At 54.8% G+C, this 89,472-nt stretch carries 91 protein-coding genes and 1 pseudogene; 56 read left to right on the top strand and 36 right to left on the bottom strand.

Annotated features, from left to right (window positions below):
* Positions 1–326 (bottom strand): hypothetical protein (locus IM282_RS21920; protein ID WP_226839908.1); only part of this gene is annotated, 326 nt, incomplete at its 3' end.
* An 87-nt stretch (positions 327–413) separates the two neighbouring features.
* On the opposite strand from IM282_RS21920, the gene csgB reads away from it, so the two are divergent.
* The 5 genes from csgB to ymdB all read left to right on the top strand — a co-directional run bounded on the left by csgB (position 414) and on the right by ymdB (position 2,844).
* Complete coding sequence (gene csgB, locus IM282_RS17770; RefSeq protein WP_023299774.1) at positions 414–869, top strand: curli minor subunit CsgB; 456 nt, start codon at positions 414–416, stop codon at positions 867–869.
* Between the two features lie 39 nt (positions 870–908).
* Positions 909–1,364 (top strand): curli major subunit CsgA, encoded by a 456-nt coding sequence (csgA, locus tag IM282_RS17765; protein WP_003858043.1) that lies wholly within the window; start codon positions 909–911, stop codon positions 1,362–1,364.
* A 56-nt stretch (positions 1,365–1,420) separates the two neighbouring features.
* A complete protein-coding gene (csgC, locus tag IM282_RS17760; protein WP_048966097.1) occupies positions 1,421–1,753 on the top strand; it encodes a curli assembly chaperone CsgC in 333 nt (110 codons plus the stop codon).
* Between the two features lie 153 nt (positions 1,754–1,906).
* Positions 1,907–2,227 carry a type 1 fimbrial protein gene (locus IM282_RS17755; RefSeq protein WP_045307928.1) on the top strand — a complete coding sequence of 107 codons (321 nt, stop codon included), beginning with the start codon at positions 1,907–1,909 and terminating at the stop codon, positions 2,225–2,227.
* 80 nt (positions 2,228–2,307) lie between these two features.
* Positions 2,308–2,844 carry an O-acetyl-ADP-ribose deacetylase gene (gene ymdB / locus IM282_RS17750; RefSeq protein ID WP_022647704.1) on the top strand — a complete coding sequence of 179 codons (537 nt, stop codon included), beginning with the start codon at positions 2,308–2,310 and terminating at the stop codon, positions 2,842–2,844.
* A 41-nt stretch (positions 2,845–2,885) separates the two neighbouring features.
* On the opposite strand, the gene mdoC is transcribed toward ymdB, so the two are convergent.
* Positions 2,886–4,025 carry a glucans biosynthesis protein MdoC gene (gene mdoC / locus IM282_RS17745; RefSeq protein ID WP_192970674.1) on the bottom strand — a complete coding sequence of 380 codons (1,140 nt, stop codon included), beginning with the start codon at positions 4,023–4,025 and terminating at the stop codon, positions 2,886–2,888.
* Between the two features lie 255 nt (positions 4,026–4,280).
* On the opposite strand from mdoC, the gene mdoG reads away from it, so the two are divergent.
* From mdoG to IM282_RS17730, 3 genes are all read left to right on the top strand, one after another.
* Positions 4,281–5,834 (top strand): glucans biosynthesis protein MdoG, encoded by a 1,554-nt coding sequence (mdoG, locus tag IM282_RS17740; protein ID WP_032622136.1) that lies wholly within the window; start codon positions 4,281–4,283, stop codon positions 5,832–5,834.
* Positions 5,827–8,355, top strand: coding sequence for a glucans biosynthesis glucosyltransferase MdoH (gene mdoH / locus IM282_RS17735; RefSeq protein WP_022647707.1), 2,529 nt, complete (start codon positions 5,827–5,829; stop codon positions 8,353–8,355). The genes mdoG and mdoH overlap by 8 nt, the downstream gene beginning before the upstream one ends.
* Before the next feature lie 84 nt (positions 8,356–8,439).
* Entirely contained in the window at positions 8,440–8,667 is a 228-nt protein-coding gene (locus tag IM282_RS17730) for a YceK/YidQ family lipoprotein (protein ID WP_003858030.1), read from the top strand.
* A 7-nt stretch (positions 8,668–8,674) separates the two neighbouring features.
* On the opposite strand, the gene IM282_RS17725 is transcribed toward IM282_RS17730, so the two are convergent.
* The 3 genes from IM282_RS17725 to IM282_RS17715 all read right to left on the bottom strand — a co-directional run bounded on the left by IM282_RS17725 (position 8,675) and on the right by IM282_RS17715 (position 11,432).
* Positions 8,675–9,049: a MysB family protein gene (locus tag IM282_RS17725; RefSeq protein ID WP_003858026.1), complete on the bottom strand. Its 375-nt coding sequence runs from the start codon at positions 9,047–9,049 to the stop codon at positions 8,675–8,677.
* A gap of 79 nt (positions 9,050–9,128) precedes the next feature.
* Positions 9,129–10,364 (bottom strand): multidrug efflux MFS transporter MdtG, encoded by a 1,236-nt coding sequence (gene mdtG / locus IM282_RS17720; RefSeq protein ID WP_192970673.1) that lies wholly within the window; start codon positions 10,362–10,364, stop codon positions 9,129–9,131.
* 141 nt (positions 10,365–10,505) lie between these two features.
* Positions 10,506–11,432 (bottom strand): Kdo(2)-lipid IV(A) acyltransferase, encoded by a 927-nt coding sequence (locus IM282_RS17715; protein ID WP_063199465.1) that lies wholly within the window; start codon positions 11,430–11,432, stop codon positions 10,506–10,508.
* Positions 11,433–11,650: 218 nt separating this feature from the next.
* Here IM282_RS17715 and IM282_RS17710 point away from each other — a divergent pair, with 218 nt between their 5' ends.
* On the top strand, positions 11,651–12,700 hold the full coding sequence (locus tag IM282_RS17710) for a rhodanese-related sulfurtransferase (RefSeq protein ID WP_045307930.1): 1,050 nt from the start codon (positions 11,651–11,653) through the stop codon (positions 12,698–12,700).
* A 38-nt stretch (positions 12,701–12,738) separates the two neighbouring features.
* Here IM282_RS17710 and IM282_RS17705 read toward each other — a convergent pair whose 3' ends face one another.
* The 9 genes from IM282_RS17705 to mdtH form a co-directional block, all read right to left on the bottom strand.
* Entirely contained in the window at positions 12,739–13,317 is a 579-nt protein-coding gene (locus tag IM282_RS17705) for a YceI family protein (RefSeq protein ID WP_192970672.1), read from the bottom strand.
* A gap of 1 nt (position 13,318) precedes the next feature.
* The gene (locus IM282_RS17700) at positions 13,319–13,885 is read right to left on the bottom strand and encodes a cytochrome b (RefSeq protein ID WP_022647712.1); all 567 of its coding nucleotides are present in this window, start codon (positions 13,883–13,885) and stop codon (positions 13,319–13,321) included.
* 226 nt (positions 13,886–14,111) lie between these two features.
* Positions 14,112–14,225: a YceO family protein gene (locus IM282_RS17695; protein WP_192970675.1), complete on the bottom strand. Its 114-nt coding sequence runs from the start codon at positions 14,223–14,225 to the stop codon at positions 14,112–14,114.
* Between the two features lie 50 nt (positions 14,226–14,275).
* Complete coding sequence (gene solA, locus IM282_RS17690) at positions 14,276–15,394, bottom strand: N-methyl-L-tryptophan oxidase (protein WP_048966095.1); 1,119 nt, start codon at positions 15,392–15,394, stop codon at positions 14,276–14,278.
* A 114-nt stretch (positions 15,395–15,508) separates the two neighbouring features.
* Positions 15,509–15,763 carry a biofilm formation regulator BssS gene (gene bssS, locus IM282_RS17685; RefSeq protein WP_023299782.1) on the bottom strand — a complete coding sequence of 85 codons (255 nt, stop codon included), beginning with the start codon at positions 15,761–15,763 and terminating at the stop codon, positions 15,509–15,511.
* 275 nt (positions 15,764–16,038) lie between these two features.
* Positions 16,039–16,284, bottom strand: a complete 246-nt coding sequence (dinI, locus tag IM282_RS17680) for a DNA damage-inducible protein I (protein ID WP_022647715.1) — start codon at positions 16,282–16,284, stop codon at positions 16,039–16,041.
* A gap of 75 nt (positions 16,285–16,359) precedes the next feature.
* Positions 16,360–17,406 carry a dihydroorotase gene (pyrC, locus tag IM282_RS17675; protein WP_022647716.1) on the bottom strand — a complete coding sequence of 349 codons (1,047 nt, stop codon included), beginning with the start codon at positions 17,404–17,406 and terminating at the stop codon, positions 16,360–16,362.
* Positions 17,407–17,534: 128 nt separating this feature from the next.
* On the bottom strand, positions 17,535–18,095 hold the full coding sequence (locus tag IM282_RS17670; RefSeq protein ID WP_023305855.1) for a lipoprotein: 561 nt from the start codon (positions 18,093–18,095) through the stop codon (positions 17,535–17,537).
* A gap of 120 nt (positions 18,096–18,215) precedes the next feature.
* Positions 18,216–19,424, bottom strand: coding sequence for a multidrug efflux MFS transporter MdtH (gene mdtH / locus IM282_RS17665; protein ID WP_022647718.1), 1,209 nt, complete (start codon positions 19,422–19,424; stop codon positions 18,216–18,218).
* Positions 19,425–19,660: 236 nt separating this feature from the next.
* Here mdtH and rimJ point away from each other — a divergent pair, with 236 nt between their 5' ends.
* The 4 genes from rimJ (at position 19,661) to murJ (ending at position 23,496) form a co-directional block, all read left to right on the top strand.
* Positions 19,661–20,245 (top strand): ribosomal protein S5-alanine N-acetyltransferase, encoded by a 585-nt coding sequence (gene rimJ / locus IM282_RS17660; RefSeq protein ID WP_003858007.1) that lies wholly within the window; start codon positions 19,661–19,663, stop codon positions 20,243–20,245.
* 9 nt (positions 20,246–20,254) lie between these two features.
* A complete protein-coding gene (locus tag IM282_RS17655) occupies positions 20,255–20,905 on the top strand; it encodes a YceH family protein (protein ID WP_192970671.1) in 651 nt (216 codons plus the stop codon).
* A 2-nt stretch (positions 20,906–20,907) separates the two neighbouring features.
* The gene (locus IM282_RS17650; protein ID WP_058647113.1) at positions 20,908–21,831 is read left to right on the top strand and encodes a Gfo/Idh/MocA family protein; all 924 of its coding nucleotides are present in this window, start codon (positions 20,908–20,910) and stop codon (positions 21,829–21,831) included.
* A gap of 129 nt (positions 21,832–21,960) precedes the next feature.
* Entirely contained in the window at positions 21,961–23,496 is a 1,536-nt protein-coding gene (gene murJ / locus IM282_RS17645; protein WP_017384735.1) for a murein biosynthesis integral membrane protein MurJ, read from the top strand.
* 58 nt (positions 23,497–23,554) lie between these two features.
* On the opposite strand, the gene flgN is transcribed toward murJ, so the two are convergent.
* The 3 genes from flgN to flgA all read right to left on the bottom strand — a co-directional run bounded on the left by flgN (position 23,555) and on the right by flgA (position 25,031).
* On the bottom strand, positions 23,555–23,980 hold the full coding sequence (gene flgN / locus IM282_RS17640) for a flagella biosynthesis chaperone FlgN (protein ID WP_022647721.1): 426 nt from the start codon (positions 23,978–23,980) through the stop codon (positions 23,555–23,557).
* A gap of 4 nt (positions 23,981–23,984) precedes the next feature.
* Complete coding sequence (gene flgM, locus IM282_RS17635; protein WP_003858002.1) at positions 23,985–24,278, bottom strand: flagellar biosynthesis anti-sigma factor FlgM; 294 nt, start codon at positions 24,276–24,278, stop codon at positions 23,985–23,987.
* A 93-nt stretch (positions 24,279–24,371) separates the two neighbouring features.
* On the bottom strand, positions 24,372–25,031 hold the full coding sequence (flgA, locus tag IM282_RS17630) for a flagellar basal body P-ring formation chaperone FlgA (protein WP_022647723.1): 660 nt from the start codon (positions 25,029–25,031) through the stop codon (positions 24,372–24,374).
* Positions 25,032–25,188: 157 nt separating this feature from the next.
* Here flgA and flgB point away from each other — a divergent pair, with 157 nt between their 5' ends.
* The 11 genes from flgB (at position 25,189) to flgL (ending at position 35,088) form a co-directional block, all read left to right on the top strand.
* Positions 25,189–25,605, top strand: coding sequence for a flagellar basal body rod protein FlgB (gene flgB / locus IM282_RS17625; RefSeq protein ID WP_003857999.1), 417 nt, complete (start codon positions 25,189–25,191; stop codon positions 25,603–25,605).
* Between the two features lie 3 nt (positions 25,606–25,608).
* Entirely contained in the window at positions 25,609–26,013 is a 405-nt protein-coding gene (flgC, locus tag IM282_RS17620) for a flagellar basal body rod protein FlgC (RefSeq protein WP_003857997.1), read from the top strand.
* A gap of 11 nt (positions 26,014–26,024) precedes the next feature.
* Positions 26,025–26,735, top strand: a complete 711-nt coding sequence (flgD, locus tag IM282_RS17615) for a flagellar hook assembly protein FlgD (protein WP_048966509.1) — start codon at positions 26,025–26,027, stop codon at positions 26,733–26,735.
* 26 nt (positions 26,736–26,761) lie between these two features.
* Positions 26,762–28,012, top strand: coding sequence for a flagellar hook protein FlgE (gene flgE / locus IM282_RS17610; protein WP_048966508.1), 1,251 nt, complete (start codon positions 26,762–26,764; stop codon positions 28,010–28,012).
* A gap of 20 nt (positions 28,013–28,032) precedes the next feature.
* Entirely contained in the window at positions 28,033–28,788 is a 756-nt protein-coding gene (locus IM282_RS17605) for a flagellar basal body rod protein FlgF (protein ID WP_022647727.1), read from the top strand.
* 11 nt (positions 28,789–28,799) lie between these two features.
* A complete protein-coding gene (gene flgG, locus IM282_RS17600; RefSeq protein ID WP_000625853.1) occupies positions 28,800–29,582 on the top strand; it encodes a flagellar basal-body rod protein FlgG in 783 nt (260 codons plus the stop codon).
* A 57-nt stretch (positions 29,583–29,639) separates the two neighbouring features.
* Positions 29,640–30,338, top strand: coding sequence for a flagellar basal body L-ring protein FlgH (gene flgH, locus IM282_RS17595; protein WP_192970670.1), 699 nt, complete (start codon positions 29,640–29,642; stop codon positions 30,336–30,338).
* 12 nt (positions 30,339–30,350) lie between these two features.
* Positions 30,351–31,448, top strand: coding sequence for a flagellar basal body P-ring protein FlgI (locus tag IM282_RS17590; protein ID WP_192970669.1), 1,098 nt, complete (start codon positions 30,351–30,353; stop codon positions 31,446–31,448).
* On the top strand, positions 31,449–32,402 hold the full coding sequence (flgJ, locus tag IM282_RS17585; protein WP_023305862.1) for a flagellar assembly peptidoglycan hydrolase FlgJ: 954 nt from the start codon (positions 31,449–31,451) through the stop codon (positions 32,400–32,402).
* Positions 32,403–32,477: 75 nt separating this feature from the next.
* Positions 32,478–34,118, top strand: coding sequence for a flagellar hook-associated protein FlgK (gene flgK / locus IM282_RS17580; RefSeq protein WP_023299790.1), 1,641 nt, complete (start codon positions 32,478–32,480; stop codon positions 34,116–34,118).
* A gap of 16 nt (positions 34,119–34,134) precedes the next feature.
* Positions 34,135–35,088 carry a flagellar hook-associated protein FlgL gene (flgL, locus tag IM282_RS17575; RefSeq protein WP_023299791.1) on the top strand — a complete coding sequence of 318 codons (954 nt, stop codon included), beginning with the start codon at positions 34,135–34,137 and terminating at the stop codon, positions 35,086–35,088.
* Positions 35,089–35,163: 75 nt separating this feature from the next.
* Here flgL and IM282_RS17570 read toward each other — a convergent pair whose 3' ends face one another.
* A complete protein-coding gene (locus IM282_RS17570; protein ID WP_023299792.1) occupies positions 35,164–36,375 on the bottom strand; it encodes an MFS transporter in 1,212 nt (403 codons plus the stop codon).
* A 109-nt stretch (positions 36,376–36,484) separates the two neighbouring features.
* Here IM282_RS17570 and IM282_RS17565 point away from each other — a divergent pair, with 109 nt between their 5' ends.
* A complete protein-coding gene (locus tag IM282_RS17565; RefSeq protein ID WP_023299793.1) occupies positions 36,485–37,423 on the top strand; it encodes a LysR family transcriptional regulator in 939 nt (312 codons plus the stop codon).
* A 40-nt stretch (positions 37,424–37,463) separates the two neighbouring features.
* Here IM282_RS17565 and rne read toward each other — a convergent pair whose 3' ends face one another.
* Positions 37,464–40,571: a ribonuclease E gene (gene rne / locus IM282_RS17560; RefSeq protein ID WP_023299794.1), complete on the bottom strand. Its 3,108-nt coding sequence runs from the start codon at positions 40,569–40,571 to the stop codon at positions 37,464–37,466.
* Between the two features lie 570 nt (positions 40,572–41,141).
* Here rne and rluC point away from each other — a divergent pair.
* On the top strand, positions 41,142–42,089 hold the full coding sequence (gene rluC / locus IM282_RS17555) for a 23S rRNA pseudouridine(955/2504/2580) synthase RluC (RefSeq protein ID WP_041907418.1): 948 nt from the start codon (positions 41,142–41,144) through the stop codon (positions 42,087–42,089).
* Positions 42,090–42,168: 79 nt separating this feature from the next.
* On the opposite strand, the gene IM282_RS17550 is transcribed toward rluC, so the two are convergent.
* On the bottom strand, positions 42,169–42,753 hold the full coding sequence (locus IM282_RS17550) for a nucleoside triphosphate pyrophosphatase (protein ID WP_032622147.1): 585 nt from the start codon (positions 42,751–42,753) through the stop codon (positions 42,169–42,171).
* Between the two features lie 140 nt (positions 42,754–42,893).
* Between IM282_RS17550 and yceD the strand changes: the two genes are divergently transcribed.
* The 14 genes from yceD to ptsG all read left to right on the top strand — a co-directional run bounded on the left by yceD (position 42,894) and on the right by ptsG (position 55,221).
* Positions 42,894–43,415, top strand: coding sequence for a 23S rRNA accumulation protein YceD (yceD, locus tag IM282_RS17545; protein ID WP_003857966.1), 522 nt, complete (start codon positions 42,894–42,896; stop codon positions 43,413–43,415).
* A gap of 16 nt (positions 43,416–43,431) precedes the next feature.
* Positions 43,432–43,605 (top strand): 50S ribosomal protein L32, encoded by a 174-nt coding sequence (rpmF, locus tag IM282_RS17540; RefSeq protein WP_003857964.1) that lies wholly within the window; start codon positions 43,432–43,434, stop codon positions 43,603–43,605.
* A gap of 81 nt (positions 43,606–43,686) precedes the next feature.
* Positions 43,687–44,721 carry a phosphate acyltransferase PlsX gene (gene plsX / locus IM282_RS17535; protein WP_152811225.1) on the top strand — a complete coding sequence of 345 codons (1,035 nt, stop codon included), beginning with the start codon at positions 43,687–43,689 and terminating at the stop codon, positions 44,719–44,721.
* A gap of 6 nt (positions 44,722–44,727) precedes the next feature.
* Positions 44,728–45,681 carry a beta-ketoacyl-ACP synthase III gene (locus tag IM282_RS17530; RefSeq protein WP_003857960.1) on the top strand — a complete coding sequence of 318 codons (954 nt, stop codon included), beginning with the start codon at positions 44,728–44,730 and terminating at the stop codon, positions 45,679–45,681.
* 15 nt (positions 45,682–45,696) lie between these two features.
* Positions 45,697–46,626, top strand: coding sequence for an ACP S-malonyltransferase (gene fabD, locus IM282_RS17525; protein WP_022647738.1), 930 nt, complete (start codon positions 45,697–45,699; stop codon positions 46,624–46,626).
* 12 nt (positions 46,627–46,638) lie between these two features.
* A complete protein-coding gene (gene fabG, locus IM282_RS17520; protein ID WP_022647739.1) occupies positions 46,639–47,373 on the top strand; it encodes a 3-oxoacyl-ACP reductase FabG in 735 nt (244 codons plus the stop codon).
* A 154-nt stretch (positions 47,374–47,527) separates the two neighbouring features.
* Positions 47,528–47,764, top strand: coding sequence for an acyl carrier protein (acpP, locus tag IM282_RS17515; RefSeq protein ID WP_003857954.1), 237 nt, complete (start codon positions 47,528–47,530; stop codon positions 47,762–47,764).
* A gap of 91 nt (positions 47,765–47,855) precedes the next feature.
* Positions 47,856–49,097, top strand: coding sequence for a beta-ketoacyl-ACP synthase II (gene fabF / locus IM282_RS17510; RefSeq protein ID WP_022647740.1), 1,242 nt, complete (start codon positions 47,856–47,858; stop codon positions 49,095–49,097).
* Between the two features lie 120 nt (positions 49,098–49,217).
* Positions 49,218–50,027 carry an aminodeoxychorismate lyase gene (pabC, locus tag IM282_RS17505; RefSeq protein ID WP_023299796.1) on the top strand — a complete coding sequence of 270 codons (810 nt, stop codon included), beginning with the start codon at positions 49,218–49,220 and terminating at the stop codon, positions 50,025–50,027.
* A gap of 2 nt (positions 50,028–50,029) precedes the next feature.
* Complete coding sequence (yceG, locus tag IM282_RS17500; RefSeq protein WP_105322644.1) at positions 50,030–51,052, top strand: cell division protein YceG; 1,023 nt, start codon at positions 50,030–50,032, stop codon at positions 51,050–51,052.
* Positions 51,042–51,683 carry a dTMP kinase gene (gene tmk / locus IM282_RS17495; RefSeq protein WP_105322645.1) on the top strand — a complete coding sequence of 214 codons (642 nt, stop codon included), beginning with the start codon at positions 51,042–51,044 and terminating at the stop codon, positions 51,681–51,683. The genes yceG and tmk overlap by 11 nt, the downstream gene beginning before the upstream one ends.
* Positions 51,680–52,684 (top strand): DNA polymerase III subunit delta', encoded by a 1,005-nt coding sequence (gene holB / locus IM282_RS17490; protein WP_023299799.1) that lies wholly within the window; start codon positions 51,680–51,682, stop codon positions 52,682–52,684. Before tmk ends, holB begins: the two co-directional genes overlap by 4 nt.
* A 10-nt stretch (positions 52,685–52,694) precedes the next feature.
* Complete coding sequence (locus IM282_RS17485) at positions 52,695–53,489, top strand: metal-dependent hydrolase (protein WP_023299800.1); 795 nt, start codon at positions 52,695–52,697, stop codon at positions 53,487–53,489.
* Between the two features lie 298 nt (positions 53,490–53,787).
* Complete coding sequence (gene ptsG / locus IM282_RS17480; protein WP_006809245.1) at positions 53,788–55,221, top strand: PTS glucose transporter subunit IIBC; 1,434 nt, start codon at positions 53,788–53,790, stop codon at positions 55,219–55,221.
* 139 nt (positions 55,222–55,360) lie between these two features.
* Here ptsG and fhuE read toward each other — a convergent pair whose 3' ends face one another.
* Entirely contained in the window at positions 55,361–57,550 is a 2,190-nt protein-coding gene (fhuE, locus tag IM282_RS17475) for a ferric-rhodotorulic acid/ferric-coprogen receptor FhuE (protein WP_032622149.1), read from the bottom strand.
* A 353-nt stretch (positions 57,551–57,903) separates the two neighbouring features.
* On the opposite strand from fhuE, the gene hinT reads away from it, so the two are divergent.
* The 8 genes from hinT (at position 57,904) to IM282_RS17435 (ending at position 63,988) form a co-directional block, all read left to right on the top strand.
* The gene (gene hinT / locus IM282_RS17470; protein WP_192970668.1) at positions 57,904–58,263 is read left to right on the top strand and encodes a purine nucleoside phosphoramidase; all 360 of its coding nucleotides are present in this window, start codon (positions 57,904–57,906) and stop codon (positions 58,261–58,263) included.
* Between the two features lies 1 nt (position 58,264).
* Positions 58,265–58,639, top strand: coding sequence for a YcfL family protein (locus tag IM282_RS17465; protein WP_022647747.1), 375 nt, complete (start codon positions 58,265–58,267; stop codon positions 58,637–58,639).
* A gap of 13 nt (positions 58,640–58,652) precedes the next feature.
* On the top strand, positions 58,653–59,297 hold the full coding sequence (lpoB, locus tag IM282_RS17460) for a penicillin-binding protein activator LpoB (RefSeq protein ID WP_085929697.1): 645 nt from the start codon (positions 58,653–58,655) through the stop codon (positions 59,295–59,297).
* Positions 59,278–60,102, top strand: coding sequence for a thiamine kinase (thiK, locus tag IM282_RS17455; protein ID WP_023299803.1), 825 nt, complete (start codon positions 59,278–59,280; stop codon positions 60,100–60,102). The genes lpoB and thiK overlap by 20 nt, the downstream gene beginning before the upstream one ends.
* A gap of 11 nt (positions 60,103–60,113) precedes the next feature.
* Positions 60,114–61,139: a beta-N-acetylhexosaminidase gene (nagZ, locus tag IM282_RS17450; RefSeq protein WP_192970667.1), complete on the top strand. Its 1,026-nt coding sequence runs from the start codon at positions 60,114–60,116 to the stop codon at positions 61,137–61,139.
* Between the two features lie 31 nt (positions 61,140–61,170).
* Positions 61,171–61,713 (top strand): alpha/beta hydrolase YcfP, encoded by a 543-nt coding sequence (ycfP, locus tag IM282_RS17445; protein WP_032624474.1) that lies wholly within the window; start codon positions 61,171–61,173, stop codon positions 61,711–61,713.
* Between the two features lie 236 nt (positions 61,714–61,949).
* Positions 61,950–63,254 carry an NAD(P)/FAD-dependent oxidoreductase gene (locus IM282_RS17440; protein WP_017693633.1) on the top strand — a complete coding sequence of 435 codons (1,305 nt, stop codon included), beginning with the start codon at positions 61,950–61,952 and terminating at the stop codon, positions 63,252–63,254.
* Positions 63,255–63,448: 194 nt separating this feature from the next.
* The gene (locus IM282_RS17435; RefSeq protein WP_017384715.1) at positions 63,449–63,988 is read left to right on the top strand and encodes a glycine zipper 2TM domain-containing protein; all 540 of its coding nucleotides are present in this window, start codon (positions 63,449–63,451) and stop codon (positions 63,986–63,988) included.
* Between the two features lie 58 nt (positions 63,989–64,046).
* Here the strand turns inward: IM282_RS17435 and comR are convergent, their stop codons facing one another.
* Complete coding sequence (gene comR / locus IM282_RS17430; RefSeq protein ID WP_022647753.1) at positions 64,047–64,682, bottom strand: TetR family copper-responsive transcriptional repressor ComR; 636 nt, start codon at positions 64,680–64,682, stop codon at positions 64,047–64,049.
* A 245-nt stretch (positions 64,683–64,927) separates the two neighbouring features.
* Here comR and bhsA point away from each other — a divergent pair, with 245 nt between their 5' ends.
* Positions 64,928–65,185, top strand: a complete 258-nt coding sequence (gene bhsA, locus IM282_RS17425) for a multiple stress resistance protein BhsA (protein ID WP_006809234.1) — start codon at positions 64,928–64,930, stop codon at positions 65,183–65,185.
* Between the two features lie 75 nt (positions 65,186–65,260).
* Here bhsA and IM282_RS17420 read toward each other — a convergent pair whose 3' ends face one another.
* The 3 genes from IM282_RS17420 to IM282_RS17410 form a co-directional block, all read right to left on the bottom strand.
* Positions 65,261–66,226: a L,D-transpeptidase family protein gene (locus IM282_RS17420; RefSeq protein WP_022650791.1), complete on the bottom strand. Its 966-nt coding sequence runs from the start codon at positions 66,224–66,226 to the stop codon at positions 65,261–65,263.
* Positions 66,227–66,370: 144 nt separating this feature from the next.
* Positions 66,371–69,817, bottom strand: coding sequence for a transcription-repair coupling factor (gene mfd / locus IM282_RS17415; protein WP_192970666.1), 3,447 nt, complete (start codon positions 69,815–69,817; stop codon positions 66,371–66,373).
* Positions 69,818–69,962: 145 nt separating this feature from the next.
* Positions 69,963–71,036 (bottom strand): acyltransferase family protein, encoded by a 1,074-nt coding sequence (locus tag IM282_RS17410; protein ID WP_180242954.1) that lies wholly within the window; start codon positions 71,034–71,036, stop codon positions 69,963–69,965.
* A gap of 256 nt (positions 71,037–71,292) precedes the next feature.
* Here IM282_RS17410 and lolC point away from each other — a divergent pair, with 256 nt between their 5' ends.
* From lolC to cobB, 5 genes are read left to right on the top strand one after another with little or no spacing between them, the layout of a single operon-like run.
* A complete protein-coding gene (gene lolC / locus IM282_RS17405; RefSeq protein ID WP_017384712.1) occupies positions 71,293–72,492 on the top strand; it encodes a lipoprotein-releasing ABC transporter permease subunit LolC in 1,200 nt (399 codons plus the stop codon).
* Positions 72,485–73,186, top strand: coding sequence for a lipoprotein-releasing ABC transporter ATP-binding protein LolD (gene lolD, locus IM282_RS17400; protein WP_022647757.1), 702 nt, complete (start codon positions 72,485–72,487; stop codon positions 73,184–73,186). Before lolC ends, lolD begins: the two co-directional genes overlap by 8 nt.
* Positions 73,186–74,430 (top strand): lipoprotein-releasing ABC transporter permease subunit LolE, encoded by a 1,245-nt coding sequence (lolE, locus tag IM282_RS17395; protein ID WP_023299806.1) that lies wholly within the window; start codon positions 73,186–73,188, stop codon positions 74,428–74,430. The genes lolD and lolE overlap by 1 nt, the downstream gene beginning before the upstream one ends.
* 54 nt (positions 74,431–74,484) lie before the next feature.
* A complete protein-coding gene (gene nagK, locus IM282_RS17390; RefSeq protein WP_023299807.1) occupies positions 74,485–75,396 on the top strand; it encodes an N-acetylglucosamine kinase in 912 nt (303 codons plus the stop codon).
* A gap of 14 nt (positions 75,397–75,410) precedes the next feature.
* On the top strand, positions 75,411–76,232 hold the full coding sequence (gene cobB / locus IM282_RS17385) for a Sir2 family NAD+-dependent deacetylase (RefSeq protein ID WP_022647760.1): 822 nt from the start codon (positions 75,411–75,413) through the stop codon (positions 76,230–76,232).
* A 34-nt stretch (positions 76,233–76,266) separates the two neighbouring features.
* On the opposite strand, the gene potD is transcribed toward cobB, so the two are convergent.
* The 4 genes from potD to potA are packed head-to-tail and all read right to left on the bottom strand — an operon-like array spanning position 76,267 to position 80,075.
* Positions 76,267–77,301: a spermidine/putrescine ABC transporter substrate-binding protein PotD gene (gene potD, locus IM282_RS17380; protein ID WP_105322648.1), complete on the bottom strand. Its 1,035-nt coding sequence runs from the start codon at positions 77,299–77,301 to the stop codon at positions 76,267–76,269.
* The gene (potC, locus tag IM282_RS17375) at positions 77,298–78,089 is read right to left on the bottom strand and encodes a spermidine/putrescine ABC transporter permease PotC (RefSeq protein ID WP_015570805.1); all 792 of its coding nucleotides are present in this window, start codon (positions 78,087–78,089) and stop codon (positions 77,298–77,300) included. The genes potD and potC overlap by 4 nt, the downstream gene beginning before the upstream one ends.
* Positions 78,086–78,943, bottom strand: a complete 858-nt coding sequence (gene potB / locus IM282_RS17370; protein ID WP_022647763.1) for a spermidine/putrescine ABC transporter permease PotB — start codon at positions 78,941–78,943, stop codon at positions 78,086–78,088. Before potB ends, potC begins: the two co-directional genes overlap by 4 nt.
* Positions 78,927–80,075, bottom strand: coding sequence for a spermidine/putrescine ABC transporter ATP-binding protein PotA (gene potA / locus IM282_RS17365; protein ID WP_164715803.1), 1,149 nt, complete (start codon positions 80,073–80,075; stop codon positions 78,927–78,929). Before potA ends, potB begins: the two co-directional genes overlap by 17 nt.
* A 237-nt stretch (positions 80,076–80,312) precedes the next feature.
* On the opposite strand from potA, the gene pepT reads away from it, so the two are divergent.
* Positions 80,313–81,536, top strand: coding sequence for a peptidase T (pepT, locus tag IM282_RS17360; protein WP_192970665.1), 1,224 nt, complete (start codon positions 80,313–80,315; stop codon positions 81,534–81,536).
* Between the two features lie 97 nt (positions 81,537–81,633).
* Positions 81,634–82,124: pseudogene (locus IM282_RS17355) on the top strand (transposase).
* A gap of 92 nt (positions 82,125–82,216) precedes the next feature.
* On the opposite strand, the gene IM282_RS17350 reads toward IM282_RS17355, so the two are convergent.
* The 7 genes from IM282_RS17350 to IM282_RS17320 form a co-directional block, all read right to left on the bottom strand.
* The gene (locus tag IM282_RS17350; protein WP_022647767.1) at positions 82,217–83,338 is read right to left on the bottom strand and encodes a cupin domain-containing protein; all 1,122 of its coding nucleotides are present in this window, start codon (positions 83,336–83,338) and stop codon (positions 82,217–82,219) included.
* A 91-nt stretch (positions 83,339–83,429) separates the two neighbouring features.
* Positions 83,430–84,893, bottom strand: coding sequence for a two-component system sensor histidine kinase PhoQ (phoQ, locus tag IM282_RS17345; protein ID WP_022647768.1), 1,464 nt, complete (start codon positions 84,891–84,893; stop codon positions 83,430–83,432).
* A complete protein-coding gene (gene phoP / locus IM282_RS17340; protein WP_026094318.1) occupies positions 84,894–85,565 on the bottom strand; it encodes a two-component system response regulator PhoP in 672 nt (223 codons plus the stop codon). It abuts the gene before it with no gap.
* Positions 85,566–85,638: 73 nt separating this feature from the next.
* The gene (locus IM282_RS17335) at positions 85,639–86,925 is read right to left on the bottom strand and encodes a site-specific integrase (protein WP_063147620.1); all 1,287 of its coding nucleotides are present in this window, start codon (positions 86,923–86,925) and stop codon (positions 85,639–85,641) included.
* Positions 86,925–87,140, bottom strand: a complete 216-nt coding sequence (gene xisR, locus IM282_RS17330; RefSeq protein WP_010429804.1) for an excisionase family protein — start codon at positions 87,138–87,140, stop codon at positions 86,925–86,927. Before xisR ends, IM282_RS17335 begins: the two co-directional genes overlap by 1 nt.
* 61 nt (positions 87,141–87,201) lie before the next feature.
* Positions 87,202–87,507: a DUF4060 family protein gene (locus IM282_RS17325; RefSeq protein WP_226839906.1), complete on the bottom strand. Its 306-nt coding sequence runs from the start codon at positions 87,505–87,507 to the stop codon at positions 87,202–87,204.
* A complete protein-coding gene (locus IM282_RS17320) occupies positions 87,428–89,314 on the bottom strand; it encodes a hypothetical protein (protein WP_063147618.1) in 1,887 nt (628 codons plus the stop codon). The genes IM282_RS17325 and IM282_RS17320 overlap by 80 nt, the downstream gene beginning before the upstream one ends.
* Between the last annotated feature and the right edge of the window lie 158 nt (positions 89,315–89,472).

The raw sequence follows: 89,472 nt of genomic DNA, 5'->3' as shown, positions 1-89,472 counted from the left end.
GTATTATCTGGTTTTTTATTATTGTAAGCCAGCCGGTAAAAAGTATGAACTCTGCTAAAAACATAAGACTTCCCTAAGCCGGAATTTTTTCTTAAGAAAACTTGCTTCGTGTCACGCGCGTGACAAAAGGCATTGTCGTTTTTGTCTGAAGAAGCCGGTACAGGTTGGACAGCCTGTCTCGCTGTTGTACAAGCGCAGGAAGACATTTTTGGTTTCTGCTTTAGGCGAGTATCCCATCGTTTCAGGCGAGATTTACGACTTTGAGGTGAAGGGGAATATAAAAATAAGGCGCACGGGTGAGATATTAAACATGTTTCGGCAGACATACTCTTTTCCGTAACGCGGCGTTAACAAAACGAATCGCGTTAACGGAGTAAGGAATACCTTTTTATAGCCAGGTCCAGGGTGACAGCATGAAAAACAAAACGTTGTTTATGATGTTTACATTACTGGGTGCGCCTGGGTTTGTAATCGCAGGTGATTCAGATTTAGCCAGTTCTGAATATAATTTTGCGATAAATGAATTAAGTAAAGCTTCATACAATCAGGCAGCCATTATTGGTCAACAGGGTTCAGGAAATAATGCTGATGTACGCCAGGGCGGTTCTAAATTGCTGTCCGTTATTTCCCAGGAGGGCGGGAATAACCGCGCGAATGTTGATCAGTCAGGGACGTATAACCTTGCTTATATCGATCAGACCGGCAACGGCAACGATGCGAGTATTAAGCAGGGCGCTTTTGGCAACACCGCCATGATTATCCAGAAAGGCTCGGGTAACAGGGCGAATATAACGCAGTATGGTACGCAGAAAACAGCAGTTGTAGTACAGAGACAGTCGCAAATGGCTATTCGCGTTATTCAACGCTAGCGATGTGTGACGCCTTAATCAATCCGATGGGGGTTTACCATGAAACTTTTCAAAGTGGCAGTTATTGCAGCAATCGTAGTTTCTGGCAGTGCTTTCGCAGGTGCGGTACCACAATTTGGCGGCGGTCACGGTGGTGGCTGGGGTGGCGGCAATAACGGCCCTGACTCAACCCTGAGCATTTACCAGTATGGCGGCGGTAACTCCGCGCTTGCTTTGCAGACGGACGCCCGAGATTCTGAATTGACCATTACCCAGCATGGTGGCGGTAACGGCGCAGACGTTGGCCAGGGCTCTGATGACAGTTCTATCGATCTGCTGCAAAAAGGCTTTGGTAACAGCGCCACCATCGACCAGTGGAATAGCAAAGATTCTGTTATCAACGTGAAACAGTTCGGCGGCGGCAACGGCGCGGCGGTAGACCAGACAGCGTCCGGCTCAACGGTGACTGTGCACCAGGTTGGCTTCGGCAACAACGCGACCGCACACCAGTACTGATTCATTTCTGTACCAAAAAACAGGGCATCCGCCCTGTTTTTTTTCGGGAGGATCTCATGAGCACCTTCATTCTCCTTGCCGCGCTTGCCAGCCAGATAACGTTCAGCACCTCACAGCAGGCAAATGTGACAACCATTATTCCTCAGGTCACGCTGGCAGACGCCTGCGAATGTCAGGTTGAGGTGTTATCTGTCCGGCAGGGGCAGGGGGGACAAAGTACATCGCGGCAGAAAAATACTCTTTTTATACCCGCTAATCAGCCGATTGATTTAACGCGAATCAGTTTAAATATTCGCTCAGGGGATGCGGTAAAAATAATCGTCACCGTTTCCGATGGAAAATCGCTTCATTTATTACAGCAGTGGAACGCACCGGCAAGCACGCTTTAATCATTCATAAAATCAATGATTTAATAAAGTGGCGGCGCTGCACAGGTAAGCTATGCTGATATCAAGAACCCAGCAAACGGGTTGCTTAAATTGATACGTCATAACGGAGCGTTTTTACCCCTCAAGGACGAATTTCATTGAGGAGTACAAATAATGTTCAAATCCGCAGCGTGTATTATTTCTGGTCTGGGACTGATCCTGTCCTCTTTTTTTTCTCCGGCTTATTCAGCAACTATAGAGAATGGTGGGGTGATTCATTTTCGTGGCGCGGTGGTCGCTGACCCGTGCGAAGTCACGCCCCGGCATCGGCAGTTTGCGATTTCCTGCCCGGAAAATAACCGTATGAAAACGCATACCATCAGTTATGACGAGGCGCTCCGGGGCCATCATCCTCACTCAGCGCTGGCCGCTGTCACCATGAAATACCTGAATGAAAAGAAAACGCTTGCGGTCGTTCAGGTGGATTACCGTTAACCGCCGTTTTTTTCGCGACAGTTTTTCTCCTTCTCCCTCTGCGATACACTGATGAAAAAGGCGGGTTGCAGAGGGTGTTTATGAGACCGCAAATCGACGTTATTCATGGCGATATCACGACGGTGCACGTTGACGTGATCGTCAACGCAGCCAATTCCTCCCTCTTGGGTGGGGGCGGGGTGGATGGTGCCATTCACCGGGCCGCGGGCCCTCAGCTCCTTGAAGCATGCAAAACCGTGCGCCAGCAGCAGGGAGAGTGCCCGCCGGGGCATGCTGTTATTACGCTTGCGGGCGATCTCCCGGCCAAAGCGGTGATCCATACCGTTGGACCCGTCTGGCACGGTGGCGACCGCCATGAGGCTGAGATTCTGGAGCAGGCTTATCGTAACTGCCTGCGGCTTGCGGCAGATAACGGCTATAAGACCATGGCGTTCCCCGCCATTAGCACCGGGGTGTACGGTTATCCAAAGGAAGCGGCAGCTACGATCGCCGTGAATACCGTTTATCACTACCTTTCCCTCAAACCCATGCCGGAAAAAGTCATTTTTGTCTGTTTCGATGAGCACACCGCCGACCTGTATCAGCGGCTTTTGACCGCGCGCAGCCAGGCATTTTGATGTCTGAAAAGCAAAAACGGCGCTCTGGAGGCGCCGTTTTTTTATCCCACTTTAACCTGAGGTTTGCCTGAGAACAGGAAACGCAAAAGCGGGATCCGCAGGTGGATTTCATACAACACGATGGCAATGCCAACCACAAAGACCAGACCGGTGAAGAAGCCCAGCGCATTCGATTTGATATGCGGCGTAATGTACGCCCCGAAAAACAGCGTCAGCGGATGGTGGACCAGGTAGATAAACAGTGAAGCATTAACGAAATAGGTGACGCGACTTGATTTAAAATTCAGCAGACGATGGCCAAGGGCGAACACCACGTTAACCATCCACAGGCCCATCAGCATCGTTATCACGCTCTCTGTCTCATACATCCACGCGTCCCCGCTGCCAAAGCGCTGATTGAGAAGATAGGCGGCAAAGGCCAGCGCAGCACCCACCGCACACCAGGGGGAGGGGGTGGTAAACAGCGCTTTAAGCCGGGGATGAATAAATGCCAGCGCCCCAATCAGGAAGAAGGGAATGTAGAACAGGGTCTGCATCACCACGAAATTAAACAGCCCATCGCTCAGAATGGGAGGGTAGACAATGAGTAGCGTACGCCTGACGGCGGCATACGCGACCCCCAGCGCAAGAAACAGCAGCGACAGCTTGCCCAGGGTGATGTTGGCGAAGAAGGTCGAGGTTGCGGCGCTCGCGCGCTGGCGCAGTTGACTGAAGATCAGCAAACTCACCGTGGTTAGCACCACCAGTACCAGCAGGAACCAGAGGTGGGAAATCAGCTCCCAGACCAGGGTGTTGTATTTCTCATAGAACGAGAGATTAGGCCAGTTTTCCGCCTTGCCTTTAACATGCTGCAACATGATGAACTGCGGCAGCGTCAGCAGCGGAATGGCCGTCAACATTGGTATGCCCACGCGCTCCACGCGCACTTTCCACCACCGCTTGAGGGGATAGCGCAAGAAGAGCATGTAAGAGAAATAGCCTGAAATGACGAAAAACACCTGCATGCGGAAGGCATGGATAAAATCATTGAACAGCGTCAGCCACCAGGAGGGCATCTGGCTGTTCACATGCCAGGTGTGGCTGGAATAGATCAGTGAAATATGAAAAGGGATCCCCAATAGCATGAGCCATGCGCGGATCGAGTCGAGGAAATATTCACGTTGTACAGGGGTTGTGCTCATATAACTTTGCGCATTCTCAGACTTTTCGCCTTATCCCTAAGGCTCATAATGGTTACATTCGGAGCCAACCCTACACCAAGACCGACACCCTGTCTCCAGGATAAGCACGCAAAGTGAAAAGCGGGTTCTTTCATTTGCTTAATCCATGAGCCAGCGAGCTGAACAAAGCAGTGATAATGTTGTCGGATTGCCTGAGTTTCCATTAAAATGGATCGGATCGATATAAGCACACAAAGGGGGAAGTGCTTACTTATTATGAAACATAAACCACAAATGATGAAAATGCGTTGGTTGGGTGTAGCAGTGCTGTTGTCACTGTATACCTCATCTGCACTGGCCTTTAACATCGATGATGTCGCAAAACAGGCTAAATCGATGGCGGGCAAGAGCTACGAAGCGCCAAAAAGTAACCTGCCCTCCGTTTTCCGCGACATGAAATACGCGGACTATCAGCAGATCCAGTTCAATCACGATAAAGCGTACTGGAACAATATTAAAACCCCGTTCAAGCTTGAATTTTACCACCAGGGTATGTACTTCGACACGCCGGTTGCCATCAATGAAGTGACGGCGACCGCGGTACGTAAAATCAAGTACAGCCCGGATTATTTCAATTTTGGCGATGTGCAACACGATAAAGACACGGTGAAAGACCTCGGCTTCGCAGGCTTCAAGGTGCTTTACCCGATTAACAGCAAAGATAAAAACGACGAAATCGTCAGCATGCTTGGCGCCAGCTACTTCCGCGTGATTGGCGCGGGGCAGGTATACGGGCTTTCTGCGCGCGGTCTGGCAATTGATACCGCGCTGCCATCAGGTGAAGAATTTCCACGTTTTCGCGAGTTCTGGATCGAACGTCCAAAACCAACCGACAAACGTCTGACAATTTATGCGCTGCTGGACTCCCCTCGTGCGACAGGCGCTTATCGCTTCGTGATCATGCCAGGGCGTGACACGGTGGTTGACGTGCAGTCTAAAGTTTACCTGCGCGATAAAGTGGGCAAACTGGGCGTCGCGCCGCTGACCAGCATGTTCCTGTTCGGGCCGAATCAGCCGTCTCCGGCGACTAACTTCCGCCCTCAACTGCATGATTCTAATGGCCTTTCCATTCATGCTGGTAACGGCGAGTGGATCTGGCGTCCGCTGAACAACCCGAAACACCTCGCCGTCAGCAGCTTTGCGATGGAAAACCCGCAGGGCTTTGGTCTGCTGCAACGTGGCCGTCAGTTCTCCCGCTTTGAAGATCTGGACGACCGCTACGATCTGCGCCCAAGCGCCTGGGTTACACCGAAAGGCGACTGGGGTAAAGGCAAGGTTGAGTTGGTTGAAATTCCAACCAATGATGAAACCAACGATAACATCGTGGCGTACTGGACACCGGATCAGCTGCCTGAAGCCGGTAAAGAGATGAACTTCAAGTATGCGATCACCTTCAGCCGTGACGAAGACAAACTGCACGCACCGGATAACGCGTATGTGATGCAGACGCGTCGTTCTACGGGGGACGTGAAGCAGTCCAACCTGATTCGTCAGCCGGATGGCACGCTGGCATTTATCGTGGACTTCACCGGGCAGGATATGAAAAAACTGGCGCCGGATACTGCCGTGACGGCACAGGCCAGTATTGGCGATAACGGTGAAATCGTTGAGAACGCCGTGCGTTACAATCCGGTCACCAAAGGGTGGCGTTTGACCCTGCGCGTGAAGGTGAAAGATCCGAAACAGACCACTGAAATGCGCGCCGCGCTGGTCAGTAACGATAAGCCGCTGAGTGAAACCTGGAGCTATCAGCTACCTGCCAATGAATAATACATCTGAATATATTGATGCCATGCCGCTAACGGACATTGAAAAAGCGGCACTCCCTGCGAGCGACATCCGCGCGGTTCACACCGCGCTGGATGGTGAACATCGTCACTTTTCCCGTGATGATGATACGCCGCTGGGGTCAGTGAAGGCACGTCTGGAGCAGGCATGGCCAGACTCGCTGGCAGAAGGGCAGTTAATCAAGGATGACGAAGGGCGTGACCAGCTACAGGCGATGCCGAAGGCCACGCGTTCCTCTATGTTCCCCGATCCGTGGCGCACCAACCCGGTGGGTCGCTTCTGGGATCGCCTGCGTGGGCGTGACGTGACGCCGCGCTATCTGTCACGTCTGACCAAAGAACAACAGGCGTCCGAGCAGAAATGGCGTACCGTGGGAACGATTCGTCGTTACATTCTGCTGCTGCTGACGCTGGCACAGACGGTTGTCGCCACCTGGTACATGAAAACTATTCTGCCGTACCAAGGCTGGGCACTGATTAACCCTGCTGACATGATTGGCCAGGATATCTGGGTCTCCTTCATGCAGCTGCTGCCGTATATTTTACAGAGCGGCATCCTTCTGCTGTTTGCCGTGCTGTTCTGTTGGGTCTCCGCCGGGTTCTGGACGGCGCTGATGGGCTTCCTGCAACTGCTGATGGGGCGTGACAAATACAGCATTTCCGCGTCGACGGTCGGGGATGAACCCCTCAATCCTGAGCACCGTACCGCGCTGATCATGCCTATCTGTAACGAAGATGTTGACCGCGTATTCGCCGGGCTGCGTGCCACCTGGGAGTCCGTAAAGGCGACCGGTAACGCGGCGCATTTCGACGTCTACATCCTGAGCGACAGCTACAACCCGGATATCTGCGTGGCAGAGCAAAAAGCCTGGATGGAGCTGATTGCTGAAGTGCAGGGCGAAGGGCAGATCTTCTACCGTCGTCGTCGTCGTCGTGTTAAGCGTAAGAGCGGGAACATCGATGACTTCTGTCGTCGCTGGGGTAACCAGTACAGCTACATGGTGGTACTGGATGCGGACTCCGTGATGAGCGGCGACTGCCTGAGCGGGCTGGTCCGTCTGATGGAAGCCAATCCGAACGCGGGTATTATTCAGTCCTCGCCAAAAGCGTCCGGTATGGACACGCTGTATGCGCGCTGCCAGCAGTTTGCGACCCGCGTCTACGGGCCGCTGTTTACTGCCGGTCTGCACTTCTGGCAGCTGGGTGAATCTCACTACTGGGGCCACAACGCCATTATCCGCGTGAAGCCATTCATCGAGCACTGCGCCCTGGCGCCGCTGCCGGGTGAAGGATCGTTTGCCGGGTCCATTCTGTCGCATGACTTTGTGGAAGCCGCGCTGATGCGTCGCGCAGGGTGGGGCGTCTGGATTGCCTACGATCTGCCGGGCTCGTATGAAGAGCTGCCGCCGAACCTGCTGGATGAGCTCAAGCGCGACCGCCGCTGGTGTCACGGTAACCTGATGAACTTCCGCCTGTTCCTGGTGAAGGGGATGCACCCTGTTCACCGTGCGGTGTTCCTGACGGGCGTCATGTCCTATCTGTCTGCGCCGCTGTGGTTTATGTTCCTGGCACTCTCGACCGCGTTGCAGGTTGTGCATGCCCTGACGGAGCCGCAGTACTTCCTGCAACCGCGCCAGCTGTTCCCGGTGTGGCCGCAGTGGCGTCCGGAGCTGGCGATTGCGCTGTTCGCGTCGACCATGGTGCTGCTGTTCCTGCCTAAGCTACTCAGTATCATTCTGATCTGGTGTAAAGGTTCGAAGGAGTACGGTGGTTTCTGCCGCGTAACCCTTTCACTGCTGCTGGAAGTGCTGTTCTCGGTCCTGCTGGCACCGGTGCGTATGCTGTTCCACACGGTATTCGTGGTGAGCGCGTTCCTGGGATGGGAAGTGGTGTGGAATTCACCGCAGCGTGACGATGACTCTACGCCATGGAGTGAAGCCTTTATGCGCCACGGCTCTCAGCTGCTGCTGGGCCTGGTGTGGGCCGTTGGTATGGCCTGGCTGGATCTGCGTTTCCTGTTCTGGCTGGCGCCAATCGTCTTCTCGCTGATCCTGTCGCCGTTTGTGTCGGTGATTTCCAGCCGTTCTACGGTGGGACTGCGTACCAAACGCTGGAAGCTGTTCCTGATCCCGGAAGAGTATTCTCCGCCGCAGGTGCTGGTGGATACCGATACCTATCTGGAGCAGAACCGCAAACGCACGCTGGATGATGGCTTTATGCACGCCGTGTTTAACCCGTCATTCAATGCGCTGGCAACCGCGATGGCGACTGCGCGTCACCGCGCCAGCCAGGTGCTGGAGATCGCCCGCGATCGCCACGTTGAGCAGGCGCTGAACGAGACGCCAGAAAAGCTTAACCGCGACCGTCGTCTGGTGCTGTTGAGCGATCCGGTGACGATGGCACGGCTTCACTACCGCGTGTGGACTTCTCCGGAGAGATACTCTTCGTGGGTGAACTACTACAAGGACGTGAAGCTGAATCCGCTGGCCCTGAAGACGAAGTAAGTTGTTAAGTAGGGCGGGTAAGCGAAGCGCCACCCGCCAAATAAAATACCGGCTGTGAGGCCGGTATTTTTTTAGAGGTCAGAAATGAAAGTAATCATCGTCGTCATGATGGCATGCCTGCTCAGCGGCTGCGGCAGCATCATCAGCCGCACCATTCCCGGACAGGGCCACGGGAATCAGTACTACCCCGGCGTACAGTGGGATGTCCGCGATTCCGCATGGCGCTATCTCACCGTGCTCGATCTGCCGTTTTCGCTGATTTTCGACACGCTACTGCTGCCCATCGATGCCAGCCACGGCCCTTACGAGTAACGAGAGCTTATCGCTCGTCCCATTCGTCCGCTGCGGCCTGACCTTCTTCGGTATCCAGCGGCGGTTCGAGCTGAAACTCACCTTCATCCCATTCATGCAGCGTATTTTCTTCCAGCCACTCCTGACGTAACTCAATTTCGTCATAGTCGCCGTCGAATACCGCCTGCGCACCTTCACCACTCAATATCGGCAGACATTCTCCGTCTTCACCTTCATCAGCAAAGAATTCGGCCTGCCACATAATATCGCCGTCCTGAAGAACGTATTTTTGGATATTGAGTTGTTGCACGTCAGCATCTTCTTCCTCAATGCCGGGATTATCGGCGAGGAATTCTTCGCGAGCGGCATCAATTGCTTCTTCCAGCGTGGCGTACATGGTCATTGGTGTCTCCCTGTTTTTCGTGAAGGTATTCAGGGAAAGAATAGCTGATTATATGATTTTGCAAGTATGAATGCGTAAATTAGCCGTCACGATGTTGTGTTATGCGCGCCGGGCGTAGCGCCCGGGATAAGCTGAGCCAGGAATAAACAGCGTTGAACAGCACGACGCCTGCCGTCACGATAAAGACCGCCCGGAAACCGAAACTGGCCGAAACCCCCGCGCCGACCAGCGGCCCGGTGACGTTACCCAGATCGCGAAACGACTGGTTGTAGCTGAAAATACGCCCGGCAATCTGGTTGGTGGAGTTATAAACCAGCAGCGTCTGCACCGCAGGAAGCAACGCGCCGTCCGCTGCGCCCAGCAGAAAGCGCAACACGCCGAGCTGCCAGGGAGACTGCACCATCGACATGGGGATCAGCAGCAGAACGGAGAGGATCAGGGCGCAGATCAGAATTTTCTCCGGGCCGATGCGATCGCCCAGCTTGCCGAGCCGCGGCGCGCTCAGCAACGCGGCCACGCCGGGAACAGAGGCGATCACGCCGCTGATAAAGGCGATATTGCTGACGTTGCCGGCCAGGTCGCGGACATAGAGCGTCAGAATAGGCGCGATTGAACCGGTGGCCACCTGAATAATCATGGTGGTCACAAACAGGCTCAGCACCAGCTTTGGGTTTTTCAGCGAGGCCAGCACATCCCGGGCGTGCAGCATCTCTTTTTTGGCTACCGGCGTGAAATTCTCACGGATGCAGATAAGCGTCACGAGGAAGCAGAGGAACAGCACGCTGGCGGTAATGAAGAATACCGGCCGCAGTCCGTAATGGTCGGCCAGCAGCCCGCCCGCCAGCGGACCCAGCAGTGCGCCGCTTACGCCGCCAGTGGAGAGCGTACCCAATGCCCAGCCGCTTTTATGGCGTGGGCTTTGGGTTGCGATCAGGGCGTTGGCATTGGGGATAAATCCCCCGAGCAGACCCAGGAGCGCGCGTAATATCAGAAACTGCCAGACATTCTGCGCCACCCCCATCAACAGCATTATGATCGCCATGCCGAGCGCGGAGCGCAGCAGCATAATTTTGCGGCCTTTGCGATCCGCAAGCCCACCCCAGAAAGGCGACGCAATGGCGGAGAACAGGAACGTAATGCTGAACACCAGGCCGGACCACATATTCAGTGCGCTATGGCCGGTGACGCCGAGCTGTTCAACGTAGAGGGGCAGGAAGGGCATTACCAGGCTAAAGGCGGCGCCAGTAAGAAAACAACCCAGCCATGCAACCGTCAGGTTGCGTTTCCAGTTTATGGGAGCATCTGTGGAGGACATAACTATCCGCATAATGAGGTGCAGGGCACCGTGACCAGTGAGGTAATAAGCCTGCTAATTATGCGCCTGGGGTATGATTGCCGCAATGACGGGGAGCTTTTAAAGCTAAAACAGCTTGCGGCCCGGAAGACCGCATGCAGATTAATAACGAGAAGGGACGCCCTGAGGCCGGGTTTTGAAGCGGCGATGCAGCCACATGTACTGCTCGGGAGCGAGCATAATGCATTTCTCCACAATGCCGTTCATCCAGCGCGCGGTAGTTTCCGCGTCGTCGAGCGGCGGAGCGAGTTCCGGCTCCAGCATGATAAGCTGATAGCCTGAACCGTCCGGCTTACGGCGCGGCACAAACGGCACGATAGCCGCTTTGGACATCCGCGCCAGCATCCAGGTCCCGGTGGTTGTCGCCGCATCTTCCACCGCAAAGAACGGGACAAACACGCTGGATTGCGGGCCATAGTCATGATCCGGGGCATACCAGACCACTTCACCTGATTTGAGGGCGCGGATCATCCCTTTAAGGTCTTTGCGGTCGATCATGCTTTTATTCGAGCGCATGCGTCCGTTGGTCTGTATCAAATCGATAACCGGATTATCGTTGGGACGATAAACGCCAATACCCGGTGCCTGCATGCCGAACATGCGCGCGCCAATTTCGAGCGTCAGGAAATGAACGCCAATCAGCAGGACGCCAGTCTGGTTGGCCTGGAGATTATGCACCGGATCCATGCCGGTTCCGGCCACTTCCGTCCAGCGCGCCATGCGCTTATCAGACCAGAACCAGGCCATACCGGTCTCCATCAGTCCCATGCCGACAGATTCGAAGTTTTTAACCACCATGTCGTGACGCTCAGATTCGCTCATCTGAGGAAAGCAAAGCTCAAGATTTCGATACGCGATCCTGGCGCGACGCTTCATAAATTGTTGAGCAATGCGGCCCAGTCCTTTACCCATGCGGAAAATTACGGGATAAGGCAGCTGTACAATTAGCCACAACAAGCCAATGCCTGACCATGTTAACCAATAGCGTGGGTGTAAAAGCGCGGCAGTAAATTTCGGTAACTGGGTCATGTCTGTCCTGTGTTCTAACGTCCTGAAGGGCTATTGTCTCATTTTTTGAGGCATAGCCAAAATGTCTGTCATCGAAACATGAAAGAATATGCAAGTGTTAAGTCTGATTAATCAGGTTGACTGAAATGTAGCGTAAATTGTGTGGATGTAAATTGTCTTTGTTTGCTATATCATGCCGACCGATTTTTATTTCTCAACGATTGCAGGACTTGTACACCATGCCAGTGTTACACAACCGCGTTTCGAATGAGATGTTGAAAGCGCGTATGTTGGCCGAAACCGAACCGCGCACAACGATCTCTTTCTATAAATATTTTACCATCAACGATCCACAGGCGACCCGCGATGCGCTTTACCAGTCTTTCACCGCCCTGAACGTGTTTGGTCGCGTCTATCTGGCGCGTGAGGGTATTAACGCGCAGATCAGCGTGCCGGAAAGCAAAGTCAGCGCCTTCCGCGATTTCCTTTATGGTTTTGATCCGGCGCTTAACGGCTTACGCCTGAACATTGCGCTGGATGATGACGGCAAATCGTTCTGGGTGCTGCGCATGAAGGTGCGTGAGCGTATTGTGGCGGATGGCATCGACGATCCGAACTTCAATGCCGCTAATGTGGGGGAGTACCTCAAGGCCGCTGAAGTGAACGCGATGCTCGACGATCCGGATGCAGTGTTCATCGATATGCGTAACCACTACGAATATGAAGTGGGCCACTTCGAGAATGCGATGGAAATTCCTGCCGACACTTTCCGCGAACAGCTGCCGAAAGCGGTTGAGATGATGCAGGAGCATAAAGACAAAAAGATCGTTATGTATTGCACCGGGGGGATCCGCTGCGAAAAAGCCAGTGCCTGGATGAAACACAACGGTTTTAATAAAGTCTGGCATATTGAGGGTGGGATCATTGAATATGCCCGCCGCGCCCGCGAGCAGGGGTTACCGGTGCGTTTTATCGGTAAAAACTTTGTGTTTGATGAGCGTATGGGCGAGCGAATTTCAGAGGACGTAATCGCTCACTGCCACCAGTGCGGTACGCCGTGCGACACGCATACCAACTGCAAAAACGACGGTTGTCATCTTCTGTTTATTCAGTGTCCTGCATGTGCCGAGAAGTTTAATGGCTGCTGTAGCGAGCTGTGCAGTGAAGAGAGTATCCTGCCTGAAGAAGAGCAACGTCGTCGCCGTGCCGGGCGCGAGAACGGGAATAAGATCTTTAATAAATCCCGGGGCCGACTGAATACCAAACTGGGTATTCCGGACCCGGAGTAAAACATTGCCCGGCGGCGTAAAAGCCTGCCGGGCCTGTTTTATGACTTCTGCTGAACGCCTTCCACCGAAATAATCAGCTCTACATCCTGCGATGCCGGTCCTAAATCTGTGGTGATATTAAAATCTTTCAGATGAATTTTGCCGGCGGCTTCAAAGCCAGCACGTTTTCCGCCCCACGGATCGTCGCCCTGGCCGATTAATTTCGCATCCAGTGTTACCGGTTTTGTTACGCCGTTCAGCGTAAGATTACCGGTAATAGCGAGCTTATCACCGTCTTTCTTCACTTCTGTCGACGCGAAAGTAGCTTGCGGGAATTTGCCTACGTTCAGGAATTCAGCGCTGCGCAGATGTTTATCACGCTCGGCGTGATTAGTGTCGACGCTGTTAGTATTAATGGTGACGTTTACTTTATCGGCAGCAGGGTTTTTCTCGTCGAAACTAAATGTGCCATCGAAATCATTGAACGTACCATATAACCAGCTGTAACCCAGATGCTGAATACGGAAATTGACGAAGGCATGCTGGCCTTCTTTATCAATTTTATAGTCGGCGGCAATGGCCGAACCGGTGGTAAATAACAGCGAACCTAATACGATACCCAACAGGCGTTTTTTCATTTTATGCTCCAGAGTCAACTGACGAACGGCCAAGCATGCGCTTCAGCGTATCGTCTTTATCGATAAAGTGGTGTTTCAGGGCCGCAAGGCCATGCAGAACAGACAGGATCACCACGCTCCATGCCAGCCACAGATGAACCACACCTGCGGTGTCAGCCTGTGAACCGGCGTCAGCCAGCGTGGCAGGGACGTCAAAGAGCCCAAACACGCTGATCGGTTTGCCGTCTGCGGTCGAAATGAGATAACCGCTGATCAGAATGGCGAACAGCAGGGCATAGAGTGCGATATGTGCGCCAACAGCGCTTATGCGGGTAAGACGGCCATGGCTTTTGGGGGCTGGAGGGGGCGGAGAGAGATGTCGCCAGATCACGCGGAAAACCAGACCCATCATCAGCAGAACCCCAATGCTTTTGTGCAATTCAGGGGCCTGATGATACCAACCGTCATAATAGCTTAATGTCACCATCCAGAGGCCGAGACCAAACATGGCATAGACAGCAAGTGCAAATAGCCAGTGTAAACACATGGATATTATTCCGTAGCGGCTGGAGGAGTTACGCCATTGCATATGAATTTCCGTTCTCAAATGACTGAGCAATAAAAATGGCCGGATTAATTAAATAATGCAACTGAAAAAAAGGAATAATGTTATTTAGTTATTTTATTTCAGCGAATTTGAATATGTTTCCGCAATGTATTTCAATCGCTTCGTTCAATAAATTTGAGATGACTTTTTATAAAAACTATAAGTTAAATAAGTTTAAAGGAGTGTCAATAAACGTCAGTGATGGTTTTCAGAAGAATACAATAAAGATGACGTCAACAATCGCCAGCAGCGACCAAAGGACAATGTAGAGCATGAAATGCTCGCGGATGTTATTGATAAGGTAATCCACCAGTCTGCGCATCATGATCCTCTCGCAAATCAGGCTCCGGTTATTCGGAGCCTGTAGCGGTATTATCGGCTAAAGCGCGAGAGCGCGAAGGGTTTGAGATCAAACGAAGGCGCAATCCCCTGAGCAAACTGGGCGGCGATTTCACCTAACACAGAGGCAAATTTAAACCCGTGACCGCTGAGCCCGGTTACGATCAGGGTGTTGTCGTGCCCAGGCAGGGTGTCGATGATGAAGTCTTCATCTGGCGTATTGTCGTAGGTGCACGCTGCGCCATAAAGCAACCCGCCTACGCCCGGCAGAATATTACGCAGGAACGTGAAGGCTTCGGAACCATCCTGCGGATAGGCTCCGTACGGCTTGCGTTCTTCCGCAGAGGAAATGACCTGTCCGCCGTTATGTTTGCCAATCTTGAGCGCGTCTTTTTCCGAGGGGAAACCGTAGTACTGGTCGCCATTAGGTAACTCGCCCGTGAACGCCGGGAATTTGTTCTGGCTGCTGTAACGCCCGTCAGACTGGAACCAGGAGAAGACTTTGCGTACCGGCTGGATGGGCAGATCCGGCAGCAGTTTCGTCACCCACGTTCCCGCACTCACCAGCAAGCGCGTGGCGGTATATTCACCTTCAGACGTGGTGACGGTTGAACCCCCGGCATGGTGGGTGATACCCGTGACCGGACAGTTAAACAACTGTGCGCAGCCCGCTTTGGCGGCGAGATCAATCCAGGTCTTAATGGCCGTTTCGCTGTGCAGTACCCCGGAATTGGCTTCAAACAATCCAATGTAGTCTTCAGGGACAGAAATTTCCGGCCAGCGCGCCATTATGTCGTTCGCATCCAGACGCTCAACGTCCAGACGGTAGGCTTTCGCGCTCTCCTCGACATTCGCCAGAAACGTGGAGTTGGCGGGCCCCAGATTAATAACCCCGGTGCGCTCAAAAATGCGTTCTTCGGTGAGTGCGGCCAGCTCATCCCACAGCGTCTGAGCCCGAAGCACCAGCGGTACATAGCGCTCACCTTCGCCGTAAGCGTGACGGATGAGACGGGTATCGCCGTGATGGCTTCCTTCAGAATGAGGGGGTAGGTGGGCGTCAATCATCAGCACATTCAGACCCGCCTGCGTAGCGTAATAACCGGCTGCAGATCCAACGGAGCCGCTTCCGATAATGATCAAATCGTATTTCATAGGCTTCTCTTTACTAACGCTTTGTTAGCAGAGTAATTAACTATGTGGGCTTATACAAGAGCGAAATAAATAAGGCACCGCGAGGGTGCCTGTTGAGGGAAAAGGGGCATAAGGTCAATGCCGTTTATACTCATTTTCCTGGTAGTCGCCAGATTCTATTTTTGCGATGCCTGCTTCCAAAATAGAAATAAACTGACGGGCGACGTCTGTTGTAAGCCACAGCGTCTGTCCAACTTCCGCTTCGTCACGGTTTAGCTGATTCGGGGTCTGGTAGTGCAAACGCAGCATCAGCGCATCGTAGCTGTCTACGGTGCTGATATCCCAGCCAACGAGTGGATGGGTCTGGATGACTTCATTATTCTTTTCCATTATAACCCCCTTAATGCGTGTTAGAAGACAACGACTTTGAGGTTCAATGCATGTTTTTCTGAAAGCTTTTTCAGTATATCAATTAATAAGGGTTCCGCAGGAAAAAATAAACGGGTAGCAACACATTTTTCTGCTTTTTAGGATTGTTCGAACAATAAAACGTCATCTTGTTCACGATTTTCTAAGAAGATACTGAAATATTTTGAACTTTCAGGAGACGAAACGAAAAAAAAGCCGGGGCGACCCGGCAAAAAAACACAATGAGGGAGCAAATTTTAATCAGTGATAAACCAGTCGTCGGCGCTTTCCCATGTTTCCTGCAAAATTTCGCTGATGCGGTCTTTGTCTTCTTTCGCGCCGCCAATGACGGAAAGATGGTTTGCTGTCGCATAACGTACCGTTATGGCGCCATCGTTTTCAGGAAAAGTGCTGTTAATACGTCGGGATAGCTCACCCGCCAGAGCGTCGAGTGCGCCAGCAGGCAGGACGGTGGTTTTGGCAATGGTGACTTCAATACGCATAAATGCCCCCTGTGTAATATACTGTTTATTTATACAGTTATGTTGGCGGTTTGACAACAGGGGGATGACAATTTTTTAGCTTTTTACCGTCCAGCTTACGGTTTCACCTGCCAGGAAGGGGATCAGCGTATCGTCGGTGAGCGCAATCGACGCTTCAACCTGGCTTTCTTTGCGCTCCAGCTCAATGAACGTGTCATTAACCGGCAGACCGTAGAAACGCGGGCCGTTAAGGGAGCAGAAGGCTTCGAAATGGCCTAACGCGTTCATCTCGTCAAAGACGGTTGCGTAACTTGCCAGGGCGGTCGGGGCGTTAAAGCAGCCTGCACAACCGCAGCTCGCCTCTTTTCGATGACGGGCATGCGGGGCGGAATCCGTGCCGAGGAACGCGCGCGGGAAGCCGCTGGCGACCAGCTCACGTAGCGCCTGCTGGTGGATATTGCGCTTGAGGATCGGCAGACAATACAGATGTGGGCGAACGCCACCCACCAGCATGTGGTTACGGTTAAACATCAGGTGCTGCGGGGTGATGGTGGCGGCAATCAATTCGTTTCCATCCCGGACATACTCTGCGGCATCTTTGGTCGTAATGTGTTCAAACACTACCTTCAGCCCAGGAAGACGCTGGCGCAGCGGCTCCATGACCGTTTCGATAAAACGCGCTTCGCGATCGAAAATATCAATGTCAGCGTGGGTCACTTCCCCGTGCACCAGCAGTGGCATTCCCAGTTTTTGCATTCGCTCCAGAACGGGCATGATGGCGTCGATGCTCGTCACCCCATGGCTGGAGTTGGTGGTGGCGTTTGCCGGGTAGAGCTTCGCGGCGGTGAACACACCTTCGTTAAATCCGCGCTCAACCTCATTGGGATCCAGCGAGTCCGTCAGGTAGCAGGTCATCAACGGAGTAAAATCGTGCCCGGCCGGAACGGCGTCAAGGATACGCTGGCGATAGGCGATCGCGGCCTCGACGGTGGTGACTGGCGGAACCAGGTTAGGCATAACAATCGCACGGCCATAAATTTCGCTGGTATACGGCACGACGGTTTTCAGCATGTCGCCATCACGAAGATGGATATGCCAGTCGTCTGGGCGGCGGATTTTGAGAACCTGGGATTGTACAGTCATGGAAGCTCCGGCTTGAAAGGGATCAGTCATAAGATGGCTGTTTTTGCCGGACACAAATCATAAGCGGAAACGTTTTCGTTTGCACACTATTCCGTTAAAAAAAACGGGCGCCTGAGCGCCCGGAGTATTTAGTCGGTGAAAGGAATGATGATTTCACCCGGTTTCACCTCTATCCCTTTGGCATATTTTTTCGCCAGAGATTCGCCCTTACTCTTGTCTTCGCTCAGAACGTAGGCGGGCTGCTGGTTAAAATAGTTCTGTAACGACTGGTTGAGATAAGGCATCAGCGTTTGCAGCACCGGTTTCATTTTATCCGGCGTGACGACCGCATCGACGATTTCCATCTCTTGCAGGAAAATTGCCCCTTTCTCTTTATTAAAGACCGGCAGCGCCTTGAGCTTCAGTTTGATATCCGCTTTCTGATTGCCGAAGAGCGAGGTCATGTCGAGGCTGGCATCGCCGGACAGGGTGACTTTGTTAGGCTCCTCGCGCCCAATCTGGCTGGCGAGATTCGTCAGGACGATATGTGCATCCGCAAGGCCGGGCACGCCGATATCTTTTGAAAAGTTATTATGTTTTTCCAGCGCCTGATTAATTTCCTGCTCACTGACGGTGTACTGCGTAAGCTGGTTACATCCCACCAGCAGCCCACTGACAATTAACGCAGCGGCAATAACGATCTTTTTCATGGTGTTCCTCAACATAAAATCGGCGCATCTGTCCTGATACGCCAGTATGTCAGGGTGATCCTGGAGAAACCAGCAGAAAAAACTGATAGTGAAGGGAGGTAAATATCCTCCCCCAGAAGGTCAGGCGCCAGGCTCCAGCATCCCGCGGGTGCTGCGTTTATCACTGAACTGCCACCAGAGGGCAATCAGCGTCATAAAGCCGACCATACCGAGCATGACCCACGGCAGCTCCGGCTGATGGAGCGCTTTTCCGGCATCAAACAGCCAGCCGCCACCGGTGTAACCCAGCGCGCCGCCAAGCGCCAGTCCGAGACGGCTGAAGCCCATGTAGCTGCCACGGGCCCGGGCGTCGGCAAGTGACGCGCTCAGGGTTTCACGGGCCGGCTCGGCAATGATTGAGCCAATATAGAAGGTGCAAATCAGCATAAACAGCTGCTGGAGTGAACTCACCAGGCCGATGGGCATCATGCTCAGCGTCATCAGCAACAGCCCGGCCATCAGACGGTGCTCAAGCCGGAAACGGCGCTCGCTCCACCGGGCAATCGGATAGAGCAGAGTCAGAGAAAGGCAGGCCTCAATGGCATACATCCATTTTACCGCCGCCGGCGTGCCGGCAATATCGTTAACCATAATCGGCAGCATCAGCATGACCTGCACGGCGAGCATGTAGTAGCCGGTCAACGTTAAAACATAGGTGACGAAGCGTTTATCGCTCAGCACGCGGTCAAGCCCTTCCCGCACCGGCGCTTTTACCGTCGACAGCTTCCATGCGGGCAGAAACAGACCGTTAAACAGCGCGCAGAGAATAAACAGCACCGCGCCGGTGGCGCAGACCAGGCGGAAATCGTATTGCAGCAGCCAGCTTCCCAGCAGGGCACCCACCACCGCGCCAGCGCTGTCCTGCATCATCAAAATTGAGAAGAAACGACCCCGGTGTTGTGGGCGGATCAGCTTGACTACCAGCGCGGTACGCGGTGGGTCGAAAAGGGTGCCGCCAATCCCGGAAAGGAAACAGGAGAACCACAGCAGCCAGGGGTCATGAGCGATTGCCATCGTGGCGAATCCCGCCGCACGTAACAGCATGCCGGTGACGATCATCGGTTTCGCACCAAAGCGGTCGGCTATTGCCCCGCCAAACACGCCAAGACCCTGTTGTACAAACTGGCGTAAGCCCAGCGCGATCCCGACCATCAGCGCCGCCCAGCCCATTTGATCGACAAAACGAATCGATATAAGTGGAAAAACGACAAAAAAGCCGAGTACGACCAGCATGTTATCGACGAGCAGGAAATATTTACCCAGGCTCCTGGCCTGTGATACGCGGGACATTTTCCCTCCAGGGAAAATAAAAGGTGAGCACGCTAATATTCTGCGGTGTCGCCGCGCTTTTTCACATACCTGCTGGCGACAATATTTTTTTATCAAAAAGGTGCTTTGATAGAGAGTTCTCATCGAAAAATGTGAAAAGCGATAAAAATGGTATGTCACTGTTTTCACAGAAGGCACAGGCGCAGGTATAGTAAAGCTAACAGGCAGAGCAGAAGCGACGGGAAGGAGTGGTATCGATGTTTGGCTATCGCAGTAATGTGCCAAAAGTGCGTCTGACGACGGACAGGCTGGTCGTTCGTCTGGTGCATGAGCGTGATGCCTGGCGTCTGGCGGATTATTACGCCGAGAATCGCCAGTTTTTAAAACCCTGGGAACCCGTTCGGGACGAGAGCCATTGCTACCCCTCTGGCTGGCAGGCGCGCCTCAGTATGATTGCGGAATTTCACAAACAGGGAAGTGCGTTTTATTTCGCGCTTCTCGATCCGGAAGAGAAAGAGATCGTTGGCATTGCCAATTTTTCAAACGTAGTACGCGGGTCGTTTCACGCCTGCTATCTCGGGTATTCCATCGGCCAGAAATGGCAGGGGCAGGGGCTCATGTTTGAGGCGCTGACGGCGGCGATTCGCTACATGCAGCGCACGCAACATATCCATCGCATTATGGCGAACTACATGCCGCACAATAAGCGCAGCGGCGATCTGCTGGCCCGCCTGGGGTTTGAGAAAGAGGGCTATGCCAAAGATTATCTGCTGATTGACGGCGAGTGGCGGGACCATGTCCTCACCGCGCTCACCACGCAGGAGTGGACCGCGGGTCGTTAAGGAGAAAAGATGAAATATCAGTTAAATGGCGCCGAAGCGCGCGTGATTGGCTGCCTGCTGGAAAAGCAGGTTACGACGCCGGAACAGTATCCTCTTTCCGTGAATGCGGTCACGATGGCCTGCAACCAAAAGACGAACCGTGAGCCGGTGATGAACCTTGGCGAGTACGAGGTGCAGGATATCCTTGATGAGCTGGTGAAGCGCCACTACCTGCGCACCGTCAGCGGCTTCGGTAATCGCGTCACTAAATATGAACAGCGCTTTTGTAATTCCGAATTTGGCGATTTAAAACTCAGCGCCGCAGAAGTGGCGGTTATCACCACGCTGCTGCTGCGCGGGGCGCAGACGCCGGGTGAACTGCGAACACGCGCCTCCCGCATGCATGAGTTTCAGGATATGCAGGACGTTGAACAGACGCTGGAGGGATTAGCCTCAAGCGAGGACGGTCCTTACGTGGTGCGTCTGGCCCGCGAGCCGGGCAAGCGTGAAAGCCGCTACATGCACCTGTTTAGCGGCGACGTGGAGTCCTCTACGCTGGCCGTCGATTCCGACACGCCAGCATCAAACGACAGCCTGATCGCGCGCGTGGCAGCCCTGGAAGACGAGGTTGCCGGGCTGAAGCAGCGTCTGGATGCTTTACTCGCACACCTGGGAGATTAACCGTGACTACATTACGCATTGGAGTGGTGGGGCTGGGCGGGATTGCGCAAAAAGCATGGCTGCCCGTTTTAGGCGCCGCGTCAGACTGGACGCTGCAAGGGGCGTGGTCGCCCACCCGCGAGAAAGCAGAGCGCATCTGCAAAACCTGGCGCATCCCTTATGCTGGCTCACTCCAGGATTTAGCCCGTGAATGTGATGCGGTATTTGTGCATACCTCAACCGCGACGCACTTCCAGGTGGTGAGCGAGTTGCTGAACGCAGGCGTTCACGTCTGCGTTGATAAGCCGCTGGCGGAAAATGTGCAGGATGCTGAACGACTGATTGAGCTGGCCGCGCGTAAAAAGCTGACGCTGATGGTCGGCTTCAACCGCCGTTTTGCGCCGCTCTATCAGAAGCTTAAAGCGCAGTCCGGCTCGTTTGCCTCTCTGCGTATGGATAAGCACCGTACCGACAGCGTAGGGCCGAACGATCTGCGGTTCACGCTGCTGGATGATTATCTCCACGTCGTGGATACGGCCCTGTGGCTGAGTAACGGAAAAGCCCAGCTGCAAAGCGGCACGCTGCTGACCAACGAGCAGGGTGAAATGGTTTACGCCGAACATCATTTTGCCGTTGAGCATTTACAGGTGACGACCAGCATGCATCGTCGTGCGGGCAGCCAACGCGAGTCCGTGCAGGCCGTTACGGATGGCGCGCTGTATGACGTCACCGATATGCGAGAGTGGCGGGAAGAGAAGGGCAATGGCGTGCTCGCGTTACCCGTTCCCGGCTGGCAGAGCACCCTGGAGCAGCGTGGCTTTGTGGGCTGCGCGCGTCACTTCATTACCTGCGTGCAGAATCAGACGGTTCCTGAAACGTCCGGGGAGCAGGCCATTCTGGCGCAGCGCATCGTGGAACGACTCTGGCGCGAAGCGATGTCGGAATAACTCGCTGTAACATCTGCCGATAGTAATTCGTTGAAATCCGGTTAGACTAAGCGCCGCTTGTTGGCTTTGCCGGGTGGCGCTTTCGCTTATCCGTCCTGGAAATCCGTAGGGTTGTGGAACTTCACGTTAATGAACTTATTAAAATCGCTGGCGGCCGTCAGCTCGATGACCATGTTTTCCCGCGTGCTTGGCTTTGCTCGCGATGCCATTGTGGCAAGGGTTTTTGGCGCAGGGATGGCGACTGACGCCTTTTTCGTTGCGTTCAAGCTGCCGAACCTGCTGCGCCGTATTTTTGCCGAAGGGGCTTTCTCACAGGCATTTGTCCCGATCCTCGCGGAATATAAAAGCAAGCAGGGCGAAGATGCCACCCGCGTCTTTGTGGCTTACGTTTCCGGTTTACTGACGCTGGCGCTGGCGATCGTGACCGTACTGGGGATGCTGGCAGCGCCCTGGGTAATCATGGTAACGGCGCCGGGCTTTGCCGACACGGCGGATAAATTTGCCCTGACGACGCAACTGCTGCGGATAACCTTCCCCTATATTCTGCTGATTTCGCTGGCGTCGCTGGTGGGTGCCATCCTGAATACCTGGAACCGCTTCTCCGTGCCGGCCTTTGCCCCCACGTTCCTTAACGTCAGCATGATTGGCTTTGCGCTGTTCGCCGCGCCGCATTTTAACCCACCGGTGCTGGCGTTGGCCTGGGCCGTGACCGTCGGCGGGGTGTTACAGCTTGCTTACCAGCTTCCGCACCTGAAAAAGATCGGCATGCTGGTTCTGCCGCGCATTAATTTCAAAGATGCGGGCGCAATGCGCGTTATCAAACAGATGGGACCGGCAATACTCGGCGTGTCCGTCAGCCAGATCTCGCTCATCATCAATACCATCTTCGCCTCTTTCCTGGTGTCGGGCTCGGTGTCCTGGATGTACTACGCCGACCGGCTGATGGAGTTTCCATCCGGGGTGCTGGGCGTGGCGCTGGGGACTATTCTGCTGCCGTCGCTGTCGAAAAGTTTCGCCAGCGGCAACCACGATGAATACTGCCGCCTGATGGACTGGGGTCTGCGTCTCTGTTTTCTGCTGGCGCTGCCAAGCGCGGTGGCGCTGGGGATCCTGGCGAAACCGCTGACGGTGTCGTTGTTCCAGTATGGAAAATTCACCGCCTTTGATGCCGCCATGACCCAGCGTGCACTGGTAGCCTACTCAGTGGGGCTGATGGGGCTGATTGTCGTGAAGGTGCTTGCGCCCGGCTTCTATTCACGTCAGGACATCAAAACGCCGGTTAAGATTGCCATTGTGACGCTGATCATGACGCAGCTGATGAACCTGGCGTTTATTGGTCCGCTGAAACACGCGGGTCTGTCACTGTCGATTGGTCTGGCGGCCTGTCTCAACGCCGGGCTGCTGTACTGGCAGCTGCGTAAGCAGGATATCTTCACCCCGCAGCCGGGCTGGGCAAGCTTCTTGCTGCGTCTGGCGATCGCGGTAGTAGTGATGGCGGCCGCGCTGGTTGGCATGTTGTATGTCATGCCTGAGTGGGCGCAGGGCACCATGCCTTACCGCCTGATGCGTCTGATGGCCGTGGTGGTGGTCGGGGTGGTGGCGTACTTTGCCACGCTGGCGGTGCTTGGCTTCAAGGTAAAAGAGTTTACCCGCCGCACGGTATAAACGCCAAAAGGGGAGTCACCAGAAGGTGCTCCCCGCTTCATGACATGCCGCTAGTGCGTCAAATCGAAATCTTTTTCCCGCCCGTGATACGTGCCGTGGCCGTTTGACCATCCGCACCGTACAGCCCCGGCTCTTTATAGGGCTTTAACACCTCAAGCGCCTGCTGATTACGGATAATCTGACCTTCCAGCAGCCAGCCGTTATGCTGGTTGAGATCGCGAAGATGCTGGGTTTTTTCTGTAATGGTCTGCCAGCGTTCGTTGATCTCATCATTGGCGCTGCGTTTCGTGTCTTGCTCAGCGCGTCGCTGTTTTTCCAGATAATCCAGGGTCGCCAGCAGCGAGCTTTTATCTTCAGTAATGCGTTGCAACGCGCTGCCGTTGATTTGACCAGAAGAGAGGTGGTGCTGTTCTGCGTCCATCACCGTTTTCAGGTCGTTCAGGACCACCGTCATCTGATCCAGTATTTCTGACAGTCGACTCATACGGTTAGTTACTCTGGAGGAAACTCTGTGCGTCCTGAATCAGCGCATCAGCGATTTTGCTGGTATCCATTTTCAGTTCGCCGTTACGGATAGCCGTTTTCAGCGCTTCAACTCGTTCCATGTTGATATCGCTGCTGCCTGGCTGCATCAGCTTCGACTGCGCATCGCTCAGCGTGACGCTGGTGCTGTTAGCCGTCGAGGTTTTTTCCAGACGCGTTTTTTGCGGGGCAGCCTCATTCGTTTCGCGAGGTTGTACAGTGCTAACCGGCTTCAGGGCTGATGTACGATCAATGCTCATAGTGTTGTCCTCATCGAGGGTTCGCGGCGTTTGCGCCTGACATCATCATTTGTTGAATATTTATCGGCAGTGGCCGCGAAATCTTTAAAAAGATTACAGGTTAATCAGAATATTCCCATCAGGACCGACCGTGCCGCTGACCACCTGGCCTGAGGACATTCTGACCCGGGCATTTTGTGCTACTGCGGCATTATTCAGCGCTTTTCCTTCACTGTTGATACTAAAGCCTTCGCCATTGGCGACCACCATCACCTGTTGTCCCGCCTTCACCCGCCACGCCTGGCGCAGCATAGAGAGCTGTATCGCCTGTCCAGGAGCGACATCGCGCAGGCTGACTGCCTCCTGAGCCTGGTTAATATCCAGCATCGTCCGCGGTGGAAGCTGATCCAGACGGCCTCGCTTCAGCGTTACGCTGTCTGGTTGCAGCAGGCTGCCCCGGGGAATGGGAACGGCGGCGACAACATAATTGCCTGTCGCCTGAACCGCAACCTGTAAATAACGTTTTTCGTTGGCGCAACGCGCCAGCACATTCACGTTGCCCCATAATCGGGTGCTGCCGGTCACGCTAAATGACGGGGCTTCGCAGGAAGGGTAAAGGTTAGGCGGGGTGCGTACGGTCACGCGTACGTCATCGCTGAAACCGGCCAGCTTCTGCGCAAAGAATGCATTGAGCTGGTTCTCTAACCCCTCAGCCTGCACAAGAGGGCTCAAAAGCAGCAGGGTCGCCGCAAGGCCACGTTTAAAAGTCCGCATCGCACGTTCCACCATGTCCAGAATTAAGCAAATTCTACCCGCAGTGGTTTTCCATCAACGCAACAAATAGCGACGCATTTTGCGCTTATTCCGTCGATAGGGGAGACGGGGTGAGATTTAAGCTGTGAACTGAAATTTTCTCATCAGCGGAGGAGACATGCTCGATAAACTCGACGCCGCGTTACGTTTTCAGCAGGAAGCGCTCAACTTACGCGCCCAGCGGCAGGAAATTTTAGCCGCCAATATCGCCAACGCGGACACCCCCGGGTATCAGGCGCGCGATATTGATTTTTCCAGTGAACTCAAAAAAGTGATGGAGCGTGGACGTGCCGAAGGGACGGGTGTCTCACTTGCCCTGACATCCTCACGGCATATTCCCGCTCAGGCGATGACCGCGCCAACGACCGACCTGCTTTACCGTATTCCCGATCAGCCCTCGCTTGATGGCAACACCGTCGACATGGACCGGGAACGCACACAGTTTGCCGATAACAGCCTGCAATACCAGACAGGCCTGACGCTACTCGGCGGGCAAATCAAAGGCATGATGACCGTCCTGCAGGGGGGCAATTAGTAAATGGCCTTGCTGAATATTTTTGATATCGCCGGTTCGGCATTAACGGCGCAGTCCAAACGACTGAACGTGGCAGCCAGTAACCTGGCCAACGCCGACAGCGTGACAGGACCTGACGGACAACCGTATCGCGCTAAACAGGTCGTCTTCCAGGTTGATGCTGCACCGGGTGCGGCAACGGGCGGCGTGAAAGTGGCGGACGTGGTTGAGAGCCAGGCGCCCGACAAGCTGGTTTACGAGCCAGGCAACCCGCTCGCGGATGCCAGCGGCTACGTGAAAATGCCGAACGTGGATGTGGTCGGGGAGATGGTGAACTCCATGTCCGCGTCACGCAGCTACCAGGCAAACGTCGAAGTGCTTAATACCGTGAAGAGCATGATGCTCAAAACACTCACTCTCGGCCAGTAAAGGAGACACGCATGTCCATCGCCGTAAACGTGAATGACCCGACAAATACCGGCGTCAACAGCACCAGTAGTGCAACCGGTTCCAGCTCCCTCACCGGGAGCAATGCCTCCGATTTACAGAGCAGCTTTCTGACCCTGCTGGTGGCACAGCTGAAAAATCAGGACCCGACCAATCCGATGCAGAATAACGAACTGACCACGCAGCTTGCGCAGATCAGTACCGTCAGCGGCATTGAGAAACTGAACACCACGCTCGGCTCGGTCTCCGGTCAAATCGATAACAGCCAGTCCTTGCAGGCCGCCAACCTGATCGGTCACGGGGTGATGATCCCGGGGACCACGATTCTGGCGGGCACCAGCAACACCGATGGCACGTCCACCACCACCACGACGCCATTTGGCGTTGAGTTGCAGCAACCGGCCGACAAAGTCACCGCCACCATCAAAGACGCCAGCGGCAACGTGGTGCGCACGATTGAGATTGGCGAGCTTAAAGCGGGCGTTCATACCTTTACCTGGGATGGCAGCCTGACCGACGGCACTAAAGCGCCTAACGGCTCGTATCAGGTTGCGATTAGCGCCAGCAACGGCACCACGCAGCTGGTGGCTCAGCCGCTACAGTTTGCCCTGGTTCAGGGCGTCATCAAAGGTAGCGATGGCAACAAACTGGATTTGGGTACCTCCGGTACCACCACACTCGACGAAGTTCGGCAGATTATCTAAGCCTTCATACTTATCAGGAGTAAGTCATGGCCTTTTCTCAAGCGGTCAGCGGCCTGAATGCTGCGGCCACCAACCTGGACGTCATTGGCAACAACATCGCCAACTCCGCGACCTATGGTTTTAAATCCGGTTCTGCGTCTTTTGCAGATATGTTTGCAGGCTCTAAAGTGGGCCTGGGCGTGAAGGTTGCGGGTATCACCCAGGACTTCACCGACGGGACGACCACCAACACCGGTCGTGGTCTGGATGTCGCCATCAGCCAGAACGGTTTCTTCCGTATGGTGGATGCCAACGGTTCCGTGTTCTACAGCCGCAACGGCCAGTTCAAGCTGGATGAAAACCGTAACCTGGTGAACATGCAGGGGCTACAGTTAACCGGTTATCCGGTTGCCGGCACGCCGCCGACGGTGCAAACCGGTGCGAATCCGCAGGCGATCACCATCCCAACGACGCTGATGGCGGCGAAGTCCACCACCACGGCCTCTCAGCAGATCAACCTGAACTCCACCGATACCGCGCCAACCGTCGCATTCGACCCGGCCAACCCTGACTCTTACAACAAGAAAGGCACCGTGACGGTGTTTGACAGCCAGGGTAATGCGCACAACATGAACCTGTTCTATGTCAAAACAACTGACAACAAATGGGATGTGTATACCCAGGATGGCAGCGTAGCGGGTTCTCCTTCAAAAAAAGCGGCACAGATGAGCTTCGACAGTAACGGTAACCTGGCGGGTGTTTATAACTACGACGCTGCTGGCGTGATAAGCGCTACGCCAAACGCCACCCCAGCTATCAACATTACTACTGGCATCATTAGCGGTGCGGAGCCTGCCGAGTTCTCTCTGAGCTTCCAGAGCTCCATGCAACAGAACACCGGTGCGAACAACATCGTGGCGACGAGCCAGAACGGCTATAAGCCGGGCGACCTGGTGAGCTACCAGATCAACGATGATGGCACCGTTGTCGGTAACTACTCCAACGAACAGACCCAGGTGCTGGGCCAGATCGTGCTGGCAAACTTTGCCAACAACGAAGGCCTGAAGTCCGAAGGGGATAACGTCTGGTCTGCCACGCAGTCTTCCGGTGTTGCCCTGCTGGGTACCGCGGGTTCCGGTAACTTCGGCACGCTGACCAACGGCGCGCTGGAAGCCTCCAACGTCGATCTGAGTAAAGAGCTGGTGAACATGATTGTCGCGCAACGTAACTACCAGTCCAACGCGCAGACCATCAAAACCCAGGATCAGATCCTCAACACGCTGGTTAACCTGCGTTAAGCGGCTGACGGGAAAGCGCAATGGATCACGCAATATATACAGCGATGGGGGCTGCAAGCCAGACGCTCAATCAGCAGGCTGTTACCGCCAGCAACCTGGCGAACGCCTCCACGCCTGGTTTTCGTGCACAGCTCAACGCACTGCGTGCGGTGCCGGTAGAAGGGCTGTCATTGCCCACGCGTACGCTGGTCACCGCCTCCACGCCGGGCGCCGACATGACGCCAGGCCAGATGGATTACACCGCGCGTCCGCTGGACGTTGCCCTTCAGCAGGACGGCTGGCTGGCGGTGCAAACGGCTGACGGCGCAGAAGGGTATACCCGCAACGGTAACATTCAGGTGAGCGCCACCGGACAGTTGACGATTCAGGGGCATCCGGTGATGGGCGAAGCCGGTCCGCTGACGGTGCCGGAAGGGTCAGAGCTGACCATTGCGGCAGACGGGACGATCTCGGCGTTGAATCCGGGCGACCCGGCGAACACCGTTGCGCCTGTCGGTCGTCTGAAGCTGGTGAAAGCGGAAGGCAACGAAGTGCAGCGTGGTGATGACGGGATGTTCCGTCTGACCCAGGCGGCGCAGGCCACGCGTGGCGCCACGTTACAGGCCGACCCGACCATCCGCGTGATGTCCGGCGTGCTGGAAGGCAGTAACGTCAAACCGGTCGAAGCCATGACCGACATGATCGCCAGCGCCCGCCGCTTCGAAATGCAGATGAAAATCATCAGCAGCGTCGATGAAAACGCAGGCAAGGCTAACCAACTTCTGGCTATGAGTTAACAGGACTCCCTATGATCAGTTCTTTATGGATCGCGAAAACCGGTCTGGACGCACAGCAAACCAATATGGATGTAATTGCCAACAACCTGGCAAACGTCAGCACCAATGGTTTCAAGCGCCAGCGTGCGGTTTTCGAAGATTTGCTTTATCAAACGATTCGTCAGCCAGGGGCGCAGTCTTCTGAGCAAACCACGCTGCCGTCCGGTCTGCAAATTGGTACCGGCGTCCGCCCGGTCGCTACCGAGCGTCTGCACAGCCAGGGCAACCTGTCCCAGACCAACAACAGCAAAGACGTTGCCATCAAAGGTCAGGGTTTCTTCCAGGTGCAACTGCCTGACGGGACCTCCGCCTATACCCGCGATGGTTCGTTCCAGGTGGATCAGAATGGTCAGCTGGTGACGGCGGGCGGCTTCCAGGTTCAGCCTGCGATCACCATCCCGGCGAACGCGCTGAGCATCACCATTGGCCGTGACGGTATCGTCAGCGTCACTCAGCAAGGTCAGGCCGCGCCGGTTCAGGTTGGTCAGCTCAACCTGACGACCTTCATGAACGATACCGGACTGGAAAGCATCGGTGAGAACCTCTACACCGAAACGCAGTCTTCCGGCACGCCAAATGAAAGTACCCCCGGCCTGAACGGTGCGGGGCTGCTGTACCAGGGGTATGTGGAAACCTCGAACGTTAACGTGGCGGAAGAACTGGTGAATATGATCCAGGTCCAGCGCGCCTATGAAATTAACAGTAAAGCAGTGTCGACGACCGACCAGATGCTGCAAAAACTGACGCAACTCTAAGGTGTAGCCCGGTGCGGTATACGTCGCACCGGCTCCCTGTTTTCGAAGATGAAGGCAATGCAAAAAAACGCGGCGTTTCGTTATCCGATCCTGACTTTTCTGGCTGTCACCCTCAGCGGGTGTGCCTGGATCCCGTCTAAACCATTGGTACAGGGTGCGACTACCGCCCAACCCGTTCCCGGCCCCTCGCCGGTGGTGAACGGCTCTATTTTCCAGACCGCGCAGCCGATTAACTACGGTTATCAGCCGCTGTTTGAAGACCGTCGTCCGCGTAACGTCGGCGATACGCTGACCATTGTTTTGCAGGAAAACGTCAGCGCGAGCAAGAGTTCGTCGGCGAACGCCAGCCGCGACGGCAAAACCAATTTTGGCTTCGACACCGTACCGCGCTATCTGCAAGGGCTGTTCGGCAACGCCCGTGCGGATGTGGAAGCCTCCGGCGGCAACACCTTTAACGGTAAAGGTGGCGCGAACGCCAGCAATACCTTCAGCGGAACGCTGACGGTAACGGTTGACCAGGTTCTGGTGAACGGCAACCTGCACGTGGTGGGCGAAAAACAGATCGCCATTAACCAGGGTACGGAATTCATTCGCTTCTCCGGTGTGGTTAACCCTCGCACTATCAGCGGCACCAACACCGTACCGTCCACACAGGTGGCGGATGCGCGCATTGAGTACGTCGGCAACGGCTACATCAACGAAGCGCAAAATATGGGCTGGCTGCAACGCTTCTTCCTTAACTTATCGCCGATGTAAGCGAGGTGACCTATGTATAAATTTCTCTTCGCCGTGGCGCTGTCGCTGGTCGCTACCGTTGCGCAGGCCGATCGCATTCGCGATCTCACCAGCGTGCAGGGCGTGCGCGAAAACTCCCTGATTGGCTACGGCCTGGTGGTGGGGCTGGATGGGACGGGTGACCAGACGACCCAGACGCCGTTCACCACCCAGAGCCTGAACAACATGCTCTCTCAGCTCGGTATTACCGTACCGGCGGGGACCAACATGCAGCTGAAAAACGTGGCGGCGGTGATGGTGACCGCGTCTTATCCGGCCTTTGCGCGTCAGGGACAGACCATCGACGTGGTTGTCTCGTCGATGGGTAACGCCAAAAGCCTGCGCGGCGGTACGTTGTTGATGACGCCGCTGAAAGGCGTCGACAGCCAGGTGTATGCTCTGGCGCAGGGCAACATTCTGGTTGGCGGGGCAGGTGCGTCGGCGGGCGGCAGCAGCGTGCAGGTGAACCAGCTGAACGGGGGACGTATTACCAACGGCGCGATCATCGAACGTGAGCTGCCGACCCAGTTCGGCACCGGCAACACTATTAACCTGCAACTGAATAACGAAGACTTCACGATGGCGCAGCAGATTGCTGACACCATCAACCGCAGCCGGGGTTACGGCAGCTCCACCGCGCTGGATGCCCGCACCGTGCAGATCCGCACGTCAACCGGTAGCAGCAACCAGGTGCGGATGCTGGCCGATATCCAGAATATGGAAGTGAACGTGTCGGTGCAGGATGCAAAAGTCATTATCAACTCCCGTACCGGATCGGTGGTGATGAACCGCGAAGTGACGCTGGACAGCTGCGCCGTGGCGCAGGGCAATCTCTCCGTCACGGTTAACCGCTCGGCCAACGTCAGCCAGCCGGATACCCCGTTTGGTGGCGGTCAGACGGTAGTGACCCCGCAAACGCAGATTGATTTACGACAGAGCGGTGGATCGTTGCAGAGCGTGCGCTCCAGCGCCAACCTGAACAGCGTGGTGCGTGCCCTGAACGCGCTGGGTGCAACGCCAATGGATCTGATGTCCATTCTGCAATCCATGCAAAGTGCAGGCTGCCTGCGCGCTAAACTGGAAATCATCTAAATGCTGACCGATAGCAAACTGTTGACCAGTGCCGCCTGGGATGCCCAGTCGCTCAACGAGCTGAAAACCAAAGCGGGCAAGGATCCGGCGGCGAATATCCGCCCGGTTGCCCGTCAGGTGGAAGGCATGTTCGTGCAGATGATGTTGAAAAGCATGCGTGAAACCCTGCCGAAAGATGGCATGTTCAGCAGCGATTCCACACGGCTTTACACCAGCATGTACGATCAGCAGATTGCCCAGCAAATGACCGCCGGAAAGGGGCTCGGCCTGGCAGACATGATTGTGAAACAGACCGCAGCAGCTCAGGGGCTGCCACCTGAAGAGGCTCCGCCGCAGGTGCCGCTAAAGTTTGATCTGGAAAAGGTGACCAGTTATCAAAATCAGGCGCTGACCCAGATGGTGCGTAAGGCGATGCCGAAGCCGACAGAAGCGCGTGACGAGCCGCTCTCCGGCGACAGCAAAGACTTCCTGGCGCAGCTCTCCCTGCCGGCGCGTCTTGCCAGTGAAGAAAGCGGCGTGCCACACCATCTGATTCTGGCGCAGGCGGCGCTGGAGTCGGGCTGGGGGCAACGTCAGATCCGCAGGGAGAACGGCGAGCCGAGCTTCAACATCTTTGGCGTGAAGGCCACTTCCAGCTGGAAGGGGCCGACCACGGAAATTACCACCACCGAATATGAGAACGGTGCGGCAGTGAAGGTGAAAGCCAAATTCCGCGTCTACAGCTCGTATCTGGAAGCGTTGTCGGATTATGTCGGGCTGTTGAGCCGGAATCCGCGCTACACCGCCGTGACCCAGGCCACCACGCCAGAGCAGGGCGCTCAGGCATTGCAGAATGCCGGCTACGCGACCGATCCAAACTATGCACGCAAGCTGACCAGCATGATCCAACAGCTGAAATCCATGTCTGAGAAGGTCAGCAAAGCGTATAGCACAGATCTCGAAAATCTGTTCTGAAAGTTCTCAAGTCCCGGTGGAGGTTGCCGATAACCTTCATCAGGACTCGTGTCTGAACGTATAAAAGGAACCCCCATGTCCAGTTTGATTAACAGCGCCATGAGTGGCCTCAGTGCTGCGCAGTCGGCACTCAATACCGTCAGTAATAATATTTCAAGCTACAACGTGGCAGGTTATACCCGCCAGACTACCATTCTGGGCGCATCAAACAGCACCCTGACCGGCGGCGGCTGGGTGGGTAACGGGGTCTATGTCTCCGGCGTTCAGCGTGAATATGATGCGTTTATTACCAACCAGCTGCGCGCGGCGCAGAACCAGAGCAGCGGCCTGACCACGCGCTACCAGCAGATGTCGAAAATTGACGACGTGCTGTCGGATACCACGAACTCGCTTTCTGCCAACCTCCAGGATTTCTTTAAAAGCCTGCAAACGCTGGTGAGTAACGCAGAAGATCCGGCTGCACGCCAGACGGTACTCGGGAAGGCAGATGGTCTGGTAAACCAGTTCAAAACTAACGATCAATATCTCCGCGATCAGGATGCGCAGGTCAATACGGCGATTTCTACCAGCGTCGATCAGATCAATAACTATGCGAAGCAGATTGCCAACCTTAACGATCAGATTTCCCGGCTGACTGGCGTAGGGGCGGGCGCATCCCCGAACGAACTGCTCGATCAGCGCGATCAGCTGGTGAGCGAACTGAACAAAATAGTCGGTGTGGACGTGACCGTACAGGACAGCGGCACCTACAACATCTCTATCGCCAACGGCTACACCCTGGTACAGGGCAGCAACGCCAGCCAGCTGGCTGCGGTGAAATCCAGCGCGGACCCTGCACGTACAACGATTGCGTATGTGGATGCCGCAGCAGGCAACGTGGAGATCTCAGAAAAACAGATCACCACGGGGTCGCTTGGGGGGCTGTTAACGTTCCGTTCTCAGGATCTGGATCAGGCGCGAAATACGCTTAACCAGATGGCGCTGGCGTTTGCGGATGCCATGAATACCCAGCACCAGGCGGGCTTTGATGCCAACGGGGACGCAGGCGGCAAGCTGTTTGATTTTGGCTCCCCGGCAGTGCTGAGTAACGGTAAGAACACCGGAAGCGCGTCCGTGACGGCAACGATGACGGACAGTACCAAGGTCCAGGCGACAAACTACAAAGTTGAGTACAACGGTACCGACTGGACCATCACCCGTCTGTCAGACAACACCAGCTTCACGGCTATGCCGGATGCCAGCGGTAATCTGTCGTTTGATGGCCTCAACGTCAACATTAGCGGCTCGGCCAATAATAAAGACAGCTTTATCGTGAAGCCGGTGAATGACGTTATCGTGAATATGGACGTTGCGATCAGCGACGAATCCAAACTGGCGATGGCCTCCGCGCAAGGAAGCGGAGAAAGCGACAATACCAATGGCCAAAAGCTGCTGGATTTGCAGAGCGCCAAGCTGGTGGGGGGGAACAAAACCTTTAACGATGCTTATGCCGCGCTGGTCAGTACGGTGGGCAGCACCACGGCGTCGCTGAAAACCAGCAGCGAAACCAAAGTTAACGTTGTTACGCAGCTGACCAAACAACAGCAGTCAATCTCCGGGGTTAACCTGGATGAAGAGTATGGCAACCTGCAACGCTATCAGCAGTACTATCTGGCGAATGCGCAGGTGCTGCAAACGGCGAGCACGCTGTTTGATGCATTGATCAATATCCGCTAAGGCTGAGGCATAAAAAATGCGTATTAGTACTCAAATGATGTATGAGCAAAGCATGCGCGGCGTGACGAACTCCCAAAGCCTCTGGCTCAGCTACGGCGAGCAGATGTCTACGGGGAAGCGTATCAACCGTCCGTCTGACGATCCGATTGCCGCTTCGCAGGCCGTTGTGCTCTCTCAGGCCCAAACGCAAAATAGCCAGTATGCGCTGGCGCGCTCCTTCGCTACGACGAAAGTCTCGCTGGAAGAAAACGTGTTATCGCAAGTGACAACCGCTATCCAGGCTGCTCAGGAAAAGATTGTCAATGCAGGCAACGGTACGTTAAGTGACGATGACCGCGCTTCGCTGGCAACGAACCTGCAAGGTATTCGCGATCAGCTCATGAACCTGGCTAACAGCACGGACGGTAACGGTCGCTATATTTTTTCCGGTTACAAAACCGAAGCGGCGGCTTTCGACCAGGCTACGGGTGATTATAAGGGTGGCGGAACGCCAATCAGCCAGCAGGTTGACTCTGCGCGCACGATGCAAATCAGCCATACGGGCACTGAAGTTTTCGATAGCTTCACCAGCAATGCGAAGCCAGAGCCAGATGGTAGTGCGCCGGAAACGAATTTGTTCAAGATCCTCGACTCCGCAATTGAAGCGCTGAATAAGCCGATTGGCGATGACGAAACGAAGGCTGAAGCATTTACGGCGGCTATTGATAAAGCCAACCGTGGCCTGAGCAACTCCCTCAACAACGTGTTGACCGTGCGCGCCGACCTCGGCATCAAGCTGGACGAGCTGGGCAAGCTGGATTCTCTGGGTGAAGACCGCGCGCTGGGCCAGACTCAGCAGATGAGCGACCTGGTTGACGTGGACTGGAACTCGGTGATTTCGTCCTACACCATGCAGCAGGCGGCTTTGCAGGCCTCGTATAAAGCCTTTAGCGATATGCAGGGTATGTCTTTGTTTCAGATGAACAGATAAGACTCTGACCTGTTTGACATGTCTTGAAACTGGGCATGTTTTGACTGCCCAACCCGTCCGGGTTGGGCATTTTTTTTACACACTTTCTGCCTGAGCGGACACCACCCGGGCGCTTTCAATCACTCTGATAGCCAGCGCAATGGCACCACACAGGGTTGCCAGTGCTACCACGCCCGTCCAGCCTGCCAGCGTATAGATATTGCTGCCTAATGCCGAACCCAGCGCCATTCCGATGAAAATGACGGTAAACAGCAGGGCGTTAAGGCGCCCACGGGCCTGCGGCTCAAGGCTGTAGACCAGGTTCTGGTGCGCCACGAGGCTGGACTGCAAACCGAGATCGAAACCGACCGCGGAGAGGGCAATCAGGAGCAACTGGCCGTGTACACCCAGGGCTGGTATCAGGAACATCAGAGCAAACGAGAGGGTCACCAGCGCGGCACCCAGTTGGGTCACTTTACCGGCGCCCAGCTTATCGGCCAGACCGCCTGCCAGCGGTGCGGCCAGCGCGCCTGCGGCTCCGGCAATACCAAACCCACCCGCCACGGCGCTGCCAAGGTGATACCGTTCCAGCAGCATGACCGCCAGCGTCGACCAGAACGCACTAAAAGCAATCGACAGAAAACCCTGAGCCAGCGCAGCCCGACGCAGCGCCGGGTAGCGACGCCAGAGGTGTTCCATGGAGCGCAGCAGCGCCGGGTAGCTCAGCGTGGAATGAACGGCGAAGCGGGGAAGCACGGCCCACATCACCACGCCGATAAAGGCAATGCTTGCGGCGGCCAGCTGATACATCACTCGCCAGCCAAAGGCTTCACCCACCACGCCGCTCACGGTTCTGGAGAGCAAAATCCCCAGCAGCAGGCCGGTCATCACCGTGCCGACTGTTTTTCCCTGTTTGCCTTCCGGCGCGAGGATCGCTGCGGCCGGGACAATATCCTGCGCCATGGTGGCGGCCATGCCAATCAGCAGGCTGGTGAGCAGTAGGGAGTGCAGTTGTCCGGTCAGGCTACAACTCAGCAGGAACAGCGCCAGAGCTGCACTTTTTATCAGGATCAACGTTCTGCGGTCATAACGATCGCCGAGCGGGAGCAGAAACAGGATGCCTAAGGCATAACCCGCCTGGGTGAGCGTCGGGACCATGCCCATGCCTTCGATGCTCAGGTGCAGGTCTGAGCCCATCAGCGGCAGCAGAGGCTGGGCATAATAGATGGATGCCACGCTGAAGCCCGCACCGAGCGCCAGCATTAAGATTACCCAGCGGCTTACGGCCCGGGTGGTGGTTGTGTTCATAAGATGTTCCTCATTCGTCGTGTGCGGCTATTTTTTATCAGTACGCCTTGCGACGGTAGCGGGCGCGGTGGTAAAACGCTTATACGTGTAGTGTATAGGTGTAAATGATATGAAACGGACTGAGCGTATAGATCGTGTAGAACTGATGCGAACCTTTGTTCGCATTGTGGAGGCGGGGTCCCTTTCTGCGGCGGCACGTCAGCTGGCAACAACCCAGGCCACGGTGAGCCGACGGTTGCAGTCACTTGAAACCATGCTGGGCGTGCGCCTGATGCTGCGCACAACCCATACCACACGGCTTACCGATGACGGTGAACGTTGCTATCAGCATGCCCGACGGGTAATTGACAGCTGGCTGGCGCTGGAAGACGAGGTGGGGCAGACGGAAGATGAACCGGTCGGGGTGCTGAGGGTGCGCGCCCCTCACGCGTTTGGCCAGGATCAGCTACTAAAACCGTTAACCGAATTTTTGCAGCGCTATCCGCTACTCTCAATCGAATGGATGCTTAACGATCGCTCGGTTGATTTCCTCGGCGACAACCTTGACTGTGCTATTCGGGTGGGCGTGGAAGTCGATCCGGCAACCGTGTCTGTGCTACTGGCTGAAGTGCCGCGCTCGGTGGTAGCGTCACCGGCACTCCTTGCCCGTTTTCCCGCGGTTAACACGCCGGACGATCTGCAACATCTCCCCTGGATTGCAATCAGCTCTTTTTATCAACGCCATGTGGAACTCTTCCACGAGGCAACACCCACCCCGGCGAGAGTTACCATTACGCCACGCCTGAGTACCGACAGCCTGTATGTAGCGCGCAATACGGCACTCACCGGGCTAGGCGTGGCGGTGGTATCCAGCTGGACGGTACAGGATGATATTCGGGAAGGGCGACTGGTGCATTTACTGCCAGAGTGGCAGCCAGCAGCGCTACCGGTACATCTGGTTTATCCCTGGTCACGCTATTATCCGGCGCGCTTGCGGCGTTTTCTGGAGCTGATGCGGCAGATAATGCCGGAGGTCACCGGTATGAGAAAGCCGCTGCAACAGCCATAAAAAAGCCGACCCGAAGGTCGGCTTTCAGTCTTAGCGTGCGTTATTCAACAGGCTGAGGACGAGTAGCTGGGGCAGTAGCCATGTGCGTCGCACTGTGACCACCGGCAGCACCTTTACCTTCGAAGTTGAATTCCGGACGAACCCAGTCACTATGGCGTGGTGCTTCAGGCACGTACTCAGGTGCCGGGGCACGAGTCATTGGCGCGGTAGCAATGTGAGCAGGCGCTACAGCTTCAACGATCTCAACCGGCTCAGATTTCACTTCAGGCGCTTTGACCTCTTCGACAACAGGTTCAACCTGAATCTCGACGTCCTGAACAACCTCTTCCGTCACCGTTTCGACGGCAACGTCTGCGGGCTCTTCTGCTGCGGATACAGGCTTAGCGTCTTCCGCGACTTCTTCAGCCACCACGGTATCTTCTTCGGCAATGATCTGCGGTGCGGCATCAACCGGCGCAGCAATCACTTCAGGATGGGTCGTTTCCACTTCCACAGCCTGCGGCGGCGCTGTTTCAACAACCTGCGGTTCAACCACGGTTGCCGCTTCAGTCACGACGTCTTCCACCGCGACGACCGGTGCAATCACCTCTTCGGTAACAGCCTGTTCTTCAACAGCCTGCTCCGGACGTGCAACCGGATAACGGATCCAGACTTTACCGGATGCCATCTCAGGTGACGCGCACGCCACGGTCATTGGCATTGGAGACTGGGTCGGGTAACGCTCGTCACGATAACGACGGCGACGCTGACCGCTCACGCGCAGATGGCGTGGAGAACGGCGGGAGCGACGCGGCATACCTGCGTTATCACGATTTTCGCTGCTTTCGTCCTGCTCAACCTGATTTTCCACTACGGCTGGCAGGTCAACTTTCGCAACCTGAGTACCCGTTGTGCTTTCAACCGCTTCAACCGCGATAACGTCGTTTTCTTCGGCCTGAACAACACCCACACGTACTTTCTGGGTCAGCTGGCGCTGCTTACGACGCGGCATAACCTGAGTACGCTCTTCCTGCTCAGTGTCCTGCTGTTCTACAGGCGCTTCGCGATTCAGGTTTTTGACTTCCTGCTGAGCCTGGCGTTTGTCATCGTTACGACGACGGTTACGCTCGCGGCGAGGCTGCTGCTCGTCACGCTGTTTGCTCTTCTCGGACTCATCGCCCGCCTGCTGGCGAATCTCACGATCTTCAACGTTCTGCTGTTGCTTCTCGCGACGGTTGCGACGGTTGTCCTCGCGCTGTTCACGACCTTCGTTGTTATCGGAACGATTATCACGGCGCTCATTACGATCGCCACGGTCGTTGCGGTCGCGACGGTTGTTCTGACGCTTACGACGGTCCTGCTGACGCTCTGGTTTCGCTTCTTTTGGCGCTTCTTTCGGCTCCTCAGGCTGAACTTCTTCGGCGGCAAACATTTTTTTCAGCGCACCGATGATGCGGCTCAGGAGACCAGGCTGCTCAGGCTGCGCTTTTGGCGCGGCAGGAGCCACTTTCTGCACAGCAGGTTTTTCCGCTGGTTTTTCCAGCGTCGCTTCTGGCGGTGCTTCCGGCATGATGAAGGTCGCTAAAGCTGGCTGCTCAGGCAGTTTACGCTCGGCAGGCTCTTCATCAGACGGCAGCGCCATTTCTTCTTCATGCAGCTTCGGCAGCAGGTAGCTGAGGGTGCTTGTCTCTTCGCCTTTGCGCACGCGCAGCACGTGATAGTGCGGGGTTTGCATCTCGTCGTTTGGCACGATGATGCAGCGAACGCCGCCCTGACGCGCTTCGATTGCGCTCACCGCTGCACGTTTTTCGTTCAGCAGGTAGGAGGCAATCGGCACCGGAACAATAGCGTGAACCTCTTTGGTGTTCTCTTTCAGCGCTTCTTCTTCAATCAGACGCAGAATAGAGAGGGAGAGAGATTCATTGTCACGAACGGTACCTGTACCGGAACAGCGCGGGCAGACGTGATGGCTGGACTCACCCAGAGACGGGCTGAGGCGCTGACGGGACATCTCCAGCAGGCCAAAGCGAGAAATATGGCTGATCTGGATACGCGCGCGATCCTGGCGCACCGCTTCACGCAGACGGTTTTCAACCGCACGCTGATGGCGAACCGGGGTCATGTCGATGAAGTCGATAACGATCAGACCACCCAGGTCGCGCAGGCGGAGCTGGCGGGCGATTTCATCAGCGGCTTCAAGGTTGGTATTGAAGGCGGTCTCTTCGATGTCGCCGCCGCGGGTTGCTCGCGCGGAGTTGATGTCGATGGCGGTCAACGCTTCGGTGGTATCGATAACGATAGAACCGCCGGACGGCAGACGCACTTCACGCTGGAAGGCAGACTCGATCTGGGATTCAATCTGATAATGGCTGAACAGCGGGATTTCACCAGTGTACAGTTTAATTTTGCTGGTGAAATCCGGGCGACCCAGCGCGGCGATGTGCTGGCGAGCCAGCTCAAGCACTTTCGGGTTATCAATCAGAATTTCACCGATGTCCTGACGCAGATAATCACGGAAGGCACGCACGATGACGTTGCTTTCCTGGTGGATCAGGAACGGCGCAGCACGGCTTTCTGCCGCTTTCTTGATGGCTTCCCAGTGTTTCAGGCGGAAGCTCAGGTCCCACTGCAACGCTTCGGCAGATTTGCCAACGCCTGCGGTGCGCACGATAAGGCCCATGCCGTCTGGCAGTTCAAGACTTGCCAGTGCTTCTTTCAGCTCGGTACGGTCATCGCCTTCGATACGGCGAGAGATGCCACCCGCACGCGGGTTGTTTGGCATCAATACCAGATAGCTTCCTGCCAGACTGATAAAGGTGGTCAGCGCGGCGCCTTTGTTGCCACGCTCTTCTTTATCGATCTGGACGATAACTTCCTGACCTTCACGCAGAACATCTTTGATGTTCGGACGGCCATGGGAGTTGTAGTTTGCAGGAAAATATTCGCGGGCGATTTCTTTGAGAGGAAGGAAACCGTGACGCTCAGCACCGTAATCGACAAATGCAGCTTCAAGGCTTGGTTCAATGCGGGTGATTTTGCCTTTGTAAATGTTCGCTTTTTTCTGTTCGTGTCCAGGACTTTCGATATCCAGATCGTACAGGCGCTGCCCATCCACAAGGGCGACACGCAACTCTTCTTGCTGAGTTGCGTTGATTAACATTCTTTTCATCGTAACTTACTCGTTATTCTTACATTGACGACAAAGCTGCGGGCAAGGTGACGCTTTCCGGGGTATGAACCGATGGCCTCGTGTCTATTCACGTCGCCAACCTCACGGTTGTCGCTCGCTTAAGAGGCGCAGAGTGTCGGTTGCCTGTATTTCATAGGGAAACACAGCGCAATTATCAGGGGAATTGCCTGGGAAAACTCTCCAGAGAACAATCCTTATACCGGGAAGTACTGCAACCCGCAGCCCGCTAACTGCCTGAAAGATCAATACGTCTTACGCCATTGCTGCGTGGATGATCGGTCAGACAAAATTGGTCATTCCGTCGACATCCTTACAAAACCCGGATTTAACGCGGAAAACGGATTCATTATTCCACTGCTCGCCGGGTTATAGCAAGATGACTTTTACCAATTATCACCCGGTTACTCACAGTTTCTTCACTTCAACGGGGTGATTGGTTTAATAACCACCAAATCGATTGCGCGAAAGGGGAGTGGTCCGGATAAAAGTAAATATAAGCATAGAAAAATGAGTGGCGCTAATGTCAGACGCTATTTAGAATCGCCAACCATGAAAACAGAGACTCCAGCCGTAAAAATGGTTGCCATCGCCGACGACGAGGCGGGGCAACGTATCGATAATTTTTTGCGCACCCAATTGAAGGGTGTGCCAAAAAGTATGATTTATCGCATCTTGCGTAAGGGTGAGGTGCGGGTGAACAAAAAACGTGTGAAGCCCGAGTACAAGCTCGAGGCGGGCGATGAAGTCCGCATTCCACCGGTACGTGTTGCAGAGCGTGAAGAAGAGGTCGTTTCTCCGAAGCTGCAAAAAGTCGCGGCCCTGAGTGACGTTATCCTTTATGAGGACGACCACATTCTGGTGCTGAATAAACCGTCCGGAACGGCGGTACACGGGGGGAGCGGTCTGAGCTTCGGCGTGATCGAAGGTTTACGTGCGCTGCGCCCGGAAGCGCGTTTCCTCGAACTGGTTCACCGTCTTGACCGTGATACCTCAGGCGTGCTGCTGGTGGCGAAAAAACGTTCTGCACTGCGTTCCCTGCATGAACAGCTGCGCGAAAAAGGGATGCAGAAAGATTATCTGGCGCTGGTGCGCGGCCAGTGGCAGTCCCACGTGAAAGTGGTGCAGGCGCCGCTGCTGAAAAATATTCTGCAAAGCGGTGAGCGCATTGTTCGTGTTAATCAGGAAGGGAAACCGTCTGAGACGCGATTTAAAGTAGAAGAGCGCTACGAATTCGCCACGCTGGTGCGCTGTAGTCCGGTGACGGGGCGTACTCACCAGATTCGCGTCCATACCCAGTTTGCAGGCCATCCGATTGCGTTCGACGATCGCTATGGCGATCGCGAGTTTGATAAGCAGTTGGCGGGTACGGGGCTGTCGCGTCTGTTCCTGCATGCGGCAGCGCTGAAGTTTACCCATCCTAATACCGGTGAAGTTATCCGTATTGAAGCGCCGCTGGATGATCAGTTGAAACGCTGCCTGAAAGTTCTGCGCGGTTGATTATGTGCCGGGTGGCGCTGCGCTTACCCGGCCTACGAAATCCGTAGGCCCATGCAAGCGAAGCGCCGCTGGGCAAAAATCACATCGTCAGCGGATTACACTCTTCTCGCCTTAACATCTGGCACAGCGCAATCAGCGGCAACCCCACCAGCGTGTTGGGATCCCGCCCGTCCAGCTTGTCGAACAGTGCAATTCCCAGTCCTTCACTTTTGAAACTCCCTGCGCAGTTCAGAGGACGTTCCCGACGCACGTAATCCATAATCTCCTCCTCGCTGAGATGACGGAAGTGCACATCAAATGGCTCGCACTCGGTTTGCAGATGACCGGAGGCGGAATTATAAAGCGCCAGGCCGGTATAAAAGGTCACGATACTGCCTCGCGCACGCAAAAGCTGCTGGCAGGCGTTTTCTTCCGTATGCGGTTTACCGGTGATTTCGCCGTCCAGCACACAAACCTGATCGGAGCCTATAATCAGATGAGCGGGGTAACGTACGGCCAGCGACTGTGCTTTCTCTTTCGCGAGACGGGTCACCAGATGACGCGGTGACTCGCCCGGCTGTGGCGTTTCATCCACCTCCGGCGCGGCGCATTCAAACGGGATCCCGAGCTTTTCCAGCAGCATTCGGCGATAAGGTGAAGTGGAAGCAAGGACGAGATTTGGCATATTTTTATCACCAGATATAGCGTATCGATGCCAGCCATTTTAAACTACAGGCCGCAATGTGTGCGAATAATTGGCAAAAGGCAGCTCTGGTTGCCTTTTTCTTTGACTCTATGACGTTACAAAGTTAATATGCGCGCCCTATGCAAAAGGTAAAATTACCCCTGACTCTTGATCCGGTTCGTACGGCTCAAAAACGCCTCGATTACGAAGGAATCTATTCTTCCGATCAGGCTGAGCGTATTGCCGAATCTGTAGTCAGTGTGGACAGTGATGTAGAGTGCTCCATGTCGTTCGCTATCGACAACCAGCGCCTCGCCGTTTTAACCGGTGATGCAAAGGTGACGGTAACGCTCGAATGTCAGCGCTGCGGGAAACCGTTTGTACAGCATGTTCACACAACGTATTGTTTCAGTCCGGTTCGTTCTGACGAACAGGCTGAAGCACTCCCGGAAGCGTATGAACCGATTGAGGTTAACGAATTCGGTGAAATCGATCTTCTGGCGCTGGTTGAAGATGAAGTCATCCTCTCCCTGCCAGTCGTTCCGGTGCATGATTCTGAACACTGTGAAGTGTCCGAGGCGGACATGGTCTTTGGGGAACTGCCTGATGAAGCGCAAAAACCAAATCCATTTGCCGTATTAGCCAGCTTAAAGCGTAAGTAATTGAGGAGTAAGGTCCATGGCCGTACAACAGAATAAACCAACCCGTTCCAAACGTGGCATGCGTCGTTCCCATGACGCGCTGACCGCAGTTACCAGCCTGTCTGTAGACAAGACTTCTGGTGAGAAACACCTGCGTCACCACATCACCGCTGACGGTTTCTACCGCGGCCGCAAGGTTATCACTAAGTAATCACGCGTCAGCGTGATTAGGCTTAGTGAGGAACTTCCCCGTGAAAACGGGGAGTTTACCGAACCAGGCTGCGACGATACCTTGACACGTCTAACCCTGGCGTTAGATGTCATGGGGGGAGATTTTGGCCCTACCGTGACAGTGCCTGCAGCATTGCAGGCACTGAATTCTAATTCGCAACTCACACTTCTTTTAGTCGGTAATCCCGACACAATCACGCCATTACTTGCAAAAGCTGACTTTGAACAACGTTCGCGTCTGCAGATTATTCCTGCGCAGTCAGTTATTGCCAGTGATGCCCGGCCATCGCAGGCTATTCGTAATAGCCGCGGCAGCTCTATGCGCATGGCGCTGGAGCTGGTGAAAGAAGGGCGAGCGCAGGCTTGCGTCAGCGCGGGAAATACTGGCGCGCTGATGGGACTGTCGAAATTATTGCTCAAGCCGATTGAGGGCATTGAGCGTCCGGCGCTGGTGACGGTGTTACCGCATCAGCAGAAGGGCAAAACGGTGGTGCTCGATCTGGGCGCTAACGTAGATTGTGATAGTACAATGCTGGCTCAGTTTGCCGTGATGGGGTCGGTGCTGGCAGAAGACGTGGTCGGGATTACCAATCCCCGCGTTGCGTTATTGAATATTGGTGAAGAAGAGACCAAAGGCCTGGACAGTATCCGCGACGCTGCGGAAATACTCAAACAGGTTCCCTCCATCAACTATATTGGTTATCTCGAAGCCAATGAGTTGCTGACGGGCAAAACGGATGTATTAGTGTGTGATGGCTTCACCGGAAACGTGACGTTGAAGACCATGGAAGGGGTCGTACGAATGTTCCTTTCTCTGCTGAAATCGCAGGGAGAAGGTAAAAAAAGGTCCTGGTGGCTGATTTTATTAAAGCGTTGGTTACAAAAAAGCCTGACGCGGCGATTCAGTCACCTCAACCCCGACCAGTATAATGGCGCCTGTCTGTTAGGATTGCGCGGCATCGTGATTAAGAGTCATGGCGCCGCCAATCAGCGAGCATTTACCGTCGCGATTGAACAGGCAGTGCAGGCGGTGCAGCGACAAGTCCCTCAGAGGATTGCCGCTCGCCTGGGATCTGTATTAGCTAAAAGTGACTGAGCGTACATGTATACGAAGATTTTAGGTACCGGCAGCTACCTGCCAAAACAAGTGCGTACCAACGCCGATCTTGAAAAAATGGTAGATACGTCTGACGAGTGGATTGTCACGCGCACAGGTATCCGTGAACGTCGTATCGCCGCGCCAGACGAAACTGTGTCCACCATGGGCTACGAAGCCGCTCAGCGAGCGCTTGAGATGGCTGGCATTGATAAAGAACAGATCGGGCTTATTGTGGTGGCGACAACATCTGCCACGCATGCCTTCCCAAGCGCAGCGTGCCAGGTGCAGAACATGCTCGGCATCAAAGGCTGCCCGGCATTTGATGTTGCAGCGGCGTGCGCGGGTTTCACCTATGCGCTGAGCATCGCCGATCAGTATGTTAAATCGGGTGCCGTAAAATATGCGCTGGTGATCGGTGCTGATGTGCTGGCGCGTACCTGCGATCCAACCGATCGCGGCACAATCATTATTTTTGGCGATGGCGCGGGCGCGGTGCTGCTGGGGCAGTCCGAAGAACCAGGCATCATCTCCACGCACCTGCACGCTGACGGTCGCTACGGCGAGCTGTTAACGCTGCCTAACGCCGATCGCGTTAATCCGGACAGTTCGATTTACCTGACAATGGCGGGTAATGAAGTGTTCAAGGTGGCCGTGACCGAACTCGCTCACATTGTTGATGAGACGCTGGAAGCGAACAATCTGGATCGCGCCGCACTCGACTGGCTGGTACCGCATCAGGCTAACCTGCGTATTATCAGCGCGACGGCGAAGAAGTTGGGCATGTCTATGGATAACGTTGTGGTGACGCTTGATCGCCACGGCAACACCTCTGCGGCATCGGTACCGTGCGCATTTGACGAAGCGGTACGCGATGGACGAATTAAACGGGGCCAACTGGTCTTGCTTGAAGCCTTTGGTGGTGGGTTCACCTGGGGTTCCGCGCTGGTTCGTTTCTAGGATAAGGATTAAAAAATGACGCAATTTGCTTTTGTGTTCCCGGGACAGGGCTCACAAACTGTTGGGATGTTGTCTGAAATGGCAGCAAACTATCCGGTTATTGAAGAGACTTTCCGTGAAGCTTCTGACGCGCTGGGTTATGATCTGTGGGCGCTGACCCAGCAGGGCCCAGCTGAAGAGCTTAACAAAACCTGGCAGACTCAACCGGCACTGCTGGCAGCCTCCGTCGCATTGTGGCGCGTATGGCAGCAGCAGGGCGGCAAAACGCCGGCGCTGATGGCGGGTCATAGCCTGGGTGAATACTCTGCGCTGGTCTGCGCAGGGGTGATTGCCTTCGCTGACGCGGTCCGTCTGGTTGAATTGCGTGGTAAGTTTATGCAGGAAGCGGTGCCAGAAGGCACGGGCGGCATGTCTGCCATCATCGGTCTGGATGATGCTTCTATTGCTAAAGCCTGTGAAGAATCTGCTGAAGGTCAGGTCGTTTCTCCGGTAAACTTTAACTCGCCAGGCCAGGTAGTTATCGCGGGTCATAAAGAAGCGGTTGAGCGTGCAGGCGCTGCCTGTAAAGCTGCGGGTGCAAAACGTGCACTGCCGCTGCCGGTGAGCGTGCCGTCTCACTGTGCGCTGATGAAGCCCGCTGCCGATAAACTGGCGGTTGAGCTGGAAAAAATGACCTTTAACGCACCGACGATTTCCGTTGTGAATAACGTCGATGTGAAGTGCGAAACCGCGCCGGAGGCTATCCGTAACGCGCTGGTTCGCCAGCTCTACAGCCCAGTTCAGTGGACCAAAACCGTTGAATTTATGGCGTCTCAGGGCGTTGAACATCTGTATGAAGTCGGTCCAGGTAAGGTACTTACCGGTCTGACAAAACGTATTGTAGACACCCTGACTGCCTCGGCGATTAACGAGCCGGAAGCAATGAAAGCGGCACTCTCGCAATAAAAGAGGAATACCATGAGTTTTGAAGGAAAAATTGCCCTGGTGACCGGCGCAAGCCGCGGTATCGGGCGTGCTATTGCTGAAACACTGGTTGCGCGCGGCGCGACGGTGATCGGGACTGCGACCAGCGAGAATGGCGCACAGGCCATCAGCGAGTATCTGGGTGCGAACGGCAAAGGTCTGGTACTGAATGTGACTGAACCAGCATCTATCGAATCTGTTCTGGAAAATATTCGCGCAGAGTTTGGCGAAGTGGATATTCTGGTCAATAATGCCGGGATCACTCGCGACAACCTTTTGATGCGAATGAAAGATGATGAGTGGAACGATATTATCGAAACCAACCTGTCATCGGTATTCCGTCTGTCAAAAGCGGTAATGCGCGCTATGATGAAAAAGCGTCATGGACGTATTATCACTGTAGGTTCTGTGGTTGGTACCATGGGAAATGCTGGTCAGGCTAACTACGCTGCGGCGAAAGCAGGTCTGATCGGTTTCAGTAAGTCGCTGGCGCGCGAAGTCGCGTCCCGCGGAATTACTGTAAACGTTGTTGCTCCGGGCTTTATTGAAACGGACATGACGCGTGCGCTGACCGATGATCAGCGTGCGGGTACGCTGGCGGCAGTTCCAGCGGGTCGTCTTGGCGACCCTAAAGAAATCGCCAGCGCGGTTGCATTTTTAGCCTCTGACGAAGCGGGTTACATCACTGGTGAAACCCTCCACGTCAACGGCGGGATGTACATGGTTTAATCACGATCGAAAATATTTGCGTTATTTGGGCAAATGGCCTCAAAATAACGTAAAATCGTGGTAAGACCTGCCGGGATTTAGTTGCAAATTTTTCAACATTTTATACACTACGAAAACCATCGCGAAAGCGAGTTTTGATAGGAAATTTAAGAGTATGAGCACTATCGAAGAACGCGTTAAGAAAATTATCGGCGAACAGCTGGGCGTTAAGCAGGAAGAAGTTGTGAACTCCGCTTCCTTTGTTGAAGACCTGGGCGCAGATTCTCTTGACACCGTTGAGCTGGTAATGGCTCTGGAAGAAGAGTTTGATACTGAGATTCCGGACGAAGAAGCTGAGAAAATCACCACCGTTCAGGCTGCCATTGATTACATCAACGGTCACCAGGCGTAAGTGAACATCTCCAGGCGGTCATTCGACCGCCTGAGTTTTATCTTTTGTAGTCCCACGAATCTCTTTTTTTATCCCTCCCTGGAGGACAAACGTGTCTAAGCGTCGTGTAGTTGTGACCGGACTTGGCATGTTGTCTCCTGTCGGCAATACCGTAGAGTCCACCTGGAAAGCTCTCCTTGCCGGTCAGAGCGGCATCAGCCTAATCGACCATTTCGATACTAGCGCCTATGCAACGAAATTTGCTGGCTTAGTAAAGGATTTTAACTGTGAAGAGATCATCTCGCGCAAAGAACAGCGCAAGATGGATGCCTTCATTCAATATGGAATTGTCGCTGGCGTTCAGGCCATGCAGGATTCTGGCCTTGAGATTACGGAAGAGAACGCTACCCGTATCGGCGCTGCTATCGGCTCCGGGATTGGCGGTCTTGGCCTGATCGAGGAAAACCATACATCTCTGGTGAATGGCGGCCCGCGTAAAATCAGCCCGTTCTTCGTTCCGTCTACGATTGTAAACATGGTGGCAGGTCACCTGACCATTATGTTCGGCCTGCGTGGCCCAAGCATCTCAATCGCGACAGCCTGTACGTCTGGCGTGCATAACATCGGCCAGGCCGCGCGTATCATCGCGTACGGCGATGCAGATGCTATGGTTGCGGGCGGTGCTGAAAAAGCCAGTACCCCACTGGGCGTCGGTGGCTTCGGTGCAGCGCGAGCGCTCTCTACCCGAAACGATAATCCTCAGGCGGCGAGCCGTCCGTGGGATAAAGACCGTGATGGTTTCGTGCTGGGTGACGGTGCAGGCATGATCGTACTGGAAGAGTACGAACACGCGAAAAAACGTGGCGCGAAAATTTATGCTGAAGTTGTTGGCTTTGGCATGAGCAGCGATGCTTACCACATGACGTCTCCTCCAGAGAACGGCGCAGGTGCTGCGCTGGCGATGGAAAACGCCATCCGTGATGCGGGCATTACGCCGGCACAGATTGGCTACGTTAACGCGCACGGGACATCTACCCCTGCGGGCGATAAAGCAGAAGCGCAGGCGGTTAAGTCTATCTTCGGCGAATCTGCCAGCCGTGTACTGGTGAGCTCCACGAAATCCATGACCGGTCACCTCCTGGGTGCGGCGGGTGCAGTAGAATCAATCTACTCTATTCTCGCGCTGCGCGATCAGGCTGTACCGCCAACCATCAACCTGGATAATCCAGATGAAGGTTGCGATCTGGACTTCGTTCCCCACGAAGCGCGCCAGGTTAGCGGTATGGAGTACACCCTGTGTAACTCCTTCGGCTTCGGTGGGACTAACGGTTCTCTGATCTTCAAAAAGGTCTGAGTCTGGTTAGTCGCTGACGATAATAAAGGTCCGCTTGCCGGGCCTTTTTTATTAGGTGATATCCCCTTGTCCGGCTAACCACATCCTGCCAGACTGAGCCTCCATGCATAAGGAGCCACTATGTTTTTAATTAATGGCCTTGAGCAAGAAATGCTGCCGGCAAGCGACAGGGCGACCCAGTTTGGCGATGGCTGTTTCACGACCGCGCGTATTCTCGACGGTGGCGTGTGCCTGCTCGGGGCCCATATCCTTCGTTTACAAAAAGCCTGCGAAGCATTACTTATCCCCTTCTCGCAGTGGGACATTCTTGAAAGTGAAATGCGTCGGCTGGCGTCAGAGAAAGCAAGCGGCGTCCTGAAAGTCATTATCAGCCGCGGCAGCGGTGGTCGGGGCTATAGCGGTTCTGCCTGCCAGCATCCTGCGCGGATCCTTTCCGTTTCAGATTATCCTTCCCATTACGCGCACTGGCGTGAAGAGGGCGTAGTCCTGGCGCTTAGCCCGGTACGTCTGGGGCGAAACCCGATGCTCGCTGGCATAAAACATCTTAACCGTCTTGAACAGGTGCTTATTCGTACTCATCTTGAGCAGACGGAGGCCGGGGAGGCGCTGGTTCTTGACAGCGAAGGGTACATTACGGAATGCTGTGCGGCTAATTTACTCTGGCGGAAGGGCAGTGACGTATTCACGCCTTCGCTGGAGCAGGCCGGAGTCAACGGCATTATGCGGCAGTTTTGTTTGCAACAGCTGGCACGCGCAGGCTTTCGCGTTGTCGAAGTTAACGCTAAGGAAGAGGCGCTGCTGGCTGCCGAAGAAGTTGTTATCTGCAATGCGCTGATGCCCGTTGTCCCCGTTCGCGCTTATGACCGCAAGTGCTGGTCATCCCGCGAGCTGTTCCAGTTTCTGGCCCCGTTATGTGAGCAAACCAGGTAGTCATGAAGAAAATGTTACGCTTTGTCCTCCTTCTTATCGTTGCGTTCGGAATCGCTGGCGGAGCGGGAGTGTGGAAAGTCCGTCAGCTGGCTGAAAGTCAGATCCTGATTAAAGACGAGACGATTTTTACCCTGAAAGCGGGGACCGGGCGGCAGGCGCTTGGTCAGCAGCTGTATGACGACAAAATTATCAATCGTCCACGCGTATTCCAGTGGCTGCTGCGTATTCAGCCGGACCTGTCCCATTTCAAGGCCGGTACCTATCGTTTCACCCCTGGCATGACCGTGCGCGAGATGCTGCAACTGCTGGAGAGTGGTAAAGAAGCCCAGTTCCCATTGCGTTTTGTGGAAGGTATGCGTCTGAGCGATTATCTCAGGCAACTGCGTGACGCGCCGTACATCAAGCATACGCTGAAAGATGACCGCTACCAGACCGTGGCAGACGCCTTAAAATTCGAACATCCCGAGTGGGTGGAAGGCTGGTTCTGGCCCGATACGTGGATGTATACGGCAGGCACGACGGATGTGGCAATTCTGAAGCGAGCGCACAACAAAATGGTCGCGGCGGTAGACGCTGCGTGGAAAGGGCGAGCAGAGGGCCTGCCTTATCAAGATCAAAACCAGTTCATGACGATGGCCTCGATCATCGAGAAAGAGACGGCCGTTGCTGCCGAACGTGACCAGGTTGCCTCGGTGTTTATTAACCGTCTGCGCATCGGCATGCGTTTGCAAACCGATCCTACCGTCATCTACGGCATGGGCGAAAACTACAACGGCAGGATTTCCAGAAAAGATCTGGAAACGCCAACGGCGTATAATACCTACGTGATTAGCGGCCTGCCGCCTGGACCGATTGCGACGCCGAGTGAAGCATCGTTGAAGGCCGCCGCGCACCCGGCCAAAACGCCGTATCTCTATTTTGTGGCTGACGGAAAAGGGGGGCATACGTTCAATACCAACCTGGCCAGCCACAATCGCTCCGTTCAGGACTATCTGAAGGCACTTAAGGAAAAACATGCGCAGTAAATACATTGTCATTGAGGGACTCGAAGGGGCGGGCAAAACCACCGCCCGTAACGTGGTGGTGGATACGCTGAAATCGCTTGGCGTCGCCGACATGGTCTTCACCCGCGAGCCGGGCGGTACGCAGCTGGCGGAAAAACTGCGCAGCCTGGTTCTGGATATTAAATCCGTTGGCGATGAAGTTATTACCGACAAAGCGGAAGTGCTGATGTTCTATGCGGCGCGCGTTCAGCTGGTGGAGACGGTGATCAAACCCGCTCTGGCAGAAGGTAAATGGGTGATTGGCGATCGCCACGATATCTCAACCCAGGCGTATCAGGGCGGTGGCCGGGGTATCGATCAGACCATGCTGGCTACGCTTCGCGACGCGGTTCTGGGCGATTTCCGTCCTGATCTGACGCTGTATCTGGACGTGACCCCTGAGGTGGGCCTGAAGCGCGCCCGTGCCCGCGGCGAACTGGACCGCATCGAACAGGAGTCTTTTGATTTCTTTAACCGCACCCGTGCGCGTTATCTGGAACTGGCCGGGCAGGACAAGACCATTCGTACCATCGATGCGACGCAATCCCTTGAAGACGTTACATGTGATATTCAGCAGACCGTTACGCAGTGGCTACAGGAGCAGCAGGCATGAAATGGTATCCATGGTTGCGCCCACACTTTGAACAGCTGATCGGCAGCTATCAGGTTGGTCGGGGGCATCATGCGTTACTGATCCAGGCGCTGCCGGGAATGGGTGATGATGCGTTGATTTACGCCATCACCCGCTTTCTGATGTGCCAACAGCCGGAAGGACATAAAAGCTGCGGTAAGTGCCGGGGTTGCCAGCTCATGCAGGCGGGCACGCATCCTGACTATTACACCCTCGAACCTGAGAAGGGCAAAAATACGCTCGGTATCGACGCGGTGCGTGAGGTCAGTGAGAAACTGTACGAATATGCGCGTCTGGGGGGGGCGAAAGTGGTGTGGCTGAAAGATGCCGCGCTGCTCACGGAAGCCGCAGCCAACGCGCTGTTAAAAACCCTGGAAGAGCCGCCAGAAAACACCTGGTTTTTCCTCTCCTGCCGCGAGCCGGAACGCTTGCTGGCGACGCTGCGCAGTCGCTGCCGTCTTCACCACCTTGCTGTCCCTCAGGAATCCTGGGCACTCGCCTGGCTTGAGCGGGAAGTGACGGTGTCACAAGACGCGGCGCTCTCAGCGTTGCGCCTGTGCAGCGGTGCGCCTGCGGCTGCGCTGGCCTTATTACAGCCCGAGGTGTGGTCCCAGCGTGAAACGCTGTGTCGTGCGGTTGAATCAGCCCTCGACATCCATGACTGGCTGAGCGTGCTGCCAGCGCTGAACAGCGATCAGGCTCCGGAACGGCTGCACTGGCTGGCCGCGCTGCTGCTGGATGCGCTCAAAATTCAGCAGGGGGCTACGCTTCTGACTAACCCTGACGTGTGGGCGCTGGTCACCACGCTGGCGAATCGCCTGTCAGGGCAGTCGCTGCACGCTATCCTTCATGATATCTGCCAGAGTCGTGAACAACTTTTGACAGTAACCGGTCTCAATCGCGAGCTTTTACTGACTGACCAGTTACTGCGTATCGAACACTACCTGCAACCGGGCGTCATACCGCCGGTTTCCCACCTCTGAGAGAGACATTATGTTTTTAGTCGACTCACACTGCCATCTCGATGGCCTGGATTATCAATCCCTGCATAAAAATGTGGACGACGTGCTGGCGAAAGCCGCCGCGCGCGATGTGAAATTTTGCCTGGCCGTGGCAACCACGTTGCCGGGTTACCGCTCCATGCGTGAACTGGTAGGCGAGCGCGATAATGTCGTCTTCTCCTGCGGCGTGCATCCGCTGAATCAGGATGAAGCGTACGACGTTGAGGATTTACGCCGTCTTGCCGCAGAAGAGGGCGTAGTGGCGATGGGCGAGACCGGCCTGGACTATTTCTACACTCCGGAAACGAAACCTCGCCAGCAGGAATCCTTCCGTAACCACATCCGCATTGGCCGGGAACTGAATAAGCCGGTTATCGTTCACACCCGAGATGCGCGCGCCGACACGCTGGGTATCCTGCGGGAAGAAAAGGTGACGGATTGCGGTGGCGTACTACACTGTTTCACAGAAGACAGAGAAACGGCGGGTAAGCTGCTTGATTTGGGCTTTTATATCTCGTTCTCGGGGATTGTCACGTTCCGTAATGCTGAGCAACTGCGTGATGCGGCGCGCTATGTTCCGCTGGATCGTATTCTGGTGGAAACCGATTCCCCGTACCTGGCGCCGGTGCCTCATCGTGGCAAAGAGAACCAGCCAGCGATGACCCGGGATGTCGCTGAGTATATGGCCGTTCTGAAAGGTGTCAGTATTGAAGAACTGGCTCGCGTGACAACGGAAAACTTCGCCAGCCTGTTCCATATTGACCCCGCCCGCCTGCAATCTGTCTGATACACCTGTTATTTTTAGGCTCGTAATTAATAAGTAAAGCGAGTAAAGTTCACCGCCTCATTCGGGGCGGTGATGGCGTTTTTAGACACATCCAGACATGCTTTATGTAAATATCTGCAAGTTTTTTGGCCGTCTTGAACTGAAACGTGATAGCCGTCAAACAAACTCAGAGGGAATTATTTTACTCTGTGTAATAAATAAAGGGCGCTTAGATGTCCTGTCCACGGCGCGGTACTCCCCCCGGGCCAATGCGTGAAAACGTAAAAAAAAGCACAAATACTCAGGAGCACTCTCAATTATGTTTAAGAATGCATTTGCTAACCTGCAAAAGGTCGGTAAATCGCTGATGCTGCCAGTATCCGTACTGCCTATCGCAGGTATCCTGCTGGGTGTCGGTTCTGCAAACTTCAGCTGGCTGCCAGCCGTAGTTTCCCACGTGATGGCCGAAGCAGGCGGTTCTGTTTTTGCTAACATGCCGCTGATCTTCGCTATCGGTGTTGCTCTGGGCTTCACCAATAACGACGGTGTTTCCGCTCTGGCGTCCGTTGTTGCTTACGGCATCATGGTGAAAACCATGGCTGTGGTTGCGCCGCTGGTACTGCATTTACCTGCTGAAGAGATTGCCGCTAAGCACCTGGCGGACACCGGTGTTCTCGGTGGTATCATCTCCGGTGCGATTGCAGCGTATATGTTTAACCGCTTCTATCGCATCAAGCTGCCTGAGTATCTGGGCTTCTTCGCGGGTAAACGTTTTGTGCCGATCATTTCTGGTCTGGCCGCGATTTTCACCGGTGTGGTCCTGTCCTTCATCTGGCCACCAATCGGTACGGCAATCCAGACCTTCTCTCAGTGGGCAGCTTACCAGAACCCGGTTGTGGCGTTCGGTATCTACGGCTTCATTGAGCGCTGCCTGGTACCATTTGGTCTGCACCACATCTGGAACGTTCCATTCCAGATGCAGATTGGTGAATACACCAACGCAGCAGGTCAGGTGTTCCACGGCGACATCCCACGCTACATGGCGGGCGACCCAACGGCAGGTAAACTGTCTGGTGGCTTCCTGTTCAAAATGTACGGTCTGCCGGCCGCTGCAATTGCTATCTGGCACTCTGCTAAACCAGAGAACCGTGCAAAAGTGGGCGGTATCATGATCTCCGCAGCGCTGACCTCGTTCCTGACCGGTATCACCGAGCCGATCGAGTTCTCCTTCATGTTCGTTGCGCCGATCCTGTACATCATCCACGCGGTACTGGCAGGTCTGGCATTCCCAATCTGTATCCTGCTGGGTATGCGTGACGGTACATCCTTCTCTCACGGCCTGATCGACTTCATCGTTCTGTCCGGTAACAGCAGCAAGCTGTGGCTGTTCCCAATCGTGGGTGCGGGCTACGCAGTGGTGTACTACACCGTCTTCCGCGTGCTGATCAAAGCACTGGACCTGAAAACGCCGGGTCGTGAAGATGCAACGGAAGACAGCAAAGCCGGTGTGACCAGCGAAATGGCACCTGCTCTGGTTGCTGCTTTCGGCGGTAAAGAGAACATCACTAACCTGGACGCGTGTATCACTCGTCTGCGTGTGAGCGTTGCCGACGTTGCGAAAGTCGACCAGCCGGGTCTGAAAAAACTGGGCGCAGCAGGCGTCGTTGTTGCAGGTTCTGGTGTTCAGGCAATCTTCGGAACGAAATCCGATAACCTGAAAACCGAAATGGATGAGTACATCCGCAACAACTAAGCTGTGATCTGGGGAGACTAAGGCAGCCGATTGGCTGCCTTTTTTATTATTGCGGTTTGTGGTGCCGGGTGGCGGCTGCGCCTAACCCGGCCTACGTGATGGGTAGGCCCGGTAAGCGCAGCGCCACCGGGCTTAATACTCAGAAATCGTAGCTCGCGCTAACCGAAACGTTCAGTGGCGCGCCATACACTACATACGATCCGACGTAGTCGTAATACTCTTTGTCGAACAGGTTGTTGACGTTAGCCTGAACAGCAAAGTCTTTGGTGACCTGATAGCGACTGAACAGGTTCACCAGCCCATAGCTGCCTTGCTCCGCGCGGGAACGTCCTGCCGGACCGCCTTCCACGTCCGTCCACACTTTGTTCTGCCAGTTTACGCCACCGCCCACGGTCAGTTCCGGCAGCATTGGCAGTTGATAACGGGTGAACAGCTTCATGGTTGTGCGCGGCTGATCGGAGCTGACAGCGTTGCCATTCTTATCTTCTGCAATGTAACGCGTCGCGCCAAAGGTCAGCTGCCAGTTATCGGTCAGTGCACCGTTGAGCTCAAACTCGACCCCTTTACTGACCACCCCGTCCAGCGATTCATAAATCGACTCACCGCTCGGCATGTAGGTATACGTGTTGCTGGCCACGTTATCCTGCTCAATGCGGAAAATCGCCAGTGAGGTGGTGAGGCGGGTATTAAACCAGTCTGCCTTCACCCCGGCTTCGTAGCTTTTACCCGTGGTAGGGTCGAGATAACGTCCACTGGCATTGCGCTTATCCTGCGGCTGGAAGATAGAGGTATAGCTGACGTAGGTCGACCAGTCCTCATTGATGTCATACACCAGGCCGGCATACGGCGTGACATCATCTTTGGTGCTTTCCAGACGGGTATTCGGCGAACCAGCGGGGTTATAGCGTATGTTGTATTGGGTGTAACGCGCCCCCAGGATCAGATGCAACGGATCGGCGAGTGAGAAACGCGCAGAGGAATAGGCTGAAGACTGGCGAATATCATCCTTGCTGTAGAGTTTCCACGGCGTCCACTGCGGATCGGCAATGTTCCCGTTCCAGTTCTTAAAGTTGCCGACATCAACCATGCCGTATACTGCATCCGGCATGGTGTTGTCGTAATGGTTACGCTGACGGCTAAAGCTGCCGCCGAACATCATCTCGTGCTGACGGCCAAAGAGATCGAAACCGCCGCGCAGGAAGGCATCGACCGCATCCTGTTTGCGTTCCCCGCGGTTCCAGCCGCCGTAACCCACCAGGCCAGCGCCGGTCTCTTTATCCGGATAACCGGACATATACATCAGCTTAGAGTCAAAGTTGGTTTCAGCATGCATGCCGTTGATGTGCGCTTCCCAGCCATTATCGAAACGCTGGGTCAGGTTAGCGAAGATGCGGGTGCTGTCTTTATCTGAATAGGCCCAGTCAGGCGCGACGGTCTGGCTGCGATTGTAGTTGGTCTTACTTCCGTCGCTGTACCAGGTCGGCAGCCCGCCCCAGGTTGGGTCGGCGGTATGGCTTTCCTGATACTCATACCCTACAGAGAGGGTCGTGCTGTCGGTAACATCTGCATCCATCACGCCGTAGAGGAATTTCTTCCGGTAGTGGTAGTTATCCACGAAGCTGTCGTTGTCCTGATAACCCGTGATCAGACGACCCCGTACCTTACCTGATTCCACCAGCGGCGCCTGGAGATCCAGCACGTAACGCTGCTTGTCCCAGCTGCCGTAGCTGGCGGAGACGTTGCCTTTAAATTCCTGGCTGTCCGCATGCTTGCGCACCATATTAACGTACGCCGCCGGGTTGCCCGTCCCGGACATCAGGCCTGTGGCGCCGCGGACCACTTCAATGCGGTCATAAATTGCGGTATCGGCGGCGGTATCACCAAAGTTCCACACTTCACTGATGGACGTTGGAAGGTCGTCATAGGCGTAGTTGCTGACGAAAAATCCGCGTGAGTAAAATACGGTACGATCGCTGTCCTGCACCTGCGCCGTGATGCCCGTGGTGTTCGTCAGCACCTGGCCGATGGATTGCAGATTCTGGTCAGCCATACGTTGCTGGCTGATAACGCTGACGGACTGTGGGATGTCGCGGGGAACCAGCAACAGTTTGGTGCCGGTGGTGGTGGTTTTTACGCTGTAATCCTGATCCTGGCTGGCAGAAAGATCCTGTGTGTTATCAAAACCCCCATCAACGACGACGGTATCTTCGGCTGTTGAAGCAGCGAAAGCGGTGGTTGGCGTCAATGCCATAGCAATGCAGGCGGCCAGCAACGAAGGTGTTGCGGCAGGCTGACGTTGCCCATCCCTGGTGTGATTAATGAAAGACATCATCAAACCCTTAGTGAATGGTGAAGGTAGTGCGCGACAGTCCCGCTAGCACGGGCTGACGTCGTTTTCTATGTTAAAAATGCGCATGAAAATGCAAATGCGAAATATACGCATTGTGATTAACGCTGTAAACAGATGTTTCGGGATGAACTGAAATCAGGTTTCAGAAAAGAAATGTCCTAAAGCGATGCCTCTTCACCCAGATGGGCGATAATCAGGAAAGAAATAACGGGAGAAGGTTGAAAGGACAGGAGAAACTCGCTCATACTCTTGTGTTGTGTCACACAGTAAAACAGACAATGTGTGTTAACAACGGACGCACGACGCCAGATTAAACATAAAAGGAAAAGGTCATGGCTGAAGAAACGATTTTCAGTAAAATTATCCGCCGGGAAATTCCGTCGGATATTGTCTATCAGGATGAACTGGTCACGGCTTTCCGCGACATTTCTCCCCAGGCGCCGACGCACATCCTTATTATTCCCAATATTCTGATTCCGACCGTCAATGACGTTAAAACCGAGCATGAAGTGGCGCTGGGCCGTATGCTTACGGTGGCCGCGAAAATTGCTGAGCAGGAAGGGATTGCTGAAAATGGATACCGTTTGATCATGAACTGTAATCGCCATGGCGGCCAGGAAGTCTATCATATTCATATGCATCTTCTGGGTGGACGTCCACTGGGACCGATGCTGGCACATAAAGGTCTTTAATATGTTAACTGGGCGTATTGCAGCGCTGATCGTGACGCTGGTTATGGTTGGGTGCAGCGCGCGTCCCGCCATCCCGGTCAGTGAAGAACAGACGCTGGTGATGGAGTCCTCAGTGCTTGCTGCGGGCATCACGGCGGAAAATCCTTCGTTGACCATAAGCGAAATCCAGTCTTCTGCCTCCTCTACGCTCTATAACGAAAGGCAAGAGCCAGTGACGGTGCATTATCGCTTCTACTGGTATGACGTGAGAGGTCTTGAGATGCACCCGCTTGAGGCGCCGCGTAGCGTGACGGTCCCGGCAAGATCGTCGGTCACGCTCTACGGCAGCGCCAGCTATCTGGGTGCACATAAGGTGAGACTTTATCTTTATTTGTAAGGAGTGAACCTTGATTAAAACAATGAGCCGTTATGCGCTCCTGAGTGCGTTCGCACTCTTTCTGGCAGGCTGTGTGACGCGAACGGAAGAACCTGCACCGGTGGATCAGGCGAAGCCGGGAACGGAACAGCCAACAACACCGGCGCAACCTGTTCCAACCGTGCCGTCTGTACCGACTATTCCGGCGCAGCCTGGCCCGATCGAACATCCGGACGATACCGCGCAGCCTGCGCCGCGAGTGCGGCACTATGACTGGAACGGCGCGATGCAGCCGATGGTGGGCAAAATGTTGCAGGCACAGGGCGTTACGCCTGGCAGTGTGCTGCTGGTGGACAGCGTGAACAACCGTACAAACGGTTCCCTGAATGCGGGAGAAGCGACGGAAACCCTGCGCAACGCGCTGGCAAACAACGGTAAATTTACGCTGGTCTCAGCCCAGCAGCTCGCGGTCGCCAAGCAACAGCTTGGTCTGTCGCCTCAGGACAGCCTGGGTTCGCGCAGTAAAGCGATTGGTATCGCCCGCAACGTTGGCGCGCAGTATGTCCTTTATTCTAACGCGACAGGCAACGTGAACACGCCGTCGTTGCAGATGCAGTTAATGCTGGTTCAAACCGGCGAAATTATCTGGTCAGGTAAAGGTGCCGTTACGCAACAATAAGCGCACGCGTCATGATGTCCTGACGCGTTATTTCCCCCAGTACCGTGTTATCGCGCCGCAAGCCCCCGTCGGGCTTGGCGGCGCGAGTTGCATTATTGAGCGTGGCGACCATCGGCTGGTTTTACGTCAGCATCACGATGCCGCCGCGCCTGCCGCCCATTTTCGTCGCCAGTTCCGCGCCCTGAAGCGCCTTCCCGCCGACCTTGCCCCGAAACCTCATCTCTTTATCAGGGACTGGATGGCGGTGGCGTTTATTGCGGGTGAGATCAAAAGCGAGCTTCCCGATACGCCCACGCTGGCAGCCATGCTGTATCATCTGCATCGACAGCCGCGTCTGGGCTGGCGGGTGACGTTACTTCCATTACTGGATAGCTATTGGCAGCAGGCTGCGCCTGGACGACGCACGCCCTTCTGGCTGGCGCAGCTTAAGCGGCTGCGTAAAGCGGGAGAGCCGAAGGCGTTACGTCTGGCGCCGCTGCATATGGATGTCCATGCGGGGAATATCGTTCATACCACGGCGGGCGAGAAACTTATCGACTGGGAATATGCCGGGGACGGTGACGTGGCGCTTGAACTCGCTGCGGTCTGGATGCCTGATGAGGCTTCGCGCGTGCAGCTGATAACCGCCTATGCCCGAAACGCCAACATAAATGTACTCACCCTTGCGCGGCAGGTCGCGCGCTGGCGTCCGTGGGTGCTGATGCTGATGGCGGGATGGTTTGAAATGCGCCTTCAGCAGACAGATGACGAACAATTTATTGCGCTGGCAAATGATGCCTGGCGTCAGTTACAAACGAAAGGATAAGAGAGGTTGGTGTGGGTCCAGTAATGTTGGATGTTGAAGGGTTTGAGCTTGATGCGGAAGAGCGCGAAATTCTGGCGCACCCGCTGGTAGGGGGGCTGATTCTTTTCACCCGCAATTATCACGATCCGGCGCAGTTGCGCGAGCTGGTTCGCCAGATCCGCGCGGCGTCACGCAATCGCCTGGTGGTGGCCGTCGACCAGGAAGGTGGACGCGTGCAGCGTTTCCGCGAAGGGTTTACGCGTTTACCCGCCGCACAATCTTTTGCTGCGCTGCTGGGAACTGAAGAGGGCGGTCAACTGGCGCAGGACGCAGGCTGGCTGATGGCCAGCGAGATGATCGCCATGGATATCGATATCAGCTTCGCCCCGGTGCTGGACGTAGGACACATTAGTGCGGCAATAGGTGAGCGTTCGTATCATGACGATCCACGTATCGCGCTGGCAATGGCGACGCGCTTCATTGACGGTATGCACGATGCGGGCATGAAAACCACCGGCAAGCATTTCCCGGGCCACGGGGCGGTGACGGCGGATTCCCATAAAGAAACCCCGCGCGATCCGCGCCCGGAAGCAGACATTCGCGCTAAAGATATGTCTGTTTTCCGATCGCTGATTACCGATAACAAGCTGGACGCTATTATGCCTGCGCACGTCATCTACAGTGACGTTGATCCGCGTCCGGCCAGCGGCTCTCCGCACTGGCTTAAAACCGTGCTGCGTCAGGAGTTGGGCTTCAATGGCGTTATTTTCTCTGACGATTTATCCATGGAAGGGGCGGCGATCATGGGCAGCTATGCTGAACGTGGACAGGCTTCTCTGGATGCGGGTTGCGATATGATCCTCGTCTGCAATAATCGTAAAGGTGCGGTGAGCGTGCTGGATAACCTGTCGCCGATCAATGCTGAGCGTGTTACACAATTGTATCATAAAGGTTCATTTAGTCGTCAGGAGCTGATGGACTCGGCGCGCTGGAAAGCGGTAAACGCCCGGCTCGAAGCCCTGAACGAGCGCTGGCAGGCACATAAAGCAGCCCTTTAATTCATCCCGGAAGGCGTAGCGTGGTGAGACGATGATCATCTATTTACACGGTTTTGACTCAAACAGTCCTGGTAATCATGAGAAAGTGCTGCAATTGCAGTTTATCGATCCGGATGTTCGGCTGATTAGCTACAGCACGCGTCATCCGAAGCATGACATGCAGCATCTGCTGAAAGAAGTGGATAAAATGTTGCAGCTTAATATCGACGATCGCCCGCTGATTTGCGGCGTAGGGTTGGGGGGATACTGGGCAGAGCGCATCGGTTTTTTGTGCGATATGCGCCAGGTCATTTTCAATCCTAACCTGTTCCCGAACGAGAACATGGAAGGCAAGATTGACCGTCCGGAAGAGTACGCCGATATCGCAACCAAATGCGTAAGCAATTTCCGTGAAAAGAACCGCGATCGCTGTCTGGTTATCCTTTCTCGCAACGATGAAGCGCTGAACAGCTCCCGCGCCGCCGAACTTCTGCATCATTACTACGAAATTGTCTGGGACGAAGAGCAGACCCACAAGTTCAAAAACATCTCGCCGCATTTGCAGCGTATTAAGGCCTTCAAAACGCTGGGCTGATCTCCCTGAACATGACAAAGGCCCGGTACGTGAAAGCGTGCCGGGCCTCTTTTTTGTCAGAGTTGTCTACTTTTAAACCATCAAAACTTGATACATATCAATTTTGGTATGACCAATGCGCCTGACGTGCTATTCTCAATGAATCTGAATGGTTTCAGCGCAGTAACCTGTTGTTAATTAAGGGTTATTTATATAACTTTTAATTAACAATTGGTTAATAATTTGAGGGGGTCACGTTGACTACGCCATTGAAAAAGATAGTGATTGTCGGCGGGGGTGCTGGCGGGCTGGAGCTGGCGACGCAGCTGGGTAAGAAACTGGGTCGCGGTAAGAAAGCCAAAATCACGCTGGTGGATCGTAACCACAGCCATCTGTGGAAGCCGTTACTGCACGAAGTGGCGACCGGGTCGCTGGATGAGGGCGTGGATGCGCTCAGCTATCTGGCACATGCGCGTAACCACCACTTCCAGTTCCAGCTGGGTTCGGTGGTGGACATCAACCGTGAAAACAAAACCATCACGCTGGCTGAGCTGCGTGATGATAAAGGCGAGCTGCTGGTTCCTGAGCGCAAGCTGGCCTATGACACGCTGGTGATGGCCCTGGGCAGTACGTCCAATGATTTCAACACCCCAGGCGTAAAAGAGCACTGCATCTTCCTGGATAACCCGCATCAGGCGCGTCGTTTCCATCAGGAGATGCTTAACCTGTTCCTGAAGTACACCAACAACATGGGTGCTAACGGCAAGGTTAACATTGCTATCGTGGGCGGTGGCGCAACGGGCGTTGAATTATCGGCGGAGTTGCACAATGCGGTCAAACAGCTGCACAGCTATGGCTACAAAGGGCTGACTAATGAAGCGCTGAATGTGACGCTGGTGGAAGCAGGTGAACGTATTCTGCCTGCGCTGCCGCCGCGTATTTCCGGCGCGGCGCACAACGAGCTGACTAAACTGGGCGTGCGCGTGCTGACCCAGACCATGGTGACCAGCGCGGATGAGGGCGGACTGCATACCAAAGACGGCGAATACATCCAGGCCGACCTGATGGTCTGGGCTGCGGGGATCAAAGCGCCTGATTTCATGAAAGATATCGGTGGGCTGGAGACAAACCGCATTAACCAGCTGGTGACAGAGCCGACGCTGCAAACCACGCGCGATCCGGACATCTTCGCTATCGGCGACTGTGCCTCCTGCGCGCGTCCGGAAGGCGGGTTTGTGCCTCCTCGCGCCCAGGCCGCGCACCAGATGGCAAGCCTCGTGCTGCATAACATCCTGGCGCAGATGAAAGGCAAACCGATGAAAGCCTATGTCTACAAAGACCACGGCTCTCTGGTGTCGCTCTCAAACTTTTCAACCGTGGGCAGCCTGATGGGCAACCTGATGCGCGGCTCCATGATGGTGGAAGGGCGCATCGCCCGCTTCGTGTACATTTCTCTGTACCGTATGCACCAGATTGCGCTGCACGGCTACTTCAAAACCGGCCTGATGATGCTGGTCGGCCGCATCAACCGCGTTATCCGCCCACGCCTGAAGCTGCACTAATTTCTCCCTCCCTCCGGGCTCTCCGGAGGGAGTTCTTAGCACATCATGCTGTGCATTTCGCTCCTGACGCTTAAGAGTTCTCTTAAACAAACGCTATCCCAGCTCATCCCCCGGTTTTTTGATCCTTTATCTTATTGGCGAAGCGTTTATTGCGCTGCAAAATTGCTACCAATTGCAACAAAGGAGGAAGTCCCGTGAATAAATCAATGTTGGCGGGTATAGGGATTGGCGTCGCAGCTGCGTTAGGTGTGGCTGCCGTTGCCAGTCTGAACGTACTTGATCGTGGCCCGCAGTATGCGCAGGTGGTTTCCGCTACACCGATTAAAGAGACGGTCAAGACGCCTCGTCAGGAGTGCCGTAATGTTTCTGTCACCCATCGTCGTCCGGTTCAGGATGAAAACCGTATCGCTGGCTCCGTGCTGGGCGCGGTTGCTGGTGGGGTGATTGGTCATCAGTTTGGTGGTGGCCGTGGTAAGGATGTCGCGACGGTAGTTGGTGCGCTGGGTGGCGGTTATGCCGGTAACCAGGTGCAGGGCGCGATGCAGGAAAATGATACCTACACCACAACGCAGCAGCGCTGTAAAACCGTGTATGACAAGTCTGAAAAAATGTTGGGCTACGACGTAACCTACAAAATTGGCGATCAGCAGGGCAAAATCCGCATGGATAAAGATCCTGGTACGCAGATCCCTCTCGACAGCAATGGTCAGCTGATACTGAATAACAAAGTGTAAAAAAGATGTTCTCTGAACTTAGCTCCTCATGCGCTCAGGCTGAGGAGCTTTTTTTGCGTCAGAGTTTAAGAAGTTCAGGCCACAGGCGCAGCGTTGTTTGCGTAATCCCCTGCAGTTTTTCCAGCGTCGCGCCTTCACGGGCACTGATGGACATCCCCTGTAGAATACAGCTCAGATACTGGGCCAGCTCCTGCGGACGGCAATGCGCCGGAATTTCACCGCGCTGCTGGCGTTGAGCCAGAAACGTGCTGAGCGTCTCCTCCTGCATCGCATGGCGCGATTTGACCGTGTTGGCAATCTCTTTCGACGATGCCGCGAGGGTCGCGGAGGTGTTGATCATAAAACAGCCCGCGGGCGTGTCTTTACTGGTAAAGCAGGTTGCGACTGCGCAGAAATAATCCTGCAATGCCTGCTCAACCGTTTTTTCTTCACAGAATAGCTGGGCTTCGTGTTTTGCCGCGAAGCGCGAGATGTATCTGTCCAGAACGGCCCGGAATAAGCCTTCTTTGTTGGTGAACTCTGCGTACAGGGTAGGGGCTTTCGCGCCCGTTGCTTCCACCAGGTCGGAGAGCGACGTGGCTTCATACCCATGCTGCCAGAAGAGCGTCATGGCCTTATCGAGCGCCGCATCCCTGTCGAACACTTTTGGTCGGCCACGGCTTTTCTTTGCGCAACGCGTGACATCGGTTGTCATGTGCCGTTGGTCCTCTGTTGTTTTGTTGAATAGTCATTATAAAAATAAACGTCTGCGACGACCAGCGGTGATTTCTTAAAAATAATTTAATTTTATCTTTATGAAATATAAGGAAAATGAAATTAATTTAACGACCATTATAAAAATGGGTTGACGTGTGACCTGGATCACATCTATCATTTACCTATCGATCGTTAACTAAATAACTAACGACCACTACATCATCTGCCCAAAGGTATAAAATCATGAAAAACGTTAAAACCCTCATCGCTGCCGCCGTTCTGAGTTCACTCTCTTTCGCAAGCTTCGCTGCTGTTGAAGTGCAATCCACTCCAGCAGACCAGCAGAAAGTCGGTACCATCTCTGCCACTGCCGGGACTAACCTCGGCTCTCTGGAAGATCAGCTGGCACAAAAAGCTGACGAAATGGGTGCGAAATCATTCCGCATCACCTCTGTCACCGGTCCTAACACCCTGCACGGTACCGCAGTTATCTACAAATAAGCGTAACGCAACCCTCCGTTATGCCACTGTAAAAAAAACGCCCTGCTAATGCAGGGCGTTTGTCGTTATTACCGTTTACATTGACTGCTGAGCAACCTCATGATGCCGCGTGACATCGGTTGGCATCCCGGAGCGCGCTTCCATCGCCCGCTCCATCACTGCGCCATCGGTGTTTGCATTCGTTTTAAAGCTCACCATCGAGGCATTCAGATTAATCGGCAGCGTCTGCGGATCGTCATTAATGTTTTTCGATAGCGGCTGGTGGATCTCAACCAGACGGACGCCACCCGGCTCTTCAGACACTTTAATCGGCGTATTGATGATATTCACTTTCGTGCCAGGGGCGATCACGCGGTAGAGCGTTTTGATGTCGTCATCGCGCAGGCGAATGCAGCCGGAGCTGACGCGCATCCCGATCCCAAAATCCGCATTCGTTCCGTGCAGAAGATAAACCCCACCGTAGGCCGCCAGGCGAATGGCATGGTGCCCCATCGGATTATCCGGGCCCGCGGGAACCACGGCAGGGAGATCGATACCCTGTGCCTTATAGCGGGCGCGGATGTTTGCCGTCGGAGTCCAGGTTGGATTAGCGCGCTTGTCGGAGACGGTGGTCACCATGGTCGGCGTGAGCGTATCGCCTCCCAGCTGGCCGATGCCGATAGGGTAGACGGTTACTTCATTTTTCCCCGGCGGGTAATAGTAAAGACGCAGCTCGGCGAGGTTTATCACAATCCCCTGACGCGGCGCGTCCGGCAGGATGGTTTGCAGCGGAATCGTCAGTACGCTGCCCGCCCGGGGCACATAGGGATCTACGCCCGGGTTGGCCTGCAGCAGCGCCAGGAACCCGACGTTATATTTTTTAGCAATCGCTTCCAGCGAACCGCCATCGTTTTCAACCACGTGAAAGCGGTTTTCACCTACGACGTTGCTGCCGGCGGGCGGAAGAGGCCAGGTATTGGCGCGAGCAGGGAGCGCGACGGCAACCGTCGCGGCCAGCGCAACCAGAGTTAACCAGCGGGTAAAACGCGAAGAAATCATCATTATCATAATCCATACAAATGATAAGGTTATTGTTTTATAAGGCGTTAATGATAATTATGGCGAATGTATGGTCGGGAAGATCGGGCGAAGTGCAAAGAGTTTGTAAATTGTCCCCCACCAGCCGGGCGCTGGCGGGGGAAACCGTTATGCGATGGCGTTCTCTTCCAACTGACGCATAAAGTTACGCACCCAGTCCATGCGGATTTTACGTTCCGTCAGATCCTGAGTAAATTTCAGACGCGTCGGGCCATCAAGACGGAAATGCTGCGGCTGTTTTTGCAGAAGGCCAATCAGCCACATCGGATCGACGTGGTTCTTCTCGGCAAACTCAATTACGCCGCCTTTCTCGTTGCCTTCAAGCTTACGAATGCCCAGCTTCTGCGCCTGCTGACGCAGGCGGGCAATATCCAGCAGGTTGCGCGCCGCATCGGGCAATATCCCAAAACGGTCAATCAGTTCGACTTTAATCTCTTCCAGCTCGCCTTCGCTTTTCGCGCTGGCAATACGTTTGTAGAACGACAGACGGGTATTCACGTCAGGAATAAAATCATCCGGCAACAGGGAAGGCATGCGCAGTTCCACTTCGGTCTGCTGGCTGGTGAGATCTTCCAGAGACGGTTCACGTCCGGCTTTAAGCGCGTCGACGGCATTTTCCAGCAGCTCCATATACAGAGAAAAACCGATGGTTTCCATGGAGCCGCTCTGGTCTTCACCCAACAACTCACCGGCGCCGCGGATCTCCAGGTCGTGCGTCGCCAGCGCAAAGCCAGCACCCAGATCTTCCAGCGAGGCGATAGCTTCCAGACGCTTTTGCGCGTCGGTGGTCATCGCCTTCGGATGCGGCGTCAGGAGCCACGCGTAGGCCTGATGGTGCGAACGCCCGACGCGCCCGCGCAGCTGATGCAGCTGGGCCAGGCCGAAGTGATCCGCGCGTTCGATGATGATGGTGTTCGCCGTCGGAATGTCGATCCCGGTCTCAATGATGGTGGTACATACCAGCACGTTGAAACGCTGATGGTGGAAGTCGTTCATCACCCGCTCCAGCTCGCGCTCGCGCATCTGGCCGTGACCAATGGCGATGCGCGCTTCCGGCACCAGCTCTGCCAGCCTGTCGGCGGCTTTCTGAATGTTTTCAACGTCGTTATACAGGTAATATACCTGGCCGCCGCGCAGCACTTCACGCAGGATCGCCTCGCGAACCACCAGATTGTCGTACTCGCGAACAAAGGTTTTCACCGCCAGACGGCGCGCCGGCGGGGTGGCAATAATCGACAGATCGCGCATGCCGCTCATCGCCATATTCAGGGTGCGCGGGATCGGCGTGGCGGTCAGGGTCAGAATGTCGACGTCGGCGCGCATCGCTTTGATGCGCTCTTTGTGGCGCACCCCAAAGCGGTGCTCTTCATCGACGATCAGCAGCCCCAGATCTTTCCACTTCACGTCGCTTTGCAGCAGCTTGTGGGTGCCGATCAGAATGTCAATTTTGCCTTCGCTTGCCTGTTCCAGGATTTGCGTCTGCTCTTTGGCGCTGCGGAAACGCGACAGCATCTCAATGCGTACCGGCCAGTTGGCGAAGCGGTCGCGGAAGTTGTCGAAGTGCTGCTGGGCGAGGAGGGTAGTCGGCACCAGCACCGCCACCTGCTTGTTGTTTTCCACCGCCAGGAAAGCGGCACGCATTGCTACCTCGGTTTTACCGAAGCCCACGTCGCCGCAGACTAAGCGATCCATCGCCAGCGGCTGGCACATGTCGCTCAGCACGGCATTTATGGCCTGAGCCTGATCCGGCGTAGTTTCAAACGGGAAGCTGTCGCAGAACAGCTGGTACTGCTCTTTATCATGCTTAAACGCATAACCCTCTTTGGCCGCACGCTGGGCGTAAATGTCCAGCAGCTCGGCGGCCACGTCGCGCACTTTTTCCGCCGCCTTCTGCCGCGCGCGTGACCAGGCGTCGCCGCCCAGCTTATGCAGCGGCGCGTTATCTTCCGCGCCACCGGCGTAGCGGCTGATAAGGTGCAGGGACGACACTGGCACGTACAGTTTGGCGTCGTTCGCGTAGGTCAGCATCAGGTATTCACCTTTGATGCCGCCTGCTTCGAGGGTGGTCATTCCCTGATAGCGACCCACACCGTGTTCCAGGTGAACGATCGGCTGACCGGGGTGCAGTTCGGCCAGGTTGCGGATCAGGGTGTCCGGGTTGATGGTGCGACGGCTGTCCTGACGACGGCGCGCCACGCGCTCGCCCAGCAGGTCGCTTTCACAAATCAAGGCCAGGTTATTGAGCGTATCAATAAATCCGTGTTCGGCGGAGCCGATCATCAGGTAACGACCATTTCCGGTCGCTTCGCTCAGGCGATGAATGCGCTTCGGCGCAACTTTGATCCGTCCCAGTAGTTCGCCCAGCGCTTCACGACGACCCTCACTCTCAACGGAGAACACCACCGGCCCGGTGAAGGACTCAAGAAACTTGCGCAGGTTATCGAGCGGGGATTTCTGCTGCGCCTGGACGGCCAGATCGGGCAGCGTCCGGAACGCGAGATTGGTGTTCGCCGCCTTATCGGCAAGCGAATCGGTTTTGAGCTGCATACGCGGCCAGCGTTTTAGCTCGGCGTTGAGCTCGTCGGTACGCAGCCACAGCATTTCCGGCGGCAGCAGCGGACGCATCGGGTCAACGCCCCGGTTTTCAAAGCGGGCGCGCGTTTCGCTTTCAAAGCGGCTGGCGCTGGCGTCGATATCCCCGGTGTTAACAATCAGCGTATTGGCCGGGAAGTAGCTGAACAGCGCCGGCAGCGGTTCGTTAAAGAACAGGGGCTGCCAGTACTCGATCCCGGCCGGAAGGGTGCCTTTGCTGACCTGCTGGTAGATATGTTCGGCATCACGTTTCACGTCGAACCTGTCGCGCCACTGGCTGCGGAACAGTTCGATGGCGGTTTTATCCGTCGGGAACTCATGGGCGGGCAGCAGATTAATGGAGTCCACTTCCTCCAGCGTGCGCTGGGTGTCGGCATCGAACACGCGCAGGCTGTCGATCTCATCATCGAAGAAATCCAGACGATACGGCTGGTCGCTGCCCATCGGATAGAGATCCAGCAGCGCACCGCGCGTCGCGTATTCGCCGTGCTCCATCACCTGATCGACATGACGGTAACCGGCTCCGTCAAGCTGCACGCGCAGGGCATCGCGCGACAGGCGCTGGCCTTTTTTCATCACCAGCGCATGGCCGTGCAAATAGCTGTGCGGACAGACGCGCTGCATCAGGGTATTCACCGGCACAATCAGCACGCCGCGCTGCATGGTGGGGAGCTGATACAGCGTCGACAGGCGTGAGGAGATGATCTCCTGGTGCGGAGAGAAACTGTCGTAGGGAAGCGTTTCCCAGTCGGCCAGGCTGAATACCAGACTGTCGGTGAACTGACGAATTTCATCGTGCAGGCGCAGGGCGTTTTGCATGTCCGGGGCAACCAGCACCACCGGCCCCGGATGGCGCTCGGCAATTTCCGCCACCAGCGTGGCGCAGGCCGCGCCTGTCAGTTCGCCCAGCTGGCGTTGGTCACCTGCTTTTACAGGCAAGGAAAAACGATAGTGTTCAGGCATGGCTATGTCAGGGTCTCTTGGGGATATACCAACAGTATTGGGGCATATCACTGATACGCAATGTCTTTATTATCCTCGATCGTTATGCATAAGCAAATCGTAACTGCACAAGAGGAAAAGTGCCCCCGGATGGGGGCAGGGTAGGTTAGCGGCTGGCGAGCTGTGGCGAAAGCCGTGCGGGAGGGGAGAAGAAAAGGTCGCCAAAGAGGGCGGTCGAGAGCTTACGTGCGCCCAGTCCAACCAGCGTGCAGACGAGCAGGCTGACGAACGGATAGACCAGAATCAGCGTTAACTCCGCCCAGATCGGCCAGTACGCCGCATTCATTTCGCGAATCAGGAGCAGGCTAAACGCCTCAATTAAAATGCGGTGGGTGGTATAAATCGCGATGGTGTTTGAACCGATGACGTTCAGCAGATTATTGGGATGAACGGCATAACGCTGCTCGAAGCTGTAAAAGAGCTTCATGATGACCACGATCGACAGCAGTGAGAGCGGCAGAGGAACATTAGCGAACCACAGCACTACCGACACCGCGCCAGAGGCGATAAGTACCAGCCAGCTGCGGCGTAAATTCATCCCTTTCATCCACGTCATCAACTGCGCGCCGTACCATGCGCCGAGGCTGTAGTAGATCATGTTGCGCACCACGCTGTTCATTCCCCACCACGGTAAAGGCAGGAAGTTAATGGCGATGCTTGCCAGCGCCAGAAGCCCCAGCATCGGCAGTTTCCAGCGGCTCAGCAGTTTACAGAGCGTGAAGTAGACCACTAAGGCGTACAAGTACCACAGGCTGGTGCTGGCCGTGAGCATTCCCAGTACAAACCCTGAAACGGAATCGGCGTAGGCCGCATTGGATGCTGTCGCCAGTTCACGCTCGGGGGCGAGCCAGGCATTCAGATGGGTCAGCGCCTGCCATTGCAGGACGCCCCACAGGGCCAGCACCCAGACAATGCTCCAGATCCGCTTGTCGAGACTGGTGCGCCAGTTCACCTCGTCAATATATCGACGAATCAAATAGCCGGAGATGAAGAAAAACACCGGCATACGGAACGGGGCGAGGTAAAGATTAAAGTAGACCCAGCATTTGGCGAGCAGGCCCGATAACGGATGCTGTAGCCCGTCCAGGTGAGGATAAAAGGTGATCACCGAGTGGTAAATCACCACCAGGCAGATGCACAGCCCTTTTATCTGGTTAATCCATAATGCTTTTTGTTTCATTGTGCGTGACGACCTTGTTGCCATAAACGAAAGGTCGATTGTTGTAAAATGAAACCCCGATGTAACGGGTAACAGTCTGTATCAGGACGATTTTCGGAAAAGGTGGAGGCTGTATGGCGGAAGTTCAATCAGTAGCATGATGATTTATCTGAATTTTTCGGAAAAATGATTACCGAATCTTACGGTTTCAGTCATTTACGCTTAGCGGATTCGCTTATATACTCGTGGGTCTGCTATCAGCAAACAGACGGATTTCATGTATCAACCTGTCGCACTCTTCATAGGCTTACGTTACATGCGTGGGCGCGCCGCGGACCGCTTCGGTCGCTTTGTCTCCTGGCTTTCGACTATTGGCATTACGCTTGGCGTGATGGCTCTGGTGACGGTGCTTTCCGTCATGAACGGCTTCGAGCGCGAGCTGCAAAACAATATCCTGGGGCTGATGCCGCAGGCCGTTCTCTCTTCCACTCAGGGCTCCGTTAACCCGCAACAGCTGCCGGAAAGCGCGGTGAAGTTACAGGGTGTCACGCGCGTTGCGCCCCTCACGACGGGCGATGTGGTGCTGCAAAGCGCCCGCAGCGTGGCGGTCGGGGTGATGCTGGGTATCGATCCGGCGCAAAAAGATCCGCTGACGCCGTTCCTGGTCAATGTGAAACAAACCGACCTGGAAGCGGGTAAATACAACGTCATCCTCGGCGAGCAGCTTGCCGGGCAGCTCGGGGTCAACCGTGGCGATCAACTGCGCGTGATGGTGCCCTCAGCCAGTCAGTTTACGCCGATGGGGCGTCTGCCAAGCCAGCGCCTGTTCAACGTGATTGGCACGTTTGCGGCGAACAGCGAAGTCGATGGTTACCAGATGCTGGTTAACATTCAGGACGCCTCGCGTCTGATGCGCTACCCGGCGGGAAATATCACCGGCTGGCGTCTGTGGCTTGATGCGCCGCTGAAGGTGGATACCCTTAGCCAGCAGACGCTACCGGAAGGAACGAAATGGCAGGACTGGCGCGACCGCAAAGGCGAACTGTTCCAGGCCGTGCGCATGGAGAAAAACATGATGGGGCTGCTGCTGAGCCTGATCGTGGCCGTTGCCGCGTTTAATATCATCACCTCGCTCGGGCTGATGGTGATGGAGAAGCAAGGCGAAGTCGCCATTCTGCAAACCCAGGGGCTGACGCCGCGCCAGATCATGGCGGTATTTATGGTTCAGGGCGCCAGCGCTGGCATCATCGGCGCGCTGCTCGGCGCGGCGCTGGGTGCGCTGCTCGCCAGCCAGCTCAACAATCTCATGCCGATTATCGGCGCGCTGCTTGATGGTGCGGCGCTGCCGGTGGCTATCGAGCCGCTCCAGGTGGTCGGTATTGCGCTGGCCGCGATGGCTATTGCGCTGCTCTCTACGCTTTATCCTTCCTGGCGGGCTGCCGCCACTCAACCCGCTGAGGCTTTACGTTATGAATAAGATCCTGTTGCAGTGCGACAACCTGTCCAAACGCTATCAGGAAGGCACTGTGCAGACCGACGTGTTGCACAATGTGAGTTTTAGCGTGGGCGAAGGCGAGATGATGGCGATTGTCGGCAGCTCCGGCTCCGGCAAAAGTACGCTGCTGCACCTGCTGGGCGGGCTGGACACGCCAACCGAAGGCGATGTGATCTTCTCCGGTCAGCCGCTGAGTAAAATGTCGTCTACGGCGAAAGCCGAGCTGCGTAACCGTGAGCTGGGTTTTATCTATCAGTTCCACCATCTGCTTCCGGACTTTACGGCGCTGGAAAACGTCGCAATGCCGCTGCTGATTGGTAAAAAGAAACCCGCGGAAATTAATGCCCGCGCCAGCGACATGCTAAACGCGGTAGGGCTGGGTCATCGCGGGAATCATCGTCCGTCTGAGCTTTCCGGCGGCGAGCGTCAGCGTGTGGCCATCGCCCGTGCGCTGGTCAACAACCCGCGCCTGGTGCTGGCGGATGAACCGACAGGCAACCTCGATGCGCGTAACGCAGACAGCATTTTCCAGCTTCTCGGCGAACTGAACGCCGCGCAGGGAACCGCGTTTCTGGTGGTCACGCACGATTTGCAGCTGGCTAAGCGGATGGGCCGTCAGCTGGAAATGCGCGACGGTCGTCTGAATGCAGAACTGACGCTGATGGGAGCGGAGTAATGGCTTCACCGTTATCGTTACTCATTGGGTTACGCTTTAGCCGCGGTCGTCGCCGGAGCGGGATGGTTTCCCTTATCTCCGTGATCTCCACCATCGGTATCGCCCTGGGCGTGGCGGTTCTAATCGTGGGCTTAAGCGCCATGAATGGCTTTGAGCGCGAACTGAATAACCGCATTCTGGCCGTTGTACCCCACGGTGAAATCGAGCCGGTTAACCAGCCGTGGTCCAGCTGGCGTGATGCCCTGAACAAAGTGGAAAAGGTACCCGGCATTGCGGCGGCTGCACCTTACATCAACTTTACCGGGCTGGTAGAGAGCGGGGTAAACCTCCGCGCCATTCAGGTGAAAGGGGTGAATCCACGTCAGGAGGAGCGTCTGAGCGCGCTGCCTCGCTATGTGCAAAATGGCGCATGGGCAAACTTTAAGGCTGGCGAACAGCAGGTCATCATGGGCAAAGGCGTTGCCGATGCACTGAAGGTGAAGCAGGGCGACTGGGTCTCGATCATGATCCCGAACGCCAGCGCTGATCACAAATTGCAGCAGCCTAAGCGCGTGCGTCTGCACGTCACCGGTATTTTGCAGCTGAGCGGCCAGCTCGATCACAGCTTCGCGATGGTGCCGCTGGAGGATGCGCGCCAGTATCTGGATATGAGCGACAGCGTGACGGGCATTGCCATTAAAGTTAACGACGTTTTCAACGCCAATACACTCGTGCGTGACGCTGGCAGCGTGACCAATAACTATGTCTACATCAAAAGCTGGATCGGCACTTACGGGTATATGTACCGTGATATCCAGATGATCCGCGCGATTATGTATCTGGCGATGGTGCTGGTGATTGGCGTGGCGTGCTTTAATATCGTCTCGACGCTGGTCATGGCCGTTAAGGACAAGAGCGGCGACATTGCCGTGCTGCGTACCTTAGGGGCGAAAGACGGTCTTATTCGCGCCATCTTCGTCTGGTACGGTTTGCTGGCGGGGCTGTTTGGTAGCCTCTGCGGCGTGGTCATCGGCGTGGTGGTGTCTCTTCAGCTGACGCCGATTATCAATGGGATTGAGGCGCTTATCGGCCATCAATTCCTGTCAGGCGATATCTATTTTATTGACTTCCTGCCGTCTGAACTGCACTGGCTGGACGTCATTTATGTGCTGGTTACAGCACTTTTACTGAGTCTGCTGGCAAGCTGGTATCCGGCGCGTCGCGCAAGCCGAATTGATCCGGCGAGGGTATTAAGTGGCCAGTAATTTCGTCATGGTTTAGCGGTCTTTTGGCCGCTGAATCAAACAGAGGAATGCATTATGTATTACGGATTTGATATTGGCGGCACCAAGATTGCGCTCGGCGTGTTCGATAAAGACCTTAAGCTACAATGGGAAACCCGCGTGCCTACGCCGCGCGATAGCTACGATGAATTTTTAACCGCCATTGCCGCGCTGGTGGCGCAGGCGGATGAACGCTTTGGCGTCAAAGGCAGCGTCGGCATTGGTATACCGGGTATGCCCGAAACCGACGACGGCACGCTGTATGCCGCCAACGTTCCTGCTGCCAGCGGCAAACCCCTGCGTGCCGATCTTTCTGCTCTCCTTGAGCGCGACGTGCGCTTAGACAACGATGCCAACTGTTTTGCTCTCTCAGAGGCCTGGGACGACGAGTTTCGTCGCTATCCGTTGGTGATGGGGCTGATCCTCGGAACGGGCGTCGGTGGCGGGATTGTCATTAACGGTAAGCCCATTACCGGGCGCAGCTACATTACCGGAGAATTTGGTCATATCCGTCTGCCGGTGGATGCGCTGGACGTCGTTGGTCGTGATTTCCCGCTTACCCGCTGCGGCTGTGGTCAGCACGGCTGCATTGAGAGTTACCTTTCAGGGCGCGGGTTTGCATGGCTTTATGAACACTTCTATCATCAGAAACTTGAGGCCCCTCAAATCATTACGCTGTGGGAGCAGGGAGACGCGCAGGCGCGTGAGCACGTTGAGCGCTATCTTGATTTGCTGGCGGTGTGTCTGGGGAATATCCTGACCATCGTCGACCCGGATCTGCTGGTGATCGGGGGAGGGCTGTCAAATTTCACTGCGATTACGGAACAGCTGTCCGGGCGTTTGCCCCGACATTTATTGCCGGTCGCCCGCGTGCCGCGCATTGAGCGTGCGCGACACGGGGACGCAGGAGGCATGCGCGGAGCCGCATTCCTTCATCTCACCGATTAGTTTACGAGGTTACTATGCTGTCGCGTCGCCAGGGTCGACTCAGCCGTTTTCGCAAAAATAAACGCCGCTTACGTGAACGCCTGCGTCAGCGGATCTTTTTCAGAGACAGGATGATGCCAGAAGCGATGGATAAACCCAGAGTGGTGGTGTTGACCGGGGCGGGGATCTCCGCCGAATCCGGTATTCAGACCTTCCGCGCGGCGGACGGGCTGTGGGAAGAACACCGAGTAGAAGATGTGGCGACGCCGGAAGGTTTCGCCCGCGATCCGGCGCTGGTTCAGGCGTTTTACAACGCCCGTCGTCGCCAGCTTCAGCAGCCGGAGATTGCGCCAAACGCGGCGCACCTGGCGCTGGCAAAGCTTGAGGAGGCGCTGGGGGATCGTTTTCTGCTGGTGACGCAAAACATCGACAATCTTCATGAAAGAGCCGGAAACCACAACATCATTCACATGCACGGCGAACTGCTCAAGGTGCGGTGCGCATGGAGTGGGCAGGTGCTGGAGTGGAAAGAGGACGTGCTGGACGAAGACCGCTGCCACTGCTGTCAGTTCCCTTCGCGTCTGCGTCCCCATGTGGTCTGGTTTGGCGAAATGCCGCTGGGAATGGATGAGATCTACAGCGCCCTGGCCATGGCGGACGTCTTTATCGCCATTGGTACCTCAGGACATGTCTATCCTGCGGCGGGGTTTGTTCACGAAGCGCGACTGCAAGGTGCCCATACGGTGGAGCTTAATCTGGAGCCAAGCCAGGTCGGGAGTGAGTTTGAAGAGAAGCATTACGGTCTGGCCAGCGAGGTGGTACCAGCCTTTGTGGATAAACTCCTGAAGGGGCTGTAAGGGTAACGGGCGACCTTGCGTCGCCCGTTGTGCATTAACGGCCTGCTTTTAGCTTCTGATAATACTCTTCATACAGGCGGCTCGCGTCACCGACGTCGTTCTGCCATTCCCCTTTGCTGATGGTTTCAGCGTCCGGATAAAGCGATTTATCATTCGCCACTTCAGGACTTAACAGCTTCCGCGCGGCCAGGTTTGGTGTCGGGTAACCAATAGTTTCCGCCACCTGTTTTGCCACATCCGGGCGCAGCAGGAAGTTAATCAGCTTCAGGGCGCCATCGACGTTTTTCGCATTAGCCGGGATCGCGAGGCTGTCCATCCAGAAGATGCCGCCCTCTTTCGGCCAGACCACCTCCAGCGGCGTACCGGCCTGACGCGCCACAAACGCAGAGCCGTTCCAGACCATCCCCAGATTCACTTCACCTTCCATATACGGGTTAGCCGGGTTATCCGAGTTGAACGCTGCCACGTTTGGCATCAGCTTTTTCAGTTCGTTATACGCCGCTTCGATCTCTTTCGGATCGGTGGTGTTGCCGGAGTAGCCGAGTTTACGCAGCGCAATCTGGAACACTTCGCGCGCATCATCGGTTAACAGCAGGCTGCTTTTGTATTCCGGCTTCCACAGGTCAGCCCAGGATGAAACCGTTTTTGGATCAATGGCATCGCTGTTGACGCCAATTGCCGTCGCGCCCCAGATGTACGGAATGGAATAATCGTTGTTCGGGTCGAATGGCTTGTTTAGCATCTCAGGATCGAGGTTTGAAAAATTGGTTAGCTTCGTTTTATCGACCTTCTGGATCATGCCTTCTTTGCGCATCTTGTCGACGAAATAGGTCGACGGCACCACCAGGTCATACGCGCCATCTTTATAGGTTTTGAGCTTGGCGTACATGGTTTCATTCGACTCGTAGGTCGAATAGATCACCTTGATGCCCGTCTCTTTGGTGAACTGCTCCAGCAGGCCCGGCGGCACATACTCGGTCCAGTTGTAGAAATAGAGCGTTTTGCTGTCATCAGCATGCGCGGCACCCATTCCGAGCACCAGTGCCGCAGCGGCAAGCATTTTTTTCATTTCTGTGTCCCCTGAGATTTTGTTTTATCACGAGCAATAACCTGGCTGGCAATCACCAGAACCAGCGATAACACCAACAGAATAGTCGCCAGCGCGTTCACTTCGGGTGAAACACCGACTTTCACCATTGAGTAGATCTTCAACGGCAGAATTTCGTAGCTCGGCCCGGTGACGAAGGAGGACACGACCACGTCGTCCATCGACAGGGTAAAGCTGAGCAGCCATCCGGCTGCCACGGCAGGCATCGCCAGCGGCAGGATGATTTTGCGCAGAATGGTCATCTCGCTGGCACCCAGATCTTTCGCCGCTTCCAGCATGCGTACGTCGAACCCTTTCAGTCGCGCGTAGACGGTTACCACCACAAACGGCAGGCAGAAGGTGATATGCGAAAACAGCAGCGACCAGAAACCGAGCTGGACGCCCAGCAGCATAAACAGCACCAGCAGTGAAATGGCCATCACGATGTCCGGGGACATCATCACCACAAACAGCATACCGCTGACGAACGGCTTACCGCGAAAACGGTAGCGGTACAGCGCCACGGCGGTCAACGAGCCAATCAGCGTCGCGAAGGTGGCAGAGAATACCGCCATCGTCAGCGAGTGCTGAGCGGCCTGTAGCAGGCTGTCATTGTTCATCAGCAGGCCATACCATTTGGTGGTAAACCCTTGCCAGTTGATCCCGAAGCGTGAACTGTTAAACGAGTTCACGATCAAAATGATTATCGGAATATAGAGATAGGCATAAATGGCGGTCATAAAACCGCCGCGAAGCAGTCGACCGATCATTCCAGCTCCACCTTCTTGTTCAGCAGGCGTGAGGCACGCCAGTAAACCAGCAGCATCAGCCCCATTACCACCGTCAGCGTAATGCTGGTGGCCGAGCCGAACGGCCAGTCGCGGATGTTCAGGAACTGGCTCTTGATCACGTTGCCGATCAGCAGGTTTTTCGCCCCGCCCATCAGGTCCGACACGTAGAATAGGCCCATCGCAGGCAGCATGACCAGCAGACATCCGGCAATAATGCCCGGCATGGTCAGCGGGATAATGATGCGGATAAAGGTTTGCAGCTTGCTGGCCCCCAGGTCTCTCGCGGCTTCCAGAAGTGGTTTATCAAGCTTTTCAATACTTGAGTAAAGCGGCATCACCATAAACGGCAGCAGGATATAGACCAGGCCGACGATCACCGCGCTCGGGGTGAACATAATGCGGATCGGCGTATCAATAACCCCAAGCCACAGCAGAAACTCGTTCAGATAACCTTTGGTGCTGAGGAAGATTTTCAGCCCGTAGATGCGGATTAACGAGTTGGTCCAGAATGGCACAATCAGTAAAAACAGCAGCAGCGGACGCACTTTTTGCGGCAGGCGAGCCAGGAACCACGCGAACGGATACCCCAGCACCAGACAGGCAACGGTGGCAATCAGCGCCATATTGAGCGAGTGCAGCAGCACGTCAAAGTAGAGCGGATCGAGCAGGCGTGCGTAGTTGTCCAGCGTAAAGACCATCGCGACGAAGTTCGCGTCGTCGCGGGTCAGGAAGCTGGTTACGATGATCATCAGGTTGGGAAGAAAGACAAACAACACAAGCCAACCGACGATCGTGGCAATCACCACATTCTGGAACTTACTTGTGTTCTTCATCAGCCAGTACAACCTCCCAGCTTTCTACCCAGTTGATGACCATCTTCTGATCCAGCGAGTGGTCGAAGTCCGGATCGTCCTCGTTGAAGAACTCACTAACCATCACCATTTTGCCGTTTTCCAGTTCCACAACGGATTCGAGGGTCATCCCTTTGTAGTTGCGTTCGCGAACGTAACCGATCAGACCTTCGGCGTCAGCCGTGTCGTGGATCTCATCGACGCGAAGATCTTCCGGGCGCAGCAGAACGTTGAGCCTTTGTCCCTTTTCCACGGCAAAGTTCACCGTGATGTTGCATTCGCGGCCTTCCACGTTGGCGAGCACGCGCTGCTCGTCCAGACGCTCAATCACCGTGGCGTTGAAAATATTGATTTCGCCAATGAAGCTGGCGACGAACAGGTTTTTCGGCTCCTCGTAAATTTCACGCGGCGTGCCGTCCTGCTCAATCTTGCCCTCACGCATCACCACGATACGGTCTGACATAGTCAGGGCTTCTTCCTGATCGTGAGTGACAAACACGAACGTGATGCCGAGCTTACGCTGAAGCGCTTTCAGCTCGTTCTGCATCTGCTTGCGCAGCTTGTAGTCCAGCGCGGAGAGGGATTCATCCAGCAGGAGCAGGCGTGGTTTGTTGACCACGGCGCGGGCAATAGCCACACGCTGCTGCTGACCACCAGAAAGTTGATGCGGCTTGCGCTGGGCGAATGCCTCCAGCTGCACCATGCGCAGGGCTTCGGTAACGCGCGGCGGGATCTCGCTGGCGGGTGTTTTTTGCATCCGCAGGCCAAACGCCACGTTCTCAAACACGGTCATGTGCGGGAACAGGGCATAGCTCTGAAAGACGGTATTGACGTGGCGATCTTCGGCAGGGACCTGGGTAATGTCCTGGTTCTCAAGATGGATATGGCCGTTATCGACGCTTTCCAGCCCGGCAATAAGGCGCAGGACGGTGGTTTTGCCGCAGCCGGAGGGGCCAAGCAGCGTGAGAAACTCACCGTCATTGATGGTCAGATTAAGATCGGAAATGACATCTTTGCCATCGAAACTTTTACGAATTCGTTCCAGTTGCACCAGCGGTGAAAGGGAACGGGGTTGTGTATTCAATTTTCGCGCTGTCCCATATAGACGCCTCAGGCAGCAGACTGAAGCGGGGTTTGTGTGTAACCACCTTGGTGACTCGTAATGAGGGCGGACATTCTACGGCAAACCCATTGAATCGCCAATCCTTCTCACTTATTCATAAGCTACATTTATTAACGCAGAACGATATAAACGTAAAAAGTTCTCGTTTGCGGGATAAAAGTGACCTGACGCAATATTTGCGTTTTGCTGCTTAATGATAATGTTGTCACAAAAAGTGAGGGTGACTGCATGGATAAACTACTTGAGCGTTTCTTACATTACGTTTCGCTGGATACCCAATCTAAGCCGGGGGTCCGACAGGTGCCAAGCACCGAAGGCCAGTGGAAGCTGCTAAATCTGCTGAAAGAGCAGCTGGAGGCCATGGGGCTGGTTGATGTCACGCTCAGTGAAAAGGGGACCGTGATGGGAACGCTGCCGGCCAACGTTGAGGGAGATATCCCGGCGATTGGCTTTATTTCTCATGTCGATACCTCACCTGATTTTAGCGGTAAACACGTTAATCCGCAGATTGTTGAAAACTACCGCGGCGGAGATATTGCGCTGGGCATTGGCGACGAAGTGCTGTCGCCGGTGATGTTCCCGGTACTGCATCAGCTGCTGGGGCAGACGTTAATCACCACCGACGGCAAAACCTTGCTGGGGGCCGATGACAAAGCGGGTATCGCCGAGATCATGACGGCGCTGGCGGTGCTGAAGGGCAAAAATATCCCACATGGCGATATCCGCGTGGCCTTCACGCCGGATGAAGAGGTAGGAAAAGGCGCGAAACATTTTGACGTTGAGGCGTTTAACGCTCAGTGGGCCTACACCGTCGACGGTGGCGGCGTGGGTGAACTTGAGTATGAAAACTTTAACGCGGCATCGGTGACGATCAAAATCGTCGGGAATAACGTGCACCCGGGCTCTGCGAAAGGGGTGATGGTGAATGCGCTGTCGCTGGCTGCGCGTATTCATGCGGAAGTTCCTGCCGAAGAGAGCCCGGAGATGACGGAAGGGTATAAGGGTTTTTATCATCTGACCAGCATCAAGGGGAACGTGGACAGCGCGCAGATGCACTATATCGTCCGCGATTTTGACCGCAAAGCCTTTGAAGCGCGCAAGCGTAAGATGATGGAGATCGCGAAAAAGGTCGGCAAGGGGCTGCACCCGGATTGCTATATTGAGCTCATCATCGAAGACAGCTATTACAATATGCGCGAGAAGGTGATGGAGCATCCGCACATTCTTGATATCGCCCAGCAGGCGATGCGCGATTGTGATATCGAGCCGGTGATGAAACCGATCCGTGGTGGAACCGATGGTTCGCAGCTGTCATTTATGGGCCTGCCGTGCCCGAACCTGTTTACCGGTGGATATAACTACCACGGCAAGCATGAGTTCGTGACGCTGGAAGGGATGGAAAAAGCGGTGCAGGTGATTGTGCGGATAGCAGAGTTAACCGCGAAGCGGTAATGTTTCATGCCGGGTGGCGGCTACGCCTTACCCGGCCTACATTTCGATCGTAGGCCCGGTAAGCGAAGCGCCACCGGGCAATGGGCAAGGAGTGCCAATGTCAAACTACCGCCGCCACTACATCCCCGGTGGGACCTGGTTTTTCACCGTCAATCTGCAAAACCGTCAGAGCGATTTACTTACCCGCCACATCGACAGCCTGCGTTCCGCTACCGCCACGGTTAAGCATGAGAAGCCCTTCACCATTAACGCCTGGGTTATCTTGCCTGAACATATGCACTGTATCTGGACCTTACCGGAAGGTGACAGTGACTTTTCGGCGCGCTGGCGCGACATCAAAAAAATGTTTAGCCGCAACATTGAGATGCGCCACGTCTGGCAACCGCGTTTCTGGGAACACACCATTCGCAATGAACAGGATTACCGGCGGCATATGGATTACGTTACATCAATCCGCTGAAGCATGGCTATGTCGGGAAAGTCGTCGACTGGCCCTATTCAACGTTTCATCGGGACGTGCGGGAGGGGTTATATCCGACAGACTGGGCGGGTGAGATTGAGGATTTTGCGGCGGGGGAGCGGAAGTAAAAAAAGCCCGGTGGCGCATCGCTTACCGGGCCTACGGGAACGGCTTTTGTAGGCCGGGTAAGGCGTAGCCGCCACCCGGCAAACATCATGACTCAGTCCTCAAAAAACCAGTACCCGCTGTTCACCAGCGCGGCCAGCATGGCGAGGAAGGAGGGATCGTCCAGCGCGTCGCCAAAGGTATCCGCAGACAGCACCATATGGCTGGCAATCGCTTCCAGTGCCGGACGGTGTGGAGAGTCCAGGCGCTCGCCGTTGACGAATACCTCTTCGCCAATGCGCAATACACGTAATCCGCCCAGACGAACCAGCTTATCGCCCTGCTGGAGGGCATCATAAATTTCATCTGCCTGATACGGCGGCTCTGGCGGTGCGACGTCCAGTTCGTGACGCGACTGGCTGATAAACTCGCCAAACCACTGTCTGAAGTGCTCCGGTTCGTTGATCAGATCCAGCATCATACCGCGCAGCTTATCCAGCTCCTCTGGCAGAATATCGGCCGGGTGCTCACGCGCCGGAACATCCGGATCGCTGTAACGATGGCTGCCCAGCTCGCGCTGTAAAACATAGTCAGCGAATCCGCTGATCATCTCGCGGCCGCTTGGCGCGCGGAAACCAACCGAATAGTTTAGCGAGTTTTCAAGGGAATAACCTTCATGCGGGAAGCCTGGTGGGATATACAGAATGTCGCCTGGCTCCAGCTCTTCATCAATGATCCCTTCAAACGGATCAACCTGAAGCAGATCCGGGTGCGGGCAGTGCTGCTTCATTGGCACTTTTTCGCCCACTCGCCAGCGACGGCGACCTGTACCCTGAATGATAAACACGTCGTACTGATCAAGATGCGGACCCACGCCGCCACCGGGAACAGAGAAGGAGATCATCAGATCGTCCATTCGCCAGTCTGGGAGGGCGCGGAAGGGACGCATCAAGGCTGCGGTGGGTTCGTGCCAGTTGTTGACCGCCTGCACCAGTAAAGACCAGTTGCTTTCGCCCAGGTGATCGTAGCTTTCAAAGGGACCGTGGCTGACCTGCCATTTCCCGTCCTGATGGCTCACCAGACGGCTGTCTACCTCGTTTTCCATCGCCAGACCAGCGAGTTCGTCAGGAGAAATAGGGTCGATAAAATTGCTGATCCCGCGTTTAAGAACGACCGGGCGTTTTTGCCAGTAACGTTCAATAAATTCGGGCCAGTTAAGCGTTAATTGATAATCCATATTTTTGTATTCCGCAGGCTCTTACTGAGACGGATTATAACGGAAGCACCGACCCCTGGCTGCGAGATCCGCGTATTTTTCACATTTCGGGTTAACTATCGTTCAATACGGGCTGTTGGCGGCCAAAAATGACTTCCATACGGGCACCGCCCAGCAAACTTTCGCCGGTTTCAATCTTGCCCTCGTACTGATCGACAATTTCCCGGGCGACGGATAATCCGACACCCTGGCCCGGGCGCAGCGTATCGGCGCGCTGACCGCGATCGAATACCACTTCGCGTTTATTATGGGGAATGCCAGGACCATCATCCTCAACGATAATATGCAGTTCGTTATCCGTTACGCGCGCGGACACCTCGACAAACTCCAGACAATATTTGCAGGCGTTATCGAGCAGATTTCCCATCACTTCCATAAAGTCATTCTTCTCGCCAACAAAGCTTATTTCCGGTGAGATATCCAGACTGATGTTTACCCCTTTACGCTGGTAAACCTTGTTCAGCGCAGAGGTGAGGTTATCCAGCAGCGGGGCTACCGGGTGCAGTTCACGGCTCAATAAGGCGCTTCCGGAACGCATGCTCGCGCGGTGCAGGTAATAACCAATCTGCTGTGAAATACGGCTGATTTGCTCCAGCATTACCGGCTCGGCGTCATCCACGCTCATTTTCGAACTGCGCATTGAACGCAGTGTACTTTGCATCACTGCCAGCGGGGTTTTCAGGCTGTGCGTAAGATCGGTGAGCGTCGTGCGATACTTGTCGTAACGTTCACGTTCGCTTTTCAGCAGGCGGTTGAGGTTGCGCACCAGGCTGGTCAGTTCGCGCGTAGTTTCAGGGTTAAGCTTCTCGCGGTGATGTTCCTCCAGCTCGCGCACCTCTTTGGCAAGGGATTCAATCGGGCGGAGGCTCCACCACGCAGCAACCCACAGGAGAGGGATCACCAGCAGCAGGTTGGCAGCCAGAACGTACACGAACCAGTTCCAGACCATATACGAACGTTTTAGCTCAACCGGTATCGTATCGATCACTACAATGGTCAGCTGCGGCATGTTCAGAGTGGCGGGATACAGGTTGATGGCCACCGAGTGGGTCATCTCCGTGTCGTCATCTTCAGCGCGGATCTCATTGAGCTTGTTCTGTAACGCCCGATCGTCACGCAGCAGGATGCTGGTAGAGTTGAGGTCGGCTTCTATTTCGTGAAAACCATTGGTTTTAAGCCATTCCGGACGGATGCGCTTTTTCAGCCAGGGGACGTCGCGCTGCGCCCACAGCAATTTTCCTTTTTCATCGTAAATGAGTGCCAGCGTTGGGCTCTGCTGGTTCAGGTTTTCCGGCATCTCGACGGTGATTTGGTTGTTCTCCCATTTCGCCAGGGTATAGAACAGATTACTTTCGCCGCGAAGCAGGCGGAAGGTGGTTTTATCGAAGCTTACGCTGTACCCGACCAACGCCACCATTCCGTAAGAGAGGGACAGCACGAGCACGACGGCGGCGGTTGCCAGCAGAAAGCGAACCCGCAGTGAAAGGGGTAAAATGTGGCGCAAAATCCCTTTCATTTAGCGTAATTCGAACAGGTAGCCCTGACCACGCACGGTGGTAATCACGTCGTGCGGGTACTGTGCCTGAATTTTTTTGCGCAGGCGGCCCATCAGCACGTCAATGGTGTGGCTTTCGCGCAGTTCGGCATCCGGATAAAGCTGAAGCATCAGGGAATCTTTGCTCACCACTTTACCGTTGTTACGGATCAGCGTTTCCATGATGGTGTATTCGAATGCGGTCAGCTTGATTACTTCATCATTTATTGAAAATTCGCGGCGGGAGAGATCCACCTGGAACGGCGGCAGAGAGATCACCTGTGACGCCAGCCCGCTGTTGCGGCGCAGCAGCGCCTGCATACGCGCGGCGACTTCTTCAATATGGAAGGGTTTGGTCACGTAGTCATCTGCGCCTGCGCTCAACACTTCAACCTTGTCCTGCCAGCCTTCGCGAGCAGTCAGCACCAGTACCGGCAGGGAAACGTCATGGCTACGCCAGCGGCGGATAAGAGATAATCCGTCTTCATCCGGCAGCCCTAAATCGACAATGGCGATGTCCGGCAGGTGTTCATTGAGATAATAATCGGCCTCTTTTGCGTCTTCAGCATCGTCCACCTGATGACCCATCTCCTGAAGTTGAACTTTCAGGTGATGACGTAGCAATGCGTTATCCTCAACAACCAGTACGCGCATCATCATTTCTCCCTTTATAAATGGTATGAATAGTTTAACGCTGATTATGTAGTTTGAAACCAGCGTCATGAAATTAAATGACTTTTTTAATGTTCCCAATACCTTGGGGGCGTCCTGGGGGCATAGCTGTCGGCATCTGATTGTTCAGCATGTTGACCTGATCCTGGTTCATATCGCCGATCCACTTCGAGTAAACCTCATACACCATACGCGCGTCCTCATGGCCCATCTGGCTGGCGATAAAGGAAGGGTTAGCACCGGCCATAAGCGTCCAGCAGGCGTATGTATGGCGGGACTGATAAGGGTTTCTCTCACGTATTCCAGAAAGTTTAGTTCCCCGTTTCCATCCATACGAAATCGAATTTTTGGAAAAAAAGCTCTCATTCACTGACGATTTCTTTTCAGGAGTAAATACAAAACGCAGATTTTGCGGCTCGGTTTTGCCAATTTCACGGTGATGGAAAACGATCTGCTGTCTTGGGTTATTGCCGGTGATTTCGAACTGCTCGAGCAGCGCATCATGAGCAGGCTTAAGCAGTGTAATCGTTCTGATGCCTGCATCTGTTTTTGGCGGCACAAACACCCGCTTGTTCGTCAGGCTTCTTGATACGTGAATCTCACCTTTCCTCAGATCGATATCCTCCCACGCCAGAGCACAAATCTCGCCGGGCCTCATTCCCGTATGGACGGCTACAATGATGATCAAAGCCAGTTTTCGGGGAAGGGCGGCAATCAGTGCCTGGTACTCATGAAGTAGAAGCGGATCGGGGTCTGCCTTAGATAGCTTGAGCCTGGACACGCCCTCATAAGGAGCGTGTAATATAAACTGACTTCGATTCGCAAGCTTCAGCATTTCTGATAAAACCGCCATCTGTTTATTGACTGTTGAGGGCGCGCGTCCCTTTTTAACCAGATTAGGCATTGATGGGTTTAATACGCTGCCGGTCAGCAGCTCTTTACGGTAATTCAGGATGTCGGCGTGCTGAATATCAGCAAGGGGAGTATTTTCTCCCACAACACGCTTCAGGGTATTAACTGCAGATGTGAGAGAGTGCAGTGTTGCCCCTGACACCTCCAGCGCTTTTGTATCAATGAAAAAATCGCTCAGCTCTTTAAACGTCGTGATCCGCTTAGTTGATGAGAATTTTTTAAGAGCCTTCGATTCAGGGAAGCGCGCCGCGTAGTCGAACTGGCCGAACTGTATCTCACTCACGATGACGGCGCGAAGGTTTCCAGCCTTCTTGATGTTGCTGCTGTTAACCACCCAGCCACGGAGAACTTCGCGGCAGCGAATGCCGCGATAGGTAAACGTGATCCTTATTTTTCCGTTATGAAGTTCAACGCCGGTTGGAAATTTCATCATGCTTCCTGAATAAATCTATTAATCAGCGGGAAGTTGTACCAGACCAAAGCGCGTTTGCTTTCTCCGCCGGGTACCGCGGGTACTCGCTTAAAATGAACCCCTTCAATCCAGCATCCGAGGCGATAAGCTTTTATTTGCCTGTCATCCAGCCCCGTTTTTTCAGTTAGCTTTCCCGCCACCATCCACTCTTCATCAAAAATGATTTGCGCCATGCTTAACTCCATGACGCCGCCACGATATCGCAGCGGCAGATAGTATATTGATTGTCAAAAATCACCGACCAAGGCCAGGGAGGCACCGGAGATGCCTGGCACCTGTCATTGCCGTGGCCACGTAACTACGGGGGCGGTTAACAACCTCAACCGTAATTTTTCTCCGTTGGAACTTGATGGTGTAAAAAGTCTGCTTGTCGCTGCGACCATGCGCGCCATATTTCTCAAAATGGCATTTGAGCGCGGCGGCGCATGCTGGACCGCCGATACTGTCTCCCTTGCTAAGGTTAATCAGACGCACAGGAGCCTTCCTGATGGTTGATAACGCTACGGGCAAGTCCGGCGGCCATAGCCGGTAATTCCTCATACTGATTGCAATAAGCCGGGTTGGAACATAAGCCCTGCAGTGCGGAGATCGTTAGCTGTTGCAGGTATGAGGATGCCGCCGACAGATCTGGTTCCTCACGGTCAGGATCAGCTGCCTTTTGAGGTTTTGCTGTTACAGCTGGTGTATCGAGCAATACCGATTTTGGTGGTTCGGGGCGGCGGTATTCCACGATCGCATCAAGAGCTATTTTCTGACGAACGCGAATATCGTCGGACCAGCTATCCAGCATGGTTGTTGCCACATCGTGGATCTCCTCGTTGGTAAACACAGGAGACAGGCAATATTCAGTGGTGGTGATATCTTCCATCAGTAGCGGGATAACATCGGAAACGAGGTGACCTGTGCATGCCACCACGCCCTCAGCCTCTTCTTTCCCCATGATATTGGTGCGGCCAGAAATCAGATCATTTAGTGCGTGCAAAATCGAAAATTCGCGTTCGTCTGGTGCTTCGCGAACGTCTTGAGCTGGAGGCACTTCCTGTTTTTCGACTTCATTTGAGGAGGGGGTATTTATTAGAGCATCGACTGAGAAGACTCCTCCACCCAGGTTCTCGACACGCGGCTGACCGCCGGCTTGCTTTTCAGGAGTCGTGTTCGGAGCGAATGCCTCGCTGAGTTCTTTGTCGAGTTGCGCAGCTTTGCCAGGGCAAACTGCTGGTGGAAGAGTTTCGCCCGGTACAGACGGTTTGGTTTCATCATTTTCAGTCTCCAGCTTGATATTGCCGCATGCGATATCGATTGTTTTCTGATCCGGTTTCGCATGATTCGATTCAACCAGATTGCGGTTAATATATGCACGCAGATCGACCGGCTTCAGGTAAAGGTCTTCCGGAGCGGTTTTAATCAGCGCGATAATGGAGGCGCGGGAGAAGTCCAGGATGCCCGGAGTGCCGCGTAATTTATTCCACCAGGCAGAAAAGCGCGGATCTCTTCCCTCGCTTTCCATCTCTTTGGCGCGGCGGATAATTTCGGATGGAATGGCATAAATATCAAAATCCATCGCGGCCGAGAGAATGCCCAGTGCGGTTTCCAGGCGGAGAGTTGCGAGATTATGCACCAGATCAGGACTGCGATCGGTAGGGGTATTACCGCCCAGGCTGGCTTCTGTGTCCGGTTTGATGTCGGTAGCAACAGGCTCACGCTTTGCTGCCGGAGTGTCGATCCATTTAGTGATACCTTTTTTGATATCAGGCCACTGAGTTGAGACCTTCATAGTTTTGCGAATCCACGCCAGTAGTTCTTCCTGCCGCTCACCGCTCAGGGCAAACACGCGAGGTTCCTTCACAAAAGCCTGGGCCAGTTCTCGTTGGAAGCTGCCATCGTCGTCGTTATTTAAATCGACTACCTGACCGAATTGCGAATCGGTGATCTCCTCCACTGCGCCGAAGAGGGCGAGGCATGCCGCGCGGGAGTCCTGGTCAAGGTTGCGTACAATCTTCATACCCGCCGCGTGCACGGTTTCGTTATTATCGATTTCTGGTTGTGGCGCAGCAGCTGGTTCACCTCGATTGGTATTCCAGACAACGTGCTCACCAAAGAAATCAGCGCTAAACACATCAAGCTCAGGACATGGAAGGTCTTCGTGGTGCTCCCAAATTTTCACCTTAAAATAATCATCTATATGTTCAGGATGTTCAGCCGCCAGCTTGCCGAAAATAACAGCTTCAGCAATGGCTTTTGTAGCCGAATTTACTGCTGTAGCAAGCGGCTTTAAGTCCGGGTGTTTTTTCAAGGCTTTATCTTTTGGAAAATAAGCACCGCCGAAAACCTTTAATTCAACAGACATAATTACCTCTATTAATTTTTTGGTGTGTGATGTTTAGCGATATGGTTTACGAATAACACGCTTAACCTTTTTTAACGCGTTACGCCTTTCTCTTTTTTCATTGCATTGCTCACATAAATAAATCGTGCGCTTGAAGGGGTATATGTCTGTTTTCCTTT

This window comes from Enterobacter cloacae complex sp. P29RS, from assembly GCF_014893445.1.
GTDB classification, from domain to species: domain Bacteria; phylum Pseudomonadota; class Gammaproteobacteria; order Enterobacterales; family Enterobacteriaceae; genus Enterobacter; species Enterobacter intestinihominis.
This window is presented reverse-complemented; position numbering and strand designations above follow the sequence as displayed.

Coding starts and splice junctions, on each gene's coding strand:
- bhsA (WP_006809234.1), top strand. CDS start 64,928: ATGAAAAACGTTAAAACCCTCATCGCTGCCGCCGTTCTGAGTTCACTC.
- hinT (WP_192970668.1), top strand. CDS start 57,904: ATGGCTGAAGAAACGATTTTCAGTAAAATTATCCGCCGGGAAATTCCG.
- flgA (WP_022647723.1), bottom strand. CDS start 25,031: ATGCGGACTTTTAAACGTGGCCTTGCGGCGACCCTGCTGCTTTTGAGC.
- IM282_RS17550 (WP_032622147.1), bottom strand. CDS start 42,753: ATGCCAAATCTCGTCCTTGCTTCCACTTCACCTTATCGCCGAATGCTG.
- pyrC (WP_022647716.1), bottom strand. CDS start 17,406: ATGACTGTACAATCCCAGGTTCTCAAAATCCGCCGCCCAGACGACTGG.
- cobB (WP_022647760.1), top strand. CDS start 75,411: ATGCTGTCGCGTCGCCAGGGTCGACTCAGCCGTTTTCGCAAAAATAAA.
- acpP (WP_003857954.1), top strand. CDS start 47,528: ATGAGCACTATCGAAGAACGCGTTAAGAAAATTATCGGCGAACAGCTG.
- IM282_RS17465 (WP_022647747.1), top strand. CDS start 58,265: ATGTTAACTGGGCGTATTGCAGCGCTGATCGTGACGCTGGTTATGGTT.
- rimJ (WP_003858007.1), top strand. CDS start 19,661: ATGTTTGGCTATCGCAGTAATGTGCCAAAAGTGCGTCTGACGACGGAC.
- IM282_RS17755 (WP_045307928.1), top strand. CDS start 1,907: ATGTTCAAATCCGCAGCGTGTATTATTTCTGGTCTGGGACTGATCCTG.
- mdtG (WP_192970673.1), bottom strand. CDS start 10,364: ATGTCCTCCACAGATGCTCCCATAAACTGGAAACGCAACCTGACGGTT.
- pabC (WP_023299796.1), top strand. CDS start 49,218: ATGTTTTTAATTAATGGCCTTGAGCAAGAAATGCTGCCGGCAAGCGAC.
- IM282_RS17350 (WP_022647767.1), bottom strand. CDS start 83,338: ATGGATTATCAATTAACGCTTAACTGGCCCGAATTTATTGAACGTTAC.
- flgH (WP_192970670.1), top strand. CDS start 29,640: ATGCAAAAAAACGCGGCGTTTCGTTATCCGATCCTGACTTTTCTGGCT.
- flgM (WP_003858002.1), bottom strand. CDS start 24,278: ATGAGCATTGATCGTACATCAGCCCTGAAGCCGGTTAGCACTGTACAA.
- comR (WP_022647753.1), bottom strand. CDS start 64,682: ATGACAACCGATGTCACGCGTTGCGCAAAGAAAAGCCGTGGCCGACCA.
- IM282_RS17590 (WP_192970669.1), top strand. CDS start 30,351: ATGTATAAATTTCTCTTCGCCGTGGCGCTGTCGCTGGTCGCTACCGTT.
- lolD (WP_022647757.1), top strand. CDS start 72,485: ATGAATAAGATCCTGTTGCAGTGCGACAACCTGTCCAAACGCTATCAG.
- mfd (WP_192970666.1), bottom strand. CDS start 69,817: ATGCCTGAACACTATCGTTTTTCCTTGCCTGTAAAAGCAGGTGACCAA.
- mdtH (WP_022647718.1), bottom strand. CDS start 19,424: ATGTCCCGCGTATCACAGGCCAGGAGCCTGGGTAAATATTTCCTGCTC.
- phoP (WP_026094318.1), bottom strand. CDS start 85,565: ATGCGCGTACTGGTTGTTGAGGATAACGCATTGCTACGTCATCACCTG.
- fabD (WP_022647738.1), top strand. CDS start 45,697: ATGACGCAATTTGCTTTTGTGTTCCCGGGACAGGGCTCACAAACTGTT.
- IM282_RS17320 (WP_063147618.1), bottom strand. CDS start 89,314: ATGTCTGTTGAATTAAAGGTTTTCGGCGGTGCTTATTTTCCAAAAGAT.
- potC (WP_015570805.1), bottom strand. CDS start 78,089: ATGATCGGTCGACTGCTTCGCGGCGGTTTTATGACCGCCATTTATGCC.
- ycfP (WP_032624474.1), top strand. CDS start 61,171: ATGATCATCTATTTACACGGTTTTGACTCAAACAGTCCTGGTAATCAT.
- IM282_RS17420 (WP_022650791.1), bottom strand. CDS start 66,226: ATGATGATTTCTTCGCGTTTTACCCGCTGGTTAACTCTGGTTGCGCTG.
- IM282_RS17565 (WP_023299793.1), top strand. CDS start 36,485: ATGAAACGGACTGAGCGTATAGATCGTGTAGAACTGATGCGAACCTTT.
- csgA (WP_003858043.1), top strand. CDS start 909: ATGAAACTTTTCAAAGTGGCAGTTATTGCAGCAATCGTAGTTTCTGGC.
- solA (WP_048966095.1), bottom strand. CDS start 15,394: ATGAAATACGATTTGATCATTATCGGAAGCGGCTCCGTTGGATCTGCA.
- yceD (WP_003857966.1), top strand. CDS start 42,894: ATGCAAAAGGTAAAATTACCCCTGACTCTTGATCCGGTTCGTACGGCT.
- potD (WP_105322648.1), bottom strand. CDS start 77,301: ATGAAAAAAATGCTTGCCGCTGCGGCACTGGTGCTCGGAATGGGTGCC.
- IM282_RS17485 (WP_023299800.1), top strand. CDS start 52,695: ATGTTTTTAGTCGACTCACACTGCCATCTCGATGGCCTGGATTATCAA.
- holB (WP_023299799.1), top strand. CDS start 51,680: ATGAAATGGTATCCATGGTTGCGCCCACACTTTGAACAGCTGATCGGC.
- ymdB (WP_022647704.1), top strand. CDS start 2,308: ATGAGACCGCAAATCGACGTTATTCATGGCGATATCACGACGGTGCAC.
- rluC (WP_041907418.1), top strand. CDS start 41,142: ATGAAAACAGAGACTCCAGCCGTAAAAATGGTTGCCATCGCCGACGAC.
- mdoH (WP_022647707.1), top strand. CDS start 5,827: ATGAATAATACATCTGAATATATTGATGCCATGCCGCTAACGGACATT.
- IM282_RS17410 (WP_180242954.1), bottom strand. CDS start 71,036: ATGAAACAAAAAGCATTATGGATTAACCAGATAAAAGGGCTGTGCATC.
- ptsG (WP_006809245.1), top strand. CDS start 53,788: ATGTTTAAGAATGCATTTGCTAACCTGCAAAAGGTCGGTAAATCGCTG.
- rpmF (WP_003857964.1), top strand. CDS start 43,432: ATGGCCGTACAACAGAATAAACCAACCCGTTCCAAACGTGGCATGCGT.
- IM282_RS17725 (WP_003858026.1), bottom strand. CDS start 9,049: ATGACCATGTACGCCACGCTGGAAGAAGCAATTGATGCCGCTCGCGAA.
- xisR (WP_010429804.1), bottom strand. CDS start 87,140: ATGGCGCAAATCATTTTTGATGAAGAGTGGATGGTGGCGGGAAAGCTA.
- IM282_RS17325 (WP_226839906.1), bottom strand. CDS start 87,507: ATGAGGAATTACCGGCTATGGCCGCCGGACTTGCCCGTAGCGTTATCA.
- lolE (WP_023299806.1), top strand. CDS start 73,186: ATGGCTTCACCGTTATCGTTACTCATTGGGTTACGCTTTAGCCGCGGT.
- rne (WP_023299794.1), bottom strand. CDS start 40,571: ATGAAAAGAATGTTAATCAACGCAACTCAGCAAGAAGAGTTGCGTGTC.
- csgB (WP_023299774.1), top strand. CDS start 414: ATGAAAAACAAAACGTTGTTTATGATGTTTACATTACTGGGTGCGCCT.
- phoQ (WP_022647768.1), bottom strand. CDS start 84,893: ATGAAAGGGATTTTGCGCCACATTTTACCCCTTTCACTGCGGGTTCGC.
- tmk (WP_105322645.1), top strand. CDS start 51,042: ATGCGCAGTAAATACATTGTCATTGAGGGACTCGAAGGGGCGGGCAAA.
- IM282_RS17335 (WP_063147620.1), bottom strand. CDS start 86,925: ATGAAATTTCCAACCGGCGTTGAACTTCATAACGGAAAAATAAGGATC.
- flgB (WP_003857999.1), top strand. CDS start 25,189: ATGCTCGATAAACTCGACGCCGCGTTACGTTTTCAGCAGGAAGCGCTC.
- IM282_RS17570 (WP_023299792.1), bottom strand. CDS start 36,375: ATGAACACAACCACCACCCGGGCCGTAAGCCGCTGGGTAATCTTAATG.
- flgK (WP_023299790.1), top strand. CDS start 32,478: ATGTCCAGTTTGATTAACAGCGCCATGAGTGGCCTCAGTGCTGCGCAG.
- bssS (WP_023299782.1), bottom strand. CDS start 15,763: ATGGAAAAGAATAATGAAGTCATCCAGACCCATCCACTCGTTGGCTGG.
- flgG (WP_000625853.1), top strand. CDS start 28,800: ATGATCAGTTCTTTATGGATCGCGAAAACCGGTCTGGACGCACAGCAA.
- mdoG (WP_032622136.1), top strand. CDS start 4,281: ATGAAACATAAACCACAAATGATGAAAATGCGTTGGTTGGGTGTAGCA.
- IM282_RS17695 (WP_192970675.1), bottom strand. CDS start 14,225: ATGCGCAGACTGGTGGATTACCTTATCAATAACATCCGCGAGCATTTC.
- murJ (WP_017384735.1), top strand. CDS start 21,961: ATGAACTTATTAAAATCGCTGGCGGCCGTCAGCTCGATGACCATGTTT.
- IM282_RS17715 (WP_063199465.1), bottom strand. CDS start 11,432: ATGACCCAGTTACCGAAATTTACTGCCGCGCTTTTACACCCACGCTAT.
- pepT (WP_192970665.1), top strand. CDS start 80,313: ATGGATAAACTACTTGAGCGTTTCTTACATTACGTTTCGCTGGATACC.
- potB (WP_022647763.1), bottom strand. CDS start 78,943: ATGAAGAACACAAGTAAGTTCCAGAATGTGGTGATTGCCACGATCGTC.
- dinI (WP_022647715.1), bottom strand. CDS start 16,284: ATGCGTATTGAAGTCACCATTGCCAAAACCACCGTCCTGCCTGCTGGC.
- flgC (WP_003857997.1), top strand. CDS start 25,609: ATGGCCTTGCTGAATATTTTTGATATCGCCGGTTCGGCATTAACGGCG.
- fhuE (WP_032622149.1), bottom strand. CDS start 57,550: ATGTCTTTCATTAATCACACCAGGGATGGGCAACGTCAGCCTGCCGCA.
- IM282_RS17670 (WP_023305855.1), bottom strand. CDS start 18,095: ATGAAAAAGATCGTTATTGCCGCTGCGTTAATTGTCAGTGGGCTGCTG.
- flgE (WP_048966508.1), top strand. CDS start 26,762: ATGGCCTTTTCTCAAGCGGTCAGCGGCCTGAATGCTGCGGCCACCAAC.
- IM282_RS17700 (WP_022647712.1), bottom strand. CDS start 13,885: ATGCAATGGCGTAACTCCTCCAGCCGCTACGGAATAATATCCATGTGT.
- fabG (WP_022647739.1), top strand. CDS start 46,639: ATGAGTTTTGAAGGAAAAATTGCCCTGGTGACCGGCGCAAGCCGCGGT.
- IM282_RS17655 (WP_192970671.1), top strand. CDS start 20,255: ATGAAATATCAGTTAAATGGCGCCGAAGCGCGCGTGATTGGCTGCCTG.
- lolC (WP_017384712.1), top strand. CDS start 71,293: ATGTATCAACCTGTCGCACTCTTCATAGGCTTACGTTACATGCGTGGG.
- csgC (WP_048966097.1), top strand. CDS start 1,421: ATGAGCACCTTCATTCTCCTTGCCGCGCTTGCCAGCCAGATAACGTTC.
- mdoC (WP_192970674.1), bottom strand. CDS start 4,025: ATGAGCACAACCCCTGTACAACGTGAATATTTCCTCGACTCGATCCGC.
- IM282_RS17730 (WP_003858030.1), top strand. CDS start 8,440: ATGAAAGTAATCATCGTCGTCATGATGGCATGCCTGCTCAGCGGCTGC.
- nagK (WP_023299807.1), top strand. CDS start 74,485: ATGTATTACGGATTTGATATTGGCGGCACCAAGATTGCGCTCGGCGTG.
- flgJ (WP_023305862.1), top strand. CDS start 31,449: ATGCTGACCGATAGCAAACTGTTGACCAGTGCCGCCTGGGATGCCCAG.
- yceG (WP_105322644.1), top strand. CDS start 50,030: ATGAAGAAAATGTTACGCTTTGTCCTCCTTCTTATCGTTGCGTTCGGA.
- IM282_RS17705 (WP_192970672.1), bottom strand. CDS start 13,317: ATGAAAAAACGCCTGTTGGGTATCGTATTAGGTTCGCTGTTATTTACC.
- IM282_RS17605 (WP_022647727.1), top strand. CDS start 28,033: ATGGATCACGCAATATATACAGCGATGGGGGCTGCAAGCCAGACGCTC.
- IM282_RS17710 (WP_045307930.1), top strand. CDS start 11,651: ATGCCAGTGTTACACAACCGCGTTTCGAATGAGATGTTGAAAGCGCGT.
- flgN (WP_022647721.1), bottom strand. CDS start 23,980: ATGAGTCGACTGTCAGAAATACTGGATCAGATGACGGTGGTCCTGAAC.
- IM282_RS17530 (WP_003857960.1), top strand. CDS start 44,728: ATGTATACGAAGATTTTAGGTACCGGCAGCTACCTGCCAAAACAAGTG.
- flgD (WP_048966509.1), top strand. CDS start 26,025: ATGTCCATCGCCGTAAACGTGAATGACCCGACAAATACCGGCGTCAAC.
- flgL (WP_023299791.1), top strand. CDS start 34,135: ATGCGTATTAGTACTCAAATGATGTATGAGCAAAGCATGCGCGGCGTG.